Source organism: Streptomyces sp. NPDC111507 (genome assembly GCF_055638955.1).
Window position 1 is genome coordinate 56,315 of the sequence record NZ_JBVKBU010000004.1, and the last position, 114,077, is coordinate 170,391.

General features: G+C 70.5%; 94 protein-coding genes, 2 tRNA genes, 1 pseudogene and 1 riboswitch (1 of these 98 cut by a window edge). Of the genes and pseudogenes, 45 read left to right on the forward strand and 52 right to left on the reverse strand.

Features of this window, described 5'->3' with window-relative positions:
• From ACZ7M2_RS17935 to ACZ7M2_RS17960, 6 genes are all read right to left on the reverse strand, one after another.
• Positions 1-154, reverse strand: the 5' portion of a protein-coding gene (locus ACZ7M2_RS17935) for a hypothetical protein (RefSeq protein WP_471596079.1). It extends 1,259 nt beyond the left edge of the window; only the first 154 of its 1,413 coding nucleotides appear in the window; the start codon lies at positions 152-154; its stop codon lies beyond the left edge, outside the window.
• A gap of 17 nt (positions 155-171) precedes the next feature.
• Positions 172-1,305 (reverse strand): hypothetical protein, encoded by a 1,134-nt coding sequence (locus ACZ7M2_RS17940; protein WP_471596514.1) that lies wholly within the window; start codon positions 1,303-1,305, stop codon positions 172-174.
• Positions 1,306-1,331: 26 nt separating this feature from the next.
• A complete protein-coding gene (locus ACZ7M2_RS17945; protein ID WP_471596080.1) occupies positions 1,332-2,282 on the reverse strand; it encodes a COG1470 family protein in 951 nt (316 codons plus the stop codon).
• A gap of 45 nt (positions 2,283-2,327) precedes the next feature.
• Positions 2,328-3,032 carry an LPXTG cell wall anchor domain-containing protein gene (locus tag ACZ7M2_RS17950; RefSeq protein WP_471596081.1) on the reverse strand — a complete coding sequence of 235 codons (705 nt, stop codon included), beginning with the start codon at positions 3,030-3,032 and terminating at the stop codon, positions 2,328-2,330.
• A 180-nt stretch (positions 3,033-3,212) separates the two neighbouring features.
• Entirely contained in the window at positions 3,213-3,728 is a 516-nt protein-coding gene (locus ACZ7M2_RS17955; RefSeq protein WP_471596082.1) for an ATP-binding protein, read from the reverse strand.
• Between the two features lie 283 nt (positions 3,729-4,011).
• Positions 4,012-4,380 (reverse strand): STAS domain-containing protein, encoded by a 369-nt coding sequence (locus ACZ7M2_RS17960; protein WP_352044407.1) that lies wholly within the window; start codon positions 4,378-4,380, stop codon positions 4,012-4,014.
• Positions 4,381-4,618: 238 nt separating this feature from the next.
• Here ACZ7M2_RS17960 and ACZ7M2_RS17965 point away from each other — a divergent pair, with 238 nt between their 5' ends.
• Positions 4,619-5,539, forward strand: coding sequence for an RNA polymerase sigma factor SigF (locus tag ACZ7M2_RS17965; protein WP_388399119.1), 921 nt, complete (start codon positions 4,619-4,621; stop codon positions 5,537-5,539).
• 258 nt (positions 5,540-5,797) lie between these two features.
• Entirely contained in the window at positions 5,798-7,321 is a 1,524-nt protein-coding gene (locus ACZ7M2_RS17970; protein ID WP_471596083.1) for an RICIN domain-containing protein, read from the forward strand.
• Positions 7,322-7,387: 66 nt separating this feature from the next.
• Here the strand turns inward: ACZ7M2_RS17970 and hutI are convergent, their stop codons facing one another.
• Genes hutI through hutU form a run of 4 tightly spaced genes read right to left on the reverse strand, consistent with a single transcriptional unit; the run spans position 7,388 to position 12,841 of the window.
• Positions 7,388-8,575 (reverse strand): imidazolonepropionase, encoded by a 1,188-nt coding sequence (hutI, locus tag ACZ7M2_RS17975; protein ID WP_471596084.1) that lies wholly within the window; start codon positions 8,573-8,575, stop codon positions 7,388-7,390.
• Positions 8,576-8,610: 35 nt separating this feature from the next.
• Positions 8,611-9,951, reverse strand: coding sequence for a formimidoylglutamate deiminase (locus ACZ7M2_RS17980; protein WP_471596515.1), 1,341 nt, complete (start codon positions 9,949-9,951; stop codon positions 8,611-8,613).
• Positions 9,942-11,171: an allantoate amidohydrolase gene (locus tag ACZ7M2_RS17985; protein ID WP_471596085.1), complete on the reverse strand. Its 1,230-nt coding sequence runs from the start codon at positions 11,169-11,171 to the stop codon at positions 9,942-9,944. The genes ACZ7M2_RS17980 and ACZ7M2_RS17985 overlap by 10 nt, the downstream gene beginning before the upstream one ends.
• On the reverse strand, positions 11,168-12,841 hold the full coding sequence (gene hutU, locus ACZ7M2_RS17990; RefSeq protein WP_471596086.1) for a urocanate hydratase: 1,674 nt from the start codon (positions 12,839-12,841) through the stop codon (positions 11,168-11,170). The genes ACZ7M2_RS17985 and hutU overlap by 4 nt, the downstream gene beginning before the upstream one ends.
• 206 nt (positions 12,842-13,047) lie before the next feature.
• Between hutU and ACZ7M2_RS17995 the strand changes: the two genes are divergently transcribed.
• From ACZ7M2_RS17995 to ACZ7M2_RS18015, 5 genes are all read left to right on the forward strand, one after another.
• Positions 13,048-14,526 carry a type III PLP-dependent enzyme domain-containing protein gene (locus ACZ7M2_RS17995; protein WP_471596087.1) on the forward strand — a complete coding sequence of 493 codons (1,479 nt, stop codon included), beginning with the start codon at positions 13,048-13,050 and terminating at the stop codon, positions 14,524-14,526.
• A gap of 304 nt (positions 14,527-14,830) precedes the next feature.
• A complete protein-coding gene (locus ACZ7M2_RS18000) occupies positions 14,831-15,229 on the forward strand; it encodes a hypothetical protein (RefSeq protein WP_054236907.1) in 399 nt (132 codons plus the stop codon).
• A gap of 140 nt (positions 15,230-15,369) precedes the next feature.
• Positions 15,370-16,101 (forward strand): transcriptional regulator, encoded by a 732-nt coding sequence (locus tag ACZ7M2_RS18005; RefSeq protein ID WP_471596516.1) that lies wholly within the window; start codon positions 15,370-15,372, stop codon positions 16,099-16,101.
• Positions 16,102-16,139: 38 nt separating this feature from the next.
• Entirely contained in the window at positions 16,140-16,643 is a 504-nt protein-coding gene (locus ACZ7M2_RS18010) for a roadblock/LC7 domain-containing protein (RefSeq protein ID WP_470059562.1), read from the forward strand.
• A gap of 66 nt (positions 16,644-16,709) precedes the next feature.
• Entirely contained in the window at positions 16,710-17,084 is a 375-nt protein-coding gene (locus ACZ7M2_RS18015; RefSeq protein WP_054231414.1) for a roadblock/LC7 domain-containing protein, read from the forward strand.
• 23 nt (positions 17,085-17,107) lie between these two features.
• Here the strand turns inward: ACZ7M2_RS18015 and ACZ7M2_RS18020 are convergent, their stop codons facing one another.
• The 3 genes from ACZ7M2_RS18020 to ACZ7M2_RS18030 all read right to left on the reverse strand — a co-directional run bounded on the left by ACZ7M2_RS18020 (position 17,108) and on the right by ACZ7M2_RS18030 (position 20,369).
• Complete coding sequence (locus ACZ7M2_RS18020; RefSeq protein WP_471596088.1) at positions 17,108-17,677, reverse strand: hypothetical protein; 570 nt, start codon at positions 17,675-17,677, stop codon at positions 17,108-17,110.
• Between the two features lie 104 nt (positions 17,678-17,781).
• A complete protein-coding gene (locus ACZ7M2_RS18025; protein ID WP_261687714.1) occupies positions 17,782-18,615 on the reverse strand; it encodes a MurR/RpiR family transcriptional regulator in 834 nt (277 codons plus the stop codon).
• A 113-nt stretch (positions 18,616-18,728) separates the two neighbouring features.
• Entirely contained in the window at positions 18,729-20,369 is a 1,641-nt protein-coding gene (locus ACZ7M2_RS18030; RefSeq protein ID WP_471596089.1) for an aromatic amino acid ammonia-lyase, read from the reverse strand.
• A gap of 142 nt (positions 20,370-20,511) precedes the next feature.
• On the opposite strand from ACZ7M2_RS18030, the gene ACZ7M2_RS18035 reads away from it, so the two are divergent.
• Genes ACZ7M2_RS18035 through ACZ7M2_RS18050 form a run of 4 tightly spaced genes read left to right on the forward strand, consistent with a single transcriptional unit; the run spans position 20,512 to position 23,819 of the window.
• The gene (locus tag ACZ7M2_RS18035; protein WP_352044397.1) at positions 20,512-21,561 is read left to right on the forward strand and encodes an ABC transporter ATP-binding protein; all 1,050 of its coding nucleotides are present in this window, start codon (positions 20,512-20,514) and stop codon (positions 21,559-21,561) included.
• A complete protein-coding gene (locus tag ACZ7M2_RS18040; RefSeq protein WP_099922288.1) occupies positions 21,558-22,199 on the forward strand; it encodes an ABC transporter permease in 642 nt (213 codons plus the stop codon). Before ACZ7M2_RS18035 ends, ACZ7M2_RS18040 begins: the two co-directional genes overlap by 4 nt.
• A 1-nt stretch (position 22,200) precedes the next feature.
• Positions 22,201-22,872, forward strand: a complete 672-nt coding sequence (locus tag ACZ7M2_RS18045; RefSeq protein WP_075027332.1) for an ABC transporter permease — start codon at positions 22,201-22,203, stop codon at positions 22,870-22,872.
• A 14-nt stretch (positions 22,873-22,886) separates the two neighbouring features.
• Complete coding sequence (locus tag ACZ7M2_RS18050) at positions 22,887-23,819, forward strand: ABC transporter substrate-binding protein (protein ID WP_471596090.1); 933 nt, start codon at positions 22,887-22,889, stop codon at positions 23,817-23,819.
• 496 nt (positions 23,820-24,315) lie between these two features.
• On the opposite strand, the gene ACZ7M2_RS18055 is transcribed toward ACZ7M2_RS18050, so the two are convergent.
• A complete protein-coding gene (locus ACZ7M2_RS18055; RefSeq protein WP_054231407.1) occupies positions 24,316-25,320 on the reverse strand; it encodes a LacI family DNA-binding transcriptional regulator in 1,005 nt (334 codons plus the stop codon).
• A gap of 204 nt (positions 25,321-25,524) precedes the next feature.
• Here ACZ7M2_RS18055 and ACZ7M2_RS18060 point away from each other — a divergent pair, with 204 nt between their 5' ends.
• From ACZ7M2_RS18060 to ACZ7M2_RS18075, 4 genes are all read left to right on the forward strand, one after another.
• Complete coding sequence (locus ACZ7M2_RS18060; protein WP_471596091.1) at positions 25,525-26,424, forward strand: amidohydrolase family protein; 900 nt, start codon at positions 25,525-25,527, stop codon at positions 26,422-26,424.
• Positions 26,421-26,957, forward strand: a complete 537-nt coding sequence (locus ACZ7M2_RS18065) for a cysteine dioxygenase (protein WP_471596092.1) — start codon at positions 26,421-26,423, stop codon at positions 26,955-26,957. The genes ACZ7M2_RS18060 and ACZ7M2_RS18065 overlap by 4 nt, the downstream gene beginning before the upstream one ends.
• 131 nt (positions 26,958-27,088) lie before the next feature.
• Positions 27,089-27,754, forward strand: coding sequence for a carbonic anhydrase (locus ACZ7M2_RS18070; protein WP_471596093.1), 666 nt, complete (start codon positions 27,089-27,091; stop codon positions 27,752-27,754).
• An 85-nt stretch (positions 27,755-27,839) separates the two neighbouring features.
• Positions 27,840-28,274: a hypothetical protein gene (locus ACZ7M2_RS18075; protein WP_471596094.1), complete on the forward strand. Its 435-nt coding sequence runs from the start codon at positions 27,840-27,842 to the stop codon at positions 28,272-28,274.
• A gap of 461 nt (positions 28,275-28,735) precedes the next feature.
• On the opposite strand, the gene ACZ7M2_RS18080 is transcribed toward ACZ7M2_RS18075, so the two are convergent.
• The gene (locus ACZ7M2_RS18080; protein WP_352044391.1) at positions 28,736-30,130 is read right to left on the reverse strand and encodes a cystathionine beta-synthase; all 1,395 of its coding nucleotides are present in this window, start codon (positions 30,128-30,130) and stop codon (positions 28,736-28,738) included.
• Positions 30,131-30,273: 143 nt separating this feature from the next.
• On the opposite strand from ACZ7M2_RS18080, the gene ACZ7M2_RS18085 reads away from it, so the two are divergent.
• The 3 genes from ACZ7M2_RS18085 (at position 30,274) to ACZ7M2_RS18095 (ending at position 33,986) form a co-directional block, all read left to right on the forward strand.
• Positions 30,274-31,299: an SGNH/GDSL hydrolase family protein gene (locus tag ACZ7M2_RS18085; protein ID WP_352044390.1), complete on the forward strand. Its 1,026-nt coding sequence runs from the start codon at positions 30,274-30,276 to the stop codon at positions 31,297-31,299.
• A gap of 396 nt (positions 31,300-31,695) precedes the next feature.
• Complete coding sequence (locus tag ACZ7M2_RS18090) at positions 31,696-32,916, forward strand: acetyl-CoA C-acetyltransferase (protein WP_471596095.1); 1,221 nt, start codon at positions 31,696-31,698, stop codon at positions 32,914-32,916.
• A gap of 284 nt (positions 32,917-33,200) precedes the next feature.
• The gene (locus ACZ7M2_RS18095; RefSeq protein ID WP_471596096.1) at positions 33,201-33,986 is read left to right on the forward strand and encodes a hypothetical protein; all 786 of its coding nucleotides are present in this window, start codon (positions 33,201-33,203) and stop codon (positions 33,984-33,986) included.
• 45 nt (positions 33,987-34,031) lie between these two features.
• Here the strand turns inward: ACZ7M2_RS18095 and ACZ7M2_RS18100 are convergent, their stop codons facing one another.
• Positions 34,032-34,343: a hypothetical protein gene (locus ACZ7M2_RS18100; RefSeq protein ID WP_471596097.1), complete on the reverse strand. Its 312-nt coding sequence runs from the start codon at positions 34,341-34,343 to the stop codon at positions 34,032-34,034.
• 103 nt (positions 34,344-34,446) lie between these two features.
• Here ACZ7M2_RS18100 and ACZ7M2_RS18105 point away from each other — a divergent pair, with 103 nt between their 5' ends.
• The gene (locus ACZ7M2_RS18105; RefSeq protein ID WP_054237274.1) at positions 34,447-34,677 is read left to right on the forward strand and encodes a DUF4287 domain-containing protein; all 231 of its coding nucleotides are present in this window, start codon (positions 34,447-34,449) and stop codon (positions 34,675-34,677) included.
• Between the two features lie 107 nt (positions 34,678-34,784).
• Here the strand turns inward: ACZ7M2_RS18105 and ACZ7M2_RS18110 are convergent, their stop codons facing one another.
• From ACZ7M2_RS18110 to ACZ7M2_RS18120, 3 genes are all read right to left on the reverse strand, one after another.
• Entirely contained in the window at positions 34,785-35,663 is an 879-nt protein-coding gene (locus ACZ7M2_RS18110) for a Bax inhibitor-1/YccA family protein (RefSeq protein WP_471596098.1), read from the reverse strand.
• Positions 35,664-35,863: 200 nt separating this feature from the next.
• Entirely contained in the window at positions 35,864-37,039 is a 1,176-nt protein-coding gene (locus ACZ7M2_RS18115) for a 4-hydroxybenzoate 3-monooxygenase (protein WP_471596099.1), read from the reverse strand.
• Positions 37,040-37,261: 222 nt separating this feature from the next.
• Positions 37,262-37,344, reverse strand: a tRNA-Leu gene (locus ACZ7M2_RS18120).
• A 413-nt stretch (positions 37,345-37,757) separates the two neighbouring features.
• Between ACZ7M2_RS18120 and ACZ7M2_RS18125 the strand changes: the two genes are divergently transcribed.
• Both ACZ7M2_RS18125 and ACZ7M2_RS18130 read left to right on the forward strand, forming a co-directional pair.
• Positions 37,758-38,528 carry an ABC transporter ATP-binding protein gene (locus ACZ7M2_RS18125; protein ID WP_352044385.1) on the forward strand — a complete coding sequence of 257 codons (771 nt, stop codon included), beginning with the start codon at positions 37,758-37,760 and terminating at the stop codon, positions 38,526-38,528.
• A 145-nt stretch (positions 38,529-38,673) separates the two neighbouring features.
• Positions 38,674-41,202, forward strand: coding sequence for an ABC transporter permease (locus ACZ7M2_RS18130; RefSeq protein ID WP_471596100.1), 2,529 nt, complete (start codon positions 38,674-38,676; stop codon positions 41,200-41,202).
• 72 nt (positions 41,203-41,274) lie between these two features.
• Here ACZ7M2_RS18130 and ACZ7M2_RS18135 read toward each other — a convergent pair whose 3' ends face one another.
• The 9 genes from ACZ7M2_RS18135 to ACZ7M2_RS18175 all read right to left on the reverse strand — a co-directional run bounded on the left by ACZ7M2_RS18135 (position 41,275) and on the right by ACZ7M2_RS18175 (position 52,262).
• A complete protein-coding gene (locus ACZ7M2_RS18135; RefSeq protein ID WP_471596101.1) occupies positions 41,275-42,576 on the reverse strand; it encodes a class I SAM-dependent methyltransferase in 1,302 nt (433 codons plus the stop codon).
• A gap of 295 nt (positions 42,577-42,871) precedes the next feature.
• Positions 42,872-44,272, reverse strand: a complete 1,401-nt coding sequence (locus ACZ7M2_RS18140; RefSeq protein ID WP_470059531.1) for an NAD(P)/FAD-dependent oxidoreductase — start codon at positions 44,270-44,272, stop codon at positions 42,872-42,874.
• A gap of 489 nt (positions 44,273-44,761) precedes the next feature.
• On the reverse strand, positions 44,762-45,703 hold the full coding sequence (locus ACZ7M2_RS18145) for a Ppx/GppA phosphatase family protein (RefSeq protein ID WP_471596102.1): 942 nt from the start codon (positions 45,701-45,703) through the stop codon (positions 44,762-44,764).
• A 250-nt stretch (positions 45,704-45,953) separates the two neighbouring features.
• Positions 45,954-46,490, reverse strand: coding sequence for a DUF501 domain-containing protein (locus ACZ7M2_RS18150; protein ID WP_054237267.1), 537 nt, complete (start codon positions 46,488-46,490; stop codon positions 45,954-45,956).
• Positions 46,491-46,535: 45 nt separating this feature from the next.
• Positions 46,536-47,012, reverse strand: a complete 477-nt coding sequence (locus ACZ7M2_RS18155; RefSeq protein ID WP_471596103.1) for an FtsB family cell division protein — start codon at positions 47,010-47,012, stop codon at positions 46,536-46,538.
• 101 nt (positions 47,013-47,113) lie between these two features.
• Positions 47,114-48,400 carry a phosphopyruvate hydratase gene (eno, locus tag ACZ7M2_RS18160; RefSeq protein ID WP_060897729.1) on the reverse strand — a complete coding sequence of 429 codons (1,287 nt, stop codon included), beginning with the start codon at positions 48,398-48,400 and terminating at the stop codon, positions 47,114-47,116.
• A gap of 337 nt (positions 48,401-48,737) precedes the next feature.
• A complete protein-coding gene (locus tag ACZ7M2_RS18165; RefSeq protein ID WP_471596104.1) occupies positions 48,738-49,448 on the reverse strand; it encodes a transglycosylase family protein in 711 nt (236 codons plus the stop codon).
• A 4-nt stretch (positions 49,449-49,452) separates the two neighbouring features.
• A riboswitch (cyclic di-AMP (ydaO/yuaA leader) is annotated at positions 49,453-49,616 on the reverse strand.
• Between the two features lie 183 nt (positions 49,617-49,799).
• On the reverse strand, positions 49,800-50,822 hold the full coding sequence (locus tag ACZ7M2_RS18170; protein WP_471596105.1) for a LysM peptidoglycan-binding domain-containing protein: 1,023 nt from the start codon (positions 50,820-50,822) through the stop codon (positions 49,800-49,802).
• Between the two features lie 156 nt (positions 50,823-50,978).
• The gene (locus ACZ7M2_RS18175) at positions 50,979-52,262 is read right to left on the reverse strand and encodes a cytochrome P450 family protein (protein ID WP_471596106.1); all 1,284 of its coding nucleotides are present in this window, start codon (positions 52,260-52,262) and stop codon (positions 50,979-50,981) included.
• 192 nt (positions 52,263-52,454) lie between these two features.
• Here ACZ7M2_RS18175 and ACZ7M2_RS18180 point away from each other — a divergent pair, with 192 nt between their 5' ends.
• Complete coding sequence (locus ACZ7M2_RS18180) at positions 52,455-53,666, forward strand: globin domain-containing protein (RefSeq protein WP_471596107.1); 1,212 nt, start codon at positions 52,455-52,457, stop codon at positions 53,664-53,666.
• Between the two features lie 18 nt (positions 53,667-53,684).
• Here ACZ7M2_RS18180 and ACZ7M2_RS18185 read toward each other — a convergent pair whose 3' ends face one another.
• From ACZ7M2_RS18185 to ACZ7M2_RS18205, 5 genes are all read right to left on the reverse strand, one after another.
• Complete coding sequence (locus ACZ7M2_RS18185; RefSeq protein ID WP_352044375.1) at positions 53,685-54,671, reverse strand: nucleoside triphosphate pyrophosphohydrolase; 987 nt, start codon at positions 54,669-54,671, stop codon at positions 53,685-53,687.
• Positions 54,672-54,769: 98 nt separating this feature from the next.
• A complete protein-coding gene (locus ACZ7M2_RS18190) occupies positions 54,770-55,429 on the reverse strand; it encodes a SurA N-terminal domain-containing protein (protein ID WP_471596108.1) in 660 nt (219 codons plus the stop codon).
• Positions 55,430-55,645: 216 nt separating this feature from the next.
• Entirely contained in the window at positions 55,646-56,287 is a 642-nt protein-coding gene (locus ACZ7M2_RS18195; protein ID WP_471596109.1) for a hypothetical protein, read from the reverse strand.
• 75 nt (positions 56,288-56,362) lie between these two features.
• A complete protein-coding gene (locus ACZ7M2_RS18200; RefSeq protein WP_351300940.1) occupies positions 56,363-56,680 on the reverse strand; it encodes a hypothetical protein in 318 nt (105 codons plus the stop codon).
• 66 nt (positions 56,681-56,746) lie between these two features.
• Positions 56,747-57,574: a glycoside hydrolase domain-containing protein gene (locus tag ACZ7M2_RS18205; protein WP_352044372.1), complete on the reverse strand. Its 828-nt coding sequence runs from the start codon at positions 57,572-57,574 to the stop codon at positions 56,747-56,749.
• 388 nt (positions 57,575-57,962) lie between these two features.
• Here ACZ7M2_RS18205 and ACZ7M2_RS18210 point away from each other — a divergent pair, with 388 nt between their 5' ends.
• Both ACZ7M2_RS18210 and ACZ7M2_RS18215 read left to right on the forward strand, forming a co-directional pair.
• Positions 57,963-58,679: a hypothetical protein gene (locus ACZ7M2_RS18210; RefSeq protein ID WP_471596110.1), complete on the forward strand. Its 717-nt coding sequence runs from the start codon at positions 57,963-57,965 to the stop codon at positions 58,677-58,679.
• Between the two features lie 118 nt (positions 58,680-58,797).
• Positions 58,798-59,172 (forward strand): hypothetical protein, encoded by a 375-nt coding sequence (locus ACZ7M2_RS18215; RefSeq protein ID WP_471596111.1) that lies wholly within the window; start codon positions 58,798-58,800, stop codon positions 59,170-59,172.
• A gap of 43 nt (positions 59,173-59,215) precedes the next feature.
• On the opposite strand, the gene ACZ7M2_RS18220 is transcribed toward ACZ7M2_RS18215, so the two are convergent.
• Positions 59,216-60,949, reverse strand: a complete 1,734-nt coding sequence (locus tag ACZ7M2_RS18220; RefSeq protein WP_471596112.1) for a peptidase M16 family protein — start codon at positions 60,947-60,949, stop codon at positions 59,216-59,218.
• A 33-nt stretch (positions 60,950-60,982) separates the two neighbouring features.
• Positions 60,983-61,936 carry a hypothetical protein gene (locus ACZ7M2_RS18225; protein ID WP_471596113.1) on the reverse strand — a complete coding sequence of 318 codons (954 nt, stop codon included), beginning with the start codon at positions 61,934-61,936 and terminating at the stop codon, positions 60,983-60,985.
• A 270-nt stretch (positions 61,937-62,206) separates the two neighbouring features.
• On the opposite strand from ACZ7M2_RS18225, the gene ACZ7M2_RS18230 reads away from it, so the two are divergent.
• Positions 62,207-62,650, forward strand: coding sequence for a hypothetical protein (locus ACZ7M2_RS18230; protein WP_471596114.1), 444 nt, complete (start codon positions 62,207-62,209; stop codon positions 62,648-62,650).
• A gap of 112 nt (positions 62,651-62,762) precedes the next feature.
• On the forward strand, positions 62,763-63,668 hold the full coding sequence (locus ACZ7M2_RS18235; RefSeq protein ID WP_471596115.1) for an RpnC/YadD family protein: 906 nt from the start codon (positions 62,763-62,765) through the stop codon (positions 63,666-63,668).
• Between the two features lie 12 nt (positions 63,669-63,680).
• Here the strand turns inward: ACZ7M2_RS18235 and ACZ7M2_RS18240 are convergent, their stop codons facing one another.
• The 5 genes and pseudogenes from ACZ7M2_RS18240 to ACZ7M2_RS18260 all read right to left on the reverse strand — a co-directional run bounded on the left by ACZ7M2_RS18240 (position 63,681) and on the right by ACZ7M2_RS18260 (position 77,111).
• On the reverse strand, positions 63,681-64,190 hold the full coding sequence (locus tag ACZ7M2_RS18240; protein ID WP_471596116.1) for a GNAT family N-acetyltransferase: 510 nt from the start codon (positions 64,188-64,190) through the stop codon (positions 63,681-63,683).
• Positions 64,191-64,316: 126 nt separating this feature from the next.
• A pseudogene (locus ACZ7M2_RS18245) lies at positions 64,317-64,706 on the reverse strand (transposase); the annotation flags it as partial.
• A gap of 108 nt (positions 64,707-64,814) precedes the next feature.
• Entirely contained in the window at positions 64,815-65,054 is a 240-nt protein-coding gene (locus tag ACZ7M2_RS18250) for a hypothetical protein (RefSeq protein WP_351300889.1), read from the reverse strand.
• Positions 65,051-76,069 carry a LamG-like jellyroll fold domain-containing protein gene (locus tag ACZ7M2_RS18255; RefSeq protein WP_471596117.1) on the reverse strand — a complete coding sequence of 3,673 codons (11,019 nt, stop codon included), beginning with the start codon at positions 76,067-76,069 and terminating at the stop codon, positions 65,051-65,053. Before ACZ7M2_RS18255 ends, ACZ7M2_RS18250 begins: the two co-directional genes overlap by 4 nt.
• A 316-nt stretch (positions 76,070-76,385) precedes the next feature.
• Entirely contained in the window at positions 76,386-77,111 is a 726-nt protein-coding gene (locus ACZ7M2_RS18260; RefSeq protein WP_471596118.1) for an HNH endonuclease family protein, read from the reverse strand.
• Between the two features lie 163 nt (positions 77,112-77,274).
• On the opposite strand from ACZ7M2_RS18260, the gene ACZ7M2_RS18265 reads away from it, so the two are divergent.
• The gene (locus tag ACZ7M2_RS18265) at positions 77,275-77,463 is read left to right on the forward strand and encodes an Rv0909 family putative TA system antitoxin (RefSeq protein ID WP_352044358.1); all 189 of its coding nucleotides are present in this window, start codon (positions 77,275-77,277) and stop codon (positions 77,461-77,463) included.
• Between the two features lie 174 nt (positions 77,464-77,637).
• On the opposite strand, the gene ACZ7M2_RS18270 is transcribed toward ACZ7M2_RS18265, so the two are convergent.
• A complete protein-coding gene (locus tag ACZ7M2_RS18270) occupies positions 77,638-78,546 on the reverse strand; it encodes an SCO6745 family protein (RefSeq protein WP_471596517.1) in 909 nt (302 codons plus the stop codon).
• Positions 78,547-78,683: 137 nt separating this feature from the next.
• On the opposite strand from ACZ7M2_RS18270, the gene ACZ7M2_RS18275 reads away from it, so the two are divergent.
• A complete protein-coding gene (locus tag ACZ7M2_RS18275; RefSeq protein WP_471596119.1) occupies positions 78,684-79,268 on the forward strand; it encodes a TetR/AcrR family transcriptional regulator in 585 nt (194 codons plus the stop codon).
• 72 nt (positions 79,269-79,340) lie between these two features.
• Here ACZ7M2_RS18275 and mfd read toward each other — a convergent pair whose 3' ends face one another.
• A complete protein-coding gene (gene mfd / locus ACZ7M2_RS18280) occupies positions 79,341-82,871 on the reverse strand; it encodes a transcription-repair coupling factor (RefSeq protein WP_471596120.1) in 3,531 nt (1,176 codons plus the stop codon).
• A gap of 361 nt (positions 82,872-83,232) precedes the next feature.
• Here mfd and ACZ7M2_RS18285 point away from each other — a divergent pair, with 361 nt between their 5' ends.
• Positions 83,233-84,687, forward strand: a complete 1,455-nt coding sequence (locus tag ACZ7M2_RS18285; protein WP_471596121.1) for a DUF2079 domain-containing protein — start codon at positions 83,233-83,235, stop codon at positions 84,685-84,687.
• A 112-nt stretch (positions 84,688-84,799) separates the two neighbouring features.
• Here the strand turns inward: ACZ7M2_RS18285 and ACZ7M2_RS18290 are convergent, their stop codons facing one another.
• Positions 84,800-87,367, reverse strand: coding sequence for an ABC transporter permease (locus tag ACZ7M2_RS18290; protein WP_471596122.1), 2,568 nt, complete (start codon positions 87,365-87,367; stop codon positions 84,800-84,802).
• Positions 87,364-88,152: an ABC transporter ATP-binding protein gene (locus ACZ7M2_RS18295; RefSeq protein ID WP_471596123.1), complete on the reverse strand. Its 789-nt coding sequence runs from the start codon at positions 88,150-88,152 to the stop codon at positions 87,364-87,366. Before ACZ7M2_RS18295 ends, ACZ7M2_RS18290 begins: the two co-directional genes overlap by 4 nt.
• 409 nt (positions 88,153-88,561) lie before the next feature.
• On the opposite strand from ACZ7M2_RS18295, the gene ACZ7M2_RS18300 reads away from it, so the two are divergent.
• The 3 genes from ACZ7M2_RS18300 (at position 88,562) to ACZ7M2_RS18310 (ending at position 92,393) form a co-directional block, all read left to right on the forward strand.
• Positions 88,562-90,055, forward strand: coding sequence for an MFS transporter (locus ACZ7M2_RS18300; RefSeq protein WP_471596518.1), 1,494 nt, complete (start codon positions 88,562-88,564; stop codon positions 90,053-90,055).
• A 197-nt stretch (positions 90,056-90,252) separates the two neighbouring features.
• Positions 90,253-90,750: a DUF485 domain-containing protein gene (locus ACZ7M2_RS18305; protein ID WP_471596124.1), complete on the forward strand. Its 498-nt coding sequence runs from the start codon at positions 90,253-90,255 to the stop codon at positions 90,748-90,750.
• Positions 90,751-90,782: 32 nt separating this feature from the next.
• Positions 90,783-92,393 carry a sodium/solute symporter gene (locus tag ACZ7M2_RS18310; protein WP_471596519.1) on the forward strand — a complete coding sequence of 537 codons (1,611 nt, stop codon included), beginning with the start codon at positions 90,783-90,785 and terminating at the stop codon, positions 92,391-92,393.
• Positions 92,394-92,433: 40 nt separating this feature from the next.
• Here ACZ7M2_RS18310 and ACZ7M2_RS18315 read toward each other — a convergent pair whose 3' ends face one another.
• The 3 genes from ACZ7M2_RS18315 to ACZ7M2_RS18325 form a co-directional block, all read right to left on the reverse strand.
• Positions 92,434-93,321: a cellulose-binding protein gene (locus ACZ7M2_RS18315; protein ID WP_471596125.1), complete on the reverse strand. Its 888-nt coding sequence runs from the start codon at positions 93,319-93,321 to the stop codon at positions 92,434-92,436.
• 187 nt (positions 93,322-93,508) lie between these two features.
• Entirely contained in the window at positions 93,509-96,298 is a 2,790-nt protein-coding gene (locus tag ACZ7M2_RS18320) for an SUKH-4 family immunity protein (RefSeq protein ID WP_471596126.1), read from the reverse strand.
• Between the two features lie 7 nt (positions 96,299-96,305).
• Positions 96,306-97,292 carry an SMI1/KNR4 family protein gene (locus tag ACZ7M2_RS18325; RefSeq protein ID WP_470058661.1) on the reverse strand — a complete coding sequence of 329 codons (987 nt, stop codon included), beginning with the start codon at positions 97,290-97,292 and terminating at the stop codon, positions 96,306-96,308.
• Positions 97,293-97,520: 228 nt separating this feature from the next.
• On the opposite strand from ACZ7M2_RS18325, the gene ACZ7M2_RS18330 reads away from it, so the two are divergent.
• Both ACZ7M2_RS18330 and ACZ7M2_RS18335 read left to right on the forward strand, forming a co-directional pair.
• On the forward strand, positions 97,521-98,024 hold the full coding sequence (locus tag ACZ7M2_RS18330) for a YwqJ-related putative deaminase (RefSeq protein WP_352044348.1): 504 nt from the start codon (positions 97,521-97,523) through the stop codon (positions 98,022-98,024).
• Positions 98,025-98,101: 77 nt separating this feature from the next.
• Positions 98,102-98,635 (forward strand): SUKH-3 domain-containing protein, encoded by a 534-nt coding sequence (locus tag ACZ7M2_RS18335; protein WP_471596127.1) that lies wholly within the window; start codon positions 98,102-98,104, stop codon positions 98,633-98,635.
• 130 nt (positions 98,636-98,765) lie between these two features.
• Here the strand turns inward: ACZ7M2_RS18335 and ACZ7M2_RS18340 are convergent, their stop codons facing one another.
• Entirely contained in the window at positions 98,766-100,073 is a 1,308-nt protein-coding gene (locus tag ACZ7M2_RS18340; RefSeq protein ID WP_471596128.1) for a sensor histidine kinase, read from the reverse strand.
• Between the two features lie 167 nt (positions 100,074-100,240).
• Here ACZ7M2_RS18340 and ACZ7M2_RS18345 point away from each other — a divergent pair, with 167 nt between their 5' ends.
• The 7 genes from ACZ7M2_RS18345 (at position 100,241) to ACZ7M2_RS18375 (ending at position 105,991) form a co-directional block, all read left to right on the forward strand.
• Positions 100,241-101,098, forward strand: a complete 858-nt coding sequence (locus tag ACZ7M2_RS18345) for a hypothetical protein (protein WP_471596129.1) — start codon at positions 100,241-100,243, stop codon at positions 101,096-101,098.
• Between the two features lie 27 nt (positions 101,099-101,125).
• Positions 101,126-101,197: transfer RNA gene (locus ACZ7M2_RS18350), tRNA-Gln, on the forward strand.
• A 118-nt stretch (positions 101,198-101,315) separates the two neighbouring features.
• A complete protein-coding gene (gene glmU, locus ACZ7M2_RS18355; RefSeq protein WP_471596130.1) occupies positions 101,316-102,764 on the forward strand; it encodes a bifunctional UDP-N-acetylglucosamine diphosphorylase/glucosamine-1-phosphate N-acetyltransferase GlmU in 1,449 nt (482 codons plus the stop codon).
• A 149-nt stretch (positions 102,765-102,913) separates the two neighbouring features.
• On the forward strand, positions 102,914-103,888 hold the full coding sequence (locus ACZ7M2_RS18360; RefSeq protein WP_095854208.1) for a ribose-phosphate diphosphokinase: 975 nt from the start codon (positions 102,914-102,916) through the stop codon (positions 103,886-103,888).
• 219 nt (positions 103,889-104,107) lie between these two features.
• Positions 104,108-104,695, forward strand: a complete 588-nt coding sequence (locus tag ACZ7M2_RS18365; protein ID WP_471596131.1) for a 50S ribosomal protein L25/general stress protein Ctc — start codon at positions 104,108-104,110, stop codon at positions 104,693-104,695.
• 81 nt (positions 104,696-104,776) lie between these two features.
• Positions 104,777-105,388: an aminoacyl-tRNA hydrolase gene (gene pth / locus ACZ7M2_RS18370; RefSeq protein WP_261687617.1), complete on the forward strand. Its 612-nt coding sequence runs from the start codon at positions 104,777-104,779 to the stop codon at positions 105,386-105,388.
• A 105-nt stretch (positions 105,389-105,493) separates the two neighbouring features.
• Positions 105,494-105,991 carry a hypothetical protein gene (locus ACZ7M2_RS18375; RefSeq protein WP_471596132.1) on the forward strand — a complete coding sequence of 166 codons (498 nt, stop codon included), beginning with the start codon at positions 105,494-105,496 and terminating at the stop codon, positions 105,989-105,991.
• Between the two features lie 55 nt (positions 105,992-106,046).
• Here the strand turns inward: ACZ7M2_RS18375 and ppc are convergent, their stop codons facing one another.
• Positions 106,047-108,779, reverse strand: coding sequence for a phosphoenolpyruvate carboxylase (gene ppc, locus ACZ7M2_RS18380; RefSeq protein WP_471596133.1), 2,733 nt, complete (start codon positions 108,777-108,779; stop codon positions 106,047-106,049).
• Positions 108,780-109,119: 340 nt separating this feature from the next.
• On the opposite strand from ppc, the gene ACZ7M2_RS18385 reads away from it, so the two are divergent.
• Together ACZ7M2_RS18385 and ACZ7M2_RS18390 are read left to right on the forward strand one after the other, a co-directional pair.
• On the forward strand, positions 109,120-110,130 hold the full coding sequence (locus tag ACZ7M2_RS18385) for an acyl-CoA desaturase (protein WP_471596134.1): 1,011 nt from the start codon (positions 109,120-109,122) through the stop codon (positions 110,128-110,130).
• A complete protein-coding gene (locus tag ACZ7M2_RS18390; protein WP_054233024.1) occupies positions 110,127-110,807 on the forward strand; it encodes a TetR/AcrR family transcriptional regulator in 681 nt (226 codons plus the stop codon). The genes ACZ7M2_RS18385 and ACZ7M2_RS18390 overlap by 4 nt, the downstream gene beginning before the upstream one ends.
• Here the strand turns inward: ACZ7M2_RS18390 and ACZ7M2_RS18395 are convergent.
• Complete coding sequence (locus ACZ7M2_RS18395) at positions 110,804-111,142, reverse strand: VOC family protein (RefSeq protein WP_471596135.1); 339 nt, start codon at positions 111,140-111,142, stop codon at positions 110,804-110,806. The genes ACZ7M2_RS18390 and ACZ7M2_RS18395 overlap by 4 nt on opposite strands.
• Positions 111,143-111,209: 67 nt before the next feature.
• Positions 111,210-112,019 (reverse strand): trans-aconitate 2-methyltransferase, encoded by an 810-nt coding sequence (locus ACZ7M2_RS18400; protein WP_471596136.1) that lies wholly within the window; start codon positions 112,017-112,019, stop codon positions 111,210-111,212.
• A gap of 89 nt (positions 112,020-112,108) precedes the next feature.
• Here ACZ7M2_RS18400 and tamR point away from each other — a divergent pair, with 89 nt between their 5' ends.
• On the forward strand, positions 112,109-112,606 hold the full coding sequence (gene tamR / locus ACZ7M2_RS18405) for a MarR family transcriptional regulator TamR (RefSeq protein WP_060901813.1): 498 nt from the start codon (positions 112,109-112,111) through the stop codon (positions 112,604-112,606).
• Here the strand turns inward: tamR and ACZ7M2_RS18410 are convergent.
• Positions 112,565-113,332, reverse strand: a complete 768-nt coding sequence (locus ACZ7M2_RS18410) for a LuxR C-terminal-related transcriptional regulator (protein WP_054233027.1) — start codon at positions 113,330-113,332, stop codon at positions 112,565-112,567. The genes tamR and ACZ7M2_RS18410 overlap by 42 nt on opposite strands.
• Before the next feature lie 256 nt (positions 113,333-113,588).
• Between ACZ7M2_RS18410 and ACZ7M2_RS18415 the strand changes: the two genes are divergently transcribed.
• Positions 113,589-114,044, forward strand: a complete 456-nt coding sequence (locus ACZ7M2_RS18415; RefSeq protein ID WP_471596137.1) for a GNAT family N-acetyltransferase — start codon at positions 113,589-113,591, stop codon at positions 114,042-114,044.
• The last annotated feature ends 33 nt before the right edge of the window (positions 114,045-114,077 follow it).

The window sequence follows — 114,077 nt, forward strand, 5'->3', positions numbered from 1 at the left end:
CGGGGCCCAGGCCGGAGGCCGCGGGCGGTATGCACTCCGTCTTGTACGACACCTCCGCGGCCTGCGCCGGGACCGCAGCCACTCCCAACAGAATGCCCGCGCCGCCGAGCATCAGCGCGATCCCGGCCGCGCTCGTTCTGCGGCCTCCGGACACAACTCTCCGTCGCCTGTTCACGTGTTCCCCTTCGTCGTCGGACCGGTGTCGTGCGGTGCGGAGAGCTGACCGTTCGCCGCGGTCCCCGGAACGTTGTCCGGCGTGAACCACGGCAGGGACGGGTTCGTAGCGGTGCCGGCCGGCACGGATGTGGCCGCGGACGCGCTCGCTCCGGGCACCCGGGGCGGGCTCGCCTTGGCCATGCGGAACGGGGCCGGCCTCGGCACCCGGGAGACGAGTTCGGGCAGGCCCAGACTCCGATGCCGTCCCGCCCTCCCCGCCCGCCCCGCCGACCTGCGCGGGCGCACCCGGTCCACCACGGCCATCCCGACCCGGAAGACCGCGGCCGGCACCACCACGGCGAGCAGGATCCAGAAGAGGGTCACCCCCCAGGGACGGCCCACCCCCCAGGGCTGCTCGGCGAGGACCTTGCCGCCGTAGCGCAGCGAGACCGTGTAGTCGCCGTGCGCCCCGGCCGCGAGCTCGACCGGCAGCTTGATCTGCGCCTTCTTGCCGGGTGCGATCGTGCCGCGCCAGTCCTGTTCCTCCCACTGCGGCGCGAACACGCCGTGGGAGGTGCCGATCTGGAACACGGGGTCCTTGACGGCGGCGGTGCCGGTGTTGCCGACCGTGAAGACGAGTTGGCGGGAGGGCGGCGCGCCGAACCAGGTCAGCAGCCCGCTCGACCCGTCGAGGCGGGTGTCGGTGAGCACCGAGAGCCGCCCCCCGCCCACCTCCTTCGGCAGTGGTTCGACCGAGTGCCCGGCGACCATGAAGATCGCGTCGGCCTCCGCCTTCTCCCCCGTGACCGTTGCGACGTGCACCACGCACGGACATGGCGCGGGCGGCTCGGTGACCGGCAGTTCCTTGCTGAAGTGGCCCTGCGCGTCGGTGGTGACGGCCCGGCCGTCGGCGTTGGCGCAGGAGTTGGTGCCGCCGATCACCCCCCGGGACGGCACGGCCTGCCCGCAGATCAGCATCATCAGCAGGGTCTTCGGCCGCCATCCGTTGCCGGTCACGGTGATCGAACCGCCCGTCCCCGCCTCGGACTTGGACAGGCTCACGCCGGGTTTCCCGGCCGCGGACGCCGGGGACACCGCTCCCGCCAGCGGGGCCAGGACGAGCGCGAGCGCCGCCACCAGCGCCGACATCCGCGCCTTGCCGCTCAGGACACCGCTCACGACACCGCTCCCGTCCACTCGACTTCCGTACGCGGCCGTTCACTCGTCCCGCCGCCCGTCGTGCGACGCCTGTGACGTCGTACGCCCCACCACGCACCCAGCGCCGCGAGCGCCGCCCCGGCGGTGGCCGCGAGCGCGCCCCACGGCACGAACCGCACCGAAGCGGACGCCGTGGCGCGTGCCCCGCCCGCCGCCGTCACCGTCAGCCGTACGTCGACCGCGTCCAGTGCCGGGGGGTCGCGCCAGGGCTCGGTGAGCGTGACGCGACGGCCGGGCAGGAGGTCGAGGGGCAGGGTGCGCGGGGCACGGTCCAGGGCCCGGCCGAGAACGCCGTCGGCGCGGACCGCGAGTTTCGGGGTGAGCACGGTGTTGCCGCGGTTGACCAGCTCGTACGAGATGCGCCCGCCGTGCACGGCGACGTGCTCGACGGTGAGCGCCGACACCGCGGGGCCGCCGACCCGCAGCTGGACCCGGACCGCCGAGGACCGGCCGCCGGCGCCCGCCACGACCGCGCCGGGGTGGTCGCCGGGCGTCGCGCCCGCCGGGACGCTCACGGTGAACGGCACGTCGGCCCGTGTGTGCGCGGGCACCCGCAGCGAAAGCGTGCGGACCGGGACCCGGCGGCCGCCCCGGTCTCCCGCGAAGGCGATCCATGCGCCCGTGTCCGTGGACTTCCCGGCGGCGCGCACGGTGAGGTCGCCGTCCGCGGTGTTGTCGGCGTCCGCGCCGCGCAGCCGCACGGTCACGGGCCGTGCGCCCGGGTTGAGCACGGACACGGAGTCCTGCAGCACCGTGCCGGGCGCGCCCTCCGCGTAGACGTACGGCCGCCCGCCCGGCGCGCTCGCGGACGGCGCGAGGGACCAGCCGTCGTCGGCGGCGGCCACCGGGGCGGCGGCGGCCGACAGCAGCACGGCGACGGCACAGCGGAGGACGGGGGCGTACGGCATCGGCGGCTCCTGCTGGTCGTACGGTCGTACGGGGGCGCGGCGCCCTCAGCGGCGGGTCGTCTGGTGCCTGCGGGTCAGCCACAGCGTGCCCGCCGCGCCCGCGAGCAGCACCGTGCCGCCGAACGTGCCGAGGGCGATCGCCGAGTCGGCGGGGCCGGTCTGCGGGAGCTGGCCACCGGAGTCGGTGCCGGTCGAGCCCGTCGAACCGCCGGAGCTGCTGGATCCGCCGCCCGCCGCCGTGACATCGAGAGTCAGCGAAGGGCCGGGGTTGTTCGTGGGGGTGCAGGTGGTCGTCGTGCCGAGCGCCTTGATCGTGAGCACGCCCGCGGTGAAGGTGACCTTGCCGGTCTTCTCCGGCGTGTAGGTACCCGACAGGTCACTGATTTTGATGGGGGTGTTGGCGGGGATCGCGGCCGCGTTGGCGGGGCCGCTCACGGCCACCGTGCCGCTGTCCGCGCCGCCCACCTTGATCACGGCGCTCGGGCTCATCGCGCCCTTGCCGAGCTCCACCGGGCTGGAGGAGACGCCCTTCTGCCAGGACATGGTGAGCTTGTAGGCGCTGCCGCTCTTGACACTCTTGATGTCGATGGGCGAGACGGCGCTTTTGTCGCCGATCGGCGTCTTGCACTGGTAGTTGACGTTCACCACGCTGGCCTCGGCGACGGGGGCGGCCATCAGCACCGCCGAGCCGGCCAGGGCCGCGGCGAACGCGAGCGCGGCGGTTCGTTTCTGGTACGTCCGGTACGACACCTCGGGGCCTCATTCCTGACGGAACATCAGATCGGCCGTCAAGGTACGCCCGGTCCCTTGTGGAGGGAAGACAAAGTGCGCGCCGGATCCGAGGAGATCCGGCGCGCGTTCGGCAACGTACGAAGAAGGGTTCGAACCGCGGGTAACCCAAGGTCGGAGTCGCACCCGGGATCGGGTGGGCTACGCGGGCGCCCCGAGTTCCGCCCACACCGTCTTGCCCGTGACCCCCGGAGTGCGCACGACTCCCCAGTCCAGACACAGCCGCTGCACGATGAACATGCCGTGACCGCCGGGGCGGCCGGCGCGGTGCGGGGTGCGCGGGGCGGGCTGGCCCGCGCCATGGTCGGAGACCTCGACGCGCAGCACCTTGTTGTCGCAGGCGATCCGGAGCTCGTCCGGGCCCTCGGCATGCAGGCAGGCGTTGGTGACGAGTTCGGAGACGACCAGCAGGACGTCCTCGGCGGCGGCCCGCTGGTCGGCGCTCGCGGCGGGCAGCCAGCCCCACGCGTGCAGCGCCTGGCGGGCGAAGTCGCGGGCCAGCGGCACGACGCCGCTCTCGCCGTCGAAGCTCAGTCTGCGGGCCTGACGCCCCCCGGACGGAACGGCCAGGCCGCCGCCCCCAGGCGCCCCGGAAGCGCCGCCGTCGCCCGACTCCGGGCCGCGGTCGCCCGGCGGGTAAGGCCGGGTGGTGCTCATCAGCGCTTCACCTCACCGATTCACCAGTTCACGATTCAAGACTCAGTACTCAGCATGTGGTACGCGCCGCGGGTGCTTCCGCACTCAGGGCGTTCCGGACGAATATCTACGACGATCACCTACGACGTTCCCACCGATTGTTGCCGACATAGTCAGGATGTCTCCTGCCCGACCGATCCGCCGGAACACCCCCTTTATGCGACGGGGATCGTGTGACGCGGGCGATGCCGCGATCGCAGGGGGCACTCCGGAGCATGCCGAGGCGGGGCCCCGACCGCCCCGGCTAGTCGGCCAGGGCCGCATCGAGGGTCTCGTGGACGGTGAAGACGGCGTCGGCCCCGGTGATCTCGAAGACCCGGGCCACCACCGGCAACATCCCCGCCAGGTGGACTCCGCCCCCTGCGGCATCCGCCTTCAGCCGGGCGCCGAGCAGCACGTTCAGCCCGGTGGAGTCGCAGAACTCCAGTCGCGAGCAGTCCACGACCAGGCGCGAGTGACCCTTGTCAAGGCAGTCCTCGAGTGGCTCACGCAACAATTCAGCCGTGTGGTGATCCAACTCACCCGCGGGGGTCACGACGGCGCTTGAGCCCTCTTCCCGCACCTCGACTAGAAGCCGGCCCGACTGTGCGCTGCCGACCGTCTGGCGGTCCATGCCGTCTCTCTCCCGAGCGTCGCGAGTGCTGATGTACGCACTCGAACACTACGCCTTCCTTACGATCCCCGACACCCGAACAACCCCCTGAAAATGGACATTTCGCCATGCAACGCACTTGCGGGCGACGCGCGAAAGCGGGTAGGGCTAGTAACGACACCTATTCGACACGGCCGGCTTCGGAGGCGCCGCACACCGCAGTGCACGCATTGGCATCGGCGGCCATATGCCGAGAACGATGGAGGACACCATGTCACCCCGGCTCGACGCATCGCAGACCCAGACGGCGACGTCGACACCTTCTCTGGAACGCCCGGAGCGTCTCGACGAAACCGGAACCAGCGGACTCGACGGACTCGACGGACTTCCCGAGATCCCCCCGTACGACGAGGTGGGACCGGTGGACGCACGGGCCCTGTCCAAGACCCTCTTCGAGCGGCTGGAGTCCCTCGAGGAAGGCACCCACGACTACTCGTACGTGCGCAACACGCTCGTCGAGCTCAACCTCGCGCTGGTCAAGTTCGCCGCCTCCCGCTTCCGCTCCCGCAGCGAGCCGATGGAGGACATCATCCAGGTCGGCACGATCGGCCTGATCAAGGCGATCGACCGCTTCGAACTGAGCCGCGGCGTCGAGTTCCCCACGTTCGCGATGCCGACCATCATCGGCGAGATCAAGCGCTTCTTCCGCGACACCTCCTGGTCCGTGCGCGTACCGCGCCGACTGCAGGAACTCCGTCTCGACCTGGCCAAGGCGGGCGACGAACTCGCCCAGCAGCTCGACCGGGCGCCCACGGTGGGCGAGTTGGCGGAGCGCCTGGGCATCACCAACGACGAGGTCGTCGAGGGCATGGCCGCCTCGAACGCCTACACGGCCAGTTCGCTGGACGCCCAGCCCGAGGAGGACGACTCCGAAGGCGCGCTCGCGGACCGCATCGGCTACGAGGACCACGGCCTCGAGGGCATCGAGTACGTGGAGTCCCTCAAGCCCCTGATCGCCGAGCTCCCCTCGCGCGACCGGCAGATCCTCTCGCTGCGCTTCGTCGCCAACATGACCCAGTCCGAGATCGGTGACGAGCTCGGGATCTCGCAGATGCATGTGTCGCGGCTGCTGTCGCGGACGCTGGTGCGACTGCGGAAGGGACTGACGGTCGAGGAGTGACGGTCGAGGAGTGACGATGGGGGAGCGACGCTCCCCGCCCCTCCACTGAATGCGGCCCGGCGCCATCGGCGCCGGGCCGCATTGTCCATCGACGGTCGACGGTCGACGGTCGACCGTCGACCGTCGACATATCGAACTGTTACCCGAAGAAACCTCTCCCCTCTCTCGCCCTCTTTCCTCAAACCTCTTTCCTCAAAGGGCCACTCTCGTCACGATGGTCACTCCAAACTGGCTGGTACGTCAGGACGAGGACGAGTGATGAGCGAAGGCAGCGGAGTCCACGCGGGCGCGTCCGACACGCGGCTCACCGAACTGCTGAGCGCCGACACCCCCAGCGCGTATCCGGCCCTCCAGGAACTCCGCGAGCGGCACCGCCCGTCCGTCCTCGCCTACGCCCGCCTGTGCACCCGCAGCGAGTCGGCCGCAGGACAGCTCGCTGCACAGGCGTTCACCCTGGCGGCCCAGGAGACGGCGCGCGGCTCGAACCCGAGCGTCCCCTGGCGCCACCGGCTCCTGCTGCTGGCGGGGCAGGTGGCCGCCTCGTGGGCGAGGGACGAACGGGCCGCGGGCCTCGACCCCGGTCTGCTCCTCGTGCTGAGCACGGCGGGCCCCGGCGGGCCCGTGCCGCCCATGCTCGCCCCGTTCCAGTCCCTCCCGTCCCGCACCCAGGGCCTGCTCTGGTACGCGGTCGTGGAAGAGGAACCCGCCGACCGGGCGGCCGTCCTGCTCGGCCTCACCCGTGAGGACGTGACGTACGGCGCGCAGCCCGCGCTGCACGCCCTGGGCCAGGCCTGTCTGAAGTTCCGGCTCGCCGGCTCCGACGACCCGCGCTGCGGGGACTTCCGGCGGCTGATCGAGGAGTCGCTACGGCCGGACAACCCCCGTTCCAGCCCCGATCTGCACGCCCACATGGCGCACTGCGCGCACTGCACGACGGCGTACGAGGAGCTGTCCGCCCTGCGCGACCATCCGCACACCGCGCTGGCCGAGGGGCTGCTGCCGTGGGCGGGCACGGCGTACGTCATGAGCGAGGCGGGCGAACCCCGGCCCGGCGTCCCCGCCTCGTCGGGGCCCTGGCCGCCGTCCCGCCGTTTCGTCCTCACCTCGGCGGCGGCCCTCGGCGTCGCCCTGGTGCCGCTGCTGTTCGTCGTGCTGTCGTCGGGCGGCTCGCCGTCCCAGAACACGGCGGGCTCGGTCACCACCCCGTCGAGCGTGCCGCAGGTGACGGTGACGGCGACCGTCTCGGCGACCCCCTCGCCCCCGGCCCCGCTGCCCTCCGCGACCAGCGAGTCCCCTTCCCCGACGCGGAGCCCGAGCCCCTCCCCCTCGAGACCGGCCAGTCCGACGCCGTCCCCCACGCCCACCCCGACCTACCCGCCGGGCAGCAGCTACGCCCAGGTCGTGAACCTCGCCTCGGGCCTGTGCCTGGACATCCGCGACGGCGATCTGACGCAGGGCACGGACGTCGTCACGGCCCCCTGCACCTCGGCCCGCACCCAGCGGTGGCGGGTCGACTCCGGCCGCGGCGTCCTGCAGTCGTACGCCGACTCCGACCTCTGTCTCGACAGCCGCGGCTCCATCGACAACGGCGTCGGGATCTGGGACTGCGGCTCGATCGACGGCAGCCACGGCCAGAACCTGAGGTTCACCGTGGACGACGACGGCGTGATCCGCCCGTCCATCGCCGTCGAGACCGCGGTCACCCCGAGCGGCGGCGACGGCCTGTCCCTGCTGCCGCTCGACGGGGGCACGAGTCAGCGGTGGCGGGCGGGGGCCTCGTGACGCAGGCGCCGTGACCCCGGCGCCGTGACCCCGGCCTCGCCTGGCCTCGGACTCGTGACCCCGGTGTCAGATCTCGCGTGCGCCGCGCCGCCAGACGCCGGTGACCAGCGGTACACCCGGCCGGTAGGCGAGGTGGACGTGGCTGGGCGCGTCCAGGAGGACGAGGTCGGCGCGGGCGCCGACGGTGAGGCGGCCGATGTCCGTGCGGCGCAGGGCCGCCGCGCCGCCCGCCGTGGCCGACCAGACCGCCTCGTCCGGGGTCATCCCCATGTCCCGTACCGCCAGCGCGATGCAGAACGGGACGGAGGAGGTGAAGGACGAGCCCGGGTTGCAGTCGGTGGAGAGCGCGACGGTCACGCCCGCGTCCAGGAGGCGGCGGGCGTCCGGCCACTCGGCGCGGGTGGAGAACTCGGCGCCGGGGAGCAGGGTCGCGACCGTGCGGCCGTTCGCCAGGGCCTCGACGTCCGCGTCCGTGAGGTGGGTGCAGTGGTCGGCGCTCGCCGCGTCGAGTTCGACGGCGAGCTGGACGCCGGGGCCGTACGAGAGCTGGTTGGCGTGGACGCGCGGGTGCAGGCCCTTCGCCTTGCCCGCGGTGAGGATCGCGCGGGCCTGGTCGCCGTCGAAGGCGCCCTTCTCGCAGAAGACGTCGATCCAACGGGCGTACGGGGCACAGGCGTCGAGCATCTCGCCGGTCACCAGGGCCACGTACGCGGCCGGGTCGTCGGCGTAGTCCGGGGAGACGATGTGCGCGCCGAGGTAGGTGACCTCGTCGGTGTGTGCCGCCGCGATGCGCAGGGCGCGGGCCTCGTCCTCGACGGTGAGGCCGTAGCCCGACTTGGTCTCGAAGGTGGTGGTGCCCTGGCGCAGGGCCTCGTGGAGGTAGTGCGTGAGGTTGCGCTCCAGGTCCTCGTCACTGGCGGCGCGGGTGGCGGCGACGGTGGTGCGGATGCCGCCCGCCGTATAGCCGCGGCCCGACATGCGGGCGTTGAACTCCTGGGTGCGGTCGCCCGCGAAGACGAGGTGCGAGTGGGAGTCCACGAAGCCCGGAATCACGGCCCGGCCACCGGCGTCGACCCGGTTGTCAGTGGCGGGTGCTTTTCTTGAGTCACCGGTCCACGCGATGCGGTCGCCTTCGATGACGACGGCCGCGTCCTGGATCAGACCGAGCGGGGAGCCGTCACCCAGGGAGGGATCGTTGGTGACCAGACTGGCGATGTTGGTGATGACGGTGGTCGTGCCGGTGGTGCTGCTCATGGCGTCCTCGTGGGGGCGGAGTTCGGCGGTCGTCTCTAGGCGCGCAGGGCTTCGACTGCCTGCGCGAGTGCCTGCGGCACATCGGGAACGAGGGCGTGCGCCCCGTCGCGTACGACATGCCGGCCGCCCACGACCGTGTGCCGTACGTCGGCCGCCGTCGCCGCGAATACGGCCGTCTCGGCGCCCAGGCGCGGCACCGGTCCCGCTGTTCTGACCGAGTCGAGGGCGATCGTCGTGAAGTCGGCGAGCGCGCCCGCCTCGAGGCTGCCCGCGTCCTGCCAGCCGAGGGCCGCGTGGCCGTCGGCGGAGGCGGCGCGCAGCAGGGCGGCCGCCGTCCAGTGACCGCGGGTGCGGGTGCGCAGGCGCTCGTTCAGCTCCATCGCGCGGGCCTCTTCGAGGAGGTCGATGACGGCGTGGCTGTCGGAGCCGAGGGAGAGGGGCGAGCCGGCTCGCTGGAGGGCGACGGCGGGGCCGATGCCGTCCGCCAGGTCCCGTTCCGTCGTCGGGCACATGCAGGTGCCCGTCCGGGAGTCGCCCAGCAGCGCGATGTCCTCGTCCGTGAGGTGCGTGTTGTGGACGCCGGTCGTGCGGGGGCCGAGCACGCCGTGGTCGGCGAGGAGCCGCGTCGGGGTGCACCCGTGGGCGGCCCGGCAGGCGTCGTTCTCCGCCGTCTGCTCCGACAGATGCACGTGCAGCGGGGCCTGCCGCTCCTCGGCCCAGCGCGCGACCGTCGCCAGCTGTCCGGCGGGCACGGCCCGTACGGAGTGGATGGCGGCACCGATCCGTGCGTGATCACGGTCCTTGAGAAGTGAAGAGCGTTCCGCCCAGGCCTCCGCGCTGCCGTCGGAGAAGCGGAGCTGGTGGTGGTTGGGCGGCTGTCCGAAGCCGGAGGACACGTATGCCGTGTCGAGGAGGGTGATCCGGATGCCGGCCTCGTCCGCGGCCGCGACGAGCGCCTCGCCCATCGCGTTCGGGTCGGCGTACGGGGTGCCGCCGGGGGCGTGGTGCACGTAGTGGAACTCGCCGACGGCTGTGACGCCCGCGAGCGCCATCTCCGCGTACACGGTGCGGGCGAGCGCGTGGTAGGTGTCCGGGGTCAGCCTGTCCGCGAAGGAGTACATGATCTCGCGCCAGGTCCAGAAGGTGCCGGAGCCGACCTGGACGGTGCCGCGCAGGGCGCGGTGGAAGGCGTGCGAGTGGGCGTTGGCGAGGCCGGGGAGGGTGAGTCCGCGGAGGATCTCGGCGCCGGGGGGCGGGGTGGCGGTGTTCTCGCGGACGGCGGTGATCCGCCCGTCCGTCACGTCCAGGGCCACGCCCGGCTCGACGTGGGTGTCGAGCCAGGCGTGTTCAAGCCAGTACGTCTGCGTCACCTGCAGGCCAGCCCTTCGAGTACGTCGGCGAGTGCGGTCACCCCGGCCACGCAGTCGTCCTCGGCGGCGTACTCGGCCGGGGAGTGCGAGACACCCGTGGGGTTGCGTACGAACAGCATGGCGGTCGGGACGGTCCCGGAGAGAATTCCGGCGTCGTGTCCGGCGCCCGTGCCCAGGACGGGAACCGTGAGTCCCGCGGCCTCTTCCCCGTCCTTGCCCAGGATGCGGGCGAGCTCGTCGCGCAGGGCGTGCTCGAACTCGACGACGGGGGTGAACGACTCACGGACGACGTCGAGTTCGACGCCCTGGGCCTCCGCGTACTCGCGGGCGGCCTTCTCGACGCCGGTGACGACCGTGTCGAGGGTCGCCTGGTCGGCGGCGCGGGAGTCGAGCCAGCCGCGCACGAGGGAGGGGATGGCGTTCACGCCGTTCGGCTCGACGGAGATCTTGCCGAAGGTGGCGACGGCACCGGCGAGCTGGGCCTCCCGGCGGGCGGCGAGCACGGTCTCGGCGTACGACAGCATCGGGTCGCGGCGGTCGACGAGCCGGGTGGTGCCCGCGTGGTTGGCCTCGCCCCGGAAGTCGAAGCGCCAGCGGCCGTGCGGCCAGATGGCGCTGGCGATGCCGACCTGGTCGCCACTGAGGTCGAGGGCGCGGCCCTGCTCGACGTGCAGTTCGACGAAGGCTCCGATGCGGGCGAGGCGCTCGGGGTCGGGACCGATGGTGTCGGGGTCGTATCCGGCGCGCTCCATGGCCTGCGGGAGCGTGATGCCGTCGCCGTCGGTCAGCCGGTGCGCCTGCTCGACGGTGAGTTGTCCGGCGGCCAGCCGGGAGCCGACGCAGGCGAGTCCGAAGCGGGCGCCCTCCTCGTCGCCGAAGTTGACGAGGGCGAGGGGACGGGTGAGCTCGGCCTTCCTGGCGCGCAGTTCGTCCAGGGCGGCGAAGGACGACACGACGCCGAGGGGCCCGTCGAAGGCCCCGCCGTCGGGCACGGAGTCCAGATGGGACCCGGTGACGACGGCGTCGCCCTCGGCGGGGTCGCCGAGCCAGGCCCACTGGTTGCCGTTGCGGTCCAGCTCGTAGCGCAGCCCGCGGGACTCGGCCTGGGCCCGGAACCAGGCCCGGCAGTCGGCGTCGGCCCCGGTCCAGGCGAAGCGGCGGTAGCCGCCGGAGGCGGAACTGCGGCCGATCGGCAGCAGCTCCGCCCACATGCTGTGGAAGGTCACGCGGCGCCGCCCTCGTCGCCCTCGCGCATCGGGATGCGCACACCGCGCTCCTGGGCAACGGACTCGGCGATGTCGTACCCGGCGTCGACGTGGCGGATGACGCCCATGCCGGGGTCGTTGGTGAGCACGCGGCGGATCTTCTCGCCGGCCAGCTTGGTGCCGTCGGCGACGGACACCTGGCCGGCGTGGATGGAGCGGCCCATGCCGACGCCGCCGCCGTGGTGGATGGAGACCCAGGAGGCGCCGGAGGCGACGTTCACCATGGCGTTGAGCAGCGGCCAGTCGGCGATCGCGTCGGAGCCGTCGAGCATGGCCTCGGTCTCGCGGTACGGGGAGGCGACGGAGCCGCAGTCGAGGTGGTCGCGGCCGATGGCCAGGGGCGCGGCGAGCTCGCCGGACGCCACCATGTCGTTGAAGCGCTCGCCGGCCTTGTCGCGCTCGCCGTAGCCGAGCCAGCAGATACGGGCGGGCAGGCCCTGGAAGTGGACGCGCTCGCCGGCCAGCTTGATCCAGCGGTGCAGGGACTCGTTCTCCGGGAAGAGGTCGAGGATCGCCTTGTCGGTCTTGGCGATGTCGGACGCCTCGCCGGAGAGGGCCGCCCAGCGGAAGGGGCCCTTGCCCTCGGAGAACAGGGGGCGGATGTAGGCGGGGACGAAGCCGGGGAAGGCGAACGCCCGCTCGTACCCGGCGAGCTGGGCCTCGCCGCGGATCGAGTTGCCGTAGTCGAAGACCTCGGCGCCGGCGTCCATGAAGCCGACCATCGCCTCGACGTGCTTGGCCATGGACTCACGGGCGCGGGTGGTGAAGCCCGCCGGGTCCTTGGCGGCCGCGTCGGCCATGTCGTCGAAGTCGATGCCGACGGGGAGGTAGGCCAGCGGGTCGTGGGCCGAGGTCTGGTCGGTCACGATGTCGATGGGGGCGCTCTCGGCGAGCATGCGGGGCAGCAGCTCGGCGGCGTTGCCCAGGAGGCCGATGGAGAGCGGCTTGCGCTGGTCGCGGGCCTCGACGGCGAGCTGGAGGGCGTGCTCCAGGGAGTCGGCCCGCACGTCCAGGTAGCGGTGCTCGATGCGGCGCTCGATGGCGCGCGGGTCGACGTCGATACAGATCGCGACGCCGTCGTTCATCGTCACGGCGAGCGGCTGGGCGCCGCCCATGCCGCCGAGGCCCGCGGTCAGGGTGATGGTGCCCGCGAGCGTGCCGTTGAACTTCTTGGCGGCGACGGCGGCGAAGGTCTCGTAGGTGCCCTGGAGGATGCCCTGGGTGCCGATGTAGATCCAGGAGCCGGCGGTCATCTGGCCGTACATGGTGAGGCCGAGGGCCTCCAGACGGCGGAACTCCTCCCAGTTGGCCCAGTCGCCGACCAGGTTGGAGTTGGCGATGAGGACGCGCGGGGCCCACTCGTGGGTCTGCATGACACCGACGGGGCGGCCGGACTGGACGAGCATCGTCTCGTCCTGCTTGAGGGTCCGCAGCGTGCGGACCATGGCGTCGAAGGAGCGCCAGTCACGGGCGGCCTTGCCGGTGCCGCCGTAGACGACGAGCTTGTCGGGGTGCTCGGCGACCTCGGGGTCGAGGTTGTTCTGCAGCATCCGCAGGGCGGCTTCCTGCTGCCATCCCAGGGCACTCAGTTCCGTACCGCGCGGCGCTCGGACGGGGCGGGGTCCTGACATGGTCTGCCTCCTAGCGGACTGTTGCAGTAGATATTCACATCCTGGCTTCTTGAATAGAGCTAGTCAATAGATGAGTGGACCAGCGGGGGCGTGGCGCGGGTGTTTGGCTGGGATGTATGGGCACAGACAGGGACACGACGGAGGATTCAGTGAGCGATGGGGCGGCAGGAACCAGGGTGCCTTCGACGGGGACGCCGTCGACCGGGATGTCTTCAGCGGCGGCGCCTTCGGGTGAGGCTTCGAGTGAGGCTTCGGCGGGCGGGGCGTCTTCGGGTGAGGCGCCTTCGGCGGGCTGGGGCGAGTCCGGCTCCGATCGCGTGGCACGGCGCGACGATGCCGTCCGGGCCGCCGTGGAGCATGGACTGCTGGGGCCCGAGGCCCCCATCATCGCCCTCCTCGACGTTCCCGGCATCAAGGCCTCGGTGGCGGAGCTGCGGGCCGCCTTCGACGCGGTGACGGCGCCGGGCACACCCGTGCTGCACGCCTTCGCGGTGAAGGCGACCCCGCTGGTGCCCGTACTGCGGCTGCTGCACGAGCACGGCATCGGCGCGGAGGTCGCGAGCCCCGGCGAGCTCGCCCTCGCCCGCGCGGCCGGAGTGCCACCCTCCGAGACCGTGCTCGACTCACCCGCCAAGACGATCGCCGAACTGCGCGAGGCGCTGGCGGTGGGCATCGCCGTCAACGCGGACAATCCGCAGGAGCTGGACCGCATCGACGGCCTGGTGGGGGACCCGCCCAACGGGCCGAACGGCGGTCCCGCGGGATCCCCGCACCCCCGCTCCCCCATCGGAATCCGGGTGAACCCGCAGGTCGGCGGGGGTTCCATCGAGGCGTTGTCCACGGCGACGGCGACCTCGAAGTTCGGGGTCGCGCTGCGCGACGAGGGTGCCCGGGAGTGGATCGTCCAGGCGTACGCCGACCGTCCGTGGCTGACCCGGCTGCACGCGCACACCGGATCGCAGGGCATCCCTCTCTCGCTGATGGCGCGGGGGGTCGCGGAGACGTACGCACTCGCCGAGGAGATCAACCGGCGCGTCGGGCGGCAGCAGATCGACACGCTCGACATCGGCGGCGGACTGCCGGTCAACTTCGGCTCCGACGTCACGACCCCCACGTACGCGCAGTACGCGCGGCTGCTCGCCGAGGCGGTGCCGGGGCTCTTCGACGGGCGGTACGGGCTGGTCACCGAGTTCGGGCGGTCGCTGCTGGCCAAGCACGGGACCGTGGTCGCGCGGGTCGAGTACGCGAAGTCCGCCGGAGGCCGGCCGGTCGCGGTGACCCACGCCGGGGTGCAGATCGCGACCCGCACGGTGTACGCGCCCGGGTCCTGGCCGCTGCGGATCGCCGCGTACGACGCGTTGGGGCGCCCCAAGGCGGGGCCGGACGTCGTCCAAGACATCGCGGGGCCCGCCTGTTTCGCGGGCGACCTGCTCGCCGAGGGGCGCGCGCTCCCGCTGCTCGAACAGGGTGACTACGCGGCGGCGTTGGACACGGGCGCGTACTACTTCGCCCACCATTACGCGTACAACTCCCTGGCCCGGCCGGGCGTTTACGGCTTCGCGCCGGTCGAGGGCGGCAACGGGGGCAGGGACGTGCGGTTCGCGGTCGTACGGGAGCCGCAGGGCGTCGAGGAGATCGTCGCGGAATCGGGCGGCGCGCGACCGACGGCACTCACGGCGCTGTAGCCGCCGACGCCCGGCACCTGGCACCTGGCACCTGGCACCCGGCACCCGGCACCCCGAAATAGAACACGGCGTGCGCCGCCTCGCCGCGCGCCCCCACGGACCTGCGAGCGCACCCTGGCGCGCCTTCGCAACGCTCTGACCGGCATCCGAGCAGCCTCAAGAGGGCTGAAAATATGGTCAGTTGACCCACCTTAGTCACCGCGCGCATGTTCCACAGGAAAATGCCAGATCCCTCACCCGTCGCGCACACGTTGCGTAACTTCGGCGTCACTCGGCCGAACCCTTTGGCGGGAGGGGATACGTGGTGCCCGGAATCGACGAGTGCCTACTGGAAGCCATGCGACTGCCCGGTGCCCGGGGCGCCGCGGTGGTCGACTGGACCAGCGGGCTGGCCCTGGGCACGGTCGGGGACGCCCCGGGCGGTGACCACGAGACGACCGCGGCGGAGGCGGCCGAGCTCGCCCGGCTCGCCGCGGAGCACAAGGCGTTCGCCCCGTCCGACGGGTCCGACTGGTCCGAGCAGGAGACCCCGGTCGAGGACCTGATCGTCAGCAACCGTGACAGCTACCACCTGCTGCGGTTCGTCAGGACCACGTTCGACAGCAGCGTGTTCCTGCATCTGTGGCTGGACCGGGCGGACGGCAATCTCGCGCTGGCCCGGATCCGGCTCGGCGAGATGGCCGGACGGCTGGTACTGGGATGACGACGGTCAGAACACCGCCCGCACTCGAACTCGCCGTGCACAAGGACAGCGGCCGGGACCACGACCGCAACAACGACAAAAACAACAACACCAACGACAACGACAACGACAGGGCGGCGGTCCCCGTCGGCCTCTCGCCCATGCTCAACCGACTCGCCGCCGAGCGGGCCACCGGCGTGCTGGTGCGCGAGCGCGGGGTGCTCTACCTCTGCGACGGAGAGGTCGTGCATGCCGAGAGCCCCGCCACCCCCTCGCTCGACGTGCTGCTCACCGCGCGCGGAGTGCTGGCGGCCGAGTCCTGGCGGGAGGCGGTCGCCGAGGCCGGGGCGCGGCGGCGGGTCGGGCGGTTCCTGGTCGAGCGCGGGCGGATCGCCGAGGGCGCGCTGGAGCTGTGCCATCTCGGGGCGCTGTACGACGCGGCGTACTTCGTGCTGGGGCCGAGCAGCACTCCGGCCCGGTTCCGGTACGGGGCCGCGCACTGGCTCGGCCCCGTGCGTCCCGTGCCCGTGGCCGCGGTGGAGCGTGAGACGCTGCGCCGTCGCCAGCTGCTGCACCGGGTCTGGCCCGACCCGGCGACGGACACCGCCCCGTTGGCACGCGCCCGGCGCGCCGCCGAGCCGTCGGTCCCCCTGCGCCAGTGGTCCGTGCTCGGCCGGGTGGACGGTCTGCGGACGGCGTCGGACATCTCGCTCGCGCTGGGGCGGCCCGCGTTCCACACCCTCGTCGACGTCCGCCGGCTGGCCGCGGCCGGGCTCGTCACGGCGGCGAACGCCCCGGAGCGTGCGCCGTTGCCCAAGGTGCTCACCCAGTCTTCCGCCGATCCCGACGTCGCGTTGTTGCGCCGGCTCCGAGACGCGCTGGAGGCCCTGTGATCCGCGCGCTGCGACAGCGTGCCGAGAGGAGACTGCTGATGGCGGCGGAACCCGAAGTCCTCGACGAGCTACACCGGTTGAGGGCCCGCGTGCCCCAGCTGACCGGTGCGCTGGCGGCCAGCGTCGACGGACTCGTACTCGCCCACGACACACCCGGAGTGGAGCCCGAGGGCGTGGCCGCGCTCACCGCGGCGGCGCTGGGGGTGGCCGTGCGGATGGCGGACGCCACCGGGCAGGGCGAGTTCCGCGAGCTGCTGGTGCGCGGCGTCGACGGCTATGTGGCGACGTACGCGGCGGGCGGCTCCGCCGTGCTGACGCTGCTGGCCCAGGACCGGGTCAACGTCGGCCGGCTGCATCTGGAGGGGCGCCGTTCCGGCACCCGGATCGGCGAGCTCGTGGAGGCCGCGACGGCGCGCGGCGAACCGGTCGCCCCGGCGCGGGCGCCCACGCGGGCCGCCTCCATGCCGACGCGCACCCGTACGGCGCGCGGCACTCCCCGCACGCCCCCGACCCCCAACACCCCCACCGCATCGGAAAGCTGACCGAAGAGTCGGACCGAAGGTCGGGCCGAAAAGTCGGACCGACAAGCCGAAAGGAAGAACCACATCATGACCAACACCGAAACCGCGCTGAAGGAAGCACTCGCCTCGATCGAGGGCGCGACCGGAGCCGCCCTCGTCGACTACACCAGCGGAATGGCGCTGGGCACGATCGGCGGCAGCAAGGGCTTCGACCTCACCGTGGCGGCGGCGGGCAACACCGACGTCGTCCGCGCCAAGATCCGCACCATGGAGCACCTCGGACTGAAGGGCGAGATCGAGGACATCCTGATCACGCTGTCCGACCAGTACCACCTGATCCGGCTGATCAAGGGGCGCGGCGGCAACGGGCTCTTCCTGTACCTGGTGCTCGACGCCAAGCGGTCCAACCTGGCGATGGCCCGGCACCAGCTGAAGAGGATCGAGGCGGACCTCGAGGTGTAGCGACCCCCTGTCGCCACCTCGGGTCAGCGGCGTCGCGCTCCGCCGGGCGCGGCGTCGCCGGCCGCCACTCCGGTGGCCCGGCAGGCCTTGACCGGTTTTCCGGCGGGAGCCCCGGCGCGTCGGCCGAGCCAGTCGACGCGCACCCAGATCAGCGCCTCCTCGGCGCGTTCCCGGCGTCCGAGCCAGCCGGCCTTGAGCCACAGCCCGGCGCCCGCGCCGGCGAGCAGCATGCCGCCCGCGGCGGGCACCGCGAAGGAGCTGCCGAGCGCGGCCACGAAGGCGAGCAGCAGCCACCAGCGATGGCCCCGGCGCCAGTTGCGTACCGTCACGGACCGGTCCTGGAGCACGTCCTGCTTGCCCGCGCGTGCGGCCGAGCGGACGAGTGCGGCGTACCGCTTCCTGCGGGTGTACGCCACCACGACGGCCGCGAGGATGAACAGCGCGGCGCCGGCCATGACCCCGATCCTGCGTCCGGTCAGCCCCGGCAACAGCACCCCGATACCGGCCGCGAACACCCCGAACCACCACAGTGGTGCCGCCCCGGCTCTCACCACGACGGCCACCCGAGCCAGCCCCTGCCCTCCGCGCGCCACGTTCTCCGCCTCCCGTGCTTGCGTCTTCAGCGTCTTTGGGCGGGCACGCTAACGAGCGAAGGTGAGACGAGTCTGAGAAGCGGGACCACTCCACCGAACCGTGACTACTCCACGAACAGGCCCCTGGCCGCCGCCCGCGCGTCGAACTCCTCCAGCCGCGTCTGGGCGTCCGGGATGTCGTCGCACATCGCCTCCAGCAGGACGCGCCCGAGGAGCATCGGGGAGCAGGCCGTGTCGAAGGCGAGCCCGGTGCCGACGGCGGCGGGCAGGAGGAGGTCCGAGACCTTGGCGACCGGCGCGAACGCGGAGTCCGCGACCGTCACCACCGTCAGCCCGGCCTCCTTGGCGTAGGCGAGCGAGTCCACGACCTCGCGCGGGTGGCGGGGCAGCGCGAAGCAGAGCAGGGCGGTGGCTCCGGCGTGGACGGCTGCGTCGATGCGGTCGTGCAGCATGGTGCCGCCCTCGTGCAGCAGCCGTACGTCCGGGTGGACCTTGGCGGCGAAGTACGCGAAGCCGTACGCCTGGGAGGCGGCGGCGCGCAGTCCGAGCACCGGGAGCGGACGGGAGGCGGCGAGCAGCCGTCCCGCGCGCTGCACCGGTCGCGGGTCGGCGAGCACCTCGGCGAGGTGCTTCAGGTTCTCGATCTCGGCCTCGACGGCCTGCTGGTACTCGTTGTACGAGCCCGGGGCCGCCGTCTGTTCGGTGGGCGCGACCTCGCGCAGGTGCTTGCGCAGCGCCGGGTAGCCGTCGAAGCCGAGCGCGACCGCGAAGCGGGTGACGGAGGGCTGGCTGACCCCGGCGAGTTCGGCGAGTTCGACGCTGGAGAGGAACGGCACGTCGGCGGCGCTGCGCACCATGCTGTGCGCGATGCGCCGTTGGGTGGGCGTCAGCCGGTGCCCCTCGAAGAGCGCCTGCAGGCGCCCGGCGGGACTGTCCATCACGCTCTCGTCGGCATGCAGGCCGGCCTTCACGCCGGCGGTCACGTCGGCCTTCATCCCGGCCTTCATGCCGGCTTTCGCCTCCGCGCTCACGTCCGTGTTCCTGTCCACGCTCATGACTCGCTCCCCCTCCAGATGTCCGTGAACCGGTCGAGCAGCGCGGCGGCGGCCGTCACGTCGTCCGTCAGCGGCCGGTCGGTCTGGTCCAGGCCGAGCACGGACTCGGCCAGTTCCATCGCCCGTCCGACCGGCAGCTCCGGGTCGGGCCGCAGATCGCGCTGGCGCAGCGCCCGTACGGCGGAGACCAGTTCGCAGCCCACGACGAGACGGTAGGCACCGCACGCCCGCAGTGTCTGCCGTGCGGCGAGCGAGGCGAAGCTCGCCTGTTCCTCGACGCCCCGGGAGAGTACAGCGTGGCCGAGCGAGGCGGGCGCGGAGAAGGCGCGCAGGTCGCCGAGGGCGGCCGCGGCGGCGTACTCCAGGATCATCACGCCGGAGGACGCGGGCTCGTGGTCGGCGAGGAAGGGCCGCAGGCGGGTGTAGGCGGGTTCGTTGAGGGTGGAGAGCCGGGAGGTCGACAGCCGCGCCACCTGTGTGACGGCGAGCCTGAAGTGGTCGAGCGCGAGGGCGAGTTGCGCCTGGTAGAAGCCGCCGTGGTGGTAAGCGGCCATGTCTTCGGGCGAGATGAGGGGGTTCTCGGCGGCGGCGTTGATCTCGACGACCAAGACCTCTTCGAGGGCGTCCGCGGCGTCCTGCGCGGGCCCGTGGATCTGCGGGACGCACCGGAAGCCGTACGGGTCCTGGATCCGCCCGAGCGGCGGGGTGGGCCGGTCCGCCGCCCCGATCAACTCCCGCATCCGGCGCGCGACTTCGGCCGAGCCCTTGTGCGGGCGCGCGGCGTGCACGGGCGCCGCGTACGCCTCGTGCGATCCGTCGACGGCCAGCAGGGACAGCGCGGCGACGACCTGGGTGGCCTCGATCAGCCCCCGCAGTTCGTCCAGGGCGAGCGCGGACTGCCCGAGGGTGAGGGCGTTGCTGCTGATGAGGGCGAGGGCGTCGTTGTTGTCGAGGGGCTGGGGTGCGGGGGGAAGACCCTGCCCGACGGACGACACGTCCTCCCCGAAGGACGTCACCCTCTCCCCGAGACCGAGCGGCGACGGCGCCTGGGCCTGGACCGACGGAGCCTGTACCCGGGGCGGTCCACCCTGCTCCGGCCCCCGCCAGGGATGCTCCCCCACCAGCGCCAGTCCCACCTGGGCCAGCGCCGCGATGTCCCCCGTACCCACCGACCCGAACTCGTTCACGACCGGGTACGCGCCGGTCTCCAGCGCCTCGCACAGCGCCGTGACGACGGTGGGCCGCAGGCCCGCTCCGCCCGCCAGGAGCTGGTTGGCGCGGACGGCGAGCATGGCCCGGACCTGGCGGGCGGGGAGCTCCTCGCCGATGGCACCGGCATGGCTGCGCAGCAGGCGCAGCCCGTGCTCGGCGGCGGCCTCGGTCGGCACGTCCTCGTTCCGGTTGGCGCCGACGCCGGTGGAGCGCCCGTAGACGCGACCGGTGGCGGCGATCTGCCGGGCGGCGTCCCAGGACTGCTCGACACGCTTCATCGCCTCGGTGCCGGGAACGGGCCGCGCGGCCCCGTCGGCGAGCCGCACGATGTCGGCGACACCGGTGCTGCACCCGTCGAGCACCACGAGACCGGTGGTGAGACCGGCCACCACCGCACGCGACGTGTCCGCATTCCGAGACGACATAGAGCAAAAACTCCCCTCAATCCGGACATTGGATCTTGCCTGGTGGCCATAAGTAACCAGCGATTAACACCGGACCGTTGACAACCTATTCAGGTACAGAGAACTCTGCATGACGATATGCAGACCGGGCAAGGGACACCTCATGATCCAGTTCGACACGGTCCACAAGCGCTTCCCCAACGGCACCACCGCAGTCCACGACCTCTCTCTGGAGATGCCGGAAGGCGGCGTGACCGTCCTCGTCGGATCTTCCGGTTGCGGTAAGACCACCACCCTCCGGATGATCAACCGGATGGTCGATCCGACCTCCGGCACCATCCGCGTCGGCGGCAAGGACGTCCTCGAGCAGGACGCGGCCGAACTGCGCCGCTCCATCGGGTACGTCATCCAGCAGGCCGGCCTCTTCCCGCACCGCACGGTGCTCGACAACATCGCCACCGTGCCGCTGCTGCTGGGCTGGGGCCGCAAGAAGGCCAGGGCGCGGGCGGCCGAGCTCCTGGAGACCGTCGGCCTCGCCGCCGACGCGGGCAAGCGCTACCCGCACCAGCTCTCCGGCGGCCAGCAGCAGCGCGTCGGCGTGGCCCGCGCGCTCGCCGCCGACCCGCCCGTCCTGCTCATGGACGAGCCCTTCGGCGCGGTCGACCCGGTCGTCCGCACCCAGCTCCAGGACGAACTGCTCCGCCTCCAGAAGGAGCTCAGCAAGACCATCGTCTTCGTCACCCACGACATCGACGAGGCCGTCCGGCTCGGCGACCAGATCGCGATCTTCCGCACCGGCGGCCATCTGGTGCAGTGCGCGACCCCGGCCGACCTGCTCGCCCGCCCCGCGGACGACTTCGTCGCCGACTTCCTCGGCGCCGAGCGGGGCCTGAAGCTCCTCTCGCTCCAGCACCTCACCGACGTACCGCAGGGCCCGGCCCCCGAGGGCGGCGCCTGGACCCTCGTCCTCGACGAGGCCCGCAAGCCGCGGCACTGGCGGGCGACGGCGGACGACGCCGAACTCCCCGTACGACCGCTGAGGGACACCGACTCCCTGCTGGCGGCGCTCAACGAGTCCATCGCCTCGCCCACCGGACTGGTGGCGCGTGTGGACGCCGACGGCGTGCTCACCGGCGTCACCTCCCGCGACGACATCCACGAGCACGCGAGCAAGGCGCACGGCACCCACGGCACCGCGAGCGTGGCGATATGACCGTCGACTGGTCCTGGATAGGCGACCACACCCACGACCTCACCTCCCTCGCCCTCTCTCACCTCCAGGCCGCGCTGCTGGCCGTCTTCTTCGGCCTGCTGATCTCCCTCCCGCTGGCCGTCGTGGCCCACCGGGTGCGCGCCCTGCGCGGCGTGCTCCTCGGCCTCTCGAACGTCCTCTTCACGATCCCGTCGATCGCGATCTTCGTCCTCCTGCTCCCGGTGAGCGGTCTGACCCGCACCACCACGGTCATCGGCCTGACGGTCTACACCCTGGTCGTCCTGCTCCGGAACACGGTCGAGGGCCTCGACTCGGTCCCCGTGAAGACCAAGGAGGCCGCCAAGGCGATGGGCACCCGCCCGCTGCGGACCCTGCTCACCGTCGAACTCCCGCTCGCCCTCCCCGTGATCATGGCGGGTGTGCGGATCGCGACGGTCATGTCGATCTCCTTGGTCTCCGTCGCCACCTACATCGGCGACGGCGGACTCGGCCAGCTCTTCACGGACGGTTTCCAGCGCAACTTCCCGACGCCGGTGATCGTCGGCGTGGTCCTGACCCTGCTGCTCGCGCTGGTCGCGGACGCGCTGCTGGTCGCGATCCAGTACGTACTCACTCCGTGGACGAGGCGGCGAGCCTGACATGTACGAACTCTTCAAGAACCTCGCCAAGTGGCTGGTCAGCGGCGATCAGTGGGCCGGCACCGACGGCATCGCGCACCGGATCGCCGAGCACCTGGAGTACTCGCTCTTCGCCACCCTCATCGCGGCCGCGATCGCGCTCCCGCTCGGCCTGCTGATCGGTCACACCGGCAAGGGCGCCTTCCTCGCCATCAACCTGTCCTCCTTCGGCCGGGCGCTGCCGACCGTGGGCCTGGTCGTCCTGGTCTTCCTGGTCAGCGGCCTGTCGCTGTGGTCGGTGTACGTGGCCCTCGTCGTCCTCGCGGTACCTGCCATCGTCACCAACACCTACGCCGGCATGAGCGCCGTCGACCCGGAGGTGAAGGACGCGGCGCGGGGCCAGGGCATGCGCGGCCACCAGGTCCTGTTCCAGGTCGAGATTCCGCTGGCCCTCCCCCTGATCATGACGGGCCTGCGCCTCTCCCTCATCCAGGTGGTGTCCACCGCCACGATCGCCGCGTACGTCAGCTTCGGCGGCCTCGGCCGGTACGTCTTCGACGGCCTGGCGCAGCGCGATCTCGTCCAGGTTCTCGGCGGGGCGGCGCTGGTCGCGATCGTCGCCGTCGTGCTCGACCTCGCGCTGGCCGGACTCCAGCGCTACCTGTTCCGTCACCGCCGTACCGCCGCCCACTGAGGAGCCGAAGAACCATGAACCGTAGGACTCTGCTCGGCGGCCTCTTCGCCGCGGCCTCCGTCCCCGCCCTGGCCGCCTGCAGCAGCGGCATCACCTCGCTGGACAATTCCGGCGGCGGCAGCGGCGGCGGCTCCGGATCCAGCGCCGGCGGCGTGACCATCGGCACCGCCAACTTCACCGAGAACCAGGTCCTCGGCTACCTGTACGCGGGTGTCCTGGACGCCGCGGGCATCAAGACGAAGGTCCGCCCCAACCTCGGCTCACGCGAGATCGTCGTGCCCGCGCTGGAGGGCGGCGACATCGACCTCCTCCCCGAATACCAGGGCAGCCTGCTCCTGTACCTGGACGACAAGGCCACGGACACCGAGGCCGGGGCGATGCAGAACACGTTGACGACGGTGCTCCCCGGCGGCCTCGAGGTCCTCCCCTACGCGGCGGCCGAGGACCGCGACAGCTTCGCCGTCACCAAGGAGACGGCGGCCAAGTACGGTCTGACCTCCCTCGCCGACCTGCGCAAGGCCAACGGCAAACTGGTCCTGGGTGCCGCCGCCGAGATGAAGAAGCGGGTCGTCGGTGTCGTGGGCCTCAAGGACCGCTACGGGGTGGAGTTCAAGGAGTTCAAGTCCCTCGATTCCTCGGGCCCGTTGGTCAAGGGCGCCCTGAAGAAGGGCGACATCGACGTCGCCAACGTCTTCACCACGGACGTGGACGTCATCGAGAACGGCTGGGTCGTCCTCACCGACCCCCTCAACCTGATCCCCTCCCAGCACATCGTCCCCCTCATCGCCTCCCGCAAGGCCGACGCGAAGGTCCGCAAGGCGCTGGCCACCCTCGGCAACGTCCTCACCTCCGAGGAACTGACCAAGCTCAACCGCCTGGTGGACAAGGAGAAGAAGGACCCGGACGCGGTCGCCAACGCCTGGCTGAAGACCAAGAAACTGTCCTGACCCCCTCCCTCGGGGCGGCACCCCAGACCCAGCGAGTGGTTCCTCAACTGCCGCCCGGCGGGGGCTTCGCCCCGCATCCCCCGTCTGCCCGTTTGGTTTGGCTGCGGGTGGGTGGGGGCCGGTCGCGCAGTTCCCCGCGCCCCTAGAGGGCGCCGGCGCGCATCTTCCAGCCCGTCCGGCGTTTGAGGACGAGGCCCTTCAGGCCGATGCGGGGGTCCAGGGGGCGGAGCCCCATGGGGGTCCGGGGGCAGAGCCCCATGGGGGTGCAGGGGCAGAGTCCGATGGGGGTGCAGGGGCAGAGTCCGATGGGGGTCCAGGGGCAGAGTCCCATGGGGGTCCAGGGGCAGAGTCCCATGGGGGTCCAGGGGGCGGAGCCCCCGGTGGGGTGCAGGGGCGAAGCCCCGCCCGGGGGGGCGCCCCGCCCCCGGCGGGGTCGAAGGGGCGGAGCCCCTGGGGATGGGACGGGTAGGGGCGGCGGGGGCGAGAAAACCGTGGGCTATACCCGGACCGCCGAGCCCCGTTCGCTCATCCTCGGCGCACAAAGAATCCGCTTCTTACGGACCCGCTTCCCCTCGATCGCCGCGACCGTCAAGCGTGCGGCCTCCGCGGCGATCTCCGGGAGCCCCCAGTCCACCGTGGTCAGCGGCGGGGTGAGGACCCGGGACACGGGGTGGTCGTCGAAGCCGACCACCGAGACGTCCCGGCCGACGGACAGCGACGCCTCGGCGGCGGCGGCATACACCCCGTACGCCAGCGAGTCGGAGAAACAGAAGACGGCGGTCGCGGGCCGGGGCCCGTCCAGAAGGCGGCGGGCGACAACCGTGGCCTCGCCCAACTCCTGCGGACACGGAACCAGTTCGGCACGCAGCCCGAGCCGTTCGGCGGCCTCGCGGACGTACACGTCGGCGGGCCGGTCGGGCGTGCTCGGCCGGGTCGGCGTCAGCACGGTCACCCGGCGGTGGCCGAGCCCATACAGATATTCCAGGACCGAGTCGATGCCGGCCCGGTTGTCGAAGATGACCTGCCCGGCGGTACGGGCCGTGCTGAGCGAGTCCCCGACGGCCACCACCGGCAACGCGTCGGCGATCGCCGCCCACTCCTCGGCCGAGGGGTTCACCGGTGACACCAGCAACGCGTCGACACGCTGGTCGCGCAGCTGCTTGGCGAGCTTCAGCTCACGGTCGGGGTCACCGCCCGCGTCGAGGATCAGCGCGTAGCGGTCGCCGGCCAGCAGCTCCCGGCCGATGGCGGCCATCAGCTGCTGCTGCCAGAGGTCCTGAAGGTCGCCCGCGAGGACACCGACCATGCTGGTGCGCCCGCTGGCGAGGGCGCGGGCGATGGGATCGGCCTCGTAGCCGAGCTCGGCGGCGGCCTTGCGCACCCGTTCCTCGGTCTCCTTCGAGACGTGCTTGCCCCGCAGGGCGTAGGAGACGGCGGCGGTGGAGAGACCAGTGGCCTCGGCCACCTCCCGGAGGGTGGTGCGCTTATTGGGCCTGGCCATGCCGGGAAGCCTACCGGGACACGTCCACATTGTGAGCGCAAGGCCCGGCCGACCCCTGGCCGATCTCCAGCCGATCCTCCGGCCGACCCCCCACCCACACACCGCCCCCACTCCGCCCGCGCGCTTGACGCCCTCTTGTTAACCGCTTAAGTTAATCGCATCACTGAAGCGCTTAACCTCAGTCCACCCAGCGAGGACCGCCGCGTGCCCACCGACGTCCACCAGCACATCTGGCCGCCCGCCTTCGTCGAGCTACTGCGCGCCCGCACCGCACCGCCGTACCTCGACGGCTGGACCCTGCACCTGGCGGGCGAGCCGCCGTACGAGGTCGACCCGGCCGACCACGACATCGCGGCCCGCACCGCACTCGCCCACGCCGACGGCCTGGACCTGGCCCTGGTCTCCCTCTCCAGCCCGCTCGGCATCGAACACCTGCCGCCCGCCGAGGCCGCCCCGCTGCTCGCCGCCTTCCACGACGGCGCCCTCGCGCTCCCGGCCCCCTTCGGCGTCTGGGCCTCGCCCTGCCTGTCGGAACCGGAAACAGCCCCGGACGCGGTCGAGCGCGAACTCCGCCGGGGCTGCGCAGGCCTCCAGCTCCCCGCCACCGCCCTGCTGGACGCGGCCGGCTGGGACTTCTGCGCACCCCTCCTCGACGTCCTCACCCGCCACGACAAGCCGGTGTTCGTCCACCCGGGCACGGCCCCGCCCACCCCCGGCACGCCGCCCTGGTGGCCCGCGCTGGTCCCGTACGTCCACCAGATGCACGCGTCCTGGTTCGCCTTCCGCGCCTTCGGCCGCGCCCGTCACCCCCGTCTGCGCGTCTGTTTCGCCGCCCTCGCGGGACTCGCCCCGCTGCACGGCGAACGGTTCGCGGCGCGCGGCGGCGGGCGCGGCGAGGTCGACTTCGGCGCCTTCTACGAGACCTCGTCGTACGGGACGCGCGCCGTGGACGCGCTCGTGCGGGCCGTCGGCATCGACGTGGTCGTCAGCGGCAGCGACCGCCCCTATGCCTCGCCCACCGTCCCCGACCTCGGCGCGGCCGCCGCCGTCCACGCCTTGCGCACCGTCAACCCCGCCCGCCTCCTGAAGGGAGCCACCCCATGACGTACGAGGCCCTGCCGGACCGCACGCTCGACAAGCGCGAGCTCCAGGCCCTCGTCGACGACCTCGCCACCCGCCCCGAACTCTGGCGCGAACAGGTCGCGTTCTCCGACGAGGAGCGGCACTACGCGTCGCTGTACCGCGACGAGTACGTCGATGTCTGGCTGCTGTGCTGGACCCGGCGCAACGACACCGGCTGGCACGATCACGACATCTCCTCCGGCGCGGTCGGCGTCGTGCAGGGCGCGCTGACCGAGTCCAACCCGCGCATCGGCGGCAGCCATCTGTCCGTCACCGTCGGCGAGGGCGAGTCCTTCTGCTTCGGTCCCGAGCACATCCACCGTCTGACCGGCGCCACCGACGACGCGGTGTCGATCCACGCGTATTCGCCGCCGCTGTGGCGCCTGGGCCAGTACGACATCACCGAGGACGGCCTGATGCGCCGGATCTCCGTCTCGTACGCGGACGAGCTGCGGCCCCTGGACCTCCCCGTGGACCTTCCCGTGGGCCTTCCCGCGGACAGCTCCGCCGCCTGATCAAGGGGCGGTATCCCGGCAGCGATGATCCGACGACGATTCAACCAAGGATCATCAAACCGACACTCAAGGTGAGTTCACATGTGCGTACGGTGATTGAGCGCTACAGGCACAACTCCTGAGGGAGCGTCATGCCCTCGAACCGCAGGGCCTTTCTGGCGGCCACCACCGCCTCCGTACTCACCGCCACCGCGTCGACTCCGGCCGTCGCCGCGCCCCGATCCCGGCCGGCGACCGCCCGCGCGGCGCTCGACGAACTTCTCGCGGGCAACCGGCGGTACGCCGCCGGGCAGCCCCGTCATCCGCACGAGGAGCGCGCCCGGCGGCATGTCCTCGCCGCCGGGCAGCACCCGTTCGCGGTCGTCATCGGCTGCATCGACTCCCGTGTCCCGCCCGAGCTGGTCTTCGACCAGGGGATCGGGGACCTGCTCTGCATAAGGACCGCCGGGCAGGTGCTCGACGAGGCGGTCCTCGCATCCGTCCAGTACGGGGTGGCGGAGCTGGGCGTTCCCCTCGTGCTGGTGCTGGGGCACGAGCGCTGCGGGGCCGTCGCGGCGACGCTCGAACACCTCCGTACGGGGGCACCCGTGCCCGGCCATCTCGCCCTTCTGGTGGACGAGATCACGCCCGCGGCGCTCCGCACCCGGGCGGTGCCCGGGGACTGGGCCGACCACACCGTACGGGCGCACGCGGCCTGGGTCCGGGACGCGATCCGGGCGGACCCGGCCTTCGCCGCGGCGCATGTGGCCGCCGCGCGGTTCGACCTCGACTCCAGCCTGGTCACCCTCCTCCCCTAGAGCCTCCCCCCGGGGGTGCGGCCCAGCCCCAACAGGGGGGCTAACCCCAGTGCCACGGGGGCCGTCGCTCTCTAACGTGAACAGCATGACCGGTAGGGAAGCGGGCGGCGACGCCGAACTGAAGAAGGAACTCGACGCCACCCTGCACGCGCGCAGGGAGTTGGGCGAGGAGTACGAGTCCGCGCTCGTCGACTCGTTCCTGGAGAAGGTCGAACAGCGTGTCGACGGCGCGGTGGACCGCCGGGTACGGCGGCAGCTGGCCGAGCAGCAGATGGTGGTGGCCCGCGGTGCGCGCTCCCCGGAGGGGACGGCCGACTCGTGGGGGGAGCGCTTCGGTTTCGGGATCGTGTCGCTGGTCCTGGCGGTCCCGCTGTCCGCGATCGGCGGCGGCGTGGCGCATCTGCCCGGCCTGTTGGTCGCCTGGGCCGGCATCGTGGGCGTCAACGTGGTCCAGGCCGCGCGCGTCACCCCGAGCTTCTTCGGCCGCCGCAGGGGCAAGGACTCCGACTGGGAGGACTAGGCGAGCGAGGAGCGTCGGTACATCGCGACGTACCCACGGGAAGGGCCCGGCACCTGACTGGTGCCGGGCCCTTCTCACGTATTGCGCGGGGACCGCCGCACCCCCGTTACCGGGGGGCGGGACGACGGCGGTCCCCGCGAGGGACGCGGGCCGGGTCAGGGCCGGGCTTGCGCGTCCGTGGCGTCCATGGAGGTCCGGGAGCCGCTCCGGAGGTCCTTGGCGCCGTTTTGGCGTCGGCCGGGGCGGGGAGCCGCTCCCGCCCTGCCGACACCCACTAATGTGCCGGACCCGTGTTAAGCGGGTGCTGCGCGGACGTGACGCGCTCGTACCACTTCCGCGAAGTTCCCTGCCGAAAGGCAGGAAGATCCCGCTCAGGAGGGGAACTTCGGGAAATATCCTCCTGCCACCTGCGGAAATCGCCCTGACCGGCGCCTTCTTGCCCACGGGCCGCCCATCGGCGTCTACTGCTTGGCGCCGCCCTTGGCGAGGAAGGACAGCAGGTCCTGGCGGCTGACGACACCGGTGGGCTTGCCCTCGACGAGCACGATCGCCGCGTCGGCGCTGCCGAGCACGGACATCAGGTCGCCGACCGGTTCGCCGGAGCCGACCTGCGGCAGCGGCGCCGACATGTGCTTCTCCAGCGGGTCCTGCAGCGAGGCGCGCTGGGTGAACAGGGCGTCGAGCAGCTCCCGTTCGACGACGGACCCGACGACCTCGGCGGCCATCACGTCCGGGTGACCGGCGCCCGGCTTCACGATCGGCATCTGGGAGACGCCGTACTCGCGCAGCACCTCGATGGCCTCACCGACCGTCTCGTCCGGGTGCATGTGGACGAGGGAGGGGATGGAGCCGGACACCTTGTCGTTGAGCACGTCCGCGACGCGCGCGCTCGGGCCGGAGTCCTCCAGGAACCCGTAGTCGGCCATCCACTCGTCGTTGAAGATCTTGCTGAGGTAACCGCGCCCGCTGTCGGGGAGGAGCACGACCACGACGTCGTCGGGTCCGAGCCGCTCGGCCACCCGCAGCGCGGCGACCACGGCCATCCCGCAGGAGCCGCCGACGAGCAGACCCTCCTCCTTCGCGAGCCGCCGCGTCATCTGGAAGGAGTCCTTGTCGGACACGGCCACGATCTCGTCCGCGACCGTACGGTCGTACGCCGTCGGCCAGAAGTCCTCACCGACGCCCTCGACGAGGTACGGCCGCCCGGACCCGCCCGAGTACACGGACCCCTCCGGGTCGGCGCCGACGACCTTGACCCTGCCGTCGCTCGCGTCCTTCAGATAGCGCCCGGTCCCGGAGATCGTGCCGCCGGTGCCGACGCCCGCCACGAAATGGGTGATCCTCCCCTCCGTCTGCTCCCACAGCTCGGGGCCGGTGGAGTGATAGTGCGAGAGGGGGTTGTTCGGGTTGGAGTACTGGTCGGGCTTCCAGGCGCCGGGCGTCTCACGGACCAGCCGGTCGGAGACGTTGTAGTACGAGTCCGGGTGCTCCGGGTCGACGGCCGTGGGGCAGACGACGACCTCGGCGCCGTACGCCCGCAGCACGTTGATCTTGTCCGTGCTCACCTTGTCGGGGCAGACGAAGATGCACTTGTAGCCCTTCTGCTGGGCCACGATGGCCAGCCCGACCCCGGTGTTTCCGCTGGTCGGCTCGACGATCGTGCCGCCGGGCTTGAGGGCGCCGCTCTCCTCCGCGGCCTCGATCATGCGCAGGGCGATGCGGTCCTTCACGGACCCGCCGGGGTTGAAGTACTCAACCTTCGCCAGGACGGTCGCCTGGATGCCCCCGGTCACGTTGTTGAGCCTCACCAGCGGGGTGTTGCCGACGAGACTGATCATCGAGTCGTGGAATTGCACCGTTGTCTCCGGAGCTGCGTTTTAACAGGAATGGTCCCGTCAGCCTAAGGCCCTGGGTGACGGTTCACTCGCCGTTGAGATTGGCCGACCTGCTCCACGGGGCAAGCAGTGTTTGTACGGCTACGAGGAGGTGGCGGCGACGTATGTCGAGCTTGTCGAGGGCGAGGGTGGCACGGCGGATCGCGGCGGGCGCGGCGTACGGCGGCGGCGGGATCGGGCTGGTGGGTGCCGCGACGGTCGGGCTGGTGCTGGCCGAGGTGCAGCTGGCGAAGCGCCATGTGGGCAACGGGCACGCGCACGCGCCCCGCGCGGACGGTCTCTACGGGTACGCGTACGCCGTGCAGGACGGGCCGCCGCTGCGGTTGACCATGCTGGGTGACTCGACGGCGGCCGGGCAGGGCGTGCACCGGGCCCGCCAGACGCCCGGCGCGCTGCTCGCGTCCGGGCTCGCGGCGGTCGCCGAACGCCCCGTGGAGATGTGGAACGTCGCGCTGCCCGGCGCCCAGTCCGACGACCTCGACCGGCAGGTCGCGGTCGCCCTCGCGGACACCTCGCGGGTGCCGGACGTCTGCGTGATCATGATCGGCGCCAACGATGTCACCCATCGGATGCCGCCGACGCGGTCGGTCCGCCATCTGTCGGCCGCGGTGCGACGGCTGCGTACGGCGGGGGCGGAGGTGGTCGTCGGGACCTGCCCCGACCTGGGCACGGTGGAGCAGGTCCAGCAGCCGCTGCGCTGGCTGGCCCGCCGCGCCTCGCGCCAGCTCGCCGCCGCGCAGACCATCGGCACGGTCGAGCAGGGCGGCCGTACCGTCTCGCTGGGCGACCTGCTGGGACCCGAGTTCGAGGCGAATCCGCGTGAGCTGTTCGGCCCTGACAACTACCACCCCTCGGCGGAGGGGTACGCGACGGCGGCGATGGCCGTCCTTCCCACCGTCTGCGCGGCGCTGGGCCTCTGGCCGGCCGAGGAGGAACGCCCGGACGTCTCTCGTCGCGAGGGCTTCCTGCCGGTTGCGCGGGCCGCGGCGGAGGCGGCGTCCGAGCCGGGCACGGAGGTCACGGCCGCCATGCCCACGGGGCCGCGGGGCCCGTGGGCCCTCCTCAAGCGCCGCCGGCGCCGGCGCGTCCCCGCCACGGACCCGGCTCCCGCGCCGACGCCTTCCGCGTGAGACGGCGGGCACCGAGGGTGTGTTCTCCGGCTGCCGGTGCGAAGGGCCTCCGGCTGCGGGTGCGTGAGGGGTGTGTTCTCCGGCTGCGGGTGCGAGGGGGCTGGTCGCGCAGTTCCTCGCGCCCCTCAAGGCGGGGCTTCGCCCCGGATCCCCGGCCGCCCGACGGTCCTCGGCTGCCGGCCGGTGGGGGCTCGTCGCGCGGTTCCCCGCGCCCCCAAGGCGGGGCTGCGCCCCGGATTCCCGTGTCGCTGAATGGCTTCGGCAAGCGAGGTGAGGAAAGCAAGCGCTTAGAAATGCGGTCCTAGTCACACCGTCGGAGCGGTGACCCGGGCGGTACGGGCGGGTAACTTCCCAAGCAGCCCTGCCCGTCCACCCCATAGCGCCCATGGAGCCGTGATGCCCGAAGCCGTGATCGTCTCGACCGCCCGTTCCCCCATCGGCCGCGCTTTCAAGGGCTCCCTCAAGGACCTCCGCCCGGACGACCTCACCGCCACGATCATTCAGGCCGCCCTCGCCAAGGTCCCCGAGCTGGACCCCAAGGACATCGACGACCTGATGCTCGGCTGCGGCCTCCCCGGCGGCGAGCAGGGCAACAACCTCGGCCGCATCGTCGCCGTGCAGATGGGCATGGACCACCTCCCGGGCTGCACCATCACCCGTTACTGTTCCTCGTCCCTCCAGACGAGCCGCATGGCCCTGCACGCCATCAAGGCCGGCGAGGGCGACGTCTTCATCTCGGCCGGCGTCGAGCTGGTCTCCCGCTTCACCAAGGGCAACTCCGACTCCCTCCCCGACACGCGCAACCCCTTCTTCGCGGAGGCCGAGGCCCGCACCGAGGCCGTGGCCCAGTCCGAGGGCTCGACCTGGCACGACCCGCGCGAGGACGGCCTCGTCCCGGACGCCTACATCGCGATGGGCCAGACCGCCGAGAACCTCGCCCGCATCAAGGGCGTCACCCGCCAGGACATGGACGAGTTCGGCGTCCGCTCCCAGAACCTCGCCGAGGAAGCCATCAAGAACGGCTTCTGGGAGCGCGAGATCACCCCGGTCACCACCCCCGACGGCACGGTCGTCAGCAAGGACGACGGCCCGCGCGCGGGCGTGACGCTGGAGGGCGTCCAGGGCCTCAAGCCCGTCTTCCGCCCCGACGGCATGGTCACGGCCGGCAACTGCTGCCCCCTCAACGACGGCGCCGCCGCCCTCGTGATCATGTCCGACACGAAGGCCCGCGAGCTCGGCCTCACCCCGCTCGCCCGCATCGTGTCGACCGGCGTCACCGGCCTCTCCCCCGAGATCATGGGCCTCGGCCCGGTGGAGGCCAGCAAGCAGGCCCTCCAGCGCGCCAGCCTGACCGTCGACGACATCGACCTCTTCGAGATCAACGAGGCCTTCGCCGCCCAGGTGATCCCCTCCTACCGCGACCTGAACATCCCGCTGGACAAGCTGAACGTGAACGGCGGCGCCATCGCCGTCGGCCACCCCTTCGGCATGACCGGCGCCCGCATCACCGGCACCCTCATCAACTCCCTCCAGTTCCACGACAAGCAGTTCGGCCTGGAGACGATGTGCGTGGGCGGCGGCCAGGGCATGGCGATGGTCATCGAGCGCCTCAGCTAATCCGTACGGGTAATCACCACTGAGCCCAGCGTGACCGAATCGGCCCAGAGCCCAGTAACCACCGGGACTCTGGGCCGATTTGTGATCCAATCCCCCCCAAGATGTGACCTATCTCCCCTCGGAGAGCCATTTACGCAGGTCAGAGCCGCTGCGCAGCTAAACCCGAGGGCCAAAGTCCTGTCCTATTCGTGACGTTACGCACTGACAGCAGGATGGTCCGCCCTTCAAGCTGATGTAGGAAGTCGGGGGGTCGACTTTGAACCGGGAGTACGTCAGTGAGCGCCATGCCAATTGCTTTGCTGCTCACCACCGCCGCGACCGCGGCTGTGGGCGTCGCCGTTCTGCGCACCCTGCAGGGTCTGCGCCGGCAGGTCGCGGCCCTGCACAAGGAGCTGGCCGAGAGCCGCGCCACGAACATCCCGCACGGCCTCGTACCGGCGGCGCGCTCCGCCGCGGACACGGACGAGATACGCGCTGCCGTCGCCGACGCGCTCGCCGAGGAGCGGGAGCGTGAGCTCGCCGAGGCACGGGCGTTCTGGGCCGCCCAGGAGGCACGTGACGTCTCGGACGCGCCCTCGCTGCTCGGTCTGCCCGACAGCGAACTGTTCATGCCCCGCGAGTCGGACTTCTTGAGCCTGGATTCCCTGGAGCCGGTGACCGAGGCGGGCCTCGACACCGACGAGTACGCCGGTGACTCGCCCGAACTGGCCGCGGCCCGCCGCCGTCACCCCTCGCACCCGGACTTCGTCCCGGTCCAGTCGCCCGTCGTGAACGACCACGAGCGCACGGTGTCCTGCCTGGAGGAGCTCGCCGAGTCCGGCACGGAGCTGGCGGACGTCCGCCCCGGACCGCTCGGCACCCTCGACGTCTACGTCTTCGCCGACGGTACGACCCTGTGCATGACCCCCGGCCACCGCGAAACCGCGGAACGGCTGGCGGCGGCCCTGCGCGCCGGTGAATCCCCGGTCCTCCTCGGCGGCTCCGGCGTCTCCGGCGCCTACGCCCTGACCTTCGCCTGCGGCGAGGAGAGCATCTACATCCTGGCGGACAGGGTCATAGCGTCCCTGTAGGTCCCCATGGGCCTCCGTAGGTCCCTGCAGGCCCCTGAACCGGCGTCACACCCCGGCTCTCTTCTGCGCCCCCTCCACCAACATCAACGCCTCCGCGAGCTCCCCCTCGTCTTTCAGGACGACCGCCAAATCATGCGCGGCGACGGTGATTTGATCGGCGACGGCGAACATCCCCGCGTCCGGCATCTCCAAGGGCTCGGCCGCGGGGTCCTCCACACGCTGCGCCCACCGTGCGAACTCCCTGGCCAGCCCCAGCGCCTCCGCGGCGGCCCCCCGTTGCAGCCGGCTCTGCGGTGCGGCCCGCAACCGGTCGGCGAAGTGGTCAACGGCTCGGGTCAGCGGCGTCGTATCAAGCACGCCGCGAGACTACGCGCCGCGACGGGACTGTTGCCAACAACCGAACCCTCAGGCACCGTGGCGTGAAGGACCGGCTTACACCCCATTGCGTCCGGAGGCGCCGATGTCCCAAGTGTTCTCCCAGGAGACCCACCGCAATCTGCTCGCCCGCATCCCCCATTGCACCGGTCGTGAAGTATCCGACTGGCTGCGCACCGTCGACGAAGGCCCCGCTCTCTTCCGCTTCGAGGAGAAGGTCAGCTGGCTCCGCGCCGAGCACAACCTCGCGTACGGCCACGCCAAGGCGATCATTCATGAGTACGACTTGAGGAGGGCCGCGCGCAAACTGCTCTGAGCGCGCACCACCACCAGGACCAGGCATCCCCATGGCAAAGGGCCCGCGAACCGTCGGTTCGCGGGCCCTTCAGGTCGGTCACCGGCCCGTTCGGCCGGCGGGGTCGGCTAGTCGTCGCCGCTGAAGATGGCGACCAGCCGCAGCATCTCGATGTAGATCCACACGAGGGTCATGGTCAGGCCGAACGCGGCCAGCCAGGCCTCCTCCTTCGGCGCGCCGTACGCGATGCCGTCCTCGATCTGCTTGAAGTCGAGGGTCAGGAAGAACGCGCCGATCAGGATCGCCAGGATGCCGACGATCGCGCCCAGCGGGCCCATGCTGCGCAGTCCGCCGTCGTTGGCGACGCCGAAGACGACGAGCAGCAGGTTGACCGCCGTGACGACCACGAAGGCGATCGCGATGGTCATACCGATGCGCGCGTACCGCGCGGTCACCCGGACCCAGCCCGCCTTGTAGACGAGGAGGGTCGCTCCGGATACCGCCATGGTGCCAAGCACGGCCTGGAAGGGCGCGCCGCTCCACCGGCTGTTGTACATCTCGCTGATGACCCCGAGGAAGACGCCCTCGAAGGCGGCGTATCCGAGGATCAGCGCGGGCGAGGCCGTGCGCTTGAAGGACTGCACCATCGCGAGGACGAACGCGACGAGCGCGGCGCCGATGGCGAGCCCGTAGCTGGTGCTGGTCACCGGAAGCAGCGCCCAGGCGAGGATCGCGCCCACGGTGACGGTGCCGAGCGTCATGGCCGAGCGCATGACGACGTCGTCCATCGTCATCCGGCCGGTGGAGACCGGGGCCTGCGGCGGTGCGCCGTGCTGCAGGTCCTGCTGGGCGTAAGGGTTCTGCGCGTAGGGGTTGCCACCCTGCGCGTACGGATTGGCCTGCGTGCCGACAGCGGGTCCCCCGGCCTGCGGCGCCGCGTTGAATCCCGCGTAGCCGTTGTCGCGGCTGAACCCCCGTCGCGAGAAGACCGGGTTGCTGCTCCTCATTTCACTCCTCCATGGCCACCGTGCGTGGCCTTGGCCTCAAGGGTAATGGGTAGGCAAAGGATTGACCCTACTGCTTGGGGAGGATCTTTCCCTCACGCTGCCAAGGTACGCGTGTGTCTCCCGGCCCGCGCGCACTGGTACCAAGCCGTGACAGGCCCCCCTACGCCCTGCTGGGCGGGGCTTCGGGGCTCTGGCGGCGATCAGCCCAGAGGAAACCCGGTGTAACCCTCCGCCAGGTCCGTCTCGGCCGCCCGTGAAGTGGCGATCCGGCGCAGCCGGGCCAGCTGGACGCGGTCCTCGAAGGGGGTCGCGTCCGGGGCGCGGTGCAGCAGGGTGGTCATGTCGTACGAGAACCGCTCGGCCTGCCAGACGCGGCGCAGACAGGTCTCGGAATACGCGTCGAGACGTTCCGCCGATCCGGTCTCCTCCAGGTGGACCAGCGCGCGGGCGAACGTCACCACGTCGCCGACGGCGAGGTTGAGCCCTTTGGCGCCGGTCGGGGGAACGATGTGGGCGGCGTCCCCGGCGAGGAAGAGCCGCCCGTGCCGCATGGGCTCGTGGACGTGACTGCGCATCGGGGTGACGGACTTGGAGGTGATGGCCCCGCGCTGCAGACTCCACCCGTCGGCGGTCTCGAAGCGCCGCTCCAGCTCGTCCCAGATCTCCTCGTCCGCCCACGAACCGGCGTCCGTGCCCTCGGGCACCTGGAGGTAGAGCCGGGAGACGGCGGGCGAGCGCATGCTGAGCAGGGCGAAGCCGCGGTCGTGGCGGGCGTAGACCAGTTCGTCGTGGGAGGGCGGCACGTCGGCGAGAATCCCGAGCCAGCTGAAGGGGTACGTCCGCTCGAACACGCGGGAGTGCTCGGCGGGTATCGCCCGCCGGGCCGCCCCCCAGAACCCGTCGCAGCCGACGACGTAATCGCACTCCAGTACGTCCTCGCGCCCCTCGTGCCGGAAGCGGACCCGCGGCCGGTCGCTCTCCGCCTCCTCCACCGCCAGCGCCTCGGCCTCGAAGAGCAGCGGGCCGCCCTCCTTGAGCTGGAGCGCGATGAGGTCCTTGCAGACCTCCGTCTGGGCGTACACCATCACGGAGCTGCCGCCGGTCAGGGCGGGGAAGTCGACCCGGTGCCGCTCCCGCGCGAACCGCAGCTCGATCCCGTCGTGCCGCAGCCCCTCCCGGTTCATCCGGCCGCCGACCCCGGCGGCCCGCAGCACGTCCACCGTCCCCTGCTCCAGGATCCCGGCGCGCTGGCGCTGCTCGACGTACGCCCGGTCGCGGCTCTCCAGCACGACGGAGTCGATCCCCGCGTTGTGCAGCAGCCGCGCCAGCAGCAGGCCGGCCGGCCCGGCTCCGATGATTCCGACGGTGGTACGCATCCGGCACGCCCCTTCGCGTTCCGCTCAGCCCGCAGTCCGGCTTGTTCACCCGACGGCTCGTTCGTCTGACGGCTTGTTCGCCTGAGAGTTTGTTCGTCTGGTGAAAATTACTTCACCATCTTCTGACGTGAGTTTGCGACGGCACGCGCTTGCTGTCAACGGTTCACGATGAAGTCGCCGAAGGCGCCCCTGAGGGACGCAAAAGGACAGAAGGGTCGGAGGTGCCCGGAACCGGACTTGAACCGGTACGCCCGCGAGGGGCAGCGAGGTTTAAGCTCGCCGTGTCTGCATTCCACCATCCGGGCAGGCCATGGGCTCCGCATTGAGGTTCCGAGCCTATCGGGGCGCATCCCTCGAACAGCGGACGAGCGAGCCGATGTTGTCTTATTTTATTGACGTCTGAGGGTGCATCAGCCCCCGGTACGGGCCATCCGCACTTGCCAATAGCCTTTCGGGCGGCACAGACCCGCGTATACGGAATGACGGAATTTCACCGTCCGAACGGACGCACCCAGAGGAGTCGTACCCGCACGGCGCTCGGGAAGCACTCAGGGAGCACTCAGGGCGCGCCCTCATCCCCAGGTATGACAAGACCGCCCGCGGTCCGACCCGAGGCTGCCCCCGGAACCGGAACAGCGGCTGACTCCAAGGCGCCGAACGGCCGCGAGGATGGGACACGTCCCCAGAAACACCGTCGTCCCGACAGGAGCACCCTCCCGTGACCACCACGCCCCTCGCCGACCGGGCCACCACCGTGGCCGCCCGCGCCACGGAACTGTCGAAGGTCTACGGACAGGGCGAGACCCAGGTGGTCGCCCTCGACCGGGTCTCCGTCGACTTCCGGCAGGCCGAGTTCACCGCGATCATGGGCCCCTCGGGGTCCGGCAAGTCCACGCTGATGCACTGCGTGGCGGGCCTCGACACCTTCTCCTCCGGCTCGGTGCGCATCGGCGAGACCGAGCTCGGCTCCCTCAAGGACAAGCAGCTCACCAAGCTCCGCCGGGACAAGATCGGCTTCATCTTCCAGGCGTTCAACCTGCTGCCGACGCTGACGGCCCTGGAGAACATCACCCTCCCGATGGACATCGCGGGCCGCAAGCCCGACCGCGAGTGGCTGGACAAGGTCATCACGATGATCGGTCTCTCCGACCGCCTCAGCCACCGGCCCTCCCAGCTCTCCGGCGGCCAGCAGCAGCGCGTCGCCGTCGCCCGCGCGCTCGCCTCCCGGCCCGACATCATCTTCGGCGACGAGCCGACCGGAAACCTCGACTCGCGCTCGGGCGCGGAGGTGCTGGGCTTCCTGCGCAACTCGGTACGGGAGTTGGGGCAGACCGTGGTGATGGTGACCCACGACCCGGTGGCGGCGGCATACGCGGACCGGGTGGTCTTCCTCGCGGACGGACGGATCGTGGACGAGGTGTACGGACCGACGGCGGACTCCGTCCTGGACCGCATGAAGCAGTTCGACGCCAAGGGCCGCACCAGCTGACCGAGAAGGACGCGCGCCGGCGCCCTCAAGGGGCGCGGGGAACTGCGCGACCAGCCCCCACCGGCCCGCAGCCGACGGACTCACCGCAGACACAGCCACACCCTCCGCCTGCCGACCGCCACACCCTCCTGGACTGAGAAACCCCATGTTCCGAACCGCCTTGCGCAACGTGCTCGCGCACAAGGCCAGGCTCCTGATGACCGTGCTCGCCGTAATGCTCGGCGTGGCGTTCGTATCAGGCACCCTGGTCTTCACCAACACCATCTCCGACGCCTACCAGAAGAGCTCCGCCAAGGGCTTCGGCCAGGTCGACGTCGCCATCCAGCCCAAGACCCAGGACGACACGGGCGACAAGGTCGGCAAGGAGCAGAAGCTCACGCAGGCACTGCTCGAGAAGGCCTCCAAGGCCCCCGGCGCCGGCACCACCATGGGCGTCGTGACCGGCTTCACCGCGATAGCGGACAAGGACGGCAAACTCGTCGGCAGCGGCTTCCAGTCGCAGGGCGGCAACTACTGGGGTACCAAGGACGCCCGCTACCCGCTGACCAGCGGCCACGCGCCCAAGGGCAAGAACGAGGTAGCGATCGACTCGGAGACCGCGAGGCGCGCGGGCTACAAGGTCGGCGACACCGTACGGCTCTCCGTCGACGGCCCCGTCCTCGCCCCCACCGTCGTCGGCGTCTTCACCACCGACGACGGCAACGTCGCGGCCGGCGGCAGCCTCGCCCTCTTCGACACGGCGACCGCGCAGCAGCTCTTCCACCGCGTCGGCGAGTACGACGAGATCGACGTGAAGGCCGCGTCCGGCACCAGCCAGACCGCCCTGCGCGCCGCCCTCGACCAGGTCATCCCGAAGGGCGTCGCCTCCACCACCACCGGCAAGCAGCTCGCCGACGACCAGGCGAGCGCGATCGCCTCCGCGATGAGCGGCATGAAGACGGGCCTGCTGGTCTTCGCGGGCATCGCGCTGTTCGTCGGTACGTTCATCATCGCCAACACCTTCACCATGCTGGTCGCCCAGCGCACCAAGGAACTCGCCCTGCTGCGCGCCGTCGGCGCCTCCCGCCGCCAGGTCACCCGCTCCGTGCTCGTCGAGGCCTTCGTCGTCGGCGCGGTCGCCGCGGTGGCGGGTCTGCTCGCGGGCATCGGCATCGGCGCGGGCATGCGCTCGCTGATGGGCTCGCTCGGCGCCACCGTCCCGGACGGCCCGCTGGTGATCTCGCCCGGCACGATCGCCACGGCCCTGCTCGTCGGCATCCTCATCACCATGCTGGCCGCCTGGCTGCCCGGCCGTCGCGCCGCGAAGATCCCGCCGGTCGCCGCGATGAGCAGCGTGCACGCGCAGGCGACGACGAAGTCCCTGGTCGTACGGAACACGATCGGCGCCCTGTTCGCCGCGGCCGGCGTCGCCGTCGTCCTGTACGCGACGACCATGAGCGGCTCGGACGGCCAGGCCCCGATGGGTCTCGGCGCGGTCCTCCTCATCATCGGCGTCTTCGTGCTGACCCCGCTGCTCTCCCGCCCCCTGATCGCGGCCGCGGCCCCGGTGCTCCGTGTCTTCGGGGTCTCCGGCAAGCTGGCCCGCCAGAACTCGGTGCGCAACCCGCGCCGTACGGCCGCCACCGCCTCCGCCCTGATGATCGGACTCACCCTGATCACCGGTATGACGGTGATGGCGGGCAGCCTGCAGAAGTCGATCGACAAGATGGCCAGCTCCGCGATCAAGGCGGACTACGTCGTTTCGATGGCGAACGGCGTCCCTCTCTCCCCGGACGTCGCGAAGACCCTCGCCGGCCTCGACGGTGTCACCGACACCAGCCCCCTGCGCACCTCGCCCTCGCGCATCGACGGCACGTCCGAGTTGCTGGCGGGCGTCAACGGCGAGTCCATCGCCAAACTCACCGACCTCACGCTCGACGAGGGCGCCTTCAAGGTCGGCGGCACCCAGGTCGTGGTGGACGACGACACCGCCAAGTCGCACGGGTGGAAGGCCGGTTCGGACCTCGCGGTCTCCTACGAGGACGGCAAGAAGCAGCGCCTCACCGTCGCCGGGATCTACCACGGCAACATGATGATCAACGGCATCATGGTCGACAACGCGACGCTCTCCCCGCACCTGACGGACGTCGCCGACATGCAGGTCATGCTGAAGACGGCCGGCGGCACGTCCGAGGCGACCAAGAACAAGCTGGAGAAGGCGCTCGGCAACAACCCGGCCGTCCAGGTCCAGGACAAGAAGGACATCTCCAACAACATCGCGAAGATGTTCACCCTGCTCCTGAACATGCTCTACGGCCTGCTCGCCATGGCGGTCATCGTCGCCGTCCTCGGTGTCATCAACACGCTGGCCATGTCGGTCTTCGAGCGCTCCCAGGAGATCGGGATGCTCCGCGCGATCGGCCTCGACCGCAAGGGCATCAAGCGGATGGTCCGCCTGGAGTCCCTGGTCATCTCGCTCTTCGGCGGCGTGCTCGGCATCGGCCTGGGCGTGTTCTTCGGCTGGGCGGCCGGCGAGCTCGTGGGCAGCAAGATGTCGACGTACGAACTGGTCCTGCCCTGGGGCCGGATGGCTCTCTTCCTGCTCCTCGCGGGGACGGTCGGCGTGCTGGCCGCGCTGTGGCCGGCCCGCCGGGCGTCCCGTCTGAACATGCTGTCGGCGATCAAGTCGGAGTAGCGGAGAACCGCTCACCGGCATCGGGGCCCCGTTCCGGATCGGAACGGGGCCCCGGTCGTCGGCGGACCAGTGTCAGTGGGCCGGGTTCCAGGTTCTGGCCCGCAGGGGCATTCCGGCGGCGCCGGAGGGCTCGGGGGTCCTGATCGCCAATACCTGGTTGACGCCGATGCGGTTGCGCTCGAAGGCGACCGCGGAGGCCGCCATGTACAGACGCCAGACACGGGCGCGGCCCGGACCGGTGAGCGCCACGGCCCGCGCCCACTGCGCCTCCAGGTTGGTGACCCAGCGGCGGAGCGTGAGGGCGTAGTGCTCGCGGATCGACTCGACGTCGCGGACCTCGAACCCGGCGCGTTCCAGCTGGGTGACGGTCGTGCCGATGGGCGCGAGCTCGCCGTCCGGGAAGACGTAGGCGTCGATGAACTCGTCGACGTCGTACGCCGATTCGTCCCGCCGGGGCGGCCGTGCGATCTGGTGGTTGAGCAACCGCCCGCCCGGCTTGAGGAGGCGGTACAGCACCTCGGCGTACTCCAGGTAGCGCTCGGCGCCCACGTGTTCGGCCATGCCGATGGAGGAGATCGCGTCGTACGGCCCGTCGGCGACGTCCCGGTAGTCCTGCACCCGGATCTCCACCCGGTCGGTCAGCCCCTCGTCCGCGACCCGTTTACGGGCGTACGCGGCCTGCTCTTGCGAGAGCGTGACCCCGACGACGCTCACGCCGTGCTCGCGGGCGGCGTGGATCGCCATCGAGCCCCAGCCGCAGCCGACGTCGAGGAGCCGCTGCCCCGGCCTCAGATCGAGCTTCTGCGCGATGAGTTCCAGCTTGTCGCGCTGAGCGCCCTCGAGGGTTCCGCCGTCCTCCCAGTAGGCGCACGAGTAGACCATCGAGGGTCCGAGGACGATCTCGTAGAAGTCGTTTCCCACGTCGTAGTGGTGGCTGATGGCGCGCTGGTCGCTGCGCTTGGTGTGGAGGTGGCGGCGGCGCCTGCGCATCTCTTCCGGGGGCGGGCTGGGCGGCAAGGGGAGACCGCCCATCTTCACCAGTCCGCGGACGGCGGCCCGTACCTCCGGATCACGCAGGGCCTCCGCGAGACCCCGCGCGTCCTCGCCCCGGTCCCAGACGAGCCCCGACAGCAGGTCGAGCGCGGTGTAGAGGTCGCCCTCCACCCCCAGGTCCCCGGCGACCCAGGCCCGGGCGAGCCCCACCTCACCCGGTTTCCACAGCAGCCGGCGCAGGGCGCGCCGGTTGCGGACGACAACGGCGGGGGCGCCAGGAGGGCCCGCTTCCGAGCCGTCCCAGGCGCGGATGCGCATCGGGAGCGGGGCCCCCACCAACTGTTCGACAAGGCTCTTCAGCCGCAGCGCGGCGTCCTGCATGGCGTACACCTCCGAGACAACACTCCCGAACGCTCCAACACCACGTAAACACCAACCGGCCTCGCGCGCAGTCCCCCTTCCGCGTTACAGCTGAGCAAAATACTTGTACCCACCATCTTCTTCCGCGGGGGTGGGAGGGGGCGCGCACTCTGGAAACGCCGGGCGCCCCGAGGCTTTCAGGGGCGCGGCGAACCGCGTGACCAGCCTCCACCGGCCCGCGGCCGGACAACGCCGAAGGGACCTCCCGCACCACGGATGGCGGGAGGTCCCTCAGGGACGAACAGGTGACCGGAGGTCAGGAGGCCTTGGCCTTCTCCTCGGTCTTGGCGGCGGCCGGAGCCGAGGCGGCGGCCGGAGCCGGAGCCGGCTTCGCAGCCTCGTAGAACTCCTCACGAGGAGTCTCCATCGCACCGAGCGAGACGACCTCACGCTTGAGGAACATCGCGAGCGTCCAGTCGGCGAAGACCCGGATCTTACGGTTCCACGTCGGCATCGCCAGACCGTGGTAGCCGCGGTGCATGTACCACGCCAGACGGCCCTTGACCTTGATCTTCATCTTGCCCATGACGATCATCGCGACGCCCTTGTGCAGGCCGAGACCCGCGACGGCGCCCTTGTTGGCGTGCGAGTACTCCTTCTGCGGGAAGCCCCGCATGCCGGAGACCACGTTGTCGCCGAGGACCTTCGCCTGACGGAGCGCGTGCTGCGCGTTCGGCGGGCACCAGGCGTTCTCGACCCCGGCCTTGCGCGCGGCGACGTCCGGCACCTGGGCGTTGTCGCCGGCGGCCCAGATGTAGTCCGTGCCCTGCACCTGGAGGGTGGTCTGGGTGTCCACGTGACCGCGCGGGCCGAGCGGCAGACCGAAGCGGGAGAGGACGGGGTTCGGCTTGACGCCGGCCGTCCACACGATGGTGTTGGAGTCGACCTCGAGGCCGTTCTTCAGCACGACGTGGCCGTCGACGCAGGAGTCCATGGAGGTGGAGAGGTAGATCTCCACACCACGGCCCTCCAGGTGCTCCTTGCCGTACTGGCCGAGCTTGGGGCCGACCTCGGGGAGGATCTTGTCCGCGGCGTCGACGAGGATGAAGCGCATGTCCTCGCGGGACACGTTGGTGTAGTACTTCGACGCGTCGCGGGCCATGTCCTCGACCTCGCCGATGGTCTCCGCACCCGCGAAGCCACCACCCACGAAGACGAAGGTGAGCGCCTTGCGGCGGATGTCCTCGTCCGTGGTCGAGTCAGCCTTGTCGAGCTGCTCCAGGACGTGGTTGCGCAGGCCGATGGACTCCTCGATGCCCTTCATACCGATGCCCTGTTCGGCGAGGCCGGGGATCGGGAAGGTGCGGGAGACCGCGCCCATCGCGATGACGAGGTAGTCGAAAGGCAGCTCGTACGCCTCGCCCACGAGGGGGGCGATCGTGGCAACCTTGCGGTCCTGGTCGATGGTGGTGACCCGGCCGGTGAGGACCTCCGCCTTGGGCAGGACGCGTCGCAACGGGACGACGACATGCCGAGGGGAGATGCTGCCGGCGGCGGCTTCGGGGAGGAAGGGCTGGTAGGTCATGTACGACCGGGGGTCGACGACCGTGACGGTCGCCTCGCCGTAGCGCATCTTCTTGAGAATGCGCCGAGCTGCGTACAGGCCTACGTACCCACCGCCTACTACGAGGATCCTGGGACGCTCCGTGGTGCTCATGCCATCGAGTATCCACCCGCCCCTGGAGGGTCGCTCGTGCGCCCCTTCACAAGCTTGGGTGGGCCCTCTGCTACACTGCGCCGCTCACGTGACCCAGGTCATGGCGGCGAGGGGGAACCACCGTGTACCGGCGACCGTTGTCAACACCGCGTGAGCTGCCGCTCCGGGTGTCCGAACCGGTCGAACCACCCCTCCGCTTCACCCGCCGGAAACACTCCTGGAACGCTCCGTTGAGCACCCTCCCGAGCCTGGTGAGCCCCCTAGGAGCACTCAAGGGGGCCCATCGTCCCCCCACAGGGCCGAATTCCTTGTGAAGAACTTCACGAAGTTTTCCGGCGACGTGTCACCGAGAGGGTCCGAATGGCCCCCTGGGCGCGCTCATACGTTATCCGACCTGCTCAAGGGAGGCTACCAGCGGGTAGTAAAGGCTCCCTCGCCTCATGCGCCGCACTCGGAAACGGCACCCCTCGGCCCCGTCCGGTCAGCCCCTCAGGCGATGGACCACGCGATCCCGTCCAGGATGTCGTGTTCGCTCACCACGACCTCCGCCGCACCGATCCGCTCCATGATCGCGAGCAGGACGAGGGCGCCTGCGGCGATGACGTCGACGCGCCCCGGGTGCATGGAAGGGATCGCGGCCCGCTCGGCGTGGGTGGAGGCCAGCAGCCGCTCGGTGATCTCGCGGACCTTCTCGTACGGGAAGCGGGAGTGGTGGATGGCGGCCGAATCGTAGGCGGGGAGGTCCAGCGCGATGGCCGCGACCGTGGTGACCGAGCCCGCGAGGCCGACGAGCGTGTGGGCCTCGTGCAACGGGACCGTCCGCTCGGCGAGGTCCAGGGCCGCCTCGATGTCGGCGCGGATGGCCTCGGTCTCGGCGGGGGTCGGCGGGTCGCTGACGACCCCGTCGTGCACGAGGTGCCGTTCGGTCATCCGTACGCAGCCGATGTCCACGGAGCGGGCGGCGCGTACGTGGTCGTCACCGACGACCAGTTCGGTGGACCCGCCGCCGATGTCGACGACCAGGTAGGGCCTGGTGAGGTCGTGCCGGCCCGTCAGTTCCTTGGTCGCGCCGGTGAAGGAGAACTCGGCCTCCTCGTCGCCGGTGATGACCTCGGGCTCGACGCCCAGGATGTCCAGCACGCCGCGTACGAACTCGTCCCGGTTCTCCGCGTCGCGGGAGGCGGAGGTCGCCACGAAGCGCAGTCGCTCCGCGCCGTGCCGCTTGATGATCGCCGCGTACTCGCGGCAGGCCTCGAAGGTGCGCTCCAGGGCCTCGGGGGCGAGGCGTCCGGTGCGGTCGACGCCCTGGCCGAGCCGGACGATCGTCATCCGGCGGTCCAGATCGACGAGTTCTCCCGTCACCGGGTTCGCGTCGGCGACGAGGAGGCGGATCGAATTCGTACCGCAGTCGATGGCGGCGACCCTGGTCATCGGTTGTTGTCTCCTGCTCGTGAATTCGTTTCGACGCCGTGCGACCGAGGCGCACGCGGCTCCGGGGCGAAGCCCCGGCTTCGGGGCGCGGGGAACCGCGCGCTCAACCCCCACCCACCCGCAGACAAAACACTCCGGGCACATGGGGATCCGGGGCGAAGCCCCGCCCTGGGGGACGCGGGGAACCGCGCGCTCAACCCCCACCCACCCGCAGACAGATCACGCACCGGGAGGACGCGGCGCAGCCTGCTCACTCCCCCTCGGACGGCGGCTCCGCCGCCACCACGCACGCACCCTTGCGCCACCACTCCGGCAGCATCGCGATCGCCTCGTCGCCCAGCGGATTCACCCCGGGCCCCGCGGCCAGCGAGTGCGCCACCAGCACATGCAGACACTTCACCCGGTCCGGCATCCCACCGGCGCTCGGAAAGCCCGCCAGTACCTCGATGGCGTCACGCCGCGCGATGTAGTCCTCGTGGGCGGCCCGGTACGCGGCGGCCAGCTCGGGATCGGTCGCCAGCCGGTCCGTCATCTCCTTCATGACGCCGTTGGCCTCCAGCGTGCCGATCGCGGAGGCCGCGCGCGGGCACGTGAGGTAGTACGTCGTCGGGAACGGCGTACCGTCCGGCAGCCGGGGCGCCGTCTCCACCACGTCCGGCTGACCGCAGGGACAGCGGTGCGCGATCGCCCGCAGCCCGCGCGGCGGCCGGCCAAGCTGTTGCTTGAAGGCCTCGACGTCCGCGTCGGTCGGCTCGGTGCGCGGGGTGGGCGGCGGGGGCGTTTCCATGCCTGTGCTCAAATCTCTTTCTTCTTCAATTCACCGGTCGTCAGGTCACCGGTCGGAGTGGTCCGACTTGTCGACGCCGTCCCAGACGTTGGCGTACCAGGGGCGGGTTGCCACCCCCAGATCCGTACGCGACTGCTTCGCCGCGTCCGGGTCGATCACGACATATCCGGTCTCGCCCGGCATCACATAGTGCAGCCGTTCCCGGATCTGCTGCTTCGCGTACGCGTCGTCCTGCCACCGCGCCTTGAGGTCACGCAGCTGTTCGACCCGGGCGCGGGCCCGCTCCTGCTGTCGCTCCAGATCGGCGATCTCGGCGCGCTGGGACACGTACTGCCTTATCGGATACGCGAGGGCGACGATCAGAGAACAGAGTACGAGAGCCAGCAGCGCGGCGCGGCCGGTCAGACGTGAGCGGCGGGCCTGGCGCTTGGTCTGCGAGCGGTAGACCCGGGCCGCCGTCTGCTCGCCGAGCAGCTTCAGCCTGGTCGCGGTGGAGAACCGGTCCCGGTCCTTCGCGGCCATGTCCCGCCTCCCGTTCACACGCGCGTACGTCCCCGGACACGGTACGGGACCGGGTACGGGGACGTACGTACGACTGGCTAAGGCTTGACCCTCTGCGGGTGTCAGCCCTTGAAGCGCGGGAAGGCGCTGCGGCCCGCGTACACCGCCGCGTCGTCGAGGATCTCCTCGATGCGCAGCAGCTGGTTGTACTTGGCGACGCGGTCCGAGCGGGCCGGGGCGCCGGTCTTGATCTGGCCGCAGTTCACCGCGACGGCGAGGTCGGCGATGGTGACGTCCTCGGTCTCGCCGGAGCGGTGGGACATCATGCACTTGAAGCCGTTGCGCTGGGCCATCTCGACGGCGTCCAGGGTCTCGGTCAGCGAGCCGATCTGGTTGACCTTGACGAGCAGGGCGTTCGCGGAGCCCTCCTCGATGCCGCGGGCCAGGCGCTCCGGGTTGGTGACGAAGAGGTCGTCGCCGACGATCTGGACCTTGTCGCCCAGCTTCTCGGTGATGACGTTCCAGCCGGCCCAGTCGTCCTCGTACAGCGGGTCCTCGATGGAGACCAGCGGGTACGCGGAGACGAGCTCCTCGTAGTACTCGGTCATCTCGGCGGCCGAGCGGGACTTGCCCTCGAACTCGTACTTGCCGTCCTTGTAGAACTCGGACGCGGCGACGTCGAGCGCGAGCGCGATCTGCTCACCGGGGATGTAACCGGCCTGCTTGATGGCCTCGAGGATGAGGTCGAGCGCGGCGCGGTTCGACTCCAGGTTCGGGGCGAAGCCGCCCTCGTCGCCCAGGCCGGTGGACAGGCCCTTGGTCTTCAGCACCTTCTTGAGGGTGTGGTAGACCTCGGCGCCCCAGCGCAGGGCCTCGGAGAAGGACTCCGCGCCGATCGGGGCGATCATGAACTCCTGGATGTCCACGTTGGAGTCGGCGTGCGAGCCGCCGTTCAGGATGTTCATCATCGGAACGGGCAGCAGGTGCGCGTTCGGGCCGCCCAGGTAGCGGAAGAGGGGGAGGTCGGACGCCTCGGAGGCGGCGTGCGCGACGGCGAGCGAGACGCCGAGGATGGCGTTGGCGCCGAGCGAGCCCTTGTTGTCGGTGGCGTCCAGGTCGAACATCGCCTGGTCGATCAGGCGCTGCTCGGTGGCGTCGTAACCGACGAGCTCCGGGCCGATCTGCTCGATGACGGCGAGGACGGCCTTCTCGACACCCTTGCCGCCGTAACGGTTGGGGTCACCGTCACGCAGTTCGATGGCCTCGAAGGCGCCGGTGGACGCACCGGACGGAACGGCGGCACGACCCGTGCTGCCGTCGTCGAGGCCGACCTCGACCTCGACCGTGGGGTTGCCTCGGGAGTCCAGGATTTCCCGGGCTACGACGACGTCGATGGACGGCACGAGCATCTCCTTCTGGGATGTGACGCGGGTACGCGGAGCCTGTGATGGCTTCGCGACATGAGCCTAACCGCCCCGGGGGGATCGGCCAGCCGGTCGCCCACCCCTTGGGCAGAACTGAACGTACACATTGTTCCAGAACGGAACAAAAACGGGTACGGAAATCTGGGTACGAAACGCTCCGTACGAAATGCCGGAGACGAAAAACCCCGCTCCGGCGCGTACGGGGGAACACGCACCGGAGCGGGGAGCCCGTGGGGACGGGGGCGACCCTCACCGGGGTCTCCAGTGTGGAGACCCCTTTTATGTGGGACCTGTCATTCAGCTGGGGTGAAGCTGCCGATCATCAGCTGAGGTGCAGCTGCTGACCCGGGTAGATGACGTCGGCGTCGTCGACGATGTCCTTGTTCAGCTTGAACAGCTGCTGCCAGCCACCCTTGACCTTCTTCTTCTCGGCGATCGAGCTGAGGCTGTCACCCTTGACGACCTTGTACTCGCCGTCACCCTTCTTGACCTTCTTGCCGGTCGGGGTGGAGACGGTCTTCTGGGCGGCCGGGCGGGACGCCGAACGGGAGGCCGCGGTGTCCGTCGAGCGGGTGGTGGTGCTGGCGCTCGGCGAGCTGTTCGACGAGGAGCTGTTCGAGGAAGACGAGGTCGACGGGGTGCTCGCACCGCCGGTGTACGCGGCGCTCGACAGGCCCGTGCCACAGGTCGGCCAGGCGCCCTTGCCCTGCGCGGCGAGGACCTTCTCGCCGACGGTGATCTGCTGGGACTTGGACGCCTGGTTGGCGGTCGCGGCGTACGCGGTGCCGCCGTACGCGGCCCAGGTGGAGGTCGAGAACTGCAGACCGCCGTAGTAGCCGTTGCCGGTGTTGATGGACCAGTTCCCGCCGGACTCGCACTGGGCGACGGCGTCCCACTGGGAGGCGGTGGCGGCGGAGGCGTTGCCGGCCGCCATCAGCGGAGCGGCGATGGCGACACCGGTGACACCGGCGAGCGTGGCGACACGAGTGGCCTTGGACGGACGGCGGTGCTTGCCCTTGCTGGAAAACAGCATGGAGAGATCCCCTCACCGACGCCTGCGAGGTGAGCTGTCGGGTTCGGGCGGGTGAGTGCCCGGCCGTGCGCTCTGAGCGCTCGGCTTCACCCCAAGCCGCTCCCGGTCAACTACCGGGCGCGGCGCATACCTTGGGTCCCCCGCTCCTGCCTACGGCGCTGACGCGTCGACTGTTCCCGTACGGCCGTTGGCAGGATTCGGCGTTGACGACCGTCGGGGCCCGCTGTGGCGAGCGGTCATGACCGTAAGCAGCCGATCGGCTGAATTCCAAAGACGATCAGGGCCTTTGAGATCCATCTCTCACTCGCGCCAAACCGGACATTACACAGCGAACCGTGACGCGAACTGCCCCTACTTTTGGCCCGATTCGGCACCAACTGCAAGGCTCTGACCGGGAAGGATGAGGTTCGGGTCGACGCCGACCGTCTTCTTGTTCGCTTCGTACAGCTCGGCCCATCCGCCTTCGAGGTCAAGGGCGTCCGCGATGGTCCAGAGATTGTCTCCGGCGCGCACGACGTAGGAGCCGTCGACGACATCGCGGGAGGCGCCGGCGCCGCGCGAGGCATGCCGCCCGGAGGAGTCGTCGCTACGGCCGTCCACGGCGCTGTCGGTGGTGTTCTCGTCCGCGGTGCCGCCGCGGTGGCGTCCCGCACCGGTCGTCGCGTTCTCGGACGTACCGGAAGAGTCGTCGCCCTGGCCGGAGTTGCCCGAGTTATCGCTCTTCGACGCATCCGTGTCGGAGCCGTCCGCCCCCTGGGCGTCGCCGTCGGTGTCGGCCTTCGTCGTGTTCTCGGCCGCCTTCCCGGTCGCCTTCGAGGACGAACCGGATGAAGCAGAGTCAGACGAAGATGAATCGGACTTCGAGCTGGAAGACTTGGACGAGGTTGAATTCTTGGACGAACTGGACGAATCGGAGGAACCGGATGAATCCGCCGTACTGGACGAGTCGTTCGCCACGCCCGTGTCGACCAGGATGTCGCCCGAGTTCTTGCTCAGCCCGGAGAGCGGTCCGCAGGTCGGCCAGGGGGTGACGCCCTGGTGGTCGAGAAGCTTCTCGGCGATGGCTATCTGCTGCGAGCGGCTGGCCTCGTCGGCGCTCGACGCGTAGGTGAGGCCGCCGTACTTCTCCCAGTCCGCCTGGCTGATCTGGAGTCCGCCGTAATACCCGTTGCCGCTGTCGGCACTCCACTGGCCGGCGCTCTCGCACTCGGCGACCCGGTCCCACGTGGTGCCGTCGGCCGCGCTCGCGCTGGTGGCACCGAGCAACGGGATCGCGATGGCGGATCCGGTCACTCCTGCCGCGACGATGAGGGCCGGGGCCTGACGGGGGCGACGATGGCGGCCGTTCCCGGAGAGCATGCGGAAGCCTTTCACGTGACAGCAGGTGACTACGCGACGTGTGAGTCGCGTTGACGAGTGAACGTATCCGCACCCGAACACTTGTCACAAGTCGATGCAGCGTAGATCACGTGAAGATCACAGAGTTGAGTGCGCGTCAGGTTTAAGCGCCCGCAGGTGTAGGGTCGCCCGCTATCGCGCGACCGGTACCGGAGGTGTGAACTCCACTGGAAGCGTGCGCAATCCGCGCATAATGAGCCCGCCGCGCCAGCGCAAATCGGCCGAATCTCCCGCGAGTTGAAGGTCGGGGAGTCGGGTGAGGAGGGTGGCGAGCGCGGTCTGGCCCTCCAGGCGGGCGAGCGGGGCGCCGAGGCAGTAGTGGATGCCGTGGCCGTACCCGAGGTGTTGGTTGTCACGGCGGGAGAGGTCGAGCGTGTCCGGCTGTTCGAACCGCGCGGGGTCACGGTCCGCAGCCGCGAGGACCACGAGGACGGGGTCGCCGGGCGCGATGCCCTGCCCGCCGATGCACACGGCCTCGGTGGCGAACCGCCACGTGGCCAGTTCCACCGGCCCGTCGTAACGGAGGAGCTCCTCGACGCCGGTCTCGAGGAGTTCGCGTTCGCGGGCGGCGAGGGACTTCTGGAGGCGCGCGCGCTGCTCGGGGTGGGTGAGGAGGGCGTACGTGCCGTTGCCGATGAGATTGACGGTCGTCTCGAACCCGGCGAAGAGCAGGATGAAGGCCATGGCGGCGGCCTCGTTCTCCGTGAGGTGCTCGCCGTGGTCGGACGCGCGGATGAGACCGGAGATGAGGTCCTCACCGGGCGCGGGCGTGTCGGGAAGGCCTTCCCGCTTCTTGTGGATGAGTTCGAGCAGATACCCGCGCATCTTCTTGACCGACCGCGCGACCCCGCCCCGCGGTCCGCCACCGTGCCGGATCATCATCCCCGCCCAGTCCCGGAAGTCGTCCTGGTCCTCGCGGGGCACGCCCAGCAGGTCGCAAATGGCGTAAATGGGAAGCGGGAACGCGAACTCGTGGATCAGATCGGCGGAACCCTTCTCCGCGAAATGGTCGATCAGCTGATCGGTGAGTTCCTGCACGCGTGGCGCGAACTCGGCCACGCGTCGCGGCGTGAACGCCTTCGAGACCAGCCGCCGCAGCCGGGTGTGGTCCGGCGGGTCGATGTTCAGCAGATGCGTCATCAACTCGGCCTTGCGCTCCCCCGGAATACCCGTCTTCCCTTTCGCGTGGGCGGGTTCGTCGTGGTGCGCCGGATTCTTGCTGAGCCGCGCGTCGGCGAGCGCCTGCTTGGCGTCCGCGTACCGCGTCACCAGCCAGGCCTCCACCCCACTCGGCAGCCGCGTCCTGTGTACGGGGGCGTGCTCCCGCAGCCAGGCGTACGCGGGGTACGGATCGCTGGCGAACTCCCAGGTGAAGAGTTCCGGGGCGGGGCTGAACGGCGGCGGCTGATCGGTCACTCCCTGACGGTATCCGGAGGGAGGGGAGGGACGGCGCGGCGGAGGGAGAGGGAGCGGGGTGGGGGCGGTGCGGGGGTGGGGGGCGGCGTGTGTGCGTGAGGGGTGGTGCGGGCCGTGCCCCGTTCATCCCGGGCCATCCCGAAATCGGCTGCTGTTTGACTCCACGGCTCGCCTCCTCCATAAATTCGCGCCGTGGACCCCGAAATACTCAGATCCAGCTTCGCGGTCGTCGAAAGGCGGGCCGAGTTCGCGGTCAAGTACTTCTACTCGCATCTCTTCCGGCACAACCCGGACGTCCGCGGGCTCTTCCCCCTGGACTTCCCGGAGGACATGGAGCGACAGCGGGACCGGTTGTTCGCGGCACTCACGTATGTGATGGAGCGGCTGGAGGATCCGACGCTGCCGGGGTACCTGCGCGAGCTGGGACGGGACCACCGGAAGTACCTGGCCGAGCCGGAGCACTACGCCGCCGTCGGGGCGAGCCTGATCGCCGCGTTCGCCGCTGTCGCGGGGTCGGCCTGGAGCGCGGAGGCCGAGAAGGCCTGGGCCGAGGCGTACGGGGCGATCACGAACGTCATGCTCCAGGGCGCGTGGGAGGCACAGCACGCGGGTGAACCGCCCTGGTGGGACGCCGAGGTCGTGTCCCGCACCCGGCACGGCGACGACCTCGTCGTCCTGACCCTCCGCCCACGTCACCGGCTGCGCTACTCCCCCGGCCAGTACGTCAGCGTCAGCGTCCCCCATCTGCCGGGCATCTGGCGCCCGTACTCGCTCGGCAACGCGCCCCGCGCCGACCACACCGTCGACCTGCACGTCAGCCGCGTCGAGGACGGGGTGCTGTCCACCGCCCTGGTCCGGCGGACCCGGGAGGGCGATGTCCTGCGGCTCGGCGCACCCGGCGGCGCCCTGACCCTGCGGGCGCCGGTGGAACGGCCGCTGACCCTCATCGCGGCCGGCACCGGATGGGCCCCCGTCAAGGCGCTGCTCCAGCAACTCGACGCCACGCACGAGGCCCGGCTGTTCCTCGTGGCCCGCGACACCTCGTACCTCTACGACCGGTCGGCCGTGGAACGACTCCAGTCCCGGCTGCCCCGCCTCGGCGTCACCTTCATCACCCCCGCACCCGGCCGCCCCAAGGCCCAGGCCACCGAGCGACTGCTGACCGCGCTGGGCAACCGCGCCGGCTGGGCCCGCCACGACGTCTATCTCGCCGGGCCGCCCCAGCTCGTCGAGGAGATCGCCGAGGCCCTCCCCGCCCTCGGCACCCCGCCGGAACAGATCTTCCACGACCTCCTCCCACCCGCCGACCCCAGCCGCCCCCGCCCGCTGGGCCCCGCGGAGTGGCTCCTGGACCGCCCCCACCCCAACTGGCACAACCCGACGAGCCGCGCCCCCCGCACGTAACCCCCGAACCGCCGGCCCTCAGCCCGTCTCCGTCGCACGGATCGCGTCCCGGTAGGCCCGCGCCGCCGCGCGCAGGGCCGCCTCCGGGTCCACTCCCTCGGCCTCCGCGTGGGCGGCGATGGCCAGCAGCTCGTAGCCGACGCCTTCGCCGCGGGGGAGTTCGACCTCAAGTCCCGCCGTGCGCACGCGCGATGCCAGCTTCGCCGCGAGGGCCAGGCCCGGCTGGCCCAGCGGTATCCCCTCCGTCACGGACGTCCGCCGCTTCTCCTCGGCCTTGGTGCGCAGCCAGTGCTCCTTGACCTCCTCGGGGGTCGTGGCCGTCTCGTCGCCGAACACGTGCGGGTGGCGGTGGATCAGCTTGGCGACGATGCCGCCGGCCACGTCGTCGATGGAGAAGGGAGTCTCGGCGTCCTCCTCCGCGATCCTGGCGTGGAAGACGACCTGGAGCAGAACGTCGCCGAGCTCTTCCCTGAGCTCGTCCCGGTCGCCCTCCTCGATCGCCTCGACGAGCTCGTACGCCTCCTCGATCCCGTACTTCGCGAGGCCCTTGTGGGTCTGCTGGGACGACCACGGGCACTCGACGCGGATGCGGTCCATGACCTGGACGAGGTCGAGGAGGCGAGCGCCCGGCAGGTCGTACGAGGCCGGGAGCAGCTCCAGGTCGGGCATCTGTATGCGGCCGGAGCCGGCGAGGCGGGCCAGTCCGTCGGTGAGGCGCGGCTCGCCCTCCCCGGTGGCGACGACGACCACCGTGCGGCCACCGGCGCAGGCGTCCACCAAGTCCTGGGCATCGGGGGAGGCCTCGTCGACGCCGATGCCCGCCTCACGCAGATACGGCAGCTGTGGATGCGCGCCGTCCGCACACAGCACCTGGTCGGCGGCGCGCAGCACCTGCCAGGCGGGCCAGGACAGCAGCCCCGGGGCGACGCGGTGGCTGGTGGTGAGCAGGACGATACGGCCGGGGTCGGGAACCTGGGCGGTGGCGTCGGAGCTGGTTGCGTTCACCCCACGAACGTAACGCACGCCACCGACGCCCCCAGGAGTTATCCACAGGCTGGGAGGCGGATGAACCGTTTATCCACAGCCCCGTCCCCAGTGACCTCCTACGCCGTCTGCTGCGCCCCCGTCGACGTGACCTCCCGCAGCCACGGCGTCTTCACATCGACGCGGCTGCTCTTCTGGACGTCCCAGGCGCCGTAGCGCGGGTTCAGATCGACGTTCAGCTTCTTGGACGCGTCGGACATGGCCTTCCAGAACGTGGCCTTGCCGTCGGTGGTGTTCATGTCGGCGCCGAGCGCGGCGGCGAGCTTCTGGGCCTCGATCTCGGTACGGAGGTTGTCGTCGAGACGCTGGGGCGCCACCCCGTACTGCTGCAGCCAGGCCGTCTCCAGCGCCTTCGCACCGCCCGCCTGGCCCTCCAGCGCCGTCCGCATCTGCTGGGTGTCCGCGCGGGTGACGCTCACGCCCGCGTCCTTGGCGGCCCGGTCGAGAACCTGGTCGAGGACCATGGTGTGCAGGGTGTCGCGGGCGAGGCTGCCGGTCTTGGCGATGGCCTGCTCGTACTGGGCCTCGTCCTTGACGGCGGCCCGTTGTGCCGAGCGCACCTCGTTCACCCGGCTCTCCAACTGCGCGACCGTGATCCGCCGGCCACCGACGACGGCCGCGGCGCCTGGGTGCGCCTCGCCACCGCACGCCGTGAGAAGGGGGGCCGCTGCGACGATCGCGGCGGAGAGGACGAACGCGGTGCGACGGCGGCGGTGCAAGGAAACCTCCCGAGGAGATTGTGCGACGGTGCACAAAGTCTTGCGGTGATCGATGGTAGGCAGTGGCCCGGCTGTCGGCCAGCCATTCGACCAACGATTCGCGGAGACTTCAGATACCGGCGCGGCTGCCGTGACGAGCGGGACGGCCACCGTCCGCTCGTACGACCGTTCACATCCGCTCGTACGACCGATCGTGTCCTGTCGTACCGGCCGCGGCTAACCGCGCGCCTTGACCTCGCGCTCGACGACCCCGGCGACCTCGGCGCGCAGTCCGTCGCCGACGCGTGTCACGGTGATGTTCTTGGCGCTCGTGGAGTCGGCTCCGGCGTCCCCCACCAGCACGAAGTCGACCTTCTGGTACTGCGGGGCGGTCTGCGTGGCCGCCGTGACCTCGGGCCTTCCGGTCGCGACGACCACGTCGCAGGACCGCTGGAGCAGGCCGTTGAGGTAGGGCCGCGCGTTGGCCGCGGACTGCTCACCGGTCACCGGGACATAGCTCACGCGCGCGTGCGTCGTGAGGGACGCGTCCTGCATGCCCTGCCAGACCTCGGCCGCGGTGGTCCCGGCCGTGATCCCGTCCTTGCCGGTCAGCAGGCAGGCGTCGACGTCCTTGTAGTGGCGGGCCCGGGTGTCGGGCACCTGAGGCTTCGTGTCGGTGCGGGAGAGGAAGTACCCGGTGACCGCGACCGCGACCGCGACGATCACGGCACCCGCCACCATCGCGATCCCCCTGCCGCCCAGTACACGCGGCCACTGGAGTACCGCCCGCACACCGGCTGCGAGCCTCGACTCCTGCGTGGCGTCGCGCGCCGCCTTCGCGCGCTGCGCCTGCGGCACCTGCCTGACCCGCTTGACCACGTGGTTCCCGTACTTCCGCTTCTTCGCTCTTCCGCGCTTCCGTGTTTTCGTGCGGCCGGTGCGGCCCGTGCGCCGCTAGTACCCGACGCGCCGGGGCCAGACCGTCCAGGCGTGCACCGCCGCGCCGACCATCGACACCAGGATCAGGAGCACGTCGTCCGCGAACTCGAGGCCGTGGGTGGTCTCGGGCGTGAGCGAGAGCTGCATGACCCACGCCACCAGCACCGCGCAGAACCCCCCGAAGACCGCCCAGTCCGCGCGAGTGCCGCGCCGCAGGGCGATCACGAGGGACGGGACAGGACACAACAGCCCCAGGCTGACGACGGGAAGCGCCGCCAGTCCGGCACGGACGGCGGACGGTCCGACGACCGCCGGCAGCCTTTCGACCCTCATGCCCTGCTCCTCCTCTGGTTGTTCTCCGGTTGATGCTCGCCGGCGCTCTCGGGATGCGTCCGAGTGTCAGCCGGTGATGGCGACCGGCGCGTCCCAGGCGTCACGGTCCACGGTGATCGTGTAACCGCCGATGGTCTCCTTGCTGTTGACCATGTACTGGTGGGCGCGGCTGTGGCTGGTGAACTGGGTGGAGCCCCACGGCCAGTCCGAGGTCGTGGTGTTGACCTTGTCCCACAGCGCGTACCAGAGGTTGCCCGGCAGGTCCGTCTTGTCGGTCGCGGTCGCGATGGCCTTGGCGCTGGAGCTGGTGAAGCCGTAGAAACCGGTCCGGTACGTCTTGGCGTGGAGCGCCTTGTCGAAGGCGCGTACGTACGTCAGCGTGGCCTTGTTGCACGCCGCGTTCGTGATGTCGTACGACTCCATGTCCAGGTAGATCGGGCTGCCCGCCTTCATGCCCAGCGCGGACGCCTTCGTCACCGCGTCCGCGGCGTCGGTGGCGCCGAGCGAGGCGGCGTTGGTGGCGGTGAGCTTCTCCGGGTTGGAGCCGGTCTGGCAGGACGGCTGCGCGCCGACGTAGAGCGGTATGAGTTTCCAGCCCAGGGTGCTGACCGACTTCACCCAGGACGCGGTGAGGTTGGGCTGGCTGCAGCCGCGGTTCTTGCCGCCGATGTAGACGGCGGCGGCTCCGTAGAAGCCGGTGTGCCAGGCCTTCATCGCCGTCAGCGAGGGTGCGGCGCAGGTGTCGAAGGCGCGTCCCGTGAACGTCTTCTGGGCGGGCCAGGTGGTCGCCGCCATCGACGTCTGCGCCGCGATCCCGGCCCCGGCGACCACGGCCGCGCCTGCCGTCGCCCAAGCGATGTAACGGCCCTTCTTAGACATCCGATGGCTGGACATCCCCACCCCATTCATGACACGCGCACGTCACGGCGCGCGAAACGCGCAGGACATGCGGCCATATAGATCGAATCAAGACAATTCAAGACAGTTGGGCCCCGTCGGCGCCCATCCCGGCTCACCGACGAGAGAGGGTGACCGGCCCCCGGCGCGCGGGGCGGATCGCACCGTAACCGACGCCACCCCCTTGATCGGGAAACCCCGTATCCCAATCGCCACAAGAATCACTCAAGCCACGGCAAAACATGGGGAGTCCATGGAACCCCGGGCCCTTCGGCTCCCTCTTTTACCTATCTTTGGCACACGGATGCCTGTGCATGGCCTGTGCACCCTTAGAGTCCGCTCGGCTCAACAGCACCATTTCTCAAAGAAGGACTCTGACATCCCGATGCTTCACCCCTCTCGCACGGCCAAGGCCCTGCTCGCCGCAGCCGTGCTCCCGCTGGCCCTGGCGGCCTGCTCCTCCGGCACCACCGTTCAGCCCTCGTCCGCCAAGACGAAGCCGGCCAAGGACCCCAACGCCGGTCTGCTGACAGGTGCTCAGCTCAAGAAGGCGCTGGCGCCCGCGTCGTTCTTCGCCACCGGTTTCGCGGTCGACCCGAGCGGCGCGCGGGACTCCGGCACCACGTACACCGCCCCGAGTTCCTCCCCCGCGCCGAAGCCGGACTGCTCCCTGCTGAGCGGCACCAGCTGGATAACGATCACCGGCGACTCGGGGGTGTCCTTCGCCCAGAACGACTACGTCAGCAAGAACACGTCCGAGGACATCGCCCAGGAGGTCGACACCTACCGCGGCACGACCTCGACGACCGTGCTGACGGACGTGGAGAAGATCGCCACCACGTGCGCGACCTTCACCGACTCCGACACACACACCAAGGTGAAGGTCACCGGCGCCACCATGCCCGGCCTGGGCGACGCCGCGTACACCCTCACCCTGACCGACAGCGCCTGGGAGAACGGCACGACCCTGATCGCCGTGCGCGCGGGCACCGACGTCGTCAGCGTCCTGTCCACGGACGGCCACGACAACGGCGCCGCCACGGCGAAGAAGCTGGCGACCCGGATCGTGACGTCCCTGAAGGGCGAACACCAGCACGTGTGACCCGCTGGATGGGAGCATGACGCCCCCCGAGAGGTTTCTCGGGACCCGGGAGACCTCTCGGGGGGGGGCTCGTAGGGCGCTCGTGGGTGCTCGGGGGTGTGAGGGCATGGACATGGGCATGAGCGTGGACAAGCGTCTGGAAGCCGGCTGGGCCCAGCGGGTCGCGTGGTCGGTTCTGGCGGTCGCGTCGCTGGGTCTGCTGGTGTGGGTGCCGTTCCTGTATGTCGCGATCCGCCGCGGCAGGGGCTCGGACTGGGGCGCCTTCGCCGCGTTTCTGCTGTACGAGCTGGTGACGCTGCCGTGGGCGACCGTTCAGTCGGACGCGGGCGATCCCGTCCTCGGCGCGGTCGCCGTCGTCACTCTGGCGATGGCGGTGTGGCTGCTGCTGTTCGCGCTGTTCGACAAGCGCACGCCGAAGTACGCCACGGCGAACGCGGGGCGGACACCCGGGCCCATGCCGGGTCCGGCGCCGGGCAACCCGTATCTGCGCTGAGGTCACCCGGCAACCCCCATCCACACTCAAGGCACCCGGCGGTTCACCCCCGCCGGGTGCTTCGCACAACCCTGACGGCCGGCCAGGCGAGCAGCGCCCCGATGGCCCAGAGGAAGACGGTGAGGGCGGCCCATTCCCCGGTGCTGGTCTCCGGGTCCGAGGCGCCGAAGACGGTGTACGAGACGGCCAGGAGGGACCAGAGTCCCGCGAGGAGCCCGAAGATGACGAGCATCGCCGTCTGCCCGCCGGTACGCCGCGCCGACGCCTTCTGCTGAGCCTGCTGAGCCACACCGGATCCTCCGGCCTGCCCCGCCGAAGCGGCACCCCCCTGCCGCCGCTGCTGCTGTTGCCGCTGCCGGGGCGGCAGCTGCACCACCGCGCTCGGGTGCACCGCCGCGTCGATGGTCGCCATGGTGTGCGCGTCGATCCCGTACTCCCCCGGCTCCACCTCCACGGACAGCCCGTCGGTGCCGATGAGCCGGCGCCCGCCGTCGGGCCAACTGAGCAGGGCGGCGCACGCGCGATAGAGCACGGTGGCCGCCTCGCCTCCCGCCGTCAGGCTGACCCCCTCGCCCCCGACGACCATGGCAGGGCCGTCCCTGCGTACGGCCTCGAACCGCGTGCCCGTGACGGCGTACGACGACGTGGTCGGGGCCGCCGTGTACCCGGCCCAGTCGGCCCGGTGCCCCGAGGGAGCCTGCAGCAATGCCGTCCCGGCGGCCTCCAGCGCCACCGCGTGCACATGCTGCGGTGTCATCGCCCACAGCTCGGCACGCAGTTCGTCGAGCGCGCGCGGCGGACGGTGGGCGAGCAGTTCCTCCGCCGCGCCCGGCAGCCGCCGTACTGCCGCGTCGGAAGCGGTCAGCCTGGCGTCGCTGCGCCCGCGTACGGCCTCCAGGTCGGCCTGCGCGATCCGGCCCACCTGAAGCCCGGCGAGCACGTCGACGAACCCGCCGAGGACCGCGTCCTGCTTGGCGGGCAGGGCGTCCGCGAAGGCGGTGACGGTCGCGAAACCGTCCCGGCGGGAGGTGTAGTCGCCGGCCGCCGTGTAGGAGTAGCCGCCCTCCTGGCGCAGGGAGCGGGAGAGCTCGCGTTCCAGGACGCCGGCGTAGAGCCGGGCGGCGGTGGTGTCGGTGACGACGGCGTCGAGCAGGACACCGCCCTTGCCGTCGGAGAAGTAGGCGGGGGCGGTGGGGAGGGCGGAGGTGACGGCGGGCATCGGGCGCCGCTGACCGGCGGGCAGTTTGAGCGAGAGCCCGGCCGGCAGCCGCTCCCCCGCGACCCACAGCACGGCGTTGTCCCGGGTGAACCAGGCCCCGGCCCATGCCCGTACGTCGTCCGGCCGCAACCCCCGTACGCCCCATTCCGGATAGCTGACCAGCCCGTACCCCTGCGCCCCGTACCGCCACAGCGGCAGTTGTCCGGGCTCGCGGCTCGCCTCCTCGGTGCGCAGGATCTCCTTCTCGGTCTCCAGCCGCTCCATGGGCAGATCGAGGAGGGAGGTGCACACACCGTCGAGGTAGGCGACGATCTCGTGCTCCGCGCCCTCCACGTGGAAGTGCGTGAACGCGGCCTTGGTCGCGCCGTTGAAGTGGTAGTCGGCCAGGCCCTGGCGGTGCAGCGCCAGGTGCTCCACCAGGTGGGTGATCCCGGCCCCGGCGAGCGTCTCGTCGGCGACGCCGACGCGGAAGACCAGTCCGGCACGCATCGGCCCGGTGGCGTACGCGAAGAGGGTGGGTACGCCGTCGACCTCGGTGTGATGGATGCCCTGGCTCATCGTCTGCCTCTGCCTGTCTTGTTCGGCATCCGCTCAGCCTCTTCCGAGGGCGGCGGAACGGTGTTTGACGTACGCGTCCGCGGGCTTGCCGAGGTAACTCCACGGGTACTCGGAGGCCAGGTTGCCCAGGGCGCGGAAGTGCGCGGCGGCGCGTGCGGTGTCGCCGGTCAGCGAGAAGAGCGCGGCGAAGACGCCCTGGATGGTGACCCACCCGTACGCGGGTCGGTAGTACGGGTGCAGGACGGACCGTTCGGCGGCCTCGACGAGTTCGGCGTGGACGTGGGCCTGGCGCAGATAGTCGGTCCGCTCACTCCCCGCGGAGGGCAGATCGAGCCAGCGCTCCAGGTGCGCCTCCGCCACCAGACCACCGCTGAGCGACCCTTCGGGCGAGTTGAGCAGGCACTCGCGGGCGAACCCGTGCACCGCCTCCCAGCTCCCGCTCCACTTGGGACACAGCTGCTGGAGCAGCCGGGCCTGCCCGGTCAGGTGATGGGGGTGGTACGCGGCCAGTCGGTCGTACCTCCGCCGCGCCTCGTTCTGCCCGAGTTGCAGTCCCATCGCCGTGGTCAGGCGCGCGGCCCAGGCCGCGTCGTGGGACGGGTCGAGGGCGGTGGCCCGGATGAGCAGTTGCTCGGCCTGCCGCAAGTGCTCGTGCAGCTGCCGGAACTGCTCCCGGCTGACGTGCTCGGCGCGCGCGCTGCTCCGGATCTCCCAGCCGATCTCGATCTCGCGGGTCCCGAGCGTCGTGAGAGCCAGTACGTCGTCGGGGGCCGCGGCGACGACTTCCCGCAGGAAGTGCTCGACGCCGGGCACCTCGGCGACGACCCGGACGAGGAACGCCCGATCGGTGCCCTGCGGCAGTCCGCCGGCGTACTGCCTGATTCCCGCCCAGTCCCGCGCGGCGGTGGCCTGCCGCAGCCAGCCGGCCTCGGGGAAGGCGGAGGCGACGTCGAAGTCGGGGGGTGGGAGGGACGCGTCGGTCGACATGGAGCGGATGGTAAGTGGCGGGTTGGAGACGGTTTTCGCCCAGGTGTGGGGAGGTTGTGGGAACACAATGCCCAAACAGGCCATACGGACGTCGTCTTGACTCTTCGATGACTGATCTTGACCGGGCCATGACTCGAACTTGAGTTCGCCTTGTGGGAGGTGACCTCTCGCCTTGCCTCTGGCTTGGAACAATCCATTGGCTTGGAACAATCCATGCCACCGCTGTCACCGTCGCTGTGAAGACCGCCGCCGCCACCAGGAGCCCCGCCCATGGCACTCAACGCCCGTCGCGCCAGACAACTGCTCGAAGTCTCGGCCCCCTTGCTGCTCCAGGGCGAGCAGGTCGAGCTCACGAGCGTGGCCGGCATCGGAACGGTCTCGGTGCGCAAGCAGGCCCTCACCGCGGCGGTGGTCGGCGTACTCAGCGCGGGAACGGTGATGGCGACGGTCACCCCGCGCCCGATGTACCTCGTCCTGACGAACCAGCGGATCCTGTTCTTCGACGGCAACCGGGGCGGCAAGCCGGGCAAGTTGCTGATGAACCTCCCGCGCCCGTACGTCACCGCGAGCGCGCCCAAGAAGACCTTCCTGGGCCTCAAGGTGGTCACCCACCTGACCGTCGAGGGCCAGGAGGGCGCCCTCAAGGTCGACTTCCCGGTCCAGACCCGCGCCGACGGCCACCGGTTCGCGACGGCTCTGCCGGTGACGCGCTGACGCGCCTCTCCATCGTCGGCTCGTGACATAGACCTGAGGCACAGTCACTCGAACGGCTGAACCGACCCCAAGCCCTGCGACGGAACGCATCCACATCACTACATTCCGTCACATGGTCAGCTCAGCGCATGAGGCGATGCACCAGATCTTCAGGGAGGACCCGGAGCTGTTCGCCCGAGCCCTCCCGAAAGCGGGCATCGCCTTACCCGAACCCACCACGATCCAGCTCCTGGACACCGATCTCACCGAGATCAAACCCATGGCGCGCCGTGTGGACACCCTGATGCGCGTCGACACGGCGGACAGCGGAAGTTACCTGCTCGCCGTGGAGGCGCAAGGCAGACCTGACCCGGACAAGCTCAACAGCTGGACGTACTACCTGGCGTATCTCTACGCCGAATACAAGCTGCCACCCCTCTTGCTCGTCGTCTGCCAGGACAAGCCCACGGCGTCCTGGGCCGCGCAGCCCATCCGCATCGGCCTCCCCGCCCACACCAGCATCACGGTCTTCCCACTGGTCCTGGGTCCCGAAAACCTCCCCACGATCATCGACCCGGACGAGGCGGCCGAAGACCTGGCCCTAGCCGTCTTCTCCGCGCTCGCCCACGCCAACGATCCCGCCCTCCCTGCGATACTGGAGGCGCTGGCGACGGCGCTCGCCACCATCGGAGGCGAGACCGCGCAGGACTGGGCGGAATACACCGAGGTCGGCCTGGGCGACACCCAGAGCCGCGCATTCTGGAGGCACCTGATGACCCTGCGCCCCAGCCGCTTCCCCGGCAGCGGCACCCTCATCGAGGAAACCCGGATCAAGGGCCGCACAGAAGGCCGTACAGAAGGCCGAGCCGAAGGCCGAGCCGAGGACATCCTCCGCATCCTCGACCTCCGCGCCATCGACATCCCCGAGGCCGCCCGCGAGCGCATCACCGGCTGCACCGACCTGGAACTGCTGGGCACCTGGTTCGACCGGGCCCTCACGGCCACCACCGCGGAAGATCTGTTCGCCGCAGAGGCGTAACGAACCCGGAGGTCACAGACGCCGGCGCATGCAGACCCGCGGCCAGCGCTCCAGACCGTGGGCGGCCTCGCGTCGGCGGATGTCCCGGAGCCCGGGACCAAGCGCACTGTCATCCAGGAACTGGAACCCACAACGCACGTAGTAGGGCGCGTTCCAGGGGACGTCGGCGAAGGTGGTGAGGGTCAGAGCGGGTATCCCGTCCGCCCCGGCCCGGTGACCGACATGGTCCAGCAGCGACCGCCCGACGCCGCGCCGCGCGCTGTCCGGGTGCACCGACACCTGCTCGATGTGCAGGTTGTCGTCGACGTGTTCCGCGATGAGGTACGCCACCGGCCTGTCGACCTCGTCGACCGCGACCCAGGCGAGGTCGGCCAACTGATAGTGGGCGAGGTCGGTGAGCGTGAGGGGCTCGTCGTCGGCGATCTCCGGCATACCGATGTCTGCGAAACACCGCCCGGCGGCGCGCTCGATGTCCTGAAGCAGGGGCAGTTCGTCGACGTGGACTGCTCTGATGCGGCGCATTGATGCATTGTCGCCGAGGGAACCGGTCGAGACGCTTTCCTCGCGGCCCTTCCCCTCACCCATGGACGCAGTCAGCCATGGACGCAGTCGGGCCTTCCCTCATGAAAGTGGGCACGCGGTTATTGATCACGCGGCGAGCGTGAGTTTAGCGGTGTGGTGTCGGCGTTCGTATTCGCTGGGGCTGAGGTGGCCGTTGGCGGAGTGCCTGCGGCGGGTGTTGTAGCGGGTCAGCCAGGCGAAGACGGTCCGGCGGCAGGTGCCGGAGTCGCCGGAGTCGTGGGCTGCCTGGAGGGTCTCGCGTTTCAGAGACGCGTGGAAGCTTTCGCAGGCCGCGTTGTCCGCACTGGTGCCGACCGCACCCATCGACCGTGAGACCCCGAGCTGGTCGCAAAGGCCGGCGAAGGCCCGGGAGCCGTATTGCGCCCCGTGGTCGGAGTGGAACACTGCGCCGTCCAGGCCGCCGCGGGTCGCGGCTGCCATCCGCAGCGCGTCGGTGACCAGGCTGGTGCGCATGTGTACGGTCCGCATAACCGCCGGCGAAGATAGACAACAGGACGCCCCGAGCCCCCGCTCCAGGGCGCCTGGAGCGGGGGCTCGGTTATTTGGCGTCTCAACTCCGGTGCTTTAGATTCCTAGGTTTCCCGGGAGATTTCGGATCCACTCTCGCTGAGCAGGATCCGCCGAATCTGCAATTCGATTAATGGCTTCCATGAATTCCGCACGCTCGGAGTCGCTCATCTGATCAAGCTCGAAGGCCAGACCCTCAAGCGCATTTACCGCCGCGTGCGAATCCATTCCGAACTTGACCGCATCCTCAAGCATTGCAACAACCGAGAGAAGCGCCTTCAAAAGGTGGTCTGTCATGGCAGGGACCAGCTTCCGATTCGAGTAATGATTCCCTTAACTCCCCAACCAGATAGGAGTTTGTCGGCCGCATCAACTTTCGCTTGAGACGGCAATTCATAGACCGCCTGGAAGCCATGATGAGCGGCGACAGCAACTTGTCGCTCCGCCTCGTCCTTGCCGAACCCGGTCAATCCCAGCTTCCGATCGATTGCCTCATCGCCAAATGCAGAGTCAAACTTCGCGGTGATAACGCCACCGGCTCCGTCCGGCGCACTGTACTGGGGAACCAACGACCGTCCCCCAATATCTGATCTCGACCCTGCGGCAGCACTTTGGAACCTAAACCAGCCACTCCGTGTACTAGGAGCGGGCGGTGTCGAATTCTGGAATCCTCCTTCGGGCACCCAATTTGCCGAGCACGCAGCGGATCCGGAAGAACCGGGGCTGCTAATGAAGTTGGTGTTGTGGACCAGGACCGGCGTCGAGCCAGCCTCCACATAGTAGGTGTGGAGGGACCCAATGGTGAGGTCGTACGTGGTGGTATTCGCGTGGTACAGGCGGACACCGGTGACCTCGGCGGTGCCGGTCGGGGTCTGGAGAACATCTCCTGTGTGGAGGTCCTTGGCGTCGACGAACGCCGACTGGGTCTCGTCGTAGAACGGGTGGTGGAAGGTCGTCGTCAGGTGCGCGCTTTGCGTGGCCTCCGTACCGACAACGACCTTGGTGTCCTGAGTGGAAACCGTGCTGACCGCCGCCACCGGAGCAGTCGCCGGCTGCTGGCCGTGGCCATGGCCGTGGCTCGCCGCCAGCGCGCCCAGTACCGCCGCCGATGCCGCCAGGCCGAACGCGGCCTTGCGAGCCACCTTCCGGGCCAGGGACTTCGCCCCGCCCTTCGCACTCTGCGTCGCCGCCGACTTGGCAGTCTTCTCAATGGTGAGGTCGACGAAGTCGTGGTCGGTGTGCGTCACGATCACCGCGGTGACCTTGTGCGCCTCCGTACCGGTCACTCCAGGTACCGAGTTCGTGATCGTGTCTCCCACTCGGACGTGGTCGATGGCCTTGGTTGTGCCATCCGCCATCAGCACTTGTGTCGCGCCTGTGAAGCTGTGGATCGAGCAGCTCCCGCCCGACTCCTCCTCCCCCGAACGCGACTGACTCCGAGTCCCCGCCCCCTCCGACTCCGCCGCCGAAGCCGCCTCCTCTGTCGCGTCCGCCGCCGCGGAATCCCCGGCCTCGGTCGCCCCCTTGCCGAACAGTCCGCCCACGACCTTCATCGCCTTGGGCGCCACCTTCGCCAGGATCTTGCCGCCCAGGGCGCCCAGCGCACCGCCGACCGCACCGGAGACCGCGCCCTCGAGCGCGGACTCGCCGAACGCGCCGGCACTGCAGTCCCCGCCGCCGTTCTCCGCGCACTTGAAGCCCTGTTCGACCAGGGAGCCCGCCGCGCCCGCGGCAGCGGCACACCCGATCGTGCCCAGGCCGGCCGTGAACGCCTCACAGCCCGCGAACACCGCCGTCGACACCACGAAGGAGGTGATCGCCGCCGCGTGGTGCTTGACGTACGTCGCCGTCGCCTTCGCCGCCTTGACCGTGGCGTGGTACGCGGTCCGTGCCACATGGGCGACCGCCTTCGCGGCCTTCTTCACATGGCTCGCGATCTTGTGCGCCGCCTTCTTCACCGCGTGGACCACGCGATGCACCACACGTGAGGCCTTGTGATACGCCGTATGCACCGCATGGACAGCCGCGTGATAGACGCGTCTGACATGCCGCGCCGCGTAGTGGTATACGCGCCGCACCACCCGCACCGTCGCGTGGTACACGTCCCGCACATGGTGAACGATCTTGTGCGCCGCGTGCTTGACCGCGTGGACGACCTTGCGGGCTATGTGCTTGGCCGCGTGGTAGACCTTGTGCGCCACGTGCGAGACCGCCCGCTTGACGTGATGCACGGCCTTCTTCGCCCCGCACACCACGTCGTACCAGGAACAGTTGCCCGACTCGTCCGTGCCCGCCATCGGGTTGTCGTCGACGTAGGCGAACGGGTTCGCAGCCACCGAATTCGGCACCGCGTTCAGCGAGATGGTGTCCTTGTTCAGGAACTGGCCCGTGTCCGGGCTGTACCAGCGCGAGGCCGTACCCACGTCACCCGTGCCCGGTTCCGTCCAGCCCGACTGGAAGCCCAGATGACCCGTCACCGTGTCAGTCGGTGAGACCACCTTGCCCAGCGGGTCGTACGACGCCGAACCCGTCAGCGAGGACGCGCCCGAGGTGAACGTGCCCACCACGTCGCTGTGCAGGTCCGTCAGGGCCAGCACCCCGCTGCCGCCCGACGGCTTGACGCCGATCACGCCGCCCGCCGGGTCGTACGTGTACGTGTTGTCGCCGTCGGACGCGATCGTGTTGTCCGCGCCGGAGTAGGCGAACGTGCGCGTGGACTGCGCCGTCGTGTCCGTGTCGGTGATGTTCCGGCCCAGCGCGTCCAGGGTGTAGGACTGCGTGCCGGCCGCGATCTGGCCGCCGAACGCGTCCGTCTTGTTCGCAACCGAACCCGACGTCTGCGACTCCTGCGTCATCGTGCCGCGCGCGGAGTAGTCGTAGGTGTGCGTGCCGTCCGAGGTCAGCTCGTCACGGGCGTCGTAGGTGTAGACGTCCGAGCCGTTGCGGATGCGGTTGCCCGAGGCGTCGTACGCGTAACTCTTCGTCGTCGAACCGTTGTTCCACGACGTCAGACGGTCCGACCAGTCGTACGTGTACGTGTTCGACGAAGCGCCCGAGACTCCCGTCGTCGCCTTCGACATCAGGTTGCCGTTGTCGTCGTAGCCGTACGAGAAGCTCGCCAGCGTGGACGCGCCCTGGACCAGGACGTCGCTCGTCAGCTCGTGCGAGCTGTTGTAACCGAACGTGCGGGTCTGGCCCGTCGCGCCGTACTTGACCGACTTGACCTCGTTCAACTGACCGTATGTGTAGGTCAGTTGGGTGCCCGTCGCCGCGTCGTTCAGGGACGACAGACGGCCCGCCGTGTCATAGCCGTACGACGTCGTGCCGGCGGCGTCCGCCCGCGTCAGCATCGACGCGTCGTCGTTGTACGAGAAGTTGGAGGAGCCTGCCGAGCCCGAGGCCGTGAGGACGTCACCCCGGTCGTCGTACGTGAACGCGTCGTGCGTGGCGGCCTGGTGGTCCACCGCGCCCGCGATGCCCGCCTCGTCCGTGTCCGCCGACAGGACCCGGCCGTCCGCGTCGTAGTTGAAGGTGCGCTTCGCCGTCGCCGCGTCCGCGCCCGAGCCGTTCATCGTCTTGAGCTGGCCGTTGACGTCGTAGGTCATCGACGTCGTGACGCCACCCGGAAGAGTGGCCGTCGTGAGCTGACCGTCCGCGTCGTAGGCGAAGGTCGTCGTCGAGTCGGCGGCCGAGGTGTACGTGGCGGTCGTCGGTTCGATCACCTTCTCCTGCTGGCCCCACGGCGTGTACGTGTAGCGCCAGGAGTTGCCGCGGCCGTCGGTGAAGCGCGTGCGGTTGCCCGCCGCGTCGTAGCCGAAGGTCGTGGTGATCGAGGTCGCGGCGTCCACCGGCTCGACCTGCTGCGTGATCGCGCCCGACGCGTCGTACGTCCAGCGGGTGGTGTGCTGGTTGGCGTCCGTGGAGGAGACCATGTTGCCCACGCCGTCGTACTGCTGCGAGGTCCCCGACAGCTTCGTGCCGCTCGCGTCGTACTCACGCGTCGCCGTCGGGTCGTCCGAGGCGTTGTAGTCCGTCTCGGTCCAGGTGCCGTCCGCCAGCGTCGTCTTCGTCGTGTTGCCCTCGAAGTCGTAGCCGTAGCGGGTCGTGTTGCCCGCGCCGTCCGTCACCGAGGTGACGTCACCGGCCCGGTTGTAGGCGTATGTGTTCGAGACACCGCCCGGCGAGGTCGTCGACGCGGGGTGGGCGCCGTACGGGTTGCCGGTCGTGACCGCGTACGAGTTCGTCGTCGTCAGCGTTCTCGTCGACGGGTAGCGCTCCATCGTCGACGAGGTGAGCTGGCGGCCCATGAAGTCGTACGTCGCCTGGGTCTGCGCGCCCGCGGCGTCCGTCGCCGACAGCTGCTCGCCGTTGGTGTCGTACAGCGCGTGCGTCTTGGTGCCGTCGGGCGCCGTGATCTGGGCGAGGTTGCCCATCTGGTCATAGAGGTACGAGGTGGTCTTGCCGCTCGGGCTGATCTCGTCGGTCTGGTTGCCCTCGCTGTCGTACTTCCAGACCGTGGTGCCCGCGTTGGGCGTCGAGCCGCCCGCTGGGGTGTACGAGGGAAGCGCCTCGGAGACCTTGTTGCCGTTGGCGTCGTACGCCGTGGTCGTCACCAGGCCGTTCGGGTCCTCCTCCTCGACGCCCTCGCCGAAGGTGTTGAAGCCGCTGGTGGTGACGGGGTGGACGGTCGCCGGCGTGGTGCCGTCCGGCTCGGACTGGACGGCGGGCGCGGTGGAGAGGGCGAGGTTGCCGGCCTCGTCGTAGGCGTACGTCGTGGTGTTCTGCTCGGCGTCCGTCGTGGACGTCGGCAGGCCCCGCTTGTCGTAGCTGTACTTGGTGGTCTGCTCGGTGGAGGAGCCGACCGTGCCGCCCGTGCGGCCCTTGCCGTAGAGGGAGGTGACGTCGGTCGCGGACAGGGCCCGCTGGTAGACCTGCACGTCACCGACCGAACCGGCGACGACGTCGCTCGTCGTGCCGTCCGCCTTCTCGGTGCCGCCGATGGAGAGCGGTCCGGTGCCGGTCCAGGGCGCGGTGTTCGTACCCGAGCCCGCCTGGGCGCCGTTGACGTACAGCTTCATGGAGCCGGTCGTCGAGTCGAAGACGCCGACCAGGTGCGTCCAGGTGTTCAGCGTGGGTGCCGCGGTGGCGGTGGCGTCGTAGAACGCGGTCGGGGAGGCCACGTCGGCGTTGGCCGCGTGGAAGCGGTACGCGTTGTCGGCCTTGGAGTACTGAAGGTAGAAGGAGGCCCGGTTGGTGCCGCCCTGCGCGACGAAGGTGCGGTAGGTGGAGGTGTCGCTGAGGTTGACCCAGGCGGAGACCGTGTAGGAGGCGGTGGTGTCCAGGACCGGGCCGGTGGTGTCGACGACGTTGCCGGTGCCGGTGGTGGTGCCCGCGAACTTCGCCGCGCTGTCCGACCAGGTCACGCCCGATCCGGCGGTGGCGGTGTTGCCGGTGCCGGAGGAGTCGGTGATGTTGGTGCCGGAGTCCTGGTTGAGCTTCCACCAGCCGGCCGGGTGCCCGGAGGCGTCCCCGTACAGCGTCTCGCTGAGCACGTTGCCCATGGCGTCGTACGAGCTGGTGGTGGTGCGGTCGTAGCCCGTGGCGTCGTGGTCGTTCTCGCTCGCGACCTGGTCGTCCGGGGTGTACGAGACCGTGGAGACGCGGTCCACGCCGGTCGGGTCGACCGTGGTCGAGGTGGTGCGGGAGGCCGCGTCGACCTTGTAGTTGGTGACGGTCTCGCCGTTGTCGGAGGTCGAGGTGAGCAGGTTCCCGGCGGCGTCGTAGGTGTCCGACTCCAGGACGTAGCTCTTCGTGCCGTCGGAGCTGGTCCGCTTCACCGCGGCGGTCAGACCGTCATCCAGGTAGGTGTACGAGGTGGTGTTGCCCATCGCGTCGGTCACCGACTGGAGTCGGCCGGCCGGGTCGTAGGCGCGCGAGGACTCCGTGAGCAGGGTCGCGGTCCCCGGGTTGACCGGGTCACCGGTGTACATCAGGGCCTGGGTGAGCAGGTTGCCGTTGTCGTCGTACGTGTAGCGGGTCTCGTTGCCCGCCGAGGTGACTTCCTTGGTCTTGTTGCCCTGGTTGTCGTAGGTGTACGTGGTGGTGTTGCCGTTGCTCGCGCCCGCGACCGCGTTGGCGTCCGACTCGGTCAGCAGGTGGTCGTAGGCGTCGTAGGTCTGCGTCTCGGTGCGCGCGGTGTCGCCGCCGCTCGCGTCGGCGACGGTCTGCGAGGTGACGTTGCCGTCCTCGTCGTAGACGGTCGAGGAGACGGCGGCGTGCGTGGCGCCGGTGACGCGGTCGGTGAGCTGCGGGTCGTGCTCCTCGGTGACCTGGCCGTTCAGGTCGTACGTGTACGAGGTGGTCAGGCCGTTCGGGTAGGTGTCCGAGACGACCTTCTGGCTGAGGACCTGGCCGAGGCCGTCGTAGGTGTACGTCGTCGCCAGACCGATGGCGTCGGTGGTCGAGGCGACGTCGCCGTTCTTGAAGTACGCCACCTGGTTGACCGCGCCGCCGGGGCTGACCGTCTTCACCGGCAGGCCCTTGGGCACCACTCCGCCGTCTGCGGACGGGTAGGTGCTGGTGCCGTCGCTGTAGACGGTCGTGGTGGTGCGGCCGTGCGAGAAGCCGGGGACGGCCGGGCCGGTGATACCGGTCTGGTTGCCCTGCGCGTCGTACGCGTACGAGGTCAGGTAGGTGGTGTCGGTCGCCGACGCCGAACGGCCGTCGCGCTCGGTCAGCAGCTGGTCGTTGCGCGGGTCGGTCGTCGTCAGCTGGGCCGTGGTGTCGTCCGGGTAGTACGTGTAGTACTCGGTCGAGCACTTGTTCGCGGACTCGTCCTGACAGGCGGTCGAGGAGACGATGTTGCCGCGTACGTCGTGACCGGTGATGTTCATCGAGCCGTTGGGGTCGGTGACCGTGTGCTCGAAACCGGCGGAGTCGTAGCCGAAGCTCGTCTTGTTGCCGAGGCCGTCGGTCTCGGTCAACGCCCGGTTGCCGTTGTCGACGTCGTAGGTGTAGGTGAGCGTGGCGTTCGCCGGCGAGGTCACCTTGACCGTCTCCACCGGGAGGAGGCCGGTGGAGTTCTTCGCGGCCTCCCACTCCTGGGCCACGTCCTGCGCGGCCAGCTGGGAGCGGTAGACGGCGACCTCGGCGACCGAGCCCTTGAAGTAGGTGGCGTAACCGGTGTTGCTGGTGGTGCTGGTGTGCGACTCGTCGGGCCAGTTGCCACCGATGAAGCCCCCGCCGACGTACTGGGTGGTCTGGACGCTCATCGCGGCCGTGCCGGTCTGCGAGGCGACCAGCGCGTCGTCGAGGTACAGCGCCTGGCTGGTGGCCGCCGTAGACAGCACCACGTGGTGCCACTTGCCGTCGGTCACCGCGGCGGCGGAACCGATGGGCTTGGTGGATCCGCCGGAGAAGTAGAACTCGCCGTACAGCTTTCCGCTGCTGCCGACATAGAGGACGGGCGTGTAGTTGCCGGTGGTGGTCCCCGAGCTCAGCGGGTCCTTGGACGCGCCGAGCAGCACGCCGTTCGCCGTGGAGGTCTTGAACCACATGCTGACCGACTCGGCACCCGCACCGGGCAGGATGCCGCTGGGCAGCGCCATGGACGAGGTGCTGCCGTCGAAGGTCGCGGCCTTCTGGTCGCTGAACGGTCCCGTCGCGCCGAGCGTCACCGCGCTGTACGTGCCGTTGCCGCCGCGTACCTCGTCGACGGCGGTGGTCGCGCCGGCCGCCTCACCGAGACGGAAGTAGCCCGCGGGCGCCGCGCCGAGGACCGCGCCCCGGTAGGTCTGGCTGGAGCCGGTGACCGTGGGCGCCCCGAGCTTCCAGACGCCGCCGTTCTCGTCGGTGAGCTGGGTGAGGGTGGTGGTGCCCGGGTCGTACTGCATGGCCGCGTACGTCTTGCCGGACGGCCGGGTGATGGAGGTCAGCAGGCTCGCCGCGTGGGTGCCGTACTGGTACAGGGCGTTGACGTCGGCGGCGACCAGCGGGCGGCCGTACCAGGCGGCGTCCGCGACCGAGCCGTTGAAGTAGGTGGCGTAGCCGGTCTTCTCGGTGGAGCTCTGGTGCGGCTCGTCGGGCCAGTTCCCGCCGAGGAATCCGGTGCCGAGGTAGTTGAAGGACTGGTTCTTGCCGAAGGCGACCGCGCTCTGGATGGAGACGGTGCCGGTGCGCGAGCCGATCTTCGCGTTGTCGACGAACAGCGTCTGCGAGTTGCCCGCGGCCGACAGCACCACGTGGTGCCATTTGCCGTCGGCGACCGACGCGGTCGTGACGATCGGGTTGATGCCGCCGCTGTACCAGAACTCGGCGTTCAGCTTGCCGTCGGTGCCGACGTAGATCGAGGGGGTGTAGAAGCCCGCGGCCTGTCCGGAACCGATGGGCTGGGAGGCGTACGAGTACAGGACGCCGGGGCCCGCGGAGGTCTTGAACCAGAGCGAGAGCGCGCCGGAGTCGGTGTCGTTGCCGGTGTTCTTCGGCAGCGAGACGTCGGAGGAGGTGCCGTTGAAGGAGGCGACGGTGGTGGAGGAGCCGGTGAGCGGGCCACCGCTCTGGCCCGTCGTCACGTTCTCGTAGGTCGCGTTGTCGGTGCCCTCATTGGCGAGGACGGCGTCCTTGGCCGTCGTCGCGCCCGAGGCCTCCGACAGCGGCCACATGGCGTGCGGGTCGAGGTCGAGCGAGGCGTTCTGGTACTGCGAGCCGCTCGTGTAGCCGTACGTCGTGCACTTGGTGGACGACAGCGGCGAGCACACCTTGGTGAGCTGGTCGCCGGTGTAGCCGTACGTCCAGGTCTGCGCGGTGGAGGAGTCGCCCGCGGTGACCGGGTCGGTGACGACGGTCTGGACGTGCGCGGCCGACGCGCCGGACGGTGTGAACCAGGTCAGGTTGAGGGAACGGGTGGAGACCGCGGACGTCATCTTCGTGATGTGGCCGCTGGTCCAGGTGAAGGTGATGGACCGCCCGTTGGCGTCCGTCACGGAGAGCAGACCGTACGCGCCCGACCCCAGGGACTGGGTGAACGTGTAGACCGTGTCGTCCTTGTCGGTCAGCTTGTAGCCGCCGCCCGTGACCGTGGTGAAGGTGGCGAACCGCCCGTTGCCCGGGGCGAACGTGCCGTCGCTGTTCTTGCCGTACCCGACCTGCGAACCGTCCGGGTAGGTGACGTTGACACTGGAGACCGCGCCCGACGCCGTGTACTGCTCGGTCGCCCGCGCGTCGAAGATGCTCGACCAGCCGGACCCGAACGCGCCGGTCCAGCGCGGGTCGCGGGAGTTGTAGTCGCGCTCCACGTCCAGCGAGGGGCCGACGGTGGAGATCGAGGCGTCGGTGTCGGAGGTGGTGTAGTTGCCGATCGACGCGTCGAAGCCGTGGTCACTGCTGTTCTGCGACAGCCCCGAGGTGATCACGGGTTGCGGCACCTGGACCGAGAGCGCGTAGGGATCCGCCGTGGAGTAAAGGCCCGTCGTGGAGTCGTACGCCTGAACCGTCCATGTGTACGGCTTGCCCCAGGCCAGTTTGCCCGCAGGGACCGTCCAGTCGCCGGTGGAGATCAGACCGGACGTGGCGACCTGGGTGTTGGTCGCGTCGTAGACCTTGAAGACGTACTGGCCGGCGCTGCCGCTGGAGTTGGCGCCGCCTGCCCAGGCGGTCAGCTCGGGGGTGGTGGTGCCCACGACCGCGTTGTCGGCGGGGAACTGCTCGTACAGCTGCGGCGCCGTGTTACCCGTGTAGGTGACCACGATGTACGGGCCGAGCCCGGGGTCGTTGAAGGAGCCGAACTGCTTCCAGTGCAGGTTGTCGGTCGTCGACGCGTAGAGCGCGAGGCCGTAGTCGGCGGTGGTGCCGTTCATCCAGCCCTGGATGGCGGACGTGGACAGGGTGACGCTCACGTTGTCGCCGACGGAGCGGTCGGCGCCGGTGTTGGCGCAGGCGTTGGGCACGCTCGGCGTGGCGTTGCCGATCGAGGAGCCGTACGTCGGCCCCGGGTAGCTGGTGACACCTTCCGGGGTCCAGGCCTTCGTCACCAGCGCGACGTCGAATCGCTCGGCGGTGCAGGTGGCGGCCCAGGTGTCGAAGAGGTGCAGGGTCGCGGAGGAGACGGTGACACCGCTGCCGTCCCAGGCGGTGTCCCAGTGGTTGACGTAGCTGACCGCGGAGTGGGTGCCGGAGTCGTAGGAGCCGACCTTGACGGTCTGCTCGTAGGAGTGGTCGCCCGCGGCGCCGGACTCGGCGTAGGTGGTGGTCCAGCCGTCCGTGACCTGCGGGTCGACGGTGACCGGGAAGACGCGGCGCGGGTCGTGCAGCCAGCTGTCGTCGAGGGTCACCTTCAGCGCGTAGCCGTCCTTGTCGTGGACGAGCTCGGTGCTGACGTCGTGGGTGGTGGCCGGGTCCCCGGAGCGCGGGTTCACCTTCGAGTCGTAGGCGTACGACGCGGGGATGCGCTCGACGGTCCTGCCGGTGGAGTCACGCAGGTCGACCGACCCGCTCTTGGTCTGGACGGGCGTGAGGCCCTTGAGGTCCAGGGGGAAGGTCCAGCTGTTCCCCGCGTCCACGGAACGCAGGACGACCGCGTCCTTGACCCCGGTCGCGGTGGGGGCGACCTGGAGGTCGGTGTCCGTCAGGACGTTCTCGTACGTGACGCGCGAGCCGTCCGCCGTGCCCTTGACGGAGGCCGCGCCCTTGAGTCCGTAGGAAAGGGAGTGCGCGCTGTCGGCGGCGAAGGAGACGAGGCCGGAGGCACCGGCCTTGGCGCCGAAGTCGACACCGACGGAGTTGGCCTTCTCGTGCCAGCGGCCGTCGGGACCGGCTCTCACGTCCACATCGATCGGCGCCCATCTCCCCTTCCCCACCTGGTAGTTGACGGGCGTCGGGGATATTCGGCGGGTGGTGCTGCCGTCGGCGTTGTCGTAGACGGTGTCGGTGCGCGAGGACTTGGCCGCGTTGCGCTTGCTGGTCTTGGGGTTGTAGGTGCCGCCGCCGCGGCTCTTGCCCTGCTGAACGGCGGGCTTGTGCGGCTGGTAGGCGGCGAGTTCACCCTTCCCCTTGCCCGGCGCCCTGCCCACACCGCGCTTGGCGTCGGTCGTCTTCGCGGAGACGTGGTGCGCGTGTCCGGCCGCGGTGCCCGACTTCTGGTGCGGGATCCGGCCCCAGTGCGGGTCCTGGAACCAGGCCATCACGGAGGACAGACTCGGCATCGAGAGGGACACCTGGCCCAACTCGCGGCCGTCGGCCACCGCCTGCTGGGTCGTCAGCATCATCGCGAGCGCCGTCAGGGCGACCATGGCCACCTGCCGCCGGATGCGGTGCATACGGCTGACGGGACGGCGGGGCTGGCGGGAACGGCGGGCAGGCCGAATGCGCACGGCTTCGACTCCAACAGTCAAGAGAGATCAGGCAGGGGGAACGCGCAGGAGAAGCACAGAAAACCCGCTGATCTTGACTGTTGTGAACATGCCGCGAACAGGCGCGAGGAACGTTTTTGGCCTTACCTTGACCGGATCTTGCTGAACCAAGTCGACTTGTTTCGACTCGCCCCTTTGCTACTTGTGAACTTTTTTGCGGGCTCCTCACTTTCTTGACAGATTCTCGTCATCTTGCCCTTGCGCCGAGCGGCATGAAACAACGTCAGTTTGCGGTGAACCGCTTCGGCGCCTGGGTCGGATTGCCACCCGAGGGAAGCTTCTGGCCGGGGCACTCGGAGAGCACCTTCTTCATCGCGGCCTTCTCCCCGTCGGTGACCCACAACCCGTACTTCTTCTTCACGGCCACCTGCGCGGCCACATACGTGCAGCGGTACCCCTTGTTGGGCGGGAGCCAGGTCGCGGTGTCGCCGTCGCCCTTGCTGCGGTTGGTGCTCGCGTCGACGGACAGCAGGTTGAGCGGGTCGTTGGCCAGCGCTATCCGCTTGCTCGCGTCCCAGTACTTGGCGCCCTTCTGCCAGGCGTCCGAGAGCGCGACGAGGTGGTCTATGTCCACCAGGCTGCGGCCACGCTTGTACGTCACGTCCTTGCCGGAGTACGGGTCCGGGTCGAGCGCCCCGGAGACGACCTTGCAGGTGCCACCGGTGAACTTCACGTTCTTCAGGTCCCGCTTGAGGATGTCGTCGCGGGTGTCGCACTTGTTGGAGTCCGTGTCGGCCCAGGCCGTGCCGAACCTCGCCCTGCTGTAGCCAGTCTTGGGCGCGCGCCCCTTGACGGTCAGCGAGTCCACGGCGCTGAGCGCGGCGCCGCCGGCCGCCGTGCCCTGCGGGCCGGCCGAGCCCGTGGTGTCCTTCTTGCAGCCGCTGACCCCCGCGCCGACGACGAACAGCACCAATGCGGCAGCCGCCGCCCCACCCCTCAGACGCACCACGACGCCCCTCCCCTTTGTTCCCCGGGTCCGCCCTGCACAGGGCGCGTTTCCCTGGTGCCCACGGTAGCGGCGGGCATGCCCAGCCCATACCCTCCTTCAACGGGCAATAGGTGCACGCCGGGCGTATCGTCGGTGGTGACACACCTCCGGAAGGAGTTCCCGCATGGGTATCTTCGACAGGTTCAAGGACCATGCGAAGTCCAAGGGCAAGGACATGTCCGACGCCGGGGAACGGGAGATCAACGAGAAGACGGGCAACAAGTACACGGACCAGGTCGACGACGCCCAGCAGAAGATCGAGGGCGCTACGGGCATGGACCGCGAACCGACCGACCGGCCCGATCAGCCGTAGACCCCGATCAGCCGTAGCCGCGCAGACGCGCGAGGCACGACACACCCACCGATCGACCGTGACACCGAGGCCGTCCGCGAAGCCCCACCCCCGCGGGCGGCTTCACTTGCGTCGCCCGGCGACGTCCGCTCTCACGCCCGCACACTCACACCCCCACGCCCCTGCGCCCTCCCGTCACACCCTTCCGATTCCCAACGTGGACTCCGAAGGCAGCAGCCCCGAACCCAGCACAGCGACCCAGAACTCGCCTAGCAGCTCGGTCAGTCGGCTCCGGTCGGCCGGGGTGAGGGCGAGCCAGGGGGCGGCGGCCAGTTGGTCCGTGTGGCGTTCGACCTCGGCGCGGAGCTCGCGGCCCACGGGTGTGGCGGTGCCGGATTCGGTCACGAGGCCGCGCGCGGCGAGGCGTTCGCGGGCGGCGCTCCACTCCTCCGGGCTCCAGCCGCGGCTCTCGAAGCGCTCGACGGAGGCCGCACCGATCGCCGCGAAGGACACGAGCGCTTCGACGGGGTCGAGCCCGGCGACGAGCAGCGCCGCGAGGTGTCCGTCACCCCGGTGCTCGCGCAGGATCGTCGCCGCATGCCACACCTGGAGGTGCGGGGCGGTCGGCCACGCCGGCTCCGCGTTGGCCGCGGCCATGGGCCGGCCCGCGGTGTTCGCGGCCTCGGCGGCACGGCGCAACAGCCCTGCGGCCTCGATGAGTTCGGGGCTCGCCGCGCGGTCGCCGAATATCGCGCGGTACGCCCGGTCCAGGCCCCGCTCTCTCGCCTTCACCACGTCCGCGGGGCTCGCGGTGTCCCACGCGGAGTCCATGTGCGCGGCGACCATCCGCGGGCTGAAGCTGTAGAAGGCGGACGACACGCGCTCGCTCCCGACCGCCCCCAACGGCGCGGCACGGAAGGGGAAGTACGTCGGCCAGCGCTCCTCCGCCGACCCGGCGTACCCGAGCGCGGCCGACTCCTCGAAGACCTCCGGCGCGTAGTAGAGCACCGCGTGCAGGGGCTCCAACAGGTGCCACAGCCGACGCACCTCGCCGAGCTCGATCCCGCCCCCTGCCCCCGTCCCAGCCCCGCCCCCCTGAACCATCCCGACCACCTCACTACCGTGCTCCGACATGACGAACCCCCTCGTCCCGTTCCCACCCACGCGACAACTTGACACTGACAAGATTGCCCGAACCCGTCGAACTTGTCAATGCCTAGATTCCGCGTACGCTGATGACCATGGAGACCGCGAAGACCACTCCCGAACGCCCCTATCACCACGGCGATCTGCGTCGCGCGATCCTGAGCGTCGCGCTCGACGTCATCGCCGCCGAAGGCCCGTCCGCGCTGAGTCTGCGCGACCTGGCCCGCCGGGCAGGCGTCTCGCACGCGGCTCCGGCCCACCACTTCAAGGACCGCACCGGCCTGCTCACGGCGATCGCGGTCGAGGGTCACGCGCTGCTGTCGGCCGCGCTCACCGAGGCCACGGACCTACGGGACGCGGGCGTCCACTACGTACGTTTCGCGCGTGAGCACCCCGCGCACTTCCAGGTGATGTTCACGCCGGAGCTGCTGCGCGAGAACGACCTGGAGCTGACCACGGCCCGCGCCCTGACCGCGGACCGCCTGCGCCGGGCCGTCTCCGACCGGGTGCAGGAACCCGGCACCGACCCCCGCCTCGCCGGAGTCGCCGCCTGGTCCCTGGCCCACGGCTTCGCCACGCTGCTCCTCGGCCACAACCTGGACGGCGCGGTCGGCGACCAGGACCCCGAGGAGGTCTTCCGCACCCTGACGGGAATGCTGTTCCAGCCACCGTCGACGTGAGCCCGGCCTCCACCACCGGCCGCTACGACTCCGTACGACCTCTACGACCTACGGCCCGAGAATCGTCGGCCTCTACGACCCGAGAATCGTCGCCAGGAACTCCCCGGTCCACCCCAGCAACTCCCGCCCGACCAACGGCTTCCCGCCCACCTTCGCCGTCTTCGGGCGGGGTACGAGGAGCTGGTGGGCGGCCGGCTTGATGACCGTGCCCGGGTAGAGCCGCTTGAGGCGCAGCTCCTGGGACTCGCGCAACTCCGCCGGTGCGAAGCGGATGTTGTTGCCCTGAAGCACGACCTCGCCGACACCGCACGCCCGCGCGAGCATCCGCAGGCCCGCGACGAGCAGCAGGTTCTCCACCGGCTCGGGCAGCTTGCCGTAGCGGTCGGTGAGTTCCTCGCGTACGGCCCTGACGTCCTCCTCCGTGTTGGCGGAGGCGATGGCGCGGTAGGCCTGCAGACGCAGCCGCTCACCCGGCGCGTAGTCGTGCGGGACGTGTGCGTCGACCGGCAGCTCGATCTTGACCTCCAGGGGCGGCTCCTCCTCGACCCCGCCTTCCAGGGAGGCCCGGTAGTCCGCGACCGCCTCGCCGACCATACGGACGTACAGGTCGAAGCCGACGCCCGCGATGTGACCCGACTGCTCGCCGCCGAGCAGATTGCCCGCGCCACGGATCTCCAGGTCCTTCATCGCCACGTACATGCCCGCGCCCATCTCCGTGTGCTGGGCGATGGTCGCGAGCCGCTCGTGCGCGGTCTCCGTCAGGGGCTTCTCCGGCGGGTACAGGAAGTAGGCGTAGCCGCGCTCACGGCCTCGGCCCACCCGGCCGCGCAGCTGGTGCAGCTGCGAGAGGCCGAAGTTGTCGCCACGCTCCACGATCAGCGTGTTGGCGTTGGAGATGTCGATGCCGGATTCGACGATCGTGGTCGACACGAGCACGTCGAACCGCTTCTCCCAGAAGTCGACGACCACCTGCTCCAGAGCCTGCTCGCCCATCTGGCCGTGCGCCGTCGCGATACGCGCCTCGGGGACGATCTCACGCAGCCGCGCCGCCGCCCGGTCGATCGACTCGACCCGGTTGTGGATGTAGAAGACCTGGCCCTCGCGCAGCAGTTCGCGGCGGACGGCCGCGCCGATCTGCTTCTCCTCGTACGGGCCGACGAAGGTCAGCACCGGGTGCCGCTCCTCCGGCGGGGTGGTGATCGTGGACATCTCCCGGATGCCCGTCACCGCCATTTCGAGCGTACGGGGAATGGGGGTGGCGGACATCGTCAGGACGTCCACGTTGGCGCGCAGCTTCTTCAGCTGCTCCTTGTGCTCGACGCCGAAGCGCTGCTCCTCGTCGACGATGACCAGGCCCAGGTCCTTGAACTTGGTCTCGGCGGAGAACAGCCGGTGGGTGCCGATGACGACGTCCACCGCGCCGTCCCGCAGGCCTTCCAGGACGGCCTTCGCCTCCGTGTCGGTCTGGAAGCGGGACAGGGCGCGGACGTTCACCGGGAACTGCGAGTAGCGCTCGGAGAAGGTCCCGAAGTGCTGCTGCACCAGCAGCGTCGTCGGCACCAGGACCGCGACCTGCTTACCGTCCTGCACTGCCTTGAAGGCCGCGCGGACCGCGATCTCCGTCTTGCCGTAGCCGACGTCGCCGCAGATCAGGCGGTCCATCGGGACCGTCTTCTCCATGTCCTCCTTGACCTCGGCGATGGTCGTGAGCTGGTCGGGGGTCTCCGCGTACGGGAAGGCGTCCTCGAGTTCGCGCTGCCAGGGGGTGTCGGAACCGAAGGCGTGACCGGGCGCTGCCATGCGCGCGCTGTACAGCTTGATCAGGTCCGCCGCGATCTCCTTGACCGCCTTCTTGGCGCGCGCCTTGGTCTTCGTCCAGTCGGCGCCGCCCAGGCGGTGCAGGGTGGGGGCCTCGCCGCCGACGTACTTGGTGATCTGTTCCAGCTGGTCGGTGGGGATGTAGAGGCGGTCGCCCGGCTGGCCGCGCTTGGCCGGGGCGTACTCCACGACCAGGTATTCGCGCGTCGCGCCCTGGACGGTCCGCTGCACCATCTCGATGTAGCGGCCGACACCGTGCTGCTCGTGCACGATGTAGTCGCCGGCTTCGAGCGTGAGGGGGTCGATGGTCTTGCGGCGGCGGGCCGGCATGCGCGCGCCGTCCTTGCCTGCCGCCTTCTGGCCGGAGAGGTCGGTCTCCGTGAGGACGGCGAGCTTGAGCGCCGGGTCCACGAAGCCGTAGTCGATCGAACCGCACGCGACCTGCACCACGGCGGGCGTCAGCCCGGTCAGCTCCGCGTCGAGGCGGGCCGCGATGCCCTCGCCGCCGAGGACCTCGACGGTACGGGCGGCGGGGCCGTGCGCCTCGGTGACGTACACCGTGCGCCAGCCGTCCGCGAGCCAGCCCTTGGTGTCGGCGAGCGCCCTGGCCGTGTCGCCGCGGTAGGTCTCGGGAGCGTGCATGCCGAGCTTGAGGGTGTCCGCGTCCAGCTCCTCGTCGGCCGCGAACGGCGACACCGACCACCACATCATGTCCAGCTCGCGGGCCCGGTCGCGGACGTCCGCGATGGCCCACAGGGAGGCCGCGCCGACGTCGATGGGGGCCTCGCCGCCGCCGGCCGTCGCCGCCCAGGACGCCTGCAGGAACTCCTGCGAGGTCGCCACCAGGTCCGCGGCCCGCGTCCGTACCCGCTCCGGATCGCAGACGACGGCCATCGAGCCCTTGGGCAGGACGTCGAGCAGCAGTTCCATGTCGTCGACGAGGACCGGAGCCAGTGACTCCATGCCTTCCACGGCGATGCCCTCGGCGATCTTGCCGAGCAGTTCGCCCAGCTCGGGGTGTTCCTCGGCGAGCCGGGCCGCCCGCTCCCGCACCTCGTCCGTCAGGAGCAGCTCACGGCAGGGCGGCGCCCACAGTCCGTGCTCGGCGACCTCGAGGGAGCGCTGGTCGGCGACCTTGAAGTAACGGATCTCCTCGACGTCGTCGCCCCAGAACTCCACCCGGAGGGGGTGCTCCTCGGTGGGCGGGAAGACGTCCAGGATGCCGCCGCGTACGGCGAACTCGCCGCGCTTCTCGACGAGCTCGACCCGGGAGTACGCGGCTGCCGCGAGCGCCTCGACGATCCCGCCCAGGTCTGCGCCCTGGCCCGTCCGCAGCGCGACCGGCTCCAGGTCTCCCAGGCCCTTGACCTGCGGTTGCAGCACCGAGCGCACCGGGGCGACGACGACCGACACGGGGCCGGTCTCGGGGTCGTCGGGGCGCGGGTGCGCCAGGCGGCGCAGCACGGCGAGGCGGCGGCCGACGGTGTCCGAGCGGGGGGAGAGCCGCTCGTGCGGGAGCGTCTCCCACGACGGGTACTCCGCGACCGTGTCGGCCGGGAGGAGGGACCTGAGCGCCGCGGCCAGGTCCTCGGCCTCGCGTCCCGTCGCGGTCACGGCCAGTACGGTGCGGCCGACGTCGCGGGCCAGGGCCGCCACCGCGAAGGGGCGGGCGGCGGGCGGGCCGACCAGGTCGATGTGCATCCGGTTGCCGTCGGTGGCGGCCTTCACCGCTTCCGCGAGGGCGGCGTCCTTGACGACGGCGTCGAGCAGACCGTGCAGGCTCATGAAGGGCTTCCATCCCGGAGAGAGGGCAACGCGAACCGCCCGACACGTCTCGACGGGCCGGGGTTGTCCAGCCTACGACGGCGCTGCGCTCCCTGTGAGACGCACGAGGTGGACGGCATCGGGCCTGGTTCGTGGGCCCGTCTCCGGGAGCGCCTCTTCAGAGAGGCGCGGGAACCGCGCGCCCAGCCCCCACCGGCCCGCGGACCGGCGATCCACCACGCCCACCCCACCCCACCCCACCCCACCCCACCCCACCCCACCCCACCCACTGGAAGTGAGCCGCACCACACCCCGAACCGTCAACCACACCCCATGTCCCGGGCGTATACCCCGTGACACGTGATCACGTACCGGGAGCCGCATGACCATCGAGGAGTTCAAAGAGGCCTGGCGGCGGCCCTTCGGCGGTGGTCGCAGCGACAGCGCCCCCATACCCTCGCCGGTCACGGCGGTCCCCGCCCGTGACCGGCGCCCCCGCGACCCCCAGCTCCTGGCGGTCCTGCTCTTCACCGCGTACGCGACCCTGTCGGTCTGCCGCTGGCGGCATCTGGCGACCCGTTCCTGGGACCTCGGCATCTTCGAGCAGGCCGTCCGCGCCTACGCCCACCTGCGCGCCCCCGTCGCCGATCTCAGGGGCCCGGGCAGCAACCTCCTCGGCGACCACTTCAGCCCGGTCACCGCCCTCCTCGCGCCCGCCTACCGTCTCTTCCCCACCCCGGTCACCCTCCTCGTCGCCCAGGCCGCGCTGCTGGCCGTGTCCGCGGTCCCGGTCACCCGCGCCGCCGCCCGGCTCCTCGGCCGCTCCCGGGGACTCGCGCTGGGTCTCGCGTACGGGCTGTCGTGGGGGATCCAGCGCGCCGTCGACTTCGACTTCCACGAGATCTGCTTCGCCGTCCCGCTGATCGCCTTCGCCCTGGAGGCGGTCCTGGAGCGACGGTGGCGCGCGGCCCTGCTGTGGGCGTTCCCGTTGGTCCTCGTCAAGGAGGACCTCGGGCTCACCCTGGCCGCGATCGCCCTGGTCGTGGCCGTGCGGGCCCGGAAGCCCGCCCCGCGTACGGCCCTGTACGCGCTCGGGGCCGCCGTCCTCGGAGTACTGGCCGCGGTGCTCACCTTCACGGTGGTGATCCCTGCCTTCAACACCGCGGACACCTACACCTACTGGAACAAGGCCGGCGGTGATCCCCTCGACGGCCTGGGCACCAAACTCCGCACCCTCGCCTGGCTGCTGATCCCCACCACCGGTCTGCTGGCCCTGCGCTCCCCGCTCCTCCTGGTCGCCCTGCCGACCCTGGGCTGGCGTTTCCTCTCCTCCGACCCGCACTACTGGGGCACGGACTGGCACTACAGCGCCGTCCCGATGCCGGTCCTGTCCCTCGCCCTCGCCGACGCGCTCTCCCGGGCCCGCTGGAGTCCGCGCCCGTGGCTGCGCTCGTACGCGCTGCACCTGCCCACGGCCGTCGTCGCGGCCGCGCTCGCGCTGACGCCCTCGCTCCCGCTGTCCGTGCTGGGCGAGTCCGCCGCGTATCGCAAGCCCGCGCGCGTGAGTGCCGTCGAACGGCTGCTGGCGCGTGTCCCGGACGGGGCGAGCGTCGAGGCGAACGTCGGCCCGAGCAGTCGGCTCGTCGCGCGCTGCCGGGTCTTCTGGACGGGCGGCACGGGTGGTGTCACCCCGGACTTCATCGCCCTCGACGACTCCGACCACTCGGTCCAGGACGTCCAGGCGTACGCCGGCCGTCTGCATCCCCACGCCGCGTACGACGTCGTGGGCGCCGCCTACGGCTACGTACTCCTGGAGCGGCGCACCGGACACACCTGACGCACCGCGTACGGCCGCGGGCCCGGCCCAGGAGGTGATGTCCTCCTGGCCCGGGCCCGTCCCCCGTAACCCCCGTATACGGTGGCTTCGCGGCGGCTGGTGCTGCCGCCGGCTAGTCGGTGGCGATGGCGTTCAGTACGTTCATCCGGCCCGCCCGGAACGCCGGGATCAGGGCGGCGAACAGGCCCACGAAGGCCGAGCCGATGAAGACTCCGATGATGGTCGGCCAGGGGATCTCCAGGACCTTCAGGCCTTCCAGGGCGAGGAGCTTCTGGGCGGTGGCGCCCCAGCCCATGCCCAGGCCGAGGCCGAGCAGCGCGCCGAAGAGGGCGATGACGACCGACTCCAGGCGGATCATGCGGCGCAGCTGGCGGCGGGACATCCCGATGGCGCGCATCAGGCCGATCTCGCGGGTCCGCTCCACCACCGACAGGGCGAGGGTGTTGATCACGCCGAGGACGGCGACGACGATCGCGAGGGCGAGCAGGCCGTAGACCATGTTCAGGAGCTGGCCGATCTGGTCCTTGAGTTCCTGCTTGTAGTCGGTCTGGTCGCGGACCTGGTACTGCGGGTAGGGCTCCATGGACTTCTTCAGGGCCGCGTACGCCTGCTTCTCCTGGCCCTTCTTGGCGCTGGCGAACATGATCTGGTCCGGCGGGATCCGGTTGGCCGGGAGGTACTTGCGCATGGTCTCGGTGCTGGTGTAGCGCGCGCCCTGGTCGATGACCCCGTCGTCGGCCGTGATCGCGGCGACCTTGAGCTTCGCCGTGCTGCCGCCCTTGAAGGCGACGGTCAGCGTGTCGCCGATCTTGACGTGGTGCTCGGTGGCGAACTTCGAGCCGACGGACATGGAGTCCTTGCCGTAGGCGGCGTTCAGGTCACCGGCCGTGGTCTTGCGGCGCAGGTCCTGCGGGTAGGTGGGGTCGGCGGCCGTGACTCCCTGCGTGTCCGACGCGCCGTCAGGGGTGGTCAGCTTGGCTTCCAGGTCCCGGTAGTGGGTGACGCGCGTCAGGCCGGGTGTCGTCTCGATGGCCTTCGCCGCCTGCGGGACGATCCGCTGGTTTCCCTGGATGATGAAGTCGGTGCCGACCGTCTTGTCGAGCTCGTCGGTCGCGGAGGCGACCATGGACGAGCCGACGACCGACAGGCAGGCGACCAGCGCGAGGCCGATCATCAGGGCCGCGCCGGTGGCTCCGGTGCGGCGCGGGTTGCGCAGCGCGTTGCGCTCCGCCATCCGTCCGACGGGGCCGAAGAAGCGCAGCAGCACCGCGCTGATGACCCGGACGACACCGCCCGCGAGCAGCGGGCCGATGATGACGAACCCGATCAGGGTCAGGACGACTCCCGCGCCCAGCACCAGCGAACCATCGCTCGCCTTGTCGGCATGGGCCGCCGTGAAGAGCGCGAAGGTTCCGGCGCCGGTGAGGACCAGGCCGATGATGCCGCGGACGAGACCGGCCTTGCCGTCCGCCGGTGTACCGGCGTCGCGCAGCGCGGCCATCGGGGAGACCTTGCCGGCCCGGCGGGCGGGCAGATAGGCGGCGAGGACGGTGACCACGACACCGAGCACGAGTCCGATGACCGGGGTGGTCGCCTTGACCGTCAGATCGCGGGTGGACAGGTCCATGCCCGCCGCCGACATGAGCTTCATCAGGCCGACCGCGAGTCCGACGCCCGCGCCGACGCCGAGGATCGAGCCGAAGACGCCGAGCAGGGTCGCCTCGACCAGGACGGACCGGTTGACCTGCTTGCGGGACGAGCCGATCGCCCGCATCAGGCCGATCTCGCGGGTGCGCTGGGCGACCAGCATGGAGAAGGTGTTGATGATCAGGAAGATGCCGACCAGGAAGGCGATCCCGGCGAAGCCGAGCATGGCGTACTTGATGACGTCCATGAAGGAGCCGACGCCGGAGCGGTTCTCGTCGGCGTACTCCTTCTGCGTCTGCACCTTGTACGCGCCGGCGCCGATCGAGGAGATGACGTTCTGCTTGAGCGTGTCGTTGGTGACACCGGTGGCGGCGGAGAGGTTGATGTTGGTGAACCGGCCGGTGGCGCCGAGCAGTTCGCGCTGGGCGGTGGCGGTGTCGAAGTAGACGACGGCGGCACCGGGGTTGGTCACCTTGAAGGTGGCGATGCCGACGATCCGGGCCTTGAAGTCACCGGTGACGGCGATGGTGCGCAGTTCGTCGCCGAGCTTGAGGTGGTGCTTGTCGGCGGTGTCGGCGTCGACCATCGTCTCGGTCGGCCCGCGCGGGACGTGACCGGAGGTGATCTCCATCGAACGCAGGTCGTTGCGCGTCCAGTTGCCGGCGATCGTCGGGGCTCCGGTGCTCGACCCCATGTTCTTGTTGGCGCTGTTGACGACGGTCACGTTCATCGAACTGACGGCGCCCTCGGCGTACTTGACGCCCTCCGCCTTCTTGGCCCGCTCCAGGACCGAGGCGGGCAGCGAGTCGGGCCGGCCGTTCTGCGGGGTGCTGTCGCTCTTGACCGCCTTCGGCGAGACGGTCACGTCGGAGGAGGTGGCGGCGAACAGCTTGTCGAACGTCGTGTTCATGGTGTCGGTGAACACCAGCGTGCCGCAGACGAAGGCCACGGACAGCAGCACCGCGACCGCCGACAGCGCCATCCGCCCCTTGTGCGCGAAGAAGTTGCGCATCGAGGTCTTCAGGACGGTCATGACGTACGCCCCCGCGCGTCGAAGTCCTTCATGCGGTCGAGGACCTGATCGGCCGTCGGCTGGTACATCTCGTCGACGATCCGGCCGTCGGCGAGGTACAGCACGCGGTCCGAGTACGAGGCCGCCACCGGGTCGTGCGTCACGATCACGATGGTCTGGCCGAGCTCGTCCACCGAGCGGCGCAGGAAGCCCAGTACCTCGGCGCCCGCCCGGGAGTCGAGGTTTCCGGTCGGCTCGTCCCCGAAGATGATCTCGGGACGCGCGGCGAGTGCCCGCGCCACCGCGACACGCTGCTGCTGGCCGCCGGAGAGCTGGCTGGGCCGGTGCTTGAGCCGGTCGGCGAGCCCGACGGTCTCCACGACCTGGTCGAGCCAGCCCTTGTTCGGCTTGCGGCCCGCGATGTCCATCGGCAGCGTGATGTTCTCTATCGCGTTCAGCGTCGGCAGCAGGTTGAACGCCTGGAAGATGAACCCGATCCGGTCCCGGCGCAACTGCGTGAGCTTCTTGTCCTTGAGCCCGGAGATCTCGGTCTCGTCGAGGTAGATCTGGCCGGAGGTGACGGTGTCGAGTCCGGCGAGGCAGTGCATCAGCGTGGACTTGCCGGACCCTGAGGGGCCCATGATCGCGGTGAACTGCCCCCGCGCGATGTCCACGTCGACCTGGTCCAGGGCGACGACCCGGGTCTCCCCGGACCCGTACGCCTTGACGACCTGCCGCGCCCGCGCGGCAACGGCCGTACGCCCTCCAGTGCCCCCGTGCCTGGGAATGGTCACAGCCGATGTCACGGTGTATCTCCTATGTCGGTCAGCGGATGAAGTGCTCTTCGCTACGTCGGTAAGTCTGGTGGCGGGGGGTGGTCCGGCGCGCTGGTGCCCAGCGCAGTCTTCTACGGGGGAAAACCCCACCCCCGTGGGTCCGGTCCACCGCCCTCAGCGGCATAAAGCCAGGTTAAGGACGGCCCCGGCCCGTCTCGTCCTCCGCCGGTACGAACGCCCCCCGAGCCCTAGTGGGGAGAGACCCCTAGGGGCAGTCCACCCTTCGGTGGAGTCCCTTTCGGGGTTGCCTCCACCCTCGGACCGGGTCAGCGTCCACCCTCCCGCTACGTGAAGGTCAAGTGAGATGGTGGGGGACGGCGGATAGTTGCAGGGGGAACCGATCAGGGGAGGCGCTCCAGTGGGCCAGGGGGACACCGGAATACGGGCCGCGGCGACGGAACAGCCGGCGTCCTCGCGCAGCCGCAGGGGTGCCGTCGTCGCCGCCCTGATGCTCGCCATGGCGCTGGCCGCGCTCGACTCCACCATCGTCTCCACGGCCGTACCGCAGATCGTCGGCGACCTCGGCGGCTTCTCCGTCTTCTCCTGGCTGTTCTCGGGCTATCTGCTCGCGGTGACGGTCACCCTGCCGGTGTACGGGAAGCTCTCCGACACCTTCGGCCGCAAGCCGGTCCTCGTCGCGGGCGCCGCCGTCTTCCTCCTCGGCTCGCTGCTGTGCGCCACCGCCTGGAACATGGCCGCGCTCATCGCCTTCCGGATCGTGCAGGGCCTGGGCGGCGGCGCGTTGCAGGGCACGGTGCAGACGCTCGCCGCGGACCTCTACCCGCTCAAGGAGCGCCCCAAGATCCAGGCCAAGCTGTCCACGGTGTGGGCGACCTCGGCGATCGCGGGCCCCTCCCTCGGCGGGGTTCTCGCCGCGTACGCCGACTGGCGCTGGATCTTCCTCATCAACCTGCCGATCGGCGCGCTGGCGCTGTGGCTGATCGTCCGCCATCTGCACGAGCCGGTACGGGAGTCCTCCGGCCGCCGCCCCCGGATCGACTGGGCGGGCGCGCTGGCCGTCTTCGCCTGCGGCGGTGTGCTGCTCACCGCGCTGGTGCAGGGCGGGGTCGCCTGGGACTGGCTGTCGGCCCCGTCGCTCGCCCTGTTCGGTACGGGACTCGCGCTGATCGGCGGCGTGGTCGTGATCGAGCGCCGGGCGGCCGAGCCGATCATCCCCGGGTGGGTGTGGCGGCGCCGCACGATCGCGGCCGTCAACCTGGCCCTCGGCGCACTGGGGTTGCTCATGGTCGCCCCCACGGTGTTCCTGCCCACGTACGCGCAGGCGGTCCTCGGCCTGGCGCCCGTCGCCGCCGGATTCGTGCTCTCCGTGTGGACGTTGAGCTGGCCGGTGTCGGCGGCGTTCAGCCAGCACGTCTACGGCCGGATCGGCTTCCGCAATACCGCGATGCTCGGCATCGGCACCGCGACGCTGATCCTGCTGGCCTTCCCCTTCCTGCCCTACCCCGGCGAGCCCTGGCAGCCGGCCCTGCTGATGCTCCTGCTGGGCGGCGCCCTGGGCCTCTTCCAACTCCCCCTGATCATCGGCGTGCAGTCGACGGTCGGCTGGGAGGAACGCGGCACGACGACGGCGTCGGTCCTCTTCTGCCGCCAGACCGGCCAGACCATCGGCGCGACCCTGTTCGGCGCGATCGCCAACGGGGTGCTGGCCGCGCGGCTCGGCGGCGCCGGGGACCTGGACGCGGTGACGCGGGCGCTGGATTCGGGCGCGCCCGCCGAACATGTGCGCCACGCGGTCGCCGACGCGGTCCACGCCGTCTACCTGGGCGCGGCGGGCGCCGCCGCACTCGCCTTCCTGGTCCTGCTGTTCGTGGCACCGCGGCGCTTTCCGGTCATCAAGAATCCCGGGGACTGAAGACAGGGCCAACGGTCGATGAACTCCCGGTGTAAACGCGGGTAACACCCCGGGTCGCCGAAGCAAGCGCATACCGACCGCTCAGTTTGGTGAAAGCCTCACGTAAACCGGCTACTTGCGAGTAGCGTGCGTGCCTCGCCCACCCCCCAACTCCCTGCGGTCCACACCGGGCCCGAGCCACGCAAGGAGATCACGGGATGCAAGACGCGTTCTCGTCCCCCGAGCACCAGAGGCGGCACCAGCCGTCGTACGACCCGTATGACCCGCCGCAGCACCCGTCCCCGTACCCGTCCCCCCACCACACGCCCCCCGCGCACCTCACCTACCCCTGGCAACCGCAGCCCCAGCCGCCCGCACCCGAGAGAAAGCGACAACCGCGTCACCAGGCACTCGGCAGGCACAGCGACCTCCGCGTCCTGCGCGGCGCCTACCGCCGGCAACGGCGGGTCGCGACGCTCACCGCACTCGGCTACTTCACCCTCTTCCTCCTCCTGTCGGCGTTCGCGCCGGGGCTGATGACGGGCGAAGTGTCCGACGGACTGCCGATCGGACTGCTGCTCGGACTGCTCCAGGTGCCGGTGACCTGCCTGGCGATCGGGCTGTACGAGTACACCGCGCGCCGGCGCGTCGACCCCATCGCGGACCGGATCCGCCGGCAGACCCAGCTGGACGCGAAGCGGGAGGCGACCCGATGAGCCGGATGTCCGAGGTGACCGCCCTGACGAGCATGGTCGGGTTCAGCAGTTCCGCACGGGCCATGTCACTGGTGGCGTTCACGGCCGTCGCCACGATCACGCTGCTGCTGTGCGTGATGACCGGACCGGACCGCGACGACCTCGACGAGTTCTACACGGGCTACGGCTCCCTGTCGCCGATGCGCAACGGTCTCGCCATCGCCGGGGACTACATCTCCGCCGCGACCGTCCTCGGCACCGGCGGCGTCATCGCTCTCGCCGGGTACGACGGTGTCGTCCTCGCCCTCAGCACCGCCCTGTCGCTGATGCTGCTGATGTTCCTGCTGGCCGAACCGCTGCGCAACGCGGGCCGGTTCACCATGGGCGACGCGCTCGCACGACGGATGCCCGGGCGCGCGGTACGCATCACGGCGTGCGCCGCGACCCTCGTCGCCCTGCTGCCGCTGATGCTGGTCCAACTCGCCGGCGCGGGCGATCTGCTGGCCTTCATCCTCGGTTTCTCCAGCGACTCCCTCAAGACCGGCTGCATCATCGGCCTCGGCACACTGATGATCAGCTACGCGGCGATCGGCGGCATGAAGGGCACCGCCCTCATCCAGATCCTGAAGATCGTGATGCTGCTCGGCTCCGGCACCGTGGTCTCCGCCCTCATCCTGCAGCGCTTCGGCTGGGACCCCGGGGCCCTGTTCGACACCGCCGCCCGCAACAGCGGCGTCGGGACCGCCTTCCTGCACTCTGGCCTGCAGTTCGCGGGCGGCCCCAGCCCCCGTATCGACATGATCAGTTCGGAGCTGACCGTGGTCCTCGGCGGCGCCTGCCTGCCGCACATCACCATGCGCATGTACACCGCGGGCAGCGCCCGTCAGGTCCGCCGCTCGATGTCCTGGGCGGTACCCTGCGTGGCCGTCTTCGTGCTGGTCATCACGGTCGTCGGGTTCGGGGCCACGGCGCTGATCGGACGGTCCGTGATCGCGAGCGCCGACCCGCAGGGCAACACGGCGTATCTGCTGGGATCCAGGGCCGCGTTCGGACCGGACGTGTCGACGGCCGAGACCCTCCTCTTCACGACCGTGACGACGGCGATCTTCCTCACGCTCCTCGCCTCGGTCGCCGGAATGATCCTCGCCTGCGCCAACTCCCTCGCCCACGACGTGTTCGCCGGGCGGATCAGGGAGCTGTCCCCGCGCCGCGAGATGACCCTCGCCCGGGTCTCCGCGCTCGCGGTCGGCGCACCGGCGATCCTGCTCGCCACCCTCGTCCAGCACCGCAGCCTGCAACCCCTGGTCACGCTGTCGTTCTGCCTGGGCGCCTCGGCCATAGCGCCCGCTCTGGTCTACGGCCTCTTCTGGCGCCGCTACACCCGCACGGGCCTCCTGTGCACCCTCATCGGCGGCACCCTGACCGTCCTCATCCTCATGACCGGCACCAACCTGGTCTCCGGCTCCCCCACTTCGGCCTTCCCCGAGGCCGACTTCAACTGGTTCCCGTTCACCACCACCGGACTCGTGTCCATTCCCCTGGGCTTCGCCTACGGGTGGCTGGGGACGGTGATCTCCGGGCGCCGCAAGGCGGAGGAACAGCGCAGGCAGTACGAGGCGGTGGAGGGGTGGATCCTGGCGGGCGCGGTACGGAGAACGCCGTAAGGGCCGGCCGGCAGCGCAGGAACGACCCCCACCCCGCCCCCTACTCCACCGGTGTCCGCCCGGTCAGCGTCATGAGACTCGTCCGCACCTGATCCAGCTGCGCCCGTACGCCGTCCCACCGCTCCCCGTGCTCGCGCAGCACCCGCTCCGTCTCCCGGGCGATCCGCTCCTCATGAACACGAGCCTCGTCCAGCACCTCGGCGGCCTGCGCCATCGCATCCTCCTGCCCGTGCCGAGCGCATTCCTCCGCCTCGGCCAGGGCACGCTCGGCCTCGACCAACGCGGCCTCGGCGCGCACCCCCCGCTCCACCTGGTGCGCGTCGAGCGCGGCCGCCCGCTCCACCGCCGTCCGCTCCGCCTCTTCCCAGCGCTCGGCGTGCTCCTTCTCCTGCTCGTCGAGGAGGCCTTCGGTGCGCTGCCGCATCTCGCGCAGCGCCGCCAGCGTCTCCCCCCGGCCCTCCTTGACCGCGCGACGGGCGGCGATCCGCATCTCGTCGGCCGCGGCGCGGGCGGCGAGGAGACGGTGCCGGGCGCGCTCCTCGGCCTCGCCACGCAGCTCGTCGGCGTACGCCTGCGCCGCCTCACGCATCCGCCGCCCCTCCGCCTCGGCCTCCTCGACGGCCAGCCGGGCCGCGCTCCGCGCGTTCTCCCGCACCGCCGTGGCCTCCTCCTCACCGAGCTGGCGAATCCGGCAGGCGCGCTCGCCGAGCGTTTCGTACGTCTGCGGGGCCAGCCGCGCCACGACCTCCCGCAGCCGACCGACCTCCGCGTCCATCTCCTTGGCCAGGACGGTCAGCCGGGCGGCCCGTTCCCAGGCGGTGTCGCGGACCTGCGAGAGCGCGGCGAAGTACGCGTCGACCTGCTCGGGACGGTAACCGCGCCTCCATACGGCCACGAAGCCGTGCGGCGACACCGATGCGCTGCTCATCCCTGGGCCCCTCTCCACTGTGCGACGTACAACACGATGTGGCGCACATCTTGGTGGATCAGGCGTAAGTGTTCATAACGCGACACTCCGCGCATTCGTAGCGGTCAGCCGCGTAAAAAAAGGGTTGGACCCGGTCATACGACCGGGACCAACCCTTTCGGCTCCCTGACGGACGCTCAGCGGCGCATCACAGCAAGCCGTCCCACATCTGCTCGAGCAGCACCGACCACCAGCTCTCCGGCGAGCCGAGCGCCGCCGGGTCGAGCGAGGCGAGCTGCGCCTGGAAGTCGACGGTCCAGCGGCCCGCCTGCTCCTGGTTGAGCCCGAACCGCAGCCGCCACATCCGGCCGAGCAGAGCCAGACAGCGCGCGAACTCGGGCAGCCCCGTGTTCACGAACTGCGGCGGCACCGAGGCACCGCCCGGACCCGCCTCCACCGGCACGGCCACGATGTTCGCCGTGCCGTACTGGACACAGATCGCCTTGCCGAAGTCACTGCCCATGACGAGGTACGAGCCCGCGTCCGCGGCCGGCTGCACCCCACGCTCCTGCGCCAGCTCGGCGAGCGTCGGCACCGGACGGCCGGGCTGCGCCTGCGCCCAGAAGAACGGGCCCATGTCGACCGGCAGTCCGGCCACCACCAGGGTGTGCGCCACGATGTTCGGCACACCCTGCCGCGACACCGCGGCCTGGTCGAACCGGAACAGACCCGGCCCGAACGCCGCCGCCAGCTCCTGCCCGATCGCCTCCGGCGGAACCGGCGGTGCGGGCTGCACCGGCGGAATCGGCGCCCGCACCGGCGCCGGACGCGCGGGACCGTCCGCCACCTGGTGCAACTCGCCCTGATGCGCGAGAAGCTGGTGCATACCCTGCTGACGGCTCGCGTGATCCGTGCCGTACGGCGCGATGCTGGTGATCCGCGCCTGCGGCCAGCTCTCCCGGATCATCCGCGCGCAGTACGCGCCCGGCAGCTCGCACGACTCCAACTCCGTGTGCAGCTCAAGCACTTGCTGCGGCGGCACGTTCATCGCGCGCAACTCGTGCAGGATCTGCCACTCCGGGTGCGGGGTCCCCGGCGCCGAGCGCCGGATCAACTGCTGCTCGGAACCGTCCTGCGCGCGGTAGCGCAGTACGGCCTGATACCCCGGCCCGACGGTCGGCTGACCGGCCTGCGGGTAGCCGTACGCCGGAGGCTGCTGCCCTGGGGGCGGCTGCTGTCCGGGCATGGGTTGTCCCGGCATCGGCTGCGGCGCGCCCGGAGGCATGCCGGAGGCCTGCGGGGGCGGCGGTACGCCGGGACCGGCGACCGGAGGGCCGACCGGAGGACCAGCCGGAGGACCGGCCAGCATGGTGGCGGCGTGGTGGACACCGCCGGGCGGGGTGCCCGGAGGCTGCGGAGCACCAGGCGCACCGGGCGCACCGGGCGCACTCGGAGGCTGGGGCGCGCCGGGTCCACCCGCGGGCGGACCCGCCAGCATCGTCGCGGCGTGATGGACACCCCCGGGGGGCGTACCACCCGGAGGCTGCGGAGCGCCGGGGGCGGCAAGCGCACCAGGAACCCCGGGCCCGTTCGGGCCGAGTTGCGAGACGAGCTGCGTCGGTACGTACCCGCCCGCCGGGGTGCCCGGAGCACCGGGCCCGGACGACGGCGGCGGGGGCGGAGGCGGCGGGGCGCTCCCCGGCCGCGCACCCGGTACGCCCGGAGCGCTCGGCGGAGGCGGCGCGCTCACGCCACCACCCCGTGCGCCCCTCGGCGGCGCCTGCGCCTTGCTGGTCGCGGCGTCGGCGATGTCACCGGCGTTCGGCGGCAGCGGCCGCGGCGGCGCGACGGGGGGCTGCCCCTGCGGGTACCCGTACCCGGGCGCACCCGGCGGGGGCGTGCCCTGCGGGCCGCCGGGAGGCGGCGGGGGAGGAGGAGGCGTCCCGGGAGCACCACCGGGCCCCTGCGGGTAGCCGTATGTGGCCGGCGGTCCAGAGGGAGGCATGCCCTGGGGACCACCAGGAGCCGGAACACCCGGAACCGGACCACCAGGAGGCGGCGTGCCCGGCATGCCCGGCGCACCAGGGCCTGCCTGTGGGTAGCCGTACGCCGACGGGGCCGTGCGGTCGTCGACCGCGGGCGCCTGCGCCGTGCGCGGGAGTTGACTGCCGCCGGACATCAGAGCCGTCTTGGCGTCCGGGGTCACACCGGGCGGCGCACCCGGACCCGCCTTGTCGTCGACGTCGGTCAGCTGCGGCGCGAACACGGTCGCCGGCAGCGGCACGGAACGGTCCTCGCCCCCGTCCCCGGCGGTGTCCGTCCCCGCCCACGGAGTCGCCGAAGCGGGCACGCCCGGCACCCCCACGGCATCCCGCGGACCCGCGTCCCGCTCGTCACCGGCCGCGGCGGCGGGCCACGGCGGCGGCGCGTCCGAAGGGGAAGAGGGCGAAGGAGAAGAGGGAGAAGGGTGAGAAGAAGGAGAAGGCGGCGTCGAACCACTGGCTGCGGAAGCCCCGTTGGCATGGGAACCCGCGTGAGGACCCGCACCGGAACCCGCACCGAGTCCGGCCCCGCTACCCGCGCCCTGGGCACCACCGGCCGTCGCACCCGCCCGCCGATCCGGAATGCCCAGCTTGTCCGCCGCCTCCTGCAACCACTCCGGAGGGCTCAGCAAGAACGACGTCTGGTTCAGATCGACCCGAGCCGGAGGCGCCGGTGCCGCTTCCGGGGCCGCCTGCGGCACCCCGTACTCCTCCTCGTACCGGCGGATCACCTCACCGACCGGCAGCCCGGGCCAGAGCGTCGCCTCCCCGCTGTCCCGCGCGATGACGAGCCGCTGCGCGCCCCCGTCGGAACGCGGACCGTCGACGCGGTCCTCGGCCCACACCACGAACCCGAGTTCGAACTCCCGCACCCGCACCTCACGGTGCTGGTACCCGGGCACCTCGCCGTTGATCCACTCTTCCGCGCGCTCCTGCGCCTGCGCGAAGGTCACCATCGGACGTTCACTCCCCCAGGGAAGAGACGGGAACGGCACGCGCGAAGCCACCGTCCACCATCAGGTTCGCCACCGTCTCCAACTCCGGCGGATTGCCCGCGAGTCGAGACAGGAACTGGTCGAAGTCGGCGCCGCAGGGCAGCAACAGCCGCTGCACGCGCTCGGCCGGCGGCCAGGCGTCCTGGTCGCGGGCATCGTCGTACGCGCAGAACCAGACCGACCCGATCGCGTCACCCTTCACCTTGACGGCGAGCAGGCCACCCTGCACAAATCCGACGCACAGATAGTCCTTGGTCAGATGGTCGCGCAGGCACTTGTTGATGTAGACGAGGTCGTTCACGGCGGCTTCCTCGCGCACCGTGAAGAACGGCTGGTCCACCAGCAGACCCAGCTCCGCGTCCAGCGCGGCACCGACCGGCGCGCACCCGCCCGCAGCCTTCAGGAAGGACCGATAGGCACCCGGCAGCCGATAGCCGAGGTCCTCCTCGACCCCGAGCACCTGCTGCTCGCTCACCGCGACCGCCGACTTCGGCAGCCCGAAGTGCGCGGGCCGCGTGTCCTGCAACGGACGCGTCCCCCGCTTGCCGTGATCCACGGCCGCCGTCGCGATACCGCCGTGATGCCGCAGCAGCGCCTTGACCTCCACGGGGACGAGCTCCAGGCGCCGCGTGCCCCGCACGTGATGCCAGGTCCAGCCGTGCGGAGTGGCCACGGGCGGAATCGTGTCCCACAGATCGTGCCCCGCGGTGGCGAGCGCGGCGTTCGCCGACACGTAGTCCGTCAACCGCAGTTCGTCCACGCCGAAACCCTCCGGGGGTTCGGCGATCTCCGCGGCGCCGCGCGCGTACGGCGAGAAGTCGGGGTAGCCGTGCGCATCGACCCGCACACCCCTGGGGTGGCGAGCGGCCCGGACCGGATCCGGGAAATGCACGACCTGCCCGGCGTAGGCCGCGTTCGGCGGCGCGGCTTGCTGCCCGAGCCGACCTGTCGTCATGGCGGTTGCCCCCTGCGGCGTTCTCAATAGCTGTGTGGATCGCGGATATCGACAGCCTATGCGGTGGGAAGACACCGGTCACCGGGCCTCCGGTTCCGTGACCTGCCGTCACCCCGCCGTGACGGTATGACGAAGCCCGGGCGTGTCGCGCGCCCCAGCTACCGCACCCGCCACGCCATTTGGCAGTCTGTAGCCGCATCGGGGGATGCATGGGAGGGAAGAACGATCATGAACGCGACACATACGGGCACGTCCGGGGACCCGCGCGTCGGCTGGAGCAGTGCCGAGGCGGCCCACGCACCCACCCTCCTGCACCGCCGCGACGGCATACTCCCCACCGTCGCCGCCGCCCTCTCCGTACGCGGCGCCACCCTCACGGGCACCGCCGCCCGCGGCGACCAGCCGCCCGCCCTTCACCCCCTCGTCCAGGACTTCCTCGACACCCTCACCAGCGCGCAACGCGACCGCTTCACCGGCCGCTGCGCCGAGGCGATCCTCATCTCCCGCCACATCGCCACCGTCGACGCCACCCGCAGCAAACGCGCCGCCCGCAAGCCGATGACCAACGGCGAGGCACGCAGAGCCCTCAAACAGGCCAAACTCACCGCACGCCGGATCCGCGAGGACGGCGACCCACTGCACGGCAGCTTCGCCGCGCCCTGCCGCGCCTGCACGGCGCTCAGCGACCACTTCGGCGTCCACGTCGTCGACCCGACGGCCGGCGGCTCCTGAACTCCCCCCGCACACGTACGTACGACGGCGCCCCCGCCAGCGCGCCGATGTCCCGACCCTCGACGAACGAAGGGCAGATGCACGCCGACCGCTCCCCCTCCCCCAAGCTCTCGGCCCCGCTCGAGCAGGGCGGACCCTCAACACGCTTCTCCGTACCCGTGGACGCCGCGCTGCGCTCCGCCGGATGGCAACCCGGGCGCTGGGACATAAAGCAGGCCGAGTACTGGGCCGACGCACTGCGAGGCCACGAGTCGCCCGCGGGACACCGGCACGCCGTGTTCCCCGCGGCGGTGGAGGCCTGGGCGGAATTCGGCGGACTGCACGTGAAGCCCACCGGGCCCGGCCGCCAGCTGGCGCCGACCGCGCTCCACTTCGACCCCCTCCACGGCCTCCACATGGCCCGCACCCTCGGCGACCTCGGCCGCGCCCTGGACACCGAGGTCTGCCCCCTCGGCGAGGAGTCCGACTCCCGCGCCCTGCTCGCCATCGACTCCGAGGGCCGCGTCTACGCACTCGACCACACCGGCGACTGGTACCTGGGCCCCGAGATCGACACCGCCCTCACCACCCTCCTGTCCGGCATCGCCCCGGTCCGCCTGACGGCCGGCTGACCACCCCATCGAGGGTCCCTCCGCCGCGCACCGGTGGGGGCCGGGGCGCAGCCCCGCCCCTCAGGGGCGCGAGGAACTGCGCGCCAAGCCCCCACCCACCCGCAGCCAACAACCACGCCCCCCGAAGGGCCTACGCCGGGATCACCGCCGACACCCGGAACCCACCCGAATCCGTCGGCCCGGACACGAACACTCCCCCCAGCGCGGCAACCCGCTCCTTCATACCCACCAGGCCATTACCACCACTGGGCAGATGCATGGCCGACGCCGACCCCGGCTCCGGCGGACACTCGTTCTCGACCTGCATCGCGATCTCCGCGTCCCGATGAGCGAGCCGCACATGCGTCTTCGCCCCCGCCGCATGCTTGTGCACGTTCGTCAGAGCCTCCTGAACCACCCGGTACGCCGTCTGCTCGATCTCCGCCGCGTACCCCCGGGTGTCACCCTCCACCGAGAGATCCACCACCATCCCCGCAGCCGCCGACTGCCCGACCAACTCATCCAGCTCGGCAAGACTCGGCCCCTCGGCCCCGTCATCGACCGCCCGCGAAGCCGCCGCCGCAGCCGCCACCCCCACGGCCGCCAACGGCACCGCCCGCACCCGCACGGACGACAACCCGTCCCCCGTACGCAGCACACCCAACATCTCGCGCAACTCCGTCAACGCCTGCCGCCCCATATCCCCCACCAGCGCGGCGTTCTTCACGGCCTTCTCCGGATCCTTCCGCGCCACGGCCTGCAGCGCCGCCGCGTGCACCACCATCAACGACACCCGGTGCGCCACCACGTCGTGCATCTCCCGCGCGATCCGCGTCCGCTCCTCGTTGCGCGCCCACTCCGCCCGCTCCTCGGCCCGCTCGGCGAGCAGCTGCAACTCCCGCTCCAACGAGTCCGCCCGCTCCCGCAGGCTCTCCATCAGCCGCCGCCGCGCCCCCACGTACAGCCCGAGCAGGACGGGCGGCGCGGTCATCCCGATCGCGGTCGTGATGGAGACGAACGGAACGAACCAGTCCCCCATCGTCACGTCCCCACGCACCATGCCCTGGTGCGCCCGCACGAACGTGACGATCAGCATCCCCGCGAAGGACATCCCCGCGAGCGCCCCGATGATCCGGCGCGGCAGCTCGGACGCGGCGAGCGTGTACAGCCCGACGAGTCCCATCAGGAACCCCATCTGGGCGGGCGTGATGGCGATCGACACCAGCACGACCGCGATCGGCCAGCGCCGGCGCAACAGCAGCACGGACCCGGCGACCAGCCCGAAACCCACGCCCACCGCAACCGGCAGGCCCGCGTCACGTGCGAACGGAATCCCCTCGATCGCACACTCCACCGCCGACGCCGACGCGAGGCTCGCGTCCAACACGGCACTACGCCATCTGACCCACCACCACGGCCCGGTACCGGCCGTGGTGTGCTCTTCCCCCGTCGTGGTCATGGCTCCAGCCTACGTTCGCACCCCGCCCCATTTCCGGTGACTTTCACCTCCTGGCCTACACCACACCCCGCAATCGAACAGAAGCGAAACCCACCAATATCCCTCGAACTGCTGATTCACTCACCGTTCACCCCCGGAAGGTCGCATTCCGCCCGGACGGTATGCCCATGGCACATTCACAGAACAAGTACGCGGATTTCGAGACCTTGCGCGAGCGGGCGATCACGCTGCGCCGGGCGGGACTGAGCCTCCGGCAGATCCGGGACGAACTTCAGGTCCATAACAAGGAGACCCTTCAACGCCTCGTCGCGGGCGAGCCGCCCCCGGAGTGGACGAAGCGCCCGAACGCGAAGGACGACCTGCGGGACAGGGCTCGTGAGCTGCGGGGGCAGGGCTGGACGTACAACGAGATCCAGGCGGAGTTGGGCTGCTCGAAGAGTTCGGTTTCGCTATGGGTGCGGGATCTGCCCCACCCGGAACCCCGTTGCACCCCGGAGGAACAGCGAGCCCGCATGAACGCGGGGCTCGCACGACTGCGCGCCGAGCAGGACCGGGTACGCGAGGAAACCAAGCGAGCGGCGGCCGCAGCCATCGGGAAACTCACCGATCGCGAACTGTTCCTCGTGGGCGTCGGCCTGTACTGGGCCGAGGGCACCAAGGACAAGCCGTACAGCCGCCGCGAACAAGTTCTCTTCGTCAACAGCGACCCAGGGATGATCTCCGTCTTCCTCGCCTGGCTCGATCTGCTCCAGGTAGAACGGGAACGCCTGCGCTTCCGCGTCATGATCCACGAGTCCGCCGATGTGGCCGCCGCCGAGCACTACTGGGCGGATCACGTCGGGGTCGACGACAGCTCCTTCAACAAGAGCACACTCAAGAAACACAACCCGAAAACGACCCGCAAGAACGTCGGCGACAACTACAGGGGGTGCCTCGTGATCTACGTTCTCCAGAGCGCCGATCTGTACCGTCGCATCGAGGGCGCCTGGTACGGCATAGTGTTGGGTGCCGACTCGGCGACCTGACCAAATGTCCGGTTTAGTCGAGTTTCATCCCCCGTGGTGTAATTGGCAGCACTGTGGCTTTTGGTGCCATCTGTCCGGGTTCAAGTCCTGGCGGGGGAGCAATGCGCAGTTCGGGCCCTGACAGCTCTGTCAGGGCCCGCTCTCATGTCACTGCTGATACGCCCCGGTATCCTGCGGATGTCCACACCCCAGCCATCCGAAGCCGAAGGGCATATCCGTGAGCGTCAATCCTCCGGCAGCCGTCGTCGTTCTCGCAGCGGGTGAGGGCACCCGTATGAAGTCGGCCACACCCAAGGTCCTGCACGAACTGTGCGGCCGCTCCCTGGTCGGCCATGTACTCGCGGCCGCGCGCGCGTTGGAGCCCGAGAACCTGGTCGTCGTGGTGGGTCACGCCCGCGAGAAGGTCACCGCGCACCTCGCCGAGATCGACCCCGGCGTGCGGACGGCCGTACAGGCCGAACAGAACGGCACCGGCCACGCCGTACGGATGGGCCTGGAAGAGCTGGGCGGCGTCGTCGACGGCACGGTCGTCGTGGTCTGCGGCGACACCCCGCTGCTCAGCGGCGAGACCCTGCGGCAGCTCGCCGCCACCCACACCTCCGACGGCAACGCCGTCACCGTGCTCACCGCCGAGGTCCCCGACGCCACCGGTTACGGCCGCATCGTGCGGGACGGCGCCAGCGGCGCGGTCACCGCGATCGTCGAGCACAAGGACGCGAACGAGTCGCAGCGCGCGATCCGTGAGATCAACTCCGGGGTCTTCGCCTTCGACGGGCAGCTCCTCGCGGACGCGCTCGGGAAGGTGCGGACGGACAACAGCCAGGGCGAGGAGTACCTGACCGACGTCCTCGGGATCCTGCGCGAGGCCGGGCACCGGGTCGGGGCGGCCGTCGCCGGCGACCACCGCGAGATCGCCGGTATCAACAACCGCGTCCAGCTCGCCGAGGCCCGCCGCATCCTCAACGACCGGCTGCTCACCGAGGCCATGCTCGCCGGAGTGACCGTCGTCGACCCCGCCTCGACCTGGATCGACGTGACCGTCACCTTCGAGCAGGACGCGATCGTCCACCCGGGCACCCAGCTCCAGGGCGCCACGCACCTCGCCGAGGGCGCCGAGGTCGGCCCCCACACCCGCCTCAAGGACACCACGGTGGGTGCGGGAGCCCGCGTCGACAACACCGTCGCCGACAGCGCCGAGGTCGGGCCGCAGGCGAGCGTGGGCCCGTTCGCGTACCTCCGTCCAGGCACGCGCCTCGGCCTGAAGGCCAAGATCGGCACGTACGTGGAGACGAAGAACGCCACGATCGGCGAGGGCACCAAGATCCCTCACCTGTCCTACGTGGGCGACGCGACGATCGGCGAGTACTCGAACATCGGTGCGGCGAGCGTCTTCGTGAACTACGACGGACAGGAGAAGCACCACACCACCGTGGGCTCCCACTGCCGTACCGGTTCGGACAACATGTTTGTGGCTCCTGTCACGGTCGGGGACGGCGCGTACACCGCGGCGGGCTCCGTGATCACCAAGGACGTGCCACCCGGTTCGCTGGCCGTGGCCCGTGGCCAGCAGCGGAATATCGAGGGTTGGGTGGCCCGCAAGCGTCCCGGAAGCGCTGCCGCGAAGGCGGCGGAGGTGGCCTCCCGGGAGCCGGAGGGCGAAGCCTGACCGGAAACAGGTGCGTCTGACACGGCGTACCGTGATAAGTGCACACCCGCATAAATGCGCACCCGTACCCCCAGCTGAGAAGGCTTCTCGCGCTCCGGATGAGAAGACTCCTCGCGCCCCAGCTGAGACACCTCTGAGGAGACAGTGCTGTGACCGGGTTCAAGACGACCGGCGAGAAGAAGATGATGTTCTTCTCCGGCCGCGCCCACCCCGAGCTTGCCGAGGAGGTCGCCCATAAGCTGGGTGTCGGGGTTGTCCCGACGAAGGCCTTCGACTTCGCCAACGGTGAGATCTACGTCCGCTACCAGGAGTCCGCGCGCGGCGCCGACTGCTTCCTGATGCAGAGCCACACGGCTCCCATCAACAAGTGGATCATGGAGCAGTTGATCATGATCGACGCTCTGAAGCGGGCCTCCGCGCGGAGCATCACCGTCATCGTGCCCTTCTACGGTTACGCGCGGCAGGACAAGAAGCACCGTGGACGTGAACCGATCTCGGCGCGTCTGATCGCCGATCTGATGAAGACGGCGGGCGCCGACCGGATCCTCACGGTCGACCTGCACACCGACCAGATCCAGGGCTTCTTCGACGGCCCGGTCGACCACCTCTTCGCGCTGCCGATCCTGGCGGACTACGTGGGGGCGAAGGTCGACAAGTCGAAGCTCACCGTCGTCTCCCCGGACGCCGGACGCGTGCGCGTCGCCGACCGCTGGTGCGACCGGCTGGACGCCCCGCTGGCGATCGTGCACAAGCGCCGCGACAAGGACGTCGCCAACCAGGTCACCGTCCACGAGGTCGTCGGTGACGTGAAGGGCCGCGTCTGTGTCCTCGTCGACGACATGATCGACACCGGTGGCACGATCTGCGCCGCCGCCGACGCTCTCTTCGCGCACGGCGCGGAGGACGTCATCGTCACGGCCACGCACGGCGTGCTCTCCGGCCCGGCGGCCGACCGTCTGAAGAACTCCAAGGTCAGCGAGTTCGTCTTCACGGACACCCTGCCGACCCCGGGCGAGCTGGAGCTCGACAAGATCACGGTCCTGTCGATCGCACCGACGATCGCCAACGCGGTCCGTGAGGTCTTCGAGGACGGCTCGGTGACGAGCCTGTTCGAGGAGCAGTAGGAGGAGCAGTGCGAGGACCGGCGCACGGTCCTCGCATAGATCGATTTCTGGTACGGCCTTCCCGCCCAGTAAGCTGTCACAGTTGCTCGGCGAGGGAGGCCGTACCGCTTGAAAAGGCGCGTGCGGCGGTCCGTTATCGACGCGCTCTTCGTAGCAGGCCGATGGTTTGGCCGGGTGACCGCCTTCCCTGGTTTCCCCAGATTTCTACGAGGAGTGCACATGTCCGAGGTCAAGCTCGCCGCCGAGACCCGTACCGAGTTCGGCAAGGGCGCCGCCCGCCGCATCCGCCGTGACAGCAAGGTTCCCGCCGTGGTCTACGGCCACGGCACCGAGCCCGTCCACATCACGCTGCCGGGCCACGAGCTGCAGCTCGCCCTGCGCACCCCGAACGTCCTGCTCACCCTGGACATCGAGGGCAAGACCGAGCTCGCGATCCCGAAGGCCGTCCAGCGCGACGCCATCAAGGGCTTCCTCGAGCACGTCGACCTGCTCCTCGTGAAGCGCGGCGAGAAGGTCACCGTCGAGGTCTTCGTGCAGACCGAGGGCGAGCTCGCCCCGGGCAGCTTCCTGCTCGAGCACGTGCTGAACACCCTCACGGTCGAGGCCGAGGCCACCCACATCCCGGAGTCGGTCACCGTCTCCATCGCGGGCCTGGAGGCCGGTGCCTCCATCCTCGCCAAGGACATCCCGCTGCCCAAGGGCACGACGCTGGCGATCGACGAGGACGCGGTCGTCCTGCAGGTCCTGGCCGCCCAGGCCGAGGAGCCCGAGGGCGAGGCCGCGGGCACCGAGGCCGCCGAAGCCTGATCGGCCTGATTCCCCCGGAATCTTCATCTGTGCCGGCCGCCGCTCCCCTCAGGAGCGGCGGCTGCCGCGTATCAAGGACACATGGGAGACACCGACGTGACGACCGATGCGGGCGCCCCCTGGCTGATCGTGGGCCTCGGCAACCCCGGCCCCGAGTACGCCATGAACCGGCACAACGTGGGCTTCATGGTCGCCGACCTGCTGGCGGAGCGGATCGGCGGCAGGTTCAAGCGGGCCGGCAAGGCACAGGCGCAGGTGATCGAGGGGCGTATCGGCCCGCCGGGCCCGGCGAACCGCCGGGTGATCCTGGCCAAGCCGATGTCGTACATGAACCTGTCCGGTGGCCCGGTGACCGCGCTGCGGGACTTCTACAAGGTGCCGACGGCGAACATCGTCGCGATCCATGACGAGCTGGACATCGACTACGGCGTCCTGCGTCTGAAGCTCGGCGGTGGCGACAACGGTCACAACGGGCTGAAGTCGATGACGAAGGCGATGGGCTCCGAATACCACCGGGTGCGGTTCGGCATCGGGCGGCCTCCGGGGCGGATGCAGGTCGCCGACTTCGTCCTGAAGGACTTCTCCTCGGCGGAGCGCAAGGAACTCGACTACTTCGTGGACCGGGCCTCGGACGCCGTGGAGTGCCTCGTCATCGAGGGGCTGGAGCGGGCGCAGGGCACGTACAACTCCTGATCGTTTCTGCGGGGCGGTCGATGTACGCGTACAACTGCCGACTTGTCGCCCACCGGAACCGGCCGGAGTTGACCGGGCGCGCAGCCATGGCCAAGGATCGCCGCCATGCCTGCCGTCGCCGCACATCGAGGCTCCCGTCGGAGCACCCATCCGGCGCTGCGGTTGGGGCGGCTCGCGGTGATGGGTACGGTCGCGGCGCTGATCCTGATCGCGGGCGTCTGGGGTTCCTGGGGCACGGCTCAGCACGTGATGCTGAGCAAGGGCCGGGAGCAGGGGACGATGACCGTGACCGGGTGCTCCGGCGATGTCTGTACGGGGACGTACGCGCCGACCTCGACGGGGTCGCGGGCGCGGGCGCACGTCACCATCGACGAGGCGGTCGCGGTGCGCAAGGGCCGGACGTACACGGTGACGGTGAAGCCCGGCAGCAGTGATGTCGTCCGTAGTGGTCCGGCGGGCCTTCTCTATGCCTGGGTCCCGTTGGGTGGCGCTCTGTTGCTCGCCTCGGTGGTGGTGGCGGGTGGCCTGCGACTGCGGCGGGTGGCGTGGGTGCTGGCTGGGGCGGGGATCGCGCAGCTGACGGCCACGTTCCTGGTGCTGTGAGTGGCCGGCGGTGTTCCCTCGGTCGAGGGGACACCGCCGGCCGCTGTCGGGGGGATCAGCCGGTGTTGCGCAGTCCGGCTGCCACACCGTTCACCGTCAGGAGCAGCGCGCGGGAGAGCAGCGGGTCCGGCTCGGCGCCGGCCGCGGCCTCGTCGCGCTGGCGCTTGAGGAGCGCGACCTGGAGGTAGGAGATCGGGTCCAGGTAGGCGTCGCGGATGGAGAAGGTCTGCTGGAGGACCGGGTTGGTGTCCAGGAGCTCCTTGCCGCCGGTGACGCGCAGTACCTCGCGGACGGTCAGCTCGTGTTCGGCCTCGATGGTGGCGAAGACGTGCTTGAGGTCGTCGGGGACGAGGGTGTCGACGTAGTGGCGGGCGATCCGCAGGTCGGTCTTCGCGAGGGTCATCTCGACGTTGGAGAGGAAGTTCTGGAAGAAGTGCCACTGCTCGTGCATCTCGTCCAGCACGGTGTCCAGTCCCGCCTCCCGCAGGGCCTTGAGGCCTGAGCCGACGCCGAACCAGCCAGGCACGATCTGCCGTGACTGGGTCCAGCCGAAGACCCAGGGGATGGCCCTCAGGCCGTCGAGACCGGCGCCGCTGTCAGGGCGGCGGGAGGGCCGCGAGCCGAGGTGCAGGTCGGCGAGCTGGTCGACGGGGGTGGCGGCGAAGAAGTACGCCGGAAGGTCCGGGTCCTCGACGAGTCGTCGGTAGGCGTTGTGGGCGGCGTCGGAGACGACGTCCATGGCCGCGTCCCAGCGGGCCAGCGCCTCGTCGGACTGGCGGGGGGCGGTGTGCAGGGCGGAGGCCTGGAGGGTGGCGGCGACGGTGAGTTCCAGGTTCTCGCGGGCGAGCGAGGGCACGAGGTACTTGTCGGAGATGACCTCGCCCTGTTCGGTCACCTTGATCTCGCCCTCCAGCGTGCCCCAGGGCTGCGCGAGGATCGCGTCGTGGGAGGGGCCGCCGCCGCGGCCGACGGTGCCGCCGCGGCCGTGGAAGAGACGCAGGCGTACGCCGTAGCGGTGGGCGACGTCGCGCAGGCGGCGCTGGGCGCGGTGGATCTCCCACTGGCTGGTCGTGATGCCGCCGAACTTCGAGGAGTCGGAGTAGCCGAGCATGACCTCCTGGACGTCCCCGCGCAGCGCCACGAGGCGGCGGTAGGAGGGGTCGGAGAGCATGTCCTCGAGGATCGTGTCGGCGGCCTTCAGTTCGTCCGTCGTCTCCAGGAGCGGGACGATGCCGATCTTGGCCCAGCCGGCGTGCAGGTCGAGCAGGCCGGCCTCCCGCGCGAGTACGGCCGCGGCGAACACGTCGTCGGCGCCCTGGCACATCGAGATGATGTACGACTCGATGACCTCGGGCCCGAAGATCTCGAGGGCCTTCTTGGCCGTCCCGAAGACTCCGAGGGTCTTCTCACCGGCGGCGTCGAGGGGCGCGGGGGTCGGGGCGAGCGGGCGGCGGGAGCGGAGTTCCTTGGCGAGGAGCTTGGCGCGGTAGTCGCGGGGCATGTCGACGTAGCGCCAGGATTCCTCGCCGAGGCGGTCGAACAGCTGGCCGAGGGCGTGGTGGTGGGCGTCGGCGTGCTCGCGTACGTCCATGGTGGCGAGCTGGAGGCCGAAGGCGGCCAGGGTGCGGATGGTGCGGTTCATCCGGCCGTCGGCGAACAGGGCGCCGCGGTGCTCGCGCAGCGAGGTCTGGATGAGGGTGAGGTCGCGCAGGAGCTGGCCGGTGCCGAGGTAGTCGCGGCCCTCTTCGTGCGGGGTGCCCGTGGCGAGGCGCTGCTTGGTGTTCTCCAGCTTCTGCCGGATGCAGGTGGCCTTGAGCCGGTAGGGCTCTTCGGCGTTGAGGCGCTTGTAGCGGGGGCTGATCTCGGGGAGGCGCTCCAGGTCGCTCTGGAGGGATTCGAGGAGTTCCTCGGTGGCGCCGGTGTAGCGGATGGAGTTGGAGAGGAAGCCGCGGAGTTCGTCGATGACGTCCAGGGCGTCGTTGATGCCGTGTTCGTGCTGGAGGATCAGGACGTCCCAGGTGACGGCCGGGGTGACGTTCGGGTTGCCGTCGCGGTCGCCGCCGATCCAGGTGCCGAAGGTGAGCGGCCGGGTGTCGTCCGGGAGCCGCACACCGACGCGCTCCAGCTCCGCGGTGAGATCCTCCAGGACGTCGCCCACGGCGCCGGCGTGCAGCTCGTCCAGGTAGTAGATGGCGTTGCGGGCCTCGTCCGCGGGCTCCGGGCGGACCACGCGCAGTTCGTCCGTCTGCCACACCAGGTCGATGTTCTCGGCCAGTCGGGTGTCGTAGCGGCGGCGGTCGGCCTCGATGACGGGGGTCTCGAGGAGGGCGGCGATACGGCGCAGCTTGTTGAGGACCGAACGGCGGGCGGCTTCCGTCGGGTGGGCGGTGAAGACCGGGCGGACGTTCAGGTTCTTGACGGTCTGCTTCAGGTGTTCGGGGTCGGCGTCCTTGAGCCGGTCCGCCGTTCGGGCGAGGAGTCCGCCCTCGGCGGCCCGCTTGGCGCGCAGTTCGCGGCCGCGGTGCACCTGCTCGGTGACATTCGCCAGATGGAAGTACGTGGAGAAGGCGCGGACCAGCTTGGCCGCGGTCTCCAGTTCGGTGCCGCGCAGCAGCTCGGCGGCTGCCTCGCCGTCCTCGCGGGTCAGGCGGCGGACCTTCTCGACCAGTTCCAGGAGCTCGGGGCCCTCCTGACGGACGAGGGTCTCACCGAGCAGGTCGCCCAGGCGGCGGATGTCGGCGCGCAGTTCGCTGCTGGTCGTCGTGGTCTGGTCGTCGGCACTGCTCACAGGTGCGGCTCCTTGCAGTGTGGAAGCTCGGCTGAAGAGTGTGGAAGCTCGTCTGAAGCTCGTCAGGGAGGGAACCCGGATGGTGGTCGCGCGGCGGGGTGCCGCTTAGGGACGTGGCATCCGGGAAGAAAACAGAACGGACCGCGCTGTCCGACCGAGTCCAAGGATAGGTGTCCATGCGGACGCGCAGGCTGTTGGGCTCTTGCCGCCAGGCTGCGCGCTGCCATACTTACGACGCCGTAAGTTACGGATGCGTAGGGCCTCCCGTCAGCTGGCAGGAGGACTCTGAGGTCGCGTAACCGGCCATCTCCCCCGCCCTCGAACCCCACAGGGGATGCTCATGCCCACGAGTTCCGACGTGATCGACGACGCCCCGCGGTCGCCCGACGACGCCTCGCTCCCCGCCGCCACGCTGGGTGGCGAGCGCAAGGGGTCACTCGAACAGATCACGCTGCTTCTCTTCATCGCTGTTCCGTTCGTCGCCCTCGTGGCAGCGGTGCCGCTGGCCTGGGGCCGGGGGGTGAGCTGGCTGGACATCGGCCTGCTGGTCTTCTTCTACTACCTGGGTTGCCACGGCGTCACGATCGGCTACCACCGCTATTTCACGCACGGCTCCTTCAAGGCGAAGCGTCCGTTGCGGATCGGGCTGGCGATCGCCGGTTCGATGGCGGTGGAGGGCCCTGTGGTCCGCTGGGTCGCCGACCATCGCAAGCACCACAAGTTCTCCGACGCCGAGGGTGACCCCCACTCGCCGTGGCGCTACGGGGAGTCGGTGCCGGCCCTGATGAAGGGCCTGTGGTGGGCGCACATCGGCTGGATGTTCGACGAGGAGCGGACCTCGCAGGAGAAGTACGCGCCGGACCTGATCAAGGACCCGGCGATCCGCGCGATCTCGCGCCAGTTCATCTACTGGACGGTGCTGTCCCTCGCTCTTCCCCCGCTGATCGGTGGTCTGGCGACGATGTCCTGGTGGGGCGCGTTCACCGGTTTCTTCTGGGGTTCGCTCGTCCGGGTGGCGCTGCTGCATCACGTCACCTGGTCGATCAACTCGATCTGTCACGCGGTGGGCAAGCGGCCCTTCAAGTCGCGGGACCGCTCGGGCAACGTGTGGTGGCTGGCCGTGCTCTCCTGCGGTGAGTCCTGGCACAACCTGCACCACGCGGACCCGACCTCGGCGCGGCACGGCGTGCAGCGTGGCCAGGTCGACTCCTCGGCGCGGATCATCCGCTGGTGCGAGCAGCTCGGCTGGGCGTACGACGTGCGCTGGCCGTCACGCTCGCGTATCGATTCGAAGCGCGACACGGGCGGGTCGGCCTCCCGGGGCAAGACGGAAACCGCTGAAGCGGCATGATTGACGGCGTGGCGACCGACTCCAGCAGCACCCCGAGCAGCAGTGAAAAGCCGCGGCGTGCGCGCCGCACCCGCATGACCGGTGCGGAGCGCCGTCAGCAGCTGCTGGAGATCGGTCGCACCCTGTTCGCGGCGAAGGGCTTCGAGGGGACGTCGGTGGAGGAGATCGCGGCGAAGGCCGGCGTCTCCAAGCCGGTGGTCTACGAGCACTTCGGCGGCAAGGAGGGTCTGTACGCGGTGGTGGTGGACCGCGAGATGCGCCGTCTGCTGGACATGGTGACCGGTTCCCTCACCGCCGGTCACCCCCGCGAGTTGTGCGAGCAGGCCGCGTTCGCCCTTCTGGACTACATCGAGGAGTACACGGACGGCTTCCGGATCCTGGTCCGCGACTCGCCCATTCCCCAGTCGACGGGTTCCTTCGCGTCGCTGATCTCGGACATCGCCACCCAGGTGGAGGACATCCTGGGCCGCGAGTTCAAGCTGCGCGGCTTCGACCCGAAACTGGCTCCCCTCTACGCCCAGGCCCTGGTGGGCATGGTCGCTCTGACGGGCCAGTGGTGGCTGGACGTCCGCAAGCCCCGCAAGGCGGAGGTGGCGGCTCATCTGGTGAACCTGGCGTGGCACGGCCTGGACGGTCTGGAGCCGAAGCCGCGTTTGATCGGGCATCGCAAGTCCTAGGACCCGGGCTGCTCCATGGACCCGAACGGCTCCGCGGATCCGAGTGGCTCCAGGAACTCCAGTCGGTTGCCGACGGGGTCCTCGGAGTAGAAGCGGCGGTGGCCGGGGAGGTTGTCGTCCCAGGTGACCTCGGCCTGGTGGGCCCTCAGGTGGGCGGCGAACGCCTCGATGCCGGTGACGCGCAGCCCGGGGTGGGCCTTCTTCGCGGACCGGAAGTCCTTCTCGATCCCCAGGTGCAGCTGGACGGCCCCCGCGCGGAACCAGCAGCCGCCGCGGGCGGCGAGGACGGGCGGTTTGGGGATCTCGCTCATGCCGAGCACCTCGACGTAGTACACGCGCAGGAGATCCTCCGAGCCGGGCGGGGCCGCGAGCTGGACGTGGTCGATGGCGGCGAGCCTCCGCTCACGCTCCCTTGTGCGCCACGGCGAACAGGCGGCGGAAGGGCAGCACCGTGCCGTACGGGGCCGTCGGATAGGCGTCGCGGAGCAGGTCGCGGTATTCGGTGACGAAGGCGTCGCGGGCTTCCGGGTCGTCGGCGAGGGCCGTGAGCACCGGGCGCAGTCCTGTGCCCTTCACCCAGTCCAGTACCGGATCCTCACCGGTCAGGATCTGCTGGTACGTCGTCTGCCAGATGTCCGTGTCGCAGCCGAGGCGGGCCAGCCGGTCCAGGTAGACCTGTGGTTCGTGGACGGAGTCCTCGTGTCGCAGGACGTCTTCGAGGCGGTTCTTCCAGCGGGCGGAGGCGGCGAGCTCGCGCATCAGGGCGTGCAGGGGCGCGTCGATGTTGTCGGGGACCTGGAAGGCGAAGGTGCCGCCGGGCGCCAGTGCGGCGACCCAGTCGCGGAACCGCTCCAGATGCCCGGGCACCCACTGCAGCGCCGCGTTCGACACGATCAGGTCGTACGTCTCCGTGGGCGTCCAGGTCGCGGCGTCCGCGTGGGCGAAGTCGAGGCGTCCGCCGCCGGCCGTGGGGCCCGCGTACGGCTGCGTCCTGGCGAGCATCTCGGGGGAGTTGTCGTACCCGGTGACGCGCGCGGTGGGCCAGCGGTCGGCGAGGAGGGCGGTCACGTTGCCGGGGCCGCAGCCGAGGTCGGCGATGCGGGGCGGGGTGCCGGGGAGGTCGGGGACCCGGGCGAGGAGGTCGATGAACGGGCGGGCGCGGTGGCCGGCGTGGCGCAGGTACTGGGCGGGGTCCCAGGTGGGAGTGGTCATGTCTGCTACTTTCCCGCCCCATGTATCTCGATGTCAAGAAGCTTGATATCAAGAGACTTCATGTCGACACAACCACTACACTGATCGTCATGGAGGACGAGGTCGATCGGCTGGTCGCAGCATGGCGCCGGGAGCGCCCTGACCTCGACGTGGAACCGCTCGAGGTACTCAGCCGGGTGAGCAGGCTCGCCCGGCACCTGGACCGCGCCCGACGGCTGGCGTTCTCCGAGCACAGCCTGGAGCCCTGGGAGTTCGACGTGCTGACCGCACTGCGGCGCGCGGGCTCGCCGTACCAGCTCTCCCCCGGCCAGTTGCTCACACAGACGCTCGTCACCTCCGGCACGATGACCAACCGCATCGACCGGCTGACGAAGAAGGGCCTGGTGGAGCGCCTCCCGGACCCGAGCGACCGCCGGGGCGTTCTCGTGCGCCTCACGGACGAGGGACGCGATCGCGCCGACCAGGCGCTGGCCGGACTTCTCGACCAGGAGCGCGCGATCCTGGCCGAACTCAGCAGGGCGCAGCGCGGTGAACTCGCATCCCTGCTACGCCAGCTGACCGCCCCGTTCGACAACATCCCCGGCTAGGTCGACGGGTCCGACCCCGGCGCGGCGGGCTAGGGCGACCGCGGCGAGCGTCGAGTGGACGCCCAACTTCCCCAGCACGTTCTGCATATGGGTCCGGACGGTGTGCGGGGAGAGGAACAACCGCTCCGCGACGGCCTTCCGCCCCAGCCCCGCGACCATGCACCGCAGCACTTCCCGCTCCCGCGGCGTGAGCGACTCGACCAGCCGCTCGCTCTCGGTGCGGTGCTTGCGCGCGGCGGTCAACTCCCGCAGGACGCCGGTGAGCAGGGCGGGCGGCAGATGCGTCTCGTCGCGCAGCACACCCCGTATGACGGTCAGCAGCCGCGAAAGGGAACAGTCCTTGGCGACCCACCCCGAGGCGCCGGCCTGCAGTGCGAGGGCGGCGCGGCGCGGATCGTCCTTCTCGGCGAGGACGACGATGCGCACGCTCGGCTGCCCCGAACGGACGCCCGCGACCAACGAGATGCCGTCGACGAGCCCGTCCTCGTTGCCCTCCTGGACCGGTACGGCAGGACGGGCGCCGGGCAGATTGCCGCCCAGGTCGGCGTCGACGAGCAGTACGTCGAATCTGCGGCCCTCCGCGGACGCCCGCTCCAGGCAGCGCAGCGCGGCCGGGCCGCTGCCTGCGGCGGACACGTCGACGTCGGGCTCGGCGGCCAGGGCGGCGGCGAGCGACTCGGCGAAGATGCGGTGGTCGTCGACGACCAGGACACGGATGCGAACCACTGATACCCCCACTGGTCGGGGGACGGACCGGCGCAGGTACGACACCCGAAGTGATCCCGAGCCCGCTCGAACTCGGAAAACGGAGTGCCGCAGCCGCACGGCCGCCGCCGTGCTGGAACTGCTACCCCCACTTCGGGCGTCGTACCCGACTGTCTCGCCCCCTGATCAGCACCGGCCCCCACCGGCGCTGTTCACAGGGTACGACCGGGGGCGGGCAGCGGAAGGCAATTTGCAGAACTGATTGGCCGACGCGTTTATGGTGAGCCGTATGTTTCGTATGGAGACAGGAGACGACAAAGACCGGCGTGATCTGCTCCGCCGGCGACTGCGCGACACGAACACACAGGCGTCCCCGATCCTCCGCGCTCTGCGCGGCACCCCTGCCGAACGGGAACTACCGCTCCACGTCTGGGCCTTGGACGCCGACGGGGCGCTCGCGGGCGGGCTCGTCGGTCACACCTGGACGACGTGGCTGCACGTGACGTACCTCTGGGTGGACGCGCCCCACCGCGGCGCGGGCCTCGGCGGCCGGCTCCTCGCCGAGGCCGAGCGCCTCGCCCGCGAGGAGCGCGGCTGCCGCAACTCCCGCCTGGAAACCTGGGACTTCCAGGCCCCCGAGTTCTACAAGAAACACGGCTACGAGGTGGTGTGCGTGATCCCCGACTATCCCCCGGGAATCACGGAATACACCCTGACCAAGCAGTTGCCCTGAGGCCTTTAGGGGCGCGGGGAACTGCGCGCCCAG

Excerpts from the sequence above, each read along its gene's own strand:
- ACZ7M2_RS18385 (WP_471596134.1), top strand. The coding sequence starts at position 109,120 with ATGCCCACGAGTTCCGACGTGATCGACGACGCCCCGCGGTCGCCCGAC.
- ACZ7M2_RS18040 (WP_099922288.1), top strand. The coding sequence starts at position 21,558 with ATGACCGTCGACTGGTCCTGGATAGGCGACCACACCCACGACCTCACC.
- ACZ7M2_RS18215 (WP_471596111.1), top strand. The coding sequence starts at position 58,798 with ATGAGCGTGGACAAGCGTCTGGAAGCCGGCTGGGCCCAGCGGGTCGCG.
- ACZ7M2_RS17945 (WP_471596080.1), bottom strand. The coding sequence starts at position 2,282 with ATGCCGTACGCCCCCGTCCTCCGCTGTGCCGTCGCCGTGCTGCTGTCG.
- ACZ7M2_RS18390 (WP_054233024.1), top strand. The coding sequence starts at position 110,127 with ATGATTGACGGCGTGGCGACCGACTCCAGCAGCACCCCGAGCAGCAGT.
- ACZ7M2_RS18010 (WP_470059562.1), top strand. The coding sequence starts at position 16,140 with ATGGCGGCGGAACCCGAAGTCCTCGACGAGCTACACCGGTTGAGGGCC.
- ACZ7M2_RS18065 (WP_471596092.1), top strand. The coding sequence starts at position 26,421 with ATGACGTACGAGGCCCTGCCGGACCGCACGCTCGACAAGCGCGAGCTC.
- ACZ7M2_RS18275 (WP_471596119.1), top strand. The coding sequence starts at position 78,684 with ATGGAGACCGCGAAGACCACTCCCGAACGCCCCTATCACCACGGCGAT.
- ACZ7M2_RS18005 (WP_471596516.1), top strand. The coding sequence starts at position 15,370 with ATGCTCAACCGACTCGCCGCCGAGCGGGCCACCGGCGTGCTGGTGCGC.
- ACZ7M2_RS18035 (WP_352044397.1), top strand. The coding sequence starts at position 20,512 with ATGATCCAGTTCGACACGGTCCACAAGCGCTTCCCCAACGGCACCACC.
- ACZ7M2_RS18085 (WP_352044390.1), top strand. The coding sequence starts at position 30,274 with ATGTCGAGCTTGTCGAGGGCGAGGGTGGCACGGCGGATCGCGGCGGGC.
- ACZ7M2_RS18310 (WP_471596519.1), top strand. The coding sequence starts at position 90,783 with ATGGTCGGGTTCAGCAGTTCCGCACGGGCCATGTCACTGGTGGCGTTC.
- ACZ7M2_RS18375 (WP_471596132.1), top strand. The coding sequence starts at position 105,494 with ATGCCTGCCGTCGCCGCACATCGAGGCTCCCGTCGGAGCACCCATCCG.
- ACZ7M2_RS17995 (WP_471596087.1), top strand. The coding sequence starts at position 13,048 with ATGTCTTCAGCGGCGGCGCCTTCGGGTGAGGCTTCGAGTGAGGCTTCG.
- ACZ7M2_RS18305 (WP_471596124.1), top strand. The coding sequence starts at position 90,253 with ATGCAAGACGCGTTCTCGTCCCCCGAGCACCAGAGGCGGCACCAGCCG.
- ACZ7M2_RS18165 (WP_471596104.1), bottom strand. The coding sequence starts at position 49,448 with ATGCTGTTTTCCAGCAAGGGCAAGCACCGCCGTCCGTCCAAGGCCACT.
- ACZ7M2_RS17965 (WP_388399119.1), top strand. The coding sequence starts at position 4,619 with ATGGAGGACACCATGTCACCCCGGCTCGACGCATCGCAGACCCAGACG.
- ACZ7M2_RS18055 (WP_054231407.1), bottom strand. The coding sequence starts at position 25,320 with ATGGCCAGGCCCAATAAGCGCACCACCCTCCGGGAGGTGGCCGAGGCC.
- ACZ7M2_RS18265 (WP_352044358.1), top strand. The coding sequence starts at position 77,275 with ATGGGTATCTTCGACAGGTTCAAGGACCATGCGAAGTCCAAGGGCAAG.
- ACZ7M2_RS18155 (WP_471596103.1), bottom strand. The coding sequence starts at position 47,012 with ATGGCCGCGAAGGACCGGGACCGGTTCTCCACCGCGACCAGGCTGAAG.
- ACZ7M2_RS18130 (WP_471596100.1), top strand. The coding sequence starts at position 38,674 with ATGTTCCGAACCGCCTTGCGCAACGTGCTCGCGCACAAGGCCAGGCTC.
- ACZ7M2_RS18140 (WP_470059531.1), bottom strand. The coding sequence starts at position 44,272 with ATGAGCACCACGGAGCGTCCCAGGATCCTCGTAGTAGGCGGTGGGTAC.
- ACZ7M2_RS18325 (WP_470058661.1), bottom strand. The coding sequence starts at position 97,292 with ATGACGACAGGTCGGCTCGGGCAGCAAGCCGCGCCGCCGAACGCGGCC.
- ACZ7M2_RS18270 (WP_471596517.1), bottom strand. The coding sequence starts at position 78,546 with ATGGTTCAGGGGGGCGGGGCTGGGACGGGGGCAGGGGGCGGGATCGAG.
- ACZ7M2_RS17955 (WP_471596082.1), bottom strand. The coding sequence starts at position 3,728 with ATGAGCACCACCCGGCCTTACCCGCCGGGCGACCGCGGCCCGGAGTCG.
- ACZ7M2_RS18025 (WP_261687714.1), bottom strand. The coding sequence starts at position 18,615 with ATGGACAGTCCCGCCGGGCGCCTGCAGGCGCTCTTCGAGGGGCACCGG.
- tamR (WP_060901813.1), top strand. The coding sequence starts at position 112,109 with ATGGAGGACGAGGTCGATCGGCTGGTCGCAGCATGGCGCCGGGAGCGC.
- ACZ7M2_RS18070 (WP_471596093.1), top strand. The coding sequence starts at position 27,089 with ATGCCCTCGAACCGCAGGGCCTTTCTGGCGGCCACCACCGCCTCCGTA.
- ACZ7M2_RS17970 (WP_471596083.1), top strand. The coding sequence starts at position 5,798 with ATGAGCGAAGGCAGCGGAGTCCACGCGGGCGCGTCCGACACGCGGCTC.
- ACZ7M2_RS18150 (WP_054237267.1), bottom strand. The coding sequence starts at position 46,490 with ATGGAAACGCCCCCGCCGCCCACCCCGCGCACCGAGCCGACCGACGCG.
- ACZ7M2_RS18220 (WP_471596112.1), bottom strand. The coding sequence starts at position 60,949 with ATGAGCCAGGGCATCCATCACACCGAGGTCGACGGCGTACCCACCCTC.
- ACZ7M2_RS18235 (WP_471596115.1), top strand. The coding sequence starts at position 62,763 with ATGGTCAGCTCAGCGCATGAGGCGATGCACCAGATCTTCAGGGAGGAC.
- ACZ7M2_RS18110 (WP_471596098.1), bottom strand. The coding sequence starts at position 35,663 with ATGAGGAGCAGCAACCCGGTCTTCTCGCGACGGGGGTTCAGCCGCGAC.
- ACZ7M2_RS18415 (WP_471596137.1), top strand. The coding sequence starts at position 113,589 with ATGGTGAGCCGTATGTTTCGTATGGAGACAGGAGACGACAAAGACCGG.
- ACZ7M2_RS18250 (WP_351300889.1), bottom strand. The coding sequence starts at position 65,054 with ATGACAGACCACCTTTTGAAGGCGCTTCTCTCGGTTGTTGCAATGCTT.
- ACZ7M2_RS18315 (WP_471596125.1), bottom strand. The coding sequence starts at position 93,321 with ATGAGCAGCGCATCGGTGTCGCCGCACGGCTTCGTGGCCGTATGGAGG.
- ACZ7M2_RS18015 (WP_054231414.1), top strand. The coding sequence starts at position 16,710 with ATGACCAACACCGAAACCGCGCTGAAGGAAGCACTCGCCTCGATCGAG.
- ACZ7M2_RS17940 (WP_471596514.1), bottom strand. The coding sequence starts at position 1,305 with ATGTCGGCGCTGGTGGCGGCGCTCGCGCTCGTCCTGGCCCCGCTGGCG.
- mfd (WP_471596120.1), bottom strand. The coding sequence starts at position 82,871 with ATGAGCCTGCACGGTCTGCTCGACGCCGTCGTCAAGGACGCCGCCCTC.
- ACZ7M2_RS18030 (WP_471596089.1), bottom strand. The coding sequence starts at position 20,369 with ATGTCGTCTCGGAATGCGGACACGTCGCGTGCGGTGGTGGCCGGTCTC.
- pth (WP_261687617.1), top strand. The coding sequence starts at position 104,777 with ATGGGAGACACCGACGTGACGACCGATGCGGGCGCCCCCTGGCTGATC.
- ACZ7M2_RS18255 (WP_471596117.1), bottom strand. The coding sequence starts at position 76,069 with ATGCACCGCATCCGGCGGCAGGTGGCCATGGTCGCCCTGACGGCGCTC.
- ACZ7M2_RS18340 (WP_471596128.1), bottom strand. The coding sequence starts at position 100,073 with ATGACCACGACGGGGGAAGAGCACACCACGGCCGGTACCGGGCCGTGG.
- ACZ7M2_RS18230 (WP_471596114.1), top strand. The coding sequence starts at position 62,207 with ATGGCACTCAACGCCCGTCGCGCCAGACAACTGCTCGAAGTCTCGGCC.
- ACZ7M2_RS18240 (WP_471596116.1), bottom strand. The coding sequence starts at position 64,190 with ATGCGCCGCATCAGAGCAGTCCACGTCGACGAACTGCCCCTGCTTCAG.
- ACZ7M2_RS18115 (WP_471596099.1), bottom strand. The coding sequence starts at position 37,039 with ATGCGTACCACCGTCGGAATCATCGGAGCCGGGCCGGCCGGCCTGCTG.
- ACZ7M2_RS18050 (WP_471596090.1), top strand. The coding sequence starts at position 22,887 with ATGAACCGTAGGACTCTGCTCGGCGGCCTCTTCGCCGCGGCCTCCGTC.
- ACZ7M2_RS18045 (WP_075027332.1), top strand. The coding sequence starts at position 22,201 with ATGTACGAACTCTTCAAGAACCTCGCCAAGTGGCTGGTCAGCGGCGAT.
- hutU (WP_471596086.1), bottom strand. The coding sequence starts at position 12,841 with ATGTCAGGACCCCGCCCCGTCCGAGCGCCGCGCGGTACGGAACTGAGT.
- ACZ7M2_RS18320 (WP_471596126.1), bottom strand. The coding sequence starts at position 96,298 with ATGGTGACCTTCGCGCAGGCGCAGGAGCGCGCGGAAGAGTGGATCAAC.
- ACZ7M2_RS18210 (WP_471596110.1), top strand. The coding sequence starts at position 57,963 with ATGCTTCACCCCTCTCGCACGGCCAAGGCCCTGCTCGCCGCAGCCGTG.
- eno (WP_060897729.1), bottom strand. The coding sequence starts at position 48,400 with ATGCTCGTGCCGTCCATCGACGTCGTCGTAGCCCGGGAAATCCTGGAC.
- ACZ7M2_RS18090 (WP_471596095.1), top strand. The coding sequence starts at position 31,696 with ATGCCCGAAGCCGTGATCGTCTCGACCGCCCGTTCCCCCATCGGCCGC.
- ACZ7M2_RS18225 (WP_471596113.1), bottom strand. The coding sequence starts at position 61,936 with ATGTCGACCGACGCGTCCCTCCCACCCCCCGACTTCGACGTCGCCTCC.
- ACZ7M2_RS18335 (WP_471596127.1), top strand. The coding sequence starts at position 98,102 with ATGCACGCCGACCGCTCCCCCTCCCCCAAGCTCTCGGCCCCGCTCGAG.
- ACZ7M2_RS18145 (WP_471596102.1), bottom strand. The coding sequence starts at position 45,703 with ATGACCAGGGTCGCCGCCATCGACTGCGGTACGAATTCGATCCGCCTC.
- ACZ7M2_RS18135 (WP_471596101.1), bottom strand. The coding sequence starts at position 42,576 with ATGCAGGACGCCGCGCTGCGGCTGAAGAGCCTTGTCGAACAGTTGGTG.
- ACZ7M2_RS18075 (WP_471596094.1), top strand. The coding sequence starts at position 27,840 with ATGACCGGTAGGGAAGCGGGCGGCGACGCCGAACTGAAGAAGGAACTC.
- ACZ7M2_RS17960 (WP_352044407.1), bottom strand. The coding sequence starts at position 4,380 with ATGGACCGCCAGACGGTCGGCAGCGCACAGTCGGGCCGGCTTCTAGTC.
- ACZ7M2_RS18290 (WP_471596122.1), bottom strand. The coding sequence starts at position 87,367 with ATGACCGTCCTGAAGACCTCGATGCGCAACTTCTTCGCGCACAAGGGG.
- ACZ7M2_RS18105 (WP_054237274.1), top strand. The coding sequence starts at position 34,447 with ATGTCCCAAGTGTTCTCCCAGGAGACCCACCGCAATCTGCTCGCCCGC.
- ACZ7M2_RS18365 (WP_471596131.1), top strand. The coding sequence starts at position 104,108 with ATGTCCGAGGTCAAGCTCGCCGCCGAGACCCGTACCGAGTTCGGCAAG.
- ACZ7M2_RS18345 (WP_471596129.1), top strand. The coding sequence starts at position 100,241 with ATGGCACATTCACAGAACAAGTACGCGGATTTCGAGACCTTGCGCGAG.
- ACZ7M2_RS18330 (WP_352044348.1), top strand. The coding sequence starts at position 97,521 with ATGAACGCGACACATACGGGCACGTCCGGGGACCCGCGCGTCGGCTGG.
- ACZ7M2_RS18285 (WP_471596121.1), top strand. The coding sequence starts at position 83,233 with ATGACCATCGAGGAGTTCAAAGAGGCCTGGCGGCGGCCCTTCGGCGGT.
- ACZ7M2_RS18095 (WP_471596096.1), top strand. The coding sequence starts at position 33,201 with ATGCCAATTGCTTTGCTGCTCACCACCGCCGCGACCGCGGCTGTGGGC.
- ACZ7M2_RS18400 (WP_471596136.1), bottom strand. The coding sequence starts at position 112,019 with ATGACCACTCCCACCTGGGACCCCGCCCAGTACCTGCGCCACGCCGGC.
- ACZ7M2_RS18205 (WP_352044372.1), bottom strand. The coding sequence starts at position 57,574 with ATGTCCAGCCATCGGATGTCTAAGAAGGGCCGTTACATCGCTTGGGCG.
- hutI (WP_471596084.1), bottom strand. The coding sequence starts at position 8,575 with ATGAGCAGCACCACCGGCACGACCACCGTCATCACCAACATCGCCAGT.
- ACZ7M2_RS18200 (WP_351300940.1), bottom strand. The coding sequence starts at position 56,680 with ATGAGGGTCGAAAGGCTGCCGGCGGTCGTCGGACCGTCCGCCGTCCGT.